Annotated in this window: 92 protein-coding genes, 1 other RNA gene and 2 pseudogenes (2 of these 95 cut by a window edge); 52 read left to right on the top strand and 43 right to left on the bottom strand. The window is 41.6% G+C overall.

Annotation, left to right across the window (positions count from 1 at the left end; genetic code table 11):
• Positions 1–61: the 3' portion of a HEAT repeat domain-containing protein gene (locus tag HWQ23_RS13350; protein WP_292828954.1), read on the top strand. 2,729 nt of this gene lie to the left of the window's left edge; 61 of the gene's 2,790 nt are visible here — the last part of the coding sequence; the start codon falls outside the window, past its left edge; the stop codon is at positions 59–61.
• Positions 62–164: 103 nt separating this feature from the next.
• On the opposite strand, the gene HWQ23_RS13345 is transcribed toward HWQ23_RS13350, so the two are convergent.
• The 3 genes from HWQ23_RS13345 to HWQ23_RS13335 all read right to left on the bottom strand — a co-directional run bounded on the left by HWQ23_RS13345 (position 165) and on the right by HWQ23_RS13335 (position 6,857).
• On the bottom strand, positions 165–566 hold the full coding sequence (locus HWQ23_RS13345) for a hypothetical protein (RefSeq protein ID WP_292828952.1): 402 nt from the start codon (positions 564–566) through the stop codon (positions 165–167).
• On the bottom strand, positions 563–1,102 hold the full coding sequence (locus HWQ23_RS13340; RefSeq protein ID WP_292828950.1) for a hypothetical protein: 540 nt from the start codon (positions 1,100–1,102) through the stop codon (positions 563–565). The genes HWQ23_RS13345 and HWQ23_RS13340 overlap by 4 nt, the downstream gene beginning before the upstream one ends.
• Positions 1,103–1,181: 79 nt before the next feature.
• Positions 1,182–6,857, bottom strand: coding sequence for an alpha-2-macroglobulin family protein (locus HWQ23_RS13335; RefSeq protein WP_375466448.1), 5,676 nt, complete (start codon positions 6,855–6,857; stop codon positions 1,182–1,184).
• 491 nt (positions 6,858–7,348) lie between these two features.
• Between HWQ23_RS13335 and pbpC the strand changes: the two genes are divergently transcribed.
• The 4 genes from pbpC (at position 7,349) to HWQ23_RS13315 (ending at position 13,242) form a co-directional block, all read left to right on the top strand.
• Complete coding sequence (gene pbpC / locus HWQ23_RS13330) at positions 7,349–9,682, top strand: penicillin-binding protein 1C (protein WP_292828946.1); 2,334 nt, start codon at positions 7,349–7,351, stop codon at positions 9,680–9,682.
• Between the two features lie 1,041 nt (positions 9,683–10,723).
• A complete protein-coding gene (locus HWQ23_RS13325; RefSeq protein ID WP_292828944.1) occupies positions 10,724–12,100 on the top strand; it encodes a PQQ-dependent sugar dehydrogenase in 1,377 nt (458 codons plus the stop codon).
• Between the two features lie 199 nt (positions 12,101–12,299).
• A complete protein-coding gene (locus HWQ23_RS13320; RefSeq protein ID WP_292828930.1) occupies positions 12,300–12,476 on the top strand; it encodes a hypothetical protein in 177 nt (58 codons plus the stop codon).
• Positions 12,457–13,242, top strand: a complete 786-nt coding sequence (locus HWQ23_RS13315) for a red chlorophyll catabolite reductase (RefSeq protein ID WP_292828928.1) — start codon at positions 12,457–12,459, stop codon at positions 13,240–13,242. The genes HWQ23_RS13320 and HWQ23_RS13315 overlap by 20 nt, the downstream gene beginning before the upstream one ends.
• 95 nt (positions 13,243–13,337) lie before the next feature.
• Here HWQ23_RS13315 and HWQ23_RS13310 read toward each other — a convergent pair whose 3' ends face one another.
• Positions 13,338–14,267 carry an NmrA family NAD(P)-binding protein gene (locus tag HWQ23_RS13310; protein WP_292828926.1) on the bottom strand — a complete coding sequence of 310 codons (930 nt, stop codon included), beginning with the start codon at positions 14,265–14,267 and terminating at the stop codon, positions 13,338–13,340.
• A 234-nt stretch (positions 14,268–14,501) separates the two neighbouring features.
• On the opposite strand from HWQ23_RS13310, the gene HWQ23_RS13305 reads away from it, so the two are divergent.
• The 9 genes and pseudogenes from HWQ23_RS13305 to HWQ23_RS13265 all read left to right on the top strand — a co-directional run bounded on the left by HWQ23_RS13305 (position 14,502) and on the right by HWQ23_RS13265 (position 21,443).
• Positions 14,502–14,660 carry a hypothetical protein gene (locus HWQ23_RS13305; protein ID WP_365741311.1) on the top strand — a complete coding sequence of 53 codons (159 nt, stop codon included), beginning with the start codon at positions 14,502–14,504 and terminating at the stop codon, positions 14,658–14,660.
• Positions 14,661–14,714: 54 nt separating this feature from the next.
• Positions 14,715–14,966: pseudogene (locus HWQ23_RS13300) on the top strand (hypothetical protein); the annotation flags it as partial.
• A 17-nt stretch (positions 14,967–14,983) separates the two neighbouring features.
• Positions 14,984–16,402 carry an aldehyde dehydrogenase family protein gene (locus tag HWQ23_RS13295; RefSeq protein ID WP_292828924.1) on the top strand — a complete coding sequence of 473 codons (1,419 nt, stop codon included), beginning with the start codon at positions 14,984–14,986 and terminating at the stop codon, positions 16,400–16,402.
• 451 nt (positions 16,403–16,853) lie between these two features.
• Positions 16,854–17,126 (top strand): hypothetical protein, encoded by a 273-nt coding sequence (locus HWQ23_RS13290; RefSeq protein ID WP_292828922.1) that lies wholly within the window; start codon positions 16,854–16,856, stop codon positions 17,124–17,126.
• 75 nt (positions 17,127–17,201) lie between these two features.
• Positions 17,202–17,492, top strand: coding sequence for a clan AA aspartic protease (locus HWQ23_RS13285; RefSeq protein WP_365741308.1), 291 nt, complete (start codon positions 17,202–17,204; stop codon positions 17,490–17,492).
• Positions 17,493–17,752: 260 nt separating this feature from the next.
• Positions 17,753–17,977 carry a hypothetical protein gene (locus tag HWQ23_RS13280; RefSeq protein ID WP_292828920.1) on the top strand — a complete coding sequence of 75 codons (225 nt, stop codon included), beginning with the start codon at positions 17,753–17,755 and terminating at the stop codon, positions 17,975–17,977.
• Positions 17,978–18,236: 259 nt separating this feature from the next.
• Positions 18,237–19,625, top strand: a complete 1,389-nt coding sequence (hisS, locus tag HWQ23_RS13275) for a histidine--tRNA ligase (RefSeq protein ID WP_292828918.1) — start codon at positions 18,237–18,239, stop codon at positions 19,623–19,625.
• Between the two features lie 340 nt (positions 19,626–19,965).
• Positions 19,966–20,466 carry a cupin domain-containing protein gene (locus HWQ23_RS13270; protein ID WP_292828916.1) on the top strand — a complete coding sequence of 167 codons (501 nt, stop codon included), beginning with the start codon at positions 19,966–19,968 and terminating at the stop codon, positions 20,464–20,466.
• A 341-nt stretch (positions 20,467–20,807) separates the two neighbouring features.
• Positions 20,808–21,443, top strand: coding sequence for a restriction endonuclease subunit R (locus HWQ23_RS13265; protein ID WP_292828914.1), 636 nt, complete (start codon positions 20,808–20,810; stop codon positions 21,441–21,443).
• Positions 21,444–21,511: 68 nt separating this feature from the next.
• Here HWQ23_RS13265 and HWQ23_RS13260 read toward each other — a convergent pair whose 3' ends face one another.
• Both HWQ23_RS13260 and HWQ23_RS13255 read right to left on the bottom strand, forming a co-directional pair.
• The gene (locus HWQ23_RS13260; protein WP_375466445.1) at positions 21,512–22,516 is read right to left on the bottom strand and encodes a glycerate kinase; all 1,005 of its coding nucleotides are present in this window, start codon (positions 22,514–22,516) and stop codon (positions 21,512–21,514) included.
• Positions 22,517–22,538: 22 nt separating this feature from the next.
• Entirely contained in the window at positions 22,539–22,871 is a 333-nt protein-coding gene (locus HWQ23_RS13255) for a DUF565 domain-containing protein (protein WP_292828910.1), read from the bottom strand.
• Positions 22,872–23,571: 700 nt separating this feature from the next.
• On the opposite strand from HWQ23_RS13255, the gene HWQ23_RS13250 reads away from it, so the two are divergent.
• Both HWQ23_RS13250 and HWQ23_RS13245 read left to right on the top strand, forming a co-directional pair.
• Positions 23,572–24,207 carry a hypothetical protein gene (locus HWQ23_RS13250; protein ID WP_292828908.1) on the top strand — a complete coding sequence of 212 codons (636 nt, stop codon included), beginning with the start codon at positions 23,572–23,574 and terminating at the stop codon, positions 24,205–24,207.
• Positions 24,208–24,571: 364 nt separating this feature from the next.
• Positions 24,572–26,503, top strand: a complete 1,932-nt coding sequence (locus HWQ23_RS13245; RefSeq protein ID WP_292828906.1) for an ArnT family glycosyltransferase — start codon at positions 24,572–24,574, stop codon at positions 26,501–26,503.
• A gap of 116 nt (positions 26,504–26,619) precedes the next feature.
• Here HWQ23_RS13245 and HWQ23_RS13240 read toward each other — a convergent pair whose 3' ends face one another.
• Complete coding sequence (locus HWQ23_RS13240; protein WP_292829044.1) at positions 26,620–29,850, bottom strand: hybrid sensor histidine kinase/response regulator; 3,231 nt, start codon at positions 29,848–29,850, stop codon at positions 26,620–26,622.
• Positions 29,851–30,490: 640 nt separating this feature from the next.
• Here HWQ23_RS13240 and HWQ23_RS13235 point away from each other — a divergent pair.
• From HWQ23_RS13235 to HWQ23_RS13205, 7 genes are all read left to right on the top strand, one after another.
• Positions 30,491–31,072, top strand: a complete 582-nt coding sequence (locus tag HWQ23_RS13235; protein ID WP_292828904.1) for a KaiA family protein — start codon at positions 30,491–30,493, stop codon at positions 31,070–31,072.
• Between the two features lie 104 nt (positions 31,073–31,176).
• Positions 31,177–31,491 carry a circadian clock protein KaiB gene (kaiB, locus tag HWQ23_RS13230; protein ID WP_292828902.1) on the top strand — a complete coding sequence of 105 codons (315 nt, stop codon included), beginning with the start codon at positions 31,177–31,179 and terminating at the stop codon, positions 31,489–31,491.
• A 77-nt stretch (positions 31,492–31,568) separates the two neighbouring features.
• Positions 31,569–33,131, top strand: coding sequence for a circadian clock protein KaiC (kaiC, locus tag HWQ23_RS13225; RefSeq protein WP_292828900.1), 1,563 nt, complete (start codon positions 31,569–31,571; stop codon positions 33,129–33,131).
• 104 nt (positions 33,132–33,235) lie between these two features.
• Positions 33,236–35,593: a TolC family protein gene (locus tag HWQ23_RS13220; RefSeq protein ID WP_292828898.1), complete on the top strand. Its 2,358-nt coding sequence runs from the start codon at positions 33,236–33,238 to the stop codon at positions 35,591–35,593.
• A gap of 291 nt (positions 35,594–35,884) precedes the next feature.
• Complete coding sequence (locus HWQ23_RS13215; protein WP_012409408.1) at positions 35,885–36,262, top strand: hypothetical protein; 378 nt, start codon at positions 35,885–35,887, stop codon at positions 36,260–36,262.
• A 281-nt stretch (positions 36,263–36,543) separates the two neighbouring features.
• Positions 36,544–37,053, top strand: coding sequence for a hypothetical protein (locus HWQ23_RS13210; protein ID WP_292828896.1), 510 nt, complete (start codon positions 36,544–36,546; stop codon positions 37,051–37,053).
• Positions 37,054–37,578 (top strand): GNAT family N-acetyltransferase, encoded by a 525-nt coding sequence (locus HWQ23_RS13205; protein ID WP_292828894.1) that lies wholly within the window; start codon positions 37,054–37,056, stop codon positions 37,576–37,578.
• Between the two features lie 70 nt (positions 37,579–37,648).
• Here the strand turns inward: HWQ23_RS13205 and HWQ23_RS13200 are convergent, their stop codons facing one another.
• Entirely contained in the window at positions 37,649–38,143 is a 495-nt protein-coding gene (locus tag HWQ23_RS13200; protein ID WP_292828892.1) for a hypothetical protein, read from the bottom strand.
• Between the two features lie 752 nt (positions 38,144–38,895).
• Between HWQ23_RS13200 and HWQ23_RS13195 the strand changes: the two genes are divergently transcribed.
• Entirely contained in the window at positions 38,896–39,675 is a 780-nt protein-coding gene (locus tag HWQ23_RS13195; protein WP_292828890.1) for a photosystem II S4 domain protein, read from the top strand.
• Positions 39,676–39,936: 261 nt separating this feature from the next.
• On the opposite strand, the gene HWQ23_RS13190 is transcribed toward HWQ23_RS13195, so the two are convergent.
• The 3 genes from HWQ23_RS13190 to HWQ23_RS13180 form a co-directional block, all read right to left on the bottom strand.
• Positions 39,937–40,713 (bottom strand): SDR family NAD(P)-dependent oxidoreductase, encoded by a 777-nt coding sequence (locus HWQ23_RS13190; RefSeq protein ID WP_292828888.1) that lies wholly within the window; start codon positions 40,711–40,713, stop codon positions 39,937–39,939.
• Positions 40,714–40,819: 106 nt separating this feature from the next.
• Entirely contained in the window at positions 40,820–41,377 is a 558-nt protein-coding gene (locus HWQ23_RS13185) for a hypothetical protein (protein WP_292828886.1), read from the bottom strand.
• A gap of 914 nt (positions 41,378–42,291) precedes the next feature.
• Positions 42,292–42,897, bottom strand: a complete 606-nt coding sequence (locus tag HWQ23_RS13180; RefSeq protein WP_292829042.1) for an exopolysaccharide biosynthesis protein — start codon at positions 42,895–42,897, stop codon at positions 42,292–42,294.
• Positions 42,898–43,127: 230 nt separating this feature from the next.
• On the opposite strand from HWQ23_RS13180, the gene HWQ23_RS13175 reads away from it, so the two are divergent.
• Entirely contained in the window at positions 43,128–43,328 is a 201-nt protein-coding gene (locus tag HWQ23_RS13175; RefSeq protein WP_292828884.1) for a hypothetical protein, read from the top strand.
• A 12-nt stretch (positions 43,329–43,340) separates the two neighbouring features.
• Here HWQ23_RS13175 and HWQ23_RS13170 read toward each other — a convergent pair whose 3' ends face one another.
• From HWQ23_RS13170 to sat, 6 genes are all read right to left on the bottom strand, one after another.
• Complete coding sequence (locus HWQ23_RS13170; protein WP_292828882.1) at positions 43,341–44,264, bottom strand: ion channel; 924 nt, start codon at positions 44,262–44,264, stop codon at positions 43,341–43,343.
• A 164-nt stretch (positions 44,265–44,428) separates the two neighbouring features.
• A complete protein-coding gene (locus HWQ23_RS13165; protein WP_292828880.1) occupies positions 44,429–45,346 on the bottom strand; it encodes a YsnF/AvaK domain-containing protein in 918 nt (305 codons plus the stop codon).
• Between the two features lie 258 nt (positions 45,347–45,604).
• Positions 45,605–46,495, bottom strand: a complete 891-nt coding sequence (locus HWQ23_RS13160; protein WP_292828879.1) for a DUF2382 domain-containing protein — start codon at positions 46,493–46,495, stop codon at positions 45,605–45,607.
• Between the two features lie 381 nt (positions 46,496–46,876).
• Positions 46,877–47,719 (bottom strand): DUF2382 domain-containing protein, encoded by an 843-nt coding sequence (locus tag HWQ23_RS13155; protein WP_292828878.1) that lies wholly within the window; start codon positions 47,717–47,719, stop codon positions 46,877–46,879.
• A gap of 443 nt (positions 47,720–48,162) precedes the next feature.
• The gene (locus HWQ23_RS13150) at positions 48,163–50,322 is read right to left on the bottom strand and encodes a caspase family protein (RefSeq protein WP_292828877.1); all 2,160 of its coding nucleotides are present in this window, start codon (positions 50,320–50,322) and stop codon (positions 48,163–48,165) included.
• Between the two features lie 254 nt (positions 50,323–50,576).
• Positions 50,577–51,755, bottom strand: a complete 1,179-nt coding sequence (gene sat, locus HWQ23_RS13145) for a sulfate adenylyltransferase (RefSeq protein WP_292828876.1) — start codon at positions 51,753–51,755, stop codon at positions 50,577–50,579.
• Positions 51,756–51,890: 135 nt separating this feature from the next.
• Here sat and HWQ23_RS13140 point away from each other — a divergent pair, with 135 nt between their 5' ends.
• The 3 genes from HWQ23_RS13140 (at position 51,891) to HWQ23_RS13130 (ending at position 53,273) form a co-directional block, all read left to right on the top strand.
• Positions 51,891–52,544 (top strand): Uma2 family endonuclease, encoded by a 654-nt coding sequence (locus tag HWQ23_RS13140; protein ID WP_292828875.1) that lies wholly within the window; start codon positions 51,891–51,893, stop codon positions 52,542–52,544.
• Between the two features lie 124 nt (positions 52,545–52,668).
• Positions 52,669–52,938, top strand: a complete 270-nt coding sequence (locus HWQ23_RS13135; protein WP_292828874.1) for a type II toxin-antitoxin system ParD family antitoxin — start codon at positions 52,669–52,671, stop codon at positions 52,936–52,938.
• Positions 52,938–53,273: a type II toxin-antitoxin system RelE/ParE family toxin gene (locus HWQ23_RS13130; RefSeq protein WP_292828873.1), complete on the top strand. Its 336-nt coding sequence runs from the start codon at positions 52,938–52,940 to the stop codon at positions 53,271–53,273. The genes HWQ23_RS13135 and HWQ23_RS13130 overlap by 1 nt, the downstream gene beginning before the upstream one ends.
• 66 nt (positions 53,274–53,339) lie before the next feature.
• On the opposite strand, the gene HWQ23_RS13125 is transcribed toward HWQ23_RS13130, so the two are convergent.
• Positions 53,340–55,145, bottom strand: a complete 1,806-nt coding sequence (locus tag HWQ23_RS13125) for a hypothetical protein (protein ID WP_292828872.1) — start codon at positions 55,143–55,145, stop codon at positions 53,340–53,342.
• 184 nt (positions 55,146–55,329) lie between these two features.
• Positions 55,330–56,385 (bottom strand): tRNA 2-thiouridine(34) synthase MnmA, encoded by a 1,056-nt coding sequence (gene mnmA, locus HWQ23_RS13120; protein WP_292828871.1) that lies wholly within the window; start codon positions 56,383–56,385, stop codon positions 55,330–55,332.
• A gap of 384 nt (positions 56,386–56,769) precedes the next feature.
• On the opposite strand from mnmA, the gene HWQ23_RS13115 reads away from it, so the two are divergent.
• Positions 56,770–57,705, top strand: coding sequence for a hypothetical protein (locus tag HWQ23_RS13115; RefSeq protein WP_292828869.1), 936 nt, complete (start codon positions 56,770–56,772; stop codon positions 57,703–57,705).
• Positions 57,706–57,929: 224 nt separating this feature from the next.
• Here HWQ23_RS13115 and HWQ23_RS13110 read toward each other — a convergent pair whose 3' ends face one another.
• Entirely contained in the window at positions 57,930–58,157 is a 228-nt protein-coding gene (locus HWQ23_RS13110; RefSeq protein WP_292828867.1) for a hypothetical protein, read from the bottom strand.
• A gap of 115 nt (positions 58,158–58,272) precedes the next feature.
• Positions 58,273–58,545: a hypothetical protein gene (locus HWQ23_RS13105; RefSeq protein WP_292828865.1), complete on the bottom strand. Its 273-nt coding sequence runs from the start codon at positions 58,543–58,545 to the stop codon at positions 58,273–58,275.
• A gap of 515 nt (positions 58,546–59,060) precedes the next feature.
• Here HWQ23_RS13105 and HWQ23_RS13100 point away from each other — a divergent pair.
• Positions 59,061–61,415, top strand: a complete 2,355-nt coding sequence (locus HWQ23_RS13100) for a helix-turn-helix domain-containing protein (RefSeq protein WP_292828863.1) — start codon at positions 59,061–59,063, stop codon at positions 61,413–61,415.
• Positions 61,416–61,437: 22 nt separating this feature from the next.
• On the opposite strand, the gene HWQ23_RS13095 is transcribed toward HWQ23_RS13100, so the two are convergent.
• Positions 61,438–62,034 (bottom strand): Uma2 family endonuclease, encoded by a 597-nt coding sequence (locus HWQ23_RS13095; RefSeq protein WP_292828861.1) that lies wholly within the window; start codon positions 62,032–62,034, stop codon positions 61,438–61,440.
• An 85-nt stretch (positions 62,035–62,119) separates the two neighbouring features.
• Between HWQ23_RS13095 and HWQ23_RS13090 the strand changes: the two genes are divergently transcribed.
• Complete coding sequence (locus HWQ23_RS13090) at positions 62,120–62,662, top strand: Uma2 family endonuclease (RefSeq protein ID WP_292828859.1); 543 nt, start codon at positions 62,120–62,122, stop codon at positions 62,660–62,662.
• 54 nt (positions 62,663–62,716) lie between these two features.
• Here HWQ23_RS13090 and HWQ23_RS13085 read toward each other — a convergent pair whose 3' ends face one another.
• A complete protein-coding gene (locus tag HWQ23_RS13085) occupies positions 62,717–63,520 on the bottom strand; it encodes a class I SAM-dependent methyltransferase (protein WP_292828857.1) in 804 nt (267 codons plus the stop codon).
• 282 nt (positions 63,521–63,802) lie between these two features.
• Between HWQ23_RS13085 and HWQ23_RS13080 the strand changes: the two genes are divergently transcribed.
• Positions 63,803–64,549, top strand: coding sequence for a DUF561 domain-containing protein (locus tag HWQ23_RS13080; RefSeq protein ID WP_292828854.1), 747 nt, complete (start codon positions 63,803–63,805; stop codon positions 64,547–64,549).
• Positions 64,550–64,643: 94 nt separating this feature from the next.
• On the opposite strand, the gene HWQ23_RS13075 is transcribed toward HWQ23_RS13080, so the two are convergent.
• Positions 64,644–65,792 carry a DegT/DnrJ/EryC1/StrS family aminotransferase gene (locus HWQ23_RS13075; protein WP_292828852.1) on the bottom strand — a complete coding sequence of 383 codons (1,149 nt, stop codon included), beginning with the start codon at positions 65,790–65,792 and terminating at the stop codon, positions 64,644–64,646.
• Between the two features lie 316 nt (positions 65,793–66,108).
• On the opposite strand from HWQ23_RS13075, the gene HWQ23_RS13070 reads away from it, so the two are divergent.
• Both HWQ23_RS13070 and HWQ23_RS13065 read left to right on the top strand, forming a co-directional pair.
• A complete protein-coding gene (locus HWQ23_RS13070; RefSeq protein ID WP_292828849.1) occupies positions 66,109–66,885 on the top strand; it encodes an ABC transporter permease in 777 nt (258 codons plus the stop codon).
• 196 nt (positions 66,886–67,081) lie between these two features.
• Positions 67,082–67,693, top strand: a complete 612-nt coding sequence (locus tag HWQ23_RS13065) for a hypothetical protein (protein WP_292828846.1) — start codon at positions 67,082–67,084, stop codon at positions 67,691–67,693.
• Positions 67,694–68,316: 623 nt separating this feature from the next.
• Here the strand turns inward: HWQ23_RS13065 and HWQ23_RS13055 are convergent.
• Positions 68,317–69,090, bottom strand: a complete 774-nt coding sequence (locus tag HWQ23_RS13055) for a hypothetical protein (protein WP_292828841.1) — start codon at positions 69,088–69,090, stop codon at positions 68,317–68,319.
• A gap of 480 nt (positions 69,091–69,570) precedes the next feature.
• Between HWQ23_RS13055 and HWQ23_RS13050 the strand changes: the two genes are divergently transcribed.
• Positions 69,571–70,260 carry a hypothetical protein gene (locus HWQ23_RS13050; RefSeq protein ID WP_292828838.1) on the top strand — a complete coding sequence of 230 codons (690 nt, stop codon included), beginning with the start codon at positions 69,571–69,573 and terminating at the stop codon, positions 70,258–70,260.
• A 10-nt stretch (positions 70,261–70,270) separates the two neighbouring features.
• Here the strand turns inward: HWQ23_RS13050 and HWQ23_RS13045 are convergent, their stop codons facing one another.
• The 3 genes from HWQ23_RS13045 to HWQ23_RS13035 all read right to left on the bottom strand — a co-directional run bounded on the left by HWQ23_RS13045 (position 70,271) and on the right by HWQ23_RS13035 (position 73,208).
• Positions 70,271–70,708 (bottom strand): hypothetical protein, encoded by a 438-nt coding sequence (locus tag HWQ23_RS13045; protein WP_292828835.1) that lies wholly within the window; start codon positions 70,706–70,708, stop codon positions 70,271–70,273.
• Between the two features lie 549 nt (positions 70,709–71,257).
• Positions 71,258–71,908: a hypothetical protein gene (locus HWQ23_RS13040; protein ID WP_292828832.1), complete on the bottom strand. Its 651-nt coding sequence runs from the start codon at positions 71,906–71,908 to the stop codon at positions 71,258–71,260.
• A 199-nt stretch (positions 71,909–72,107) separates the two neighbouring features.
• Positions 72,108–73,208, bottom strand: a complete 1,101-nt coding sequence (locus HWQ23_RS13035) for a D-alanine--D-alanine ligase family protein (protein ID WP_292828829.1) — start codon at positions 73,206–73,208, stop codon at positions 72,108–72,110.
• Between the two features lie 182 nt (positions 73,209–73,390).
• Between HWQ23_RS13035 and HWQ23_RS13030 the strand changes: the two genes are divergently transcribed.
• Together HWQ23_RS13030 and HWQ23_RS13025 are read left to right on the top strand one after the other, a co-directional pair.
• On the top strand, positions 73,391–73,531 hold the full coding sequence (locus HWQ23_RS13030) for a hypothetical protein (RefSeq protein WP_292828826.1): 141 nt from the start codon (positions 73,391–73,393) through the stop codon (positions 73,529–73,531).
• A 134-nt stretch (positions 73,532–73,665) separates the two neighbouring features.
• On the top strand, positions 73,666–75,357 hold the full coding sequence (locus HWQ23_RS13025; protein ID WP_292828823.1) for a potassium channel family protein: 1,692 nt from the start codon (positions 73,666–73,668) through the stop codon (positions 75,355–75,357).
• A 238-nt stretch (positions 75,358–75,595) separates the two neighbouring features.
• Here the strand turns inward: HWQ23_RS13025 and def are convergent, their stop codons facing one another.
• The 4 genes and pseudogenes from def to HWQ23_RS13000 form a co-directional block, all read right to left on the bottom strand.
• The gene (gene def / locus HWQ23_RS13020; RefSeq protein ID WP_292828820.1) at positions 75,596–76,126 is read right to left on the bottom strand and encodes a peptide deformylase; all 531 of its coding nucleotides are present in this window, start codon (positions 76,124–76,126) and stop codon (positions 75,596–75,598) included.
• A gap of 280 nt (positions 76,127–76,406) precedes the next feature.
• Positions 76,407–76,874, bottom strand: a complete 468-nt coding sequence (locus tag HWQ23_RS13015) for a hypothetical protein (RefSeq protein ID WP_292828817.1) — start codon at positions 76,872–76,874, stop codon at positions 76,407–76,409.
• A 380-nt stretch (positions 76,875–77,254) separates the two neighbouring features.
• Positions 77,255–78,081 (bottom strand): annotated as a pseudogene (locus tag HWQ23_RS13010) (IS982 family transposase).
• Positions 78,082–78,902: 821 nt separating this feature from the next.
• On the bottom strand, positions 78,903–80,165 hold the full coding sequence (locus HWQ23_RS13000; RefSeq protein ID WP_292828814.1) for an HhoA/HhoB/HtrA family serine endopeptidase: 1,263 nt from the start codon (positions 80,163–80,165) through the stop codon (positions 78,903–78,905).
• A gap of 164 nt (positions 80,166–80,329) precedes the next feature.
• Here HWQ23_RS13000 and dnaA point away from each other — a divergent pair, with 164 nt between their 5' ends.
• The 4 genes from dnaA to dnaN all read left to right on the top strand — a co-directional run bounded on the left by dnaA (position 80,330) and on the right by dnaN (position 83,856).
• Positions 80,330–81,709, top strand: coding sequence for a chromosomal replication initiator protein DnaA (dnaA, locus tag HWQ23_RS12995; protein WP_292828811.1), 1,380 nt, complete (start codon positions 80,330–80,332; stop codon positions 81,707–81,709).
• A gap of 27 nt (positions 81,710–81,736) precedes the next feature.
• Entirely contained in the window at positions 81,737–81,859 is a 123-nt protein-coding gene (locus tag HWQ23_RS12990; protein ID WP_292828808.1) for a hypothetical protein, read from the top strand.
• Positions 81,860–82,115: 256 nt separating this feature from the next.
• Positions 82,116–82,526, top strand: coding sequence for a hypothetical protein (locus tag HWQ23_RS12985; protein ID WP_292828806.1), 411 nt, complete (start codon positions 82,116–82,118; stop codon positions 82,524–82,526).
• A gap of 166 nt (positions 82,527–82,692) precedes the next feature.
• Positions 82,693–83,856, top strand: coding sequence for a DNA polymerase III subunit beta (dnaN, locus tag HWQ23_RS12980; protein ID WP_292828803.1), 1,164 nt, complete (start codon positions 82,693–82,695; stop codon positions 83,854–83,856).
• Between the two features lie 66 nt (positions 83,857–83,922).
• Here dnaN and HWQ23_RS12975 read toward each other — a convergent pair whose 3' ends face one another.
• The 4 genes from HWQ23_RS12975 to HWQ23_RS12960 form a co-directional block, all read right to left on the bottom strand.
• Complete coding sequence (locus tag HWQ23_RS12975) at positions 83,923–87,240, bottom strand: GAF domain-containing protein (RefSeq protein WP_292828800.1); 3,318 nt, start codon at positions 87,238–87,240, stop codon at positions 83,923–83,925.
• Positions 87,241–87,496: 256 nt separating this feature from the next.
• A complete protein-coding gene (locus HWQ23_RS12970) occupies positions 87,497–88,684 on the bottom strand; it encodes a TRC40/GET3/ArsA family transport-energizing ATPase (RefSeq protein ID WP_292828797.1) in 1,188 nt (395 codons plus the stop codon).
• A 493-nt stretch (positions 88,685–89,177) separates the two neighbouring features.
• On the bottom strand, positions 89,178–90,008 hold the full coding sequence (locus HWQ23_RS12965) for a peptidoglycan-binding domain-containing protein (protein ID WP_292828795.1): 831 nt from the start codon (positions 90,006–90,008) through the stop codon (positions 89,178–89,180).
• Between the two features lie 287 nt (positions 90,009–90,295).
• Positions 90,296–90,847 carry a 2'-5' RNA ligase family protein gene (locus tag HWQ23_RS12960; protein WP_292828792.1) on the bottom strand — a complete coding sequence of 184 codons (552 nt, stop codon included), beginning with the start codon at positions 90,845–90,847 and terminating at the stop codon, positions 90,296–90,298.
• 289 nt (positions 90,848–91,136) lie between these two features.
• Between HWQ23_RS12960 and HWQ23_RS12955 the strand changes: the two genes are divergently transcribed.
• The 5 genes from HWQ23_RS12955 (at position 91,137) to queF (ending at position 93,005) form a co-directional block, all read left to right on the top strand.
• Positions 91,137–91,403 carry a YciI family protein gene (locus tag HWQ23_RS12955; RefSeq protein WP_292767049.1) on the top strand — a complete coding sequence of 89 codons (267 nt, stop codon included), beginning with the start codon at positions 91,137–91,139 and terminating at the stop codon, positions 91,401–91,403.
• A 37-nt stretch (positions 91,404–91,440) separates the two neighbouring features.
• An RNA gene (gene ffs, locus HWQ23_RS12950) (signal recognition particle sRNA small type) lies at positions 91,441–91,537 on the top strand.
• 25 nt (positions 91,538–91,562) lie between these two features.
• Positions 91,563–91,949 carry a phasin family protein gene (locus HWQ23_RS12945; protein ID WP_292828790.1) on the top strand — a complete coding sequence of 129 codons (387 nt, stop codon included), beginning with the start codon at positions 91,563–91,565 and terminating at the stop codon, positions 91,947–91,949.
• Between the two features lie 156 nt (positions 91,950–92,105).
• Complete coding sequence (locus tag HWQ23_RS12940; RefSeq protein WP_292828787.1) at positions 92,106–92,504, top strand: hypothetical protein; 399 nt, start codon at positions 92,106–92,108, stop codon at positions 92,502–92,504.
• 81 nt (positions 92,505–92,585) lie between these two features.
• Positions 92,586–93,005, top strand: coding sequence for a preQ(1) synthase (gene queF, locus HWQ23_RS12935; RefSeq protein WP_292828784.1), 420 nt, complete (start codon positions 92,586–92,588; stop codon positions 93,003–93,005).
• 816 nt (positions 93,006–93,821) lie between these two features.
• Here queF and HWQ23_RS12930 read toward each other — a convergent pair.
• The 5 genes from HWQ23_RS12930 to HWQ23_RS12910 all read right to left on the bottom strand — a co-directional run bounded on the left by HWQ23_RS12930 (position 93,822) and on the right by HWQ23_RS12910 (position 102,463).
• The gene (locus HWQ23_RS12930) at positions 93,822–97,061 is read right to left on the bottom strand and encodes a two-partner secretion domain-containing protein (protein WP_292828781.1); all 3,240 of its coding nucleotides are present in this window, start codon (positions 97,059–97,061) and stop codon (positions 93,822–93,824) included.
• 518 nt (positions 97,062–97,579) lie between these two features.
• A complete protein-coding gene (locus HWQ23_RS12925) occupies positions 97,580–98,176 on the bottom strand; it encodes a calcium-binding protein (protein WP_292828778.1) in 597 nt (198 codons plus the stop codon).
• 814 nt (positions 98,177–98,990) lie between these two features.
• Positions 98,991–100,088, bottom strand: coding sequence for a phosphate ABC transporter substrate-binding protein PstS (gene pstS, locus HWQ23_RS12920; protein WP_292828775.1), 1,098 nt, complete (start codon positions 100,086–100,088; stop codon positions 98,991–98,993).
• A 180-nt stretch (positions 100,089–100,268) separates the two neighbouring features.
• Positions 100,269–101,669: a cytochrome c biogenesis protein gene (locus HWQ23_RS12915; protein ID WP_292828772.1), complete on the bottom strand. Its 1,401-nt coding sequence runs from the start codon at positions 101,667–101,669 to the stop codon at positions 100,269–100,271.
• 53 nt (positions 101,670–101,722) lie between these two features.
• On the bottom strand, positions 101,723–102,463 hold the full coding sequence (locus HWQ23_RS12910) for a cytochrome c biogenesis protein CcdA (protein ID WP_292828769.1): 741 nt from the start codon (positions 102,461–102,463) through the stop codon (positions 101,723–101,725).
• Between the two features lie 181 nt (positions 102,464–102,644).
• Between HWQ23_RS12910 and HWQ23_RS12905 the strand changes: the two genes are divergently transcribed.
• From HWQ23_RS12905 to HWQ23_RS12880, 6 genes are all read left to right on the top strand, one after another.
• Positions 102,645–109,769, top strand: coding sequence for an AAA family ATPase (locus HWQ23_RS12905; RefSeq protein WP_292828766.1), 7,125 nt, complete (start codon positions 102,645–102,647; stop codon positions 109,767–109,769).
• 154 nt (positions 109,770–109,923) lie between these two features.
• Complete coding sequence (locus HWQ23_RS12900; RefSeq protein WP_292828763.1) at positions 109,924–110,547, top strand: Uma2 family endonuclease; 624 nt, start codon at positions 109,924–109,926, stop codon at positions 110,545–110,547.
• A gap of 202 nt (positions 110,548–110,749) precedes the next feature.
• Positions 110,750–111,997: a bifunctional sterol desaturase/short chain dehydrogenase gene (locus tag HWQ23_RS12895; protein ID WP_292828760.1), complete on the top strand. Its 1,248-nt coding sequence runs from the start codon at positions 110,750–110,752 to the stop codon at positions 111,995–111,997.
• Between the two features lie 261 nt (positions 111,998–112,258).
• Entirely contained in the window at positions 112,259–112,783 is a 525-nt protein-coding gene (locus HWQ23_RS12890; RefSeq protein ID WP_292828757.1) for a DUF937 domain-containing protein, read from the top strand.
• A gap of 360 nt (positions 112,784–113,143) precedes the next feature.
• A complete protein-coding gene (locus HWQ23_RS12885; protein ID WP_292828754.1) occupies positions 113,144–113,698 on the top strand; it encodes a pyridoxamine 5'-phosphate oxidase family protein in 555 nt (184 codons plus the stop codon).
• A 551-nt stretch (positions 113,699–114,249) separates the two neighbouring features.
• Positions 114,250–114,534, top strand: coding sequence for a hypothetical protein (locus HWQ23_RS12880; protein WP_292828751.1), 285 nt, complete (start codon positions 114,250–114,252; stop codon positions 114,532–114,534).
• A gap of 135 nt (positions 114,535–114,669) precedes the next feature.
• On the opposite strand, the gene arfB is transcribed toward HWQ23_RS12880, so the two are convergent.
• The gene (gene arfB, locus HWQ23_RS12875) at positions 114,670–115,083 is read right to left on the bottom strand and encodes an alternative ribosome rescue aminoacyl-tRNA hydrolase ArfB (protein WP_292828748.1); all 414 of its coding nucleotides are present in this window, start codon (positions 115,081–115,083) and stop codon (positions 114,670–114,672) included.
• 47 nt (positions 115,084–115,130) lie between these two features.
• Positions 115,131–115,343 carry the 3' portion of an RNA-binding S4 domain-containing protein gene (locus tag HWQ23_RS12870; RefSeq protein ID WP_292828745.1) on the bottom strand. It continues 42 nt past the right edge of the window, so only the last 213 of its 255 coding nucleotides appear in the window; its start codon lies beyond the right edge, outside the window; the stop codon is at positions 115,131–115,133.

The raw sequence follows: 115,343 nt of genomic DNA, 5'->3' as shown, positions 1-115,343 counted from the left end.
ACGTCGTAATAGAAAAGCTAAGGTATTGAGAAAACTACGAAAATATTATGAAAATAAATAGTTATAGTTTAGTCTCAGACCAGAGAATGGTTCAAGATGGCGTAAGCAATAATCCGATCGCCATTTATTATAATTACCCTTAGAGTAGCGCGATCGCCTGTCTTTCAACTACCCTGTTTATCTACTATTAGATTTCGCAATTTTTCTTCATCAAAAGTAAGCCCGTGACGCTCAAAATATGGGCGTAAATTTATTTTAATGAATAAATCTTTCAGATCTTGGGCAATTTTTTGGGGTGGATTTCCTGATAATGCGATCGCAATCAAACGTTCTGCCGCTCGAAATTCACCACAGTCTATTGCAAGAGTTGCAGCACTGCGATGTAATACTGAACGAGTCGGCTCGGCATCAAGTTGATTGGCAATGAGTGCAGCAGCTTGAGATTCTTTTTCAAAAGCTTGTCGAGAAACGTGACTAGCTTGCTTTAAATCTCCTCTGAGTTTAGCAATAAAAGCTGCTTCGGCCAAATCCATCGCCTGTTTATGCAACTCCTGAATCTGACTCATTTTTCCATAATAAAAGATAGGGGTCTGCTAAATTCAACAATAATAATGTAGGCTGGAAATTCGCCATCAGAAGGATTAGTTTGCTCGATTTTTTGTTTTATTCTAGCTCTAACCCTGCTATCATCTGCTTTACGTATACCTGAAACTTCCAGCCTTACTTTATTTTGAAACGGGAGTTCACCTGCTTCATCTTCGCTACCTAACCAATAATCAAATCCAGTGCCTTTGCGCGATCGCTCAATGACTGTAAACTGAGTTAATTGTCTGATGAGCATAAAAGCAATGCCATAAGCTGCTTGTTCTGTGGTGAACTCTTTATCATTCCAGCAACGGAGCATTTGCTGTGTAACAGGTTGCCAATATAGTCTAAATCTGGCGGTAAATTCTCCATTAACTGTGAGTTCTACACCCTGTAAATGACCTTGATCCTCCAAACACACCGCACAAGCTTCTGCTAAAGCTGCTCCAAAAGATGGAGTTATAGCGGGTAGTCCTTCTTCTAATTTAGTTAATACTAACTCTTGGGGTTTATCCAAGCTAAATAGAGCGAATCTTACCGTGATTATTTTGATTATACTTTACTTGCAGTTGCAGAAATGCAATAAACTACAATTATTATTTTCCATCCTCCAGTATTAATGTAGACTCAGCAGTACGTCCAAATTCTTCTGGTGCATATTGCAAGTGAACTTGGGCACCAGGCCAAGAAAATGTCCCAGGAGTCACAGAACGGACTAAGTAATGCAAGCTATAAACTCCTGGTTCTAGGTGGTCGGCATAGGCGATAATGCGATCGCGGTACACATTCTTAAACCCAAGTTCCCAGCTATCGGCTTTTGCTTGTAATGCAGCTGTGGTAGTTTGAAAACTCGCATCCACCGCCTCAAAACCCGATGGTAGCGGATCTTTAATTACTATATGATCTACGGGATGATCGGCGATGATTTCTAAACCAATATCAAACACCTGTCCAGAGGTTAAAGTCAAGGGTTTATCGAAAGCATAAAGACCTGTTTTTTGTAAAACTTTCTCTTTATTTACTTGACTAATTTCTCGTGTTATGCGTAAGCCGTTAAATCTGCCTGATTGATTTCCTTGCAAGCGATAATTATAAGCAACCAGATAGTGCAAAGTGCCATTACCTGATTTTTGCAGCGTTAAATCATTACGGCCACGAGGTAATTTATTCATCGGCACATTTAGCTGTAAACTAGGATTTTGATAGCCTTCAAAGCGATTTTCTCCTAACTTATTACCAGCTAATTGCACTGTGGCAACAAAATTAGGCGGCGTGGGTTGCAGTTGGCTATATTCTACCAAAGCTGTTAAGGCTTGAGCATTATTATAGTTAGTTTGCCATGTGCCATTCCGTCGTAATGCGAGAAGACTTTGGAATAACTTATCTATAACTTCGGGTTTACTCTGCTTGGCAATAAATAATCGTAAAGCTTCCGCCTGCGTCGCGGTAGATGAACTCATCCATCCCCAACTATCTGGTAAACTTACAACTGCTGTGCGACCAGTTTCATAGATATTTTGTTGTAATGTGTTCACCATCTGTTGAGATTCATCTTGCCATTCTGGGAATTGAGATAAGTATCGCGCTAGTTTAATTTGAGTTACGACATCAAAGTTATTGCGTTGTCCATAAATATCTGCAAGAAAAGTATTGCGTTTTTCCCCAATTTGTGAAAGTGCGATTAAAGCATTAAGTTGCAGTTGTCTTTTACATAATTGCTGTTTGCAAAAATCGTATTCTCCAGGATTCGCCAGAACTTTTTGCAAATAAGCTTTCAGGCGAGACACCATTGCAGAATAGACTAAATTAGGGAACACCTGACTGGCTTTAGCCAAAGATTCACCTGTATAAGAAGAAACCCAAGGGTCGGATTTCTCTTGTCCGGGAAAAGCAGCAAAACCACCATCTGCTATTTGGAGTTTTTGTAATTTTTCAATTGATTTACTTGCCTGTTGGCTAGGATTAAATTCTGCAAATGCCTGACCATATTTTTGGGCAATAGTTTGCAAATTAGCCGCAATTATTAACTGACTTGCAGCAGGTTCAGTAAACGGCAAATCATCATCTTCTAAAACTTGCTTTGCTGATGCTTTAATCTCCGTTATCAAAGTACTCGCCAATTGAATATCTAAACCTCCCGCATCAGGGAAAGTATTTTTATCAACATTCAGAGGAATCTTCACCTCTTTTTCAGTGACACCAGTTTCAACGACTTGTTCTGTAATTTCAATTGGCTTAATTTCCAAAGGAACTTCAAAAGCATCTGCGGCTGTATTTAGCTGAGTGGTAAAGCGAACTTTAGCAACTCCCACACTATCCGCCAGGATTGGAAAGCGATAAGCATGAGTTGCAGATTCAGCTTTGGTTTGCAAAGAAGTATTTGTGGGGTTTTTATCAACAAACTTCACATTACCGCTAAGTTCGCCATTAATTGAGAGATTTCCTGTAGTCCCAGTGTTATTAGTTACAGATAAACCAGCGAGGATGCGATCGCCTGGACGGGCAAATTGTGGCAAGATGGCATTAGTTAGCAGTGGCTTTGTGGTGATAAACGTCGCGTCCCCATTCCCGAAACGCAGATTTCCATCGGTGGCGACAGCCATCACCCGCCATGTAGTTAAGTCGTCCGGGAGTTTAAAGGTTATCTGTGCAGTACCATTTGTATCGGTGAGGACAGAACCGTTGTAGTAAGCTAAGGCTTGAAAATCGGTGCGGGTACGAGTATTAGCTGCACCGGTAGAGAAACCACCGCCATAACCCCAACCTTTGGGTTTAGCTACATCTTGTGGTTGTAAAATTACATCTGGTCGATTATCGCTAAAGCGGGTAGATATTGGCTGTTCTGCATAAACTGTATCTACCAAATCTGGCGGACGATAACCAGAAAGTTGTAACACCGCTTCATTTACCACCATGACTGTAAACTGTCCTTTGGTGGGGTTTCCTTGATTGTCCTTCAATTCTAATTGAACTGTTTCCTCTGCACCAGGTTCTAGTGATGCTTGCACTGGTTTAACTTGGAGTTTTAAATACTTATCTTCTAAGTTAACTTTAAAAGGTGTAAAACCAATCTTCACCAAGTTTTCTAAACTTCCCGCTTCTACTTGGTTTATGGGTTTACCTTGTCTGACTAACACAGCTTCAATGGCTGCATTTGGCAGCATTTCTGGCGTAACTTGAAACTGGATTTTTGGTGTGCCTCCCTGAACTTTGATAATTTGCTGATAAAGAGGCTTGTCTTTAATTACAGCAAAGTACAATTCTGCGTCTGGATAGGGAGATTGAATTAGTGCAGTAGCAGTTTCACCAGGTTTGAACTCTTTTTTATCTAATTTAACTTCTAAGATATCTTCTTCTCTAGAACCCCAAAATACGGGATTTCCTCCAGTTGCCCAAATTTGTAAATCTGTGGCGCTTAATTCGCCTTTGGCATCGCTAAAATTAACTCTAATCCGATATGAAGCAGATTCCGGTGCTGTCAAATTTACCGATTGCGGATTGCTAGCAGATGTAATTTCAGCTTGTCCGACTGTTTTATATTCAACTTGATTTTTTGGCGTTCGGCTACCTTCCACCAACTGCGTGACGCTGCTGTATTTAATCTGTTGTAATTCCAGGCGTACCCGTTGACCTGTTATCGGTTTTCCTGTAGGGTCAGTAACAATCACTTCAATGGGAAAAGCCTTACCAGCATCAGCGATGAAATTACTTTTTAACCCGATAAGACGATTACTTGGTAAAGCTGTAAAAGTTTTAGAATTCGCTACAGACAGATTAGAAACATCTGCAACTTGCACATCTACTCGGTAAGTCATCGGATATGGTAAATCATTAGCCACATTCACAGTCTGACTACTTTTACCATTAACATCTAGTTGGGCATTAGTTTGCAACACATCACTAGATATGGTAGGAGTTTCCTCCGGCCACAACCATTGTCTACCAAAAGTAAATTCCTCCCAACCTTTAGGAATAAAATTAGCCTGCTGGCGAGTAATAAAATATTTTGCTTGGCCACCTTCTACAGGCGCACCAAATAAATAATTACTTGTGGCATTAATATCAACTTTCTCGTCAATGAGAGCAAATTCTTTATCTAAGTTGAGTTCGACTTTAAAATTGGGTGGCTTAAACTCAGCTACTCGAAATTCTCCAGAAATTTCTTGCCCATTCTTTCCCTTCGCCTGGATTGTATAGTAGCCTAAACGCTGAGTAGTTTTAATTGGCATTTTCAGAGAAAAAGTGCCAAATTCATTTGTAGTTTGCGTACCTAAATTGGTCTTTTCTCCATCAGGATTTACCAGAGTTAATTGGTAACCAGCATTTTTATCTTGCTGAATTGCACCCTTTTGTAAGTAGTCAGTAAACCCAGTCAACCAAGCTTTTTCGCCTGGTTGATACAACTGTCTATCCGAGAAAATTACTCCGCGTGATTCTGGTTTACCAACTTGCCAACCCGCATCAATACCATATCCATAACTGCCGCTATATTCTTCTGTTCTAGCAAATGCCCAATCTTGATTTTCACGGGCAATTACTAATAATTGCGGTGATTTACTAGAGCTTTCATTTCCAGAATAACATTGCGGTAATGCTTCACGAACAATTCTAAAAATTCCATTGTCATCAGTTTTACCTGTTGCACAAGGCATAGGTTCCGGGCGAGATTTCGCCTGTAATTTTGATTGATAAATTTCCACAGCAGCCGCTTTCACTGGCGAACCATCTGTAAGATGATTCACGCGAATTAAGCCTGATTCAGGAAACCACTGAGTAAATACGCCCAAATTCGTCAATTCAACTAAACCGTAAGTTGTCGGTTCCCGCCACAGTTCCTTACCATTCTCCTGATATTTATTAGTGCGGGCTTGCACTCCGTAAGCTAACATTCCCGTAGCAGCACTTATTTTTTCTCGGAGAGGAACAGCAATGTCAACTGATTGATTTTTCTTACCCGATACCTGAAAGCTTTGCCAATCAGAAGGTTGTGGTAATAAATCACTACTATTATTAAAATAAACTAAATCTGTCGGTTTAACTACTCGATAAGCTGCTTTGTATTTAGATTCTGGCAGATTTCCCGCACTAATATTTAGCTGTAAATCTTTACTTGTGGGGAAAATATTCAAATCTGATGGTACCCAGATATCCCCAGCTAAATCTCCAGTATCATATTTAAGTGTGACAGGTTTACCCAAAGTCTGTCCAAACTTATCTTTGAGATTAGCACCGATAGTAATTGTATAAGTCTTGGCGGGTTCTAGCGCATAAGGATTGATGCCGACAATTTTATCTTCATCATTTACTTGTAGAATTCTCGAAATTTCTTTCGGTGCTGGATTAATCGTAATATTTTCTTTAGCTGAATCTGGGAGTAAGATATTATTAAATTCTAACTGTGGACTCCCTTTAAGAAATCTTCCAAATGTTCCCCCCGAATCTGGCTGTCCGTAAAAGTTAATTTTCTGAAATGCCAAAGGCGAATAAGTTGCTAACTTACTGGCAAATTCTTTCTCTGTAGCTAGATTACCATAATCAGGACGTATTCCGGGAGAAAATACCAGGCGATAACGAGTTGCTTTTTCGAGATTTTGCTGGGGGATGAGGTTATAAATCCAATTGCGTGCTGAAGGGTCAAATTTTTCTAAAGGGTCTTCTTCATTTTTTAATGGTTTTTCTTGTTTGTTTAATTCAACTTTAAAGCTTACACCCTTGTTTTGTCCTTCGGGGATTAACTGTAAATGTTCTTGTAGAGAAGCTAAATCCAATTCTACATTTGAAGTAAACTGTAACTTCTGCTGTAAATCAATTGGTTCAATATCAGCCTTTTCAATGGGATTGACACCAGGTAAATTAGTCAGGTTGATAGATTCGGTATTGAAAGTCCAAGGTAAATCTTTGTCTAGGTGATGATTTTTTAAATCGGCTAAACCTGCTTTGAGAGTGACTTGAAATCTTGTCGCTATTGGCAATGCTTTATCAGCTTGAAATCCCACCATACGCGGTGTTAAAAAGCGAAATTGACCGGGTAAAGGCGGCGAAAGGGCAAATTTTTGTAATATTTTTTGCTGTTCTGGACTATCAAGACTTTCAACTGGGATTAAAGCTTCTTTAAAACGGATGCGGATTTGGTTAAGAGATTTCGCATCCCCAATCGGGCTAATTTGTTCAATCCAATCTGGTAATTTCGGCGGCGTGAGTGGGGAAACTGTTGGGAGTTGTTCTTTACTTGAGTTGATCCCAAAAAAATTACACCCTGTCATTCCTAGCATAAATGTAAAGAGAAGAATAAACTGTATTTTTCTCTTGCGACTTGAGGAATGTGCAATTTTTTTTAACGAACCTCGAAGGATGCGTTCGCGCAGCGTCTCGCAGAGAAGGACGCGTTCACGAAGGAAGAGGTGGAGAATTTTATAGTAGCAACGGAGTAAAAATCTAATAATCATATTTTTAGTAATTAAAAATTCACAAATTATAGCTAACAAAAGTTCGCACTACCTCGTTGATTGGGCAATGCCAAGCTAATAAATAACCAAGGCTAACTAGTTATTTATACTCAAGTTTGTATTTAAATATGTTTATTTACATTGATAACTAACTCCGTGTAATTGTTTCGCGAAATAACTACAATTCTTAACTATAAAGAAGTATTTAAATTTGGCAAACATGAATTTCTATCTGCTAAATTAGGAACAATGAATTATAAATGTAAGTAAGTCGGCGTCAAAATTAAGGTAGGTTTTCTTGTACAGGGGATTCCCTGATGAAATTAATTTCACGATCGCTACTCAAATTTAAGCACACTAGTAAGATTATCCTAGCTGGGCTGCTAATCTGTCTGGTGGTACGCCTATTACCTTATTTTGTGCCCATTCGTACCGCAGATATTGCCCAAAATCAGTTGGCAATGCAATTTAGCGATCGCAATGGTTTACCATTAGGAATACTACTCACCCGTGACCAAGAGCATACATCAGTAGTACCACTAAATCAAGTTTCGCCCCAGTTTATCCATGCGATTTTAGCCGCCGAAGATGGCAGCTTTTACCATCACGGCGCGTTGGATATGAAAGCTGTTATCCGCGCCAGCAAAGAAGCCATCCACGCCAAAAGAATTGTTTCCGGCGCTTCCACTATTACTATGCAATTAGCGCGGATGTTAGATCCTGTGCCGCGCAGCTTCTCTGGTAAACTGAGTGAGATTTGGTTATCTTGGCGGTTAACAGCAGGGATGAATAAAGATGAAATCCTGGCTGCATATATCAATCGGCTACCGATGGGAGGGAATATATATGGTGTGGAAGCAGCCGCGCAGACTTATTTTTCCATCCCAGCTAGTGAATTGAATCTTGCCCAAGCTAGTTTGTTGGCTGCTATCCCCAATAATCCCACATACTTTAACCCTTATGAGCATTGGGAACGGCTGAAGCAGCGACAAAAATACGTCCTCAATCGTATGGTACAGGAAAGTTATATTAGTGGAGCGAACGCAGCACGAACACACACCGAAAAAGTTGTGTTTCAGTCTCGCCAGCGAGGAATTATCGCCGCACCACACTTCTTATTTTGGTTAGCTAGTCAGCTGTCTGAAATGCAAACAGAAGAAATTTCCCCGCGTCTCCAAAATTCCCCCATCCGCACGACTATAAATCGCCCTTTACAGCAGTTTGTCGAAGCACAGGTACAGCAGGTAATTTCTTCTCTAGCCGCCAACAACGTCCATGATGCAGCTGCGTTAGTGATTGACAACCGCACTGGTGAAGTTTTGGCTTATGTCGGTTCACCTGATTACTTTAATGAAGCAAAATTGGGGCGTAATGATGGAGTGCAGGCGCTACGTCAACCAGGATCTACCCTCAAGCCTTTTATCTATGAATTAGCTTTAGAAAAAGGTTTAATTCGTCCGAATACCATTTTACCAGATGTACCCGCCCATTACGCTATTCCCGGCGCGAAACTTTACAGCCCAACAGATTATACCGAACGCTTTCTTGGGCCTGTGCGCGTGCGAATCGCCTTAGCAAATTCCTTGAATGTACCCGCAGTACGCGTGTTAGAAAAAGTAGGTGTGGAAACTTTCTTAGAACGTCTGCATCAACTGGGATTTGAACACCTCAATCAAACACCAGAACATTATGGTTTGGGTTTGACTCTAGGTAGTGGCGAAGTCAGTCTTTGGGAATTAGCCCGTGCCTATCTGACCATAGCACGACAAGGAGATGCCACCCCTTTAGTCAGTACATTTTCCAATTCCCCACTCCCCACTCCCTACTCCCTACTCCCCAAGCACACAATATGGCAACTAATTACTAACATACTCAGCGATCGCCATGCTCGTGCAACAGCATTTGGTGTAGACTCAGTGTTAAATTTACCCTTTCCTTCTGCTGTTAAAACTGGCACTTCTTCCAATTATCGTGATACTTGGACAGTTGGCTTCACTACCGATTACACCGTTGCTACTTGGGTAGGCAATTTCAACGGCGAACCGATGCGACAAGTTTCAGGTGTTACAGGGGCTGCACCCTTGTGGAATCGGATTATGTTACATCTGCACGAACATCAAGAACCAGCAGGTTTTCCGTCTCCAGAAGGTTTAGTGCAACTACCTGTTTGTGCAATTTCCGGGTTACGGCCAACACCAGATTGTACCTCAGTGGTGCAGGAATATTTCTATCCTGAAGATAAAAGTAACTACGAAGGTGAAAATCAATTCAATTTACCGCCAGAGTATGATGAGTGGTTGGCAAAACAACAGCAACCGAATTTTACTTCTACCAATTTGAGAATTTTATCTCCGCATCATGGCGATTTATTCTTACTATATCCAGGTGAAGAAGCGAAGCAAAAACTCGAATTTAAGCTAGCGGGAAATAAATCTGCGCCTGTGGAGTGGTGGCTGAATGGTGAAAAGCTAGATACAGCTTCAGCTAATTCTTTATTTTGGTATCTGCGTCCTGGTAATTGGACTTTGTTAGCGAGAAGTGGGGAAATGAGCGACAAAGTAAGTTTTCAGGTGGAATTAGCTACTCTTAAACCCACGCGCCGGGGATTTTCTATTAGTAATTCTCCGGTAAGGATGAAGATAAAGGACTGATGCCAGTAAGCTAACAATAACTTGTATTTGAGTATCGCCACTTTTTGCTAAAACATCATATTAAATTCTAGCTTGCGTAAATTTACTAACGTAAATTTACTCGAAGAATTTTCTCCATAAAATTTAAATATTAGTGAATATACGAGTTACGTTTCACTTTTATCTCAATACGATGTAACCTAAATATAGGGATTCGACTTGAATTAATGATCAGCATACTAAGACTAAAACCTTTGTCCAGCAAAGCTTTTATTTCAAAAAGTTTTCATTAAGGGACTTCTAAATGAAAAAATACTCAATTACTTCTTGTGGGGTGGGTGTCTCACCCGCCCGTAGCCCAAGGCGGCCTTTTCCGTCCACCCCAGAAGTAGTAGTAATTTATTTGTTGGAAATCCCTAATCAAACCGGAGTTCTATATATGCTAGTTAAATCTAGGTAAGAGCAATATTAAGTAATACAACCTACAATTCAGAAATTTTCGAGTAACAACTAAACGTTTGCAGAAATTTATAAGCCAATTTCTGTAGGGGTTTTAGATAACATTTGGATGTTTTAAGACAATGCAGCAATCATGGTTTCATATACTTGCTGATAGTTGAGAGGCGAAAAATAGTGTTATTTCATTTTGAGTACTTGCCCGATTTTGTATGTTATTTGAATTCATGGGTAAGCAACTTCGTAGTCAGGGCTAAAGTCCTGACTACAAAACCTCTTGCACTAGCTTGACAAAGTACTACTGTAAATAGTAAATAAAATACTTGTTTTACTTGCAGTTACTTGCAATTGGCGCTCTTTTATCACTCTCGTTAGAGAATAATAAAACCTTATTTATCCGTTGGTTGCAAACAAGGACTTGTTGACTTTGCTGATCAAGCGAGGCTGCATCTTATTTTTCTCTCCTCAGAGACATAAAAGAGCGTTAGTCCTAGTTTGAAACCATTCTGAGCGTTTCTGGCGTTACTGGCTGCTACAACTAAGGCTCTAAACACAGCCTTAAGTGGAGTTCTCTATTTTTCTATCCACATCAAAAGGAAGTTGAAAATGTCAATTCTGTTTGCTTTACAGCGAAAACAGTGGCTCGGACAGATAGTATCTGTGCGGCTAGTTAGCTTGGCCCTGCTTACTACTGTGATCCCCTTCGAGGTTCTTTCCACCCCAGCGTTGGCCATCCCACCAGCTGCGTCTGTTAACACCAAGGTTAACGTGCCTAATACAATGAGTTATTGGCCCTTCAATATTAGCCGTTACTTGAAAGTGCCGCCCAATTTCTCCATCTCCGTTTATGCTCGCATTCGGGAAGCCCGCTTTATAGCAGTTGCTCCCAATGGCAATCTTCTAGTATCACAGCCCAGTACCGGTAAAGTGTTAATTGTCAGGGCAAATGGCAGCAAAGACCCAATTATTTCTGACTTCGTGACAGGTCTACGCAGGCCGCACGACATTGTGTTTCACACGATTAACAACACCACATACATTTATATCTCTGAGAATAATCAAATTAACCGCTTCATCTACAAATCTGGAGACATAACCGCGCACAATCGCCAAGTTGTCGTCGCCGGCTTACCAGACGGCAGCAGATCGGAACTCAAAGGTGCTTACGCTCACGAACTGAAAAATATCGCACTCGATACCAACCACAAACTATACGTGTCCATCGCCTCGGCGTGCAACGCCTGCGTCGCAGATACTGTCAGTAATCCACGGCGCGGTGCGATTTACCAGTACAACGCTGATGGAAGCAATCCGCGGCTTTTTGCCCAAGGTTTACGCAATGCAGAAGGACTGGCATTCCTCCCTGGCACAAATGACCTCTGGGTAGGCGTTAATAATCGAGACGAAATCACCTATCCCTTCAAGGATGCCACTAACAACTACGGTAAGATTATCCCGTCCTACGTGGACAACCACCCGGCAGAGGAGTTCACGCGAGTCCGAGATGGCGGTAACTACGGTTGGCCATTCTGTAACCCTAATCCTGACACCGCAAGTCGCTTTTACTATATGCCCTTCGATCGCGACTCTAAGTTAAATGCTGATGGAAATGTTAATTGCAATGCGATGGACAAGATTATCAGAGGTATCCAAGCGCATTCGGCTCCGTTGGGACTAACCTTCTTACAAAATACGAAGTTTCCCAGCCTTTACTCAAATGGGGTAGTGCTAGGGCTGCACGGCTCATGGAATCGGCAGCCAAAAAGTGGCTATGTTGGCTATAAAATAGCTTACTTTCCTTGGGACAGTACGACAAAGATCCCAGGGGATCAGATAGATTTAGTCAGCGGCTGGACACTTCCAGTAACGGAAAAATACTGGGGGCGACCCGTGGATACGGCAGTAGATCAGCAAGGCAATTTGTTAATCTCAGATGACTACAGTGGCACGATCTACAAACTCTCCTACAATCGGTCACGCTGATTTGTCATAGGACGTGGAAAAGGGGGAATGGTTCGCAAATGATGTTAGCGAATCACTCCCCAGATAAAAATGATTTCCAGATTTCATCCCATTTCACACAAACTCTGTCTGATATATAAGTAGTAAGACAAAATTAATTACACAAAATTTAATCTCAAACCCTTATCCAGCCTAAAATTTAATTTTATAAGTAAGGTTAATGGTTCTAGTCGTAGCCGATTTGAATCCAGCAACAAATGATCATAGCGATCGCAGTCTGCGATGTAATATAGGCTTTGGTAGCAACGCACAGATGTTCGCCCTCATAACAGATGGGGAAAGTGTCAAAGTCTATATAAAAGCAACAAACTCAAACTATGACTCAGCAACCAACTGATCTAGACAATAAAGCTGTATTTGAGCAGTTGTGGGGAATTACCAAAGAACTCCACCAAAAACTAGAGGCTCGTTTTCAGTTACATCCAGACCCTTCTACACAAGATTTACAGCAATACCGTAGTCTCGATGGGAATATCAACGGCTCGCTGACCACTTTTTTCGGGTCAGAAATTGACTGGCTAGTTCATTCGTGGCTGGGAAATCCTGAAAGTTCAAACTTCAGCACCATGCGTCTCACCACTTGGTTGAAGTCACATATTCAGGTTCCTCATTTAGCGTTTGAGTTTGGCACACTTCCAAATATTTTCTTTTATATAGATTACATCCCCCGGACTGAGCTTTTAACCGATTTGGCATATCTTGATCGCTACTATGAGCCAGTTAACCAAACATTCTTGAAGTTGCAGTCCGATTCGCGCCTCAAGGTATTTACCAGCAAAAGTGTGTATGTTCGCCTATTTCAATCGCCTGTTAGCTTGTGCTACACCGGCGCACCTACTTTTGATACCCTGGAACTAACTCGCACACTTGCACATGAAACACTTGATCGCTGGTTAACTTGGGTAGATGCAGCTGAACCTGTGCCAGAAGATGCACGCGATGCTTTGGCAGTTCGTGATTTGTCGCTCCGCCGGATCAGTGCTGAACGTGATCCAGGTAATAAATTTGCTGCACAGATGTTTGGATCGGAATTGACAGATAGACTTGTGCGATCGCTCTGGGGTGGCGTAGGCGTAGCCCAAACTAGGCATCGCATTCTCTGAAGTGGTCATTTCTCTTTTGTCAGTTGTCCTTTGCTAATGACCAATGACGACTAATTTACAATCCTACCGCGCTTTGCCACAGTGTACTAATCCGATCACAGACTCTCGTAGGTGAGTTCCGCATTTGCCCAGTTGGTTTCTGCCAGAAATTCCCTAAATGTGGTCAGAAGTCCAGGAAACTCCTCTTCTCGTAAATGCTGGACATCGGCTTGATAACCTTGTTTGCGATACCACTGAATCAAATCGAACAGTTCTTTTTGCAGCAAGAGTAAGAAAATCCAGGCGGGTGTCTCTTTGTAGACAACTTTCATCCCCTGCGCTTGAGAAAATGCCTCTGCCATCTCAAGAGGAGTCAGCACATCGCCAGCTAGCTCAATTTCTTGACCAATATACTTGGTGGGATGTTTGATTACGTAGGCAGCAACGCGGCCCATGTCCTTGGTTGTAATTAGATGAAGGGGCTTGTGTGGCTGAATGGAAAATGGGAAACTACCTTTGAGGATGGAAGGTCGCGTGTACTTCTTCCAAAACTCCTCCATAAACAAGCAGGCTCGCAACATAGTAGTCGGTAAGCCAGCTTGTTTGAGAATTTTCTCTACTTGATACTTTTGCTGAATGCGGGGGATTCCTGAATTCCTATCCGCCCCACCTGCGGAATTATAGACAAAGTGCTTAATGTCAGCTTGCTTGCTAACTTGTGCAACTCGCCTTGCTCTCTCCACCTCTAGCGGGTCAATTTTAGTGGAGTCCGCAGAAGTAGCATGGCAGTAAACAACCGAAATCCCTGCAAAGGCTGCTATCAGGGAGGCTTCATCGTCGAGGTTGGCTTTTACCAGTTCAACTTTGGCATCGTTGAGCTTTGCAAGAGTTGGACGATTAAGGTCAATTTCTCTAGTGATGACTCGCAGGTTGGTAACTCCCTGTTCGAGAAATCCCTTAACGACATTTCCACCTGTGCCGCCAGTAACACCGATAAGTAAGATTTTATCGGTGTTTGACTCTGTGCGATCGCCCAAATTTGACATTCTCTCTTCTACCTAGAATTCTTTATTTAAATTAAGTTTATACAAACACAGGAGAAGCAAACAATAATTAAGTAGCAACCTGATTTAAACAATACAAATGTATTTGAGCAGTTGAGGAGTATTTAAGATTCACAACAAAAAGCCTGTTGCCCCGATGTACGTAAACTTAAATTAACGGCTGGTAAGGGTTCTAGAAAACTTTTCGAGCTACTAACATTAGCTCGTCTTCGCACGGTGGCTGATGAGATGATTGATCGCTGGTTCAAGTGGGTAGATGAAGCTGAATCCGTACCAGATGATCAGCATGTTGCTTTGTCTAACCGTAATTTAATTGTGCGCCGGGCGATCGCAGAACGCCACCCAGACAACCAAATCACTGTGCGGCTATTTTGAGCAGAAATAACAGATAAACTTGTACGATGCCGAAGGCATCGCATTCTCTGAGTAGCATTACGCCGCGATCGCCGCCGACCGAGGTTAAATAATTTACTTGCACGCCAACGGTTTGAGCTATACGCCGAAAGTTACCGCCAATCAAACTTTTACCCTGCTAATACTATGCTAGAAAAAGAACTAGACCGCAAACACTTCCTCCAAACGCAGCAAGCCACCATTGAGCGCTTAACTAACCTGGGGATAATTTGTAATCGGGGAATGGGCAAACAGGGCATTGGGTATGGGGAAATAAATAATAAATAACTCTTGACAAATGACCAATGACAAAACCAATAGAAGTCCGTAATCCCCGAACTGGCAAATATGACTACGTAATTATCCCACCGCCCACAAAGCTGCTGGTACAGCAATGTAAGCGCACGCGCCGGGCGCAAGTTCGCTGGCAACAGTTGGGTTTAGAGGGGAGAATTGAAGCTTTACAGCAGTGGAAACAAGCGATATTATCTGGACGCGATCGCCTCACAGAAGCTTTGGTAAATGATACGGGAAGATTGTCAGCCTCAGTATTAGAAATAGACTCCTTCCTCTCTAGTATTGATCGCTGGTGTAAATTAGCGCCGGAATTATTGCAAGAATCTGCAAAAAATACAGCGATTCCCTTTATCGCCTTGCAACAAACATCCGTTCCTTATCCCCTAGTTGGGATAATTAGTCCGTGGAATTTTCCGCTATTGCTGTCTACCATTGATACCATTCCCGCATTGTTGGCGGGTTGTGCTGTGATTGTCAAACCCAGTGAAATTGCTCCCCGCTTCGTAGCACCAATGATTACAGCACTCAACGCCGTTCCCAGACTGCACGATGTATTAACTTTTGTTGAAGGAGCAGCCGCAACCGGATCTGCTTTGATTGAAAATGTAGATTTGGTATGTTTTACAGGCAGTGTAGCCACGGGGCGAAAAGTAGCAGAAGCTGCTGCTAAACGGTTTATTCCAGCTTTTTTAGAATTAGGGGGAAAAGATCCGGCGATCGTCTTGCAATCAGCCAATTTAGAATTAGCAACCTCAGCAATATTGTGGGGTTCCGTCGTCAACACCGGACAGTCATCCCTTTCAATTGAGCGAATTTATGTTGCTGAATCCATATTTGAAAAGTTTTACCATCAATTAGTAGCCAAAGCTTATCGCCTTGGGCTAGCCTATCCTACAGTCGAAAGTGGAGAAATTGGCCCGATCATCACCGAAAGACAAGCAGCAATTATTAGCGACCATCTCCTAGATGCAGTTGAAAAAGGAGCAGTAATTCACTGCGGCGGTGTAGTTGAGGACTTAGGTGGGGGTTGGTGGTGTCGTCCGACAGTTCTCACCCAGGTTGACCATTCCATGAAAGTGATGACCGAAGAGACTTTCGGCCCAATTATGCCAGTGATGCCTTTTTCCACAGTAGAACAAGCAGTCTCTTTAGCGAACGACTCAATTTATGGATTGAGTGCTGCTGTATTTGCCTTAGAAGCAGAAGCCTTAGAAGTTGCCCACCAGATAGATGCAGGTGGCATCAGTATCAACGATGCTGGACTCACCGCCATGATACATGAGGGAGAAAAAAACGCCTTTAAATTCTCTGGTTTGGGAGGGTCACGCATGGGCGCGGCGGCGTTGAAACGGTTCATGCGAAAAAAAGCTATTTTGATCAAAACTAACGCTACTAATGACCCTTGGTGGTTTGAGAATGGGGAGTGACCAATGCCATCATCACTATGCAACTCATTAGCGTAACCAATGGCGATCGCCTCTGCCACAGTTTCGTCTACGATAACTAAAGCACCTGGAAGAATTTTGATAGTTTTGGTTCAGAACACGAGCTTATTCGTTCAGAACACGAGCTTATTCGTTCAGAACACGAGCCTATTCGTTCAGAACACGAGCTTATTCGTTCAGAACACAAGCCTATTCGTTCAGAACACAAGCCTATTCGTTCAGAACACAAGTCTATTCGTTCAGAACACAAGTCTATTCGTTCAGAACACAAGTTCATTCGTTTACTTGGTCAATGGTCTGGTATTGAAGTATGGCAAAGACAGCCGGGAATATGAGATGACAGGCATCGCGGCTCGTTTCCATATCGTTTAACAATAAGTTGCACACTATAATAAATAGGGCAATCAAATGCTTTACTTGGAAGCTTGCCTGTATGTCTTATCCAAAACTAAGTGACGAAGAAATTATCCAACGTGGGAAAGAATTCTACGAAAAACATATCCGTTCCCAAGTTGAGACAGTAGAGAATATTGGCAAATTAATTTCCATCAATGTTGAAACAGGTGAATATGAAATTGGTGATGATTTGCTGGTAACAAGCCGTCGTTTGCAAGCCAAACAGCCTGATGCAGCAATTTGGGCAGAAAGGATTGGTTATGATGCCGTGTATGCTGTTGGTGGTTTATTAGTCAGGACGATACAGTGATACATGGGACGGTGGTTGGGCTTCAAGCACGAATGAGTGTTTTGGTTCGTTTGGAAGACAAGTCAGATATAGAAATTGAGTTTGTTATTGATACGGGGTTTGAAGGTTTTCTTACCTTGCCACCTGATCTGGTTGCAAAACTTAGCTTGCCATATAATTGCTAAAATTCAAGCAAATCTTGCCGACAACTCCAAAACTACAACAAATGCTCATGCAATAAAGATTGTTTGGAACGGTGCGGAGCGAGAAGTCATAGTGTTGGCGATGGGCCGTCGTCCTCTCCTGGGAACTTCACTACTTGCAGATTATCATTTCAGCATTGATTTTTATGAAGGTGGTACTGTCCTGGTTGATGAAATTTTGTAATCTTGCCAAAGTAAAGCATTCACGGTTGATGCCCATTGCTTGGCGTAGGCGTAGCCCGCCGGAGGCATCGCATCAATGCTTCAATTTTGGCATCTCTTATATATTTAGAATTAGGAAGTTGCCTTCAAACTATTAGAGAATCTACAGGAAACGTTCAACTCAACCTTTTTATATACAAAATAAAGACTATTAAAATTCCCTTTTTTTCAAACCAATTTCAACATAACATTGAAAATTTAGTTCAATCCGCACATATATCTTTGAGACAATCAAAAGTTATCTATCAACAAGCTGAGGATTTGCTGTTGTCGGAGCTTGGCTTGAAGGATTGGCAACCCACGGAAGAAACTGTTGCCGTCAAGAGTTTTGCTGAGTCGTTCCTGTCCTGCGATCGCCTTTATAGCCCTTCGGGCATCCTACGGCAGGCGCTAGCCTCTCCCTTTGGGAGAAGACCGCGCTGCTTCACCGCTCCGCGTCTACGTTAAAAAAATTGACTTTGACAAAGAGTTAAGCCTTAACCCAAGCGTATTGCATTAGCCTTGACAATAACAATCGTATCCGCACTTGGTATTGATTTAAGAATAATCAAATCTTTCAACGCACTCTAATTCAACAAGAACGGCTAAAATAGTAATTTCTCCGCTCAGAGATAACCACTAATTATTCTCCAATCCGCCTGCGCGGATTATGCAGGCGGATTGCGTATGACTCTGATCTCAAATCTCAACTTAGTAAGGTACACGCATGGCCAAAGGTGACAAAATAAACTTTTCTACTCCTAGTGGTTTCCCAGAATTTCTTCCTACTGAAAAGCGTCTAGAATTATATTTGCTAGATATCATCCGTAGAGTTTTTGAAAGCTATGGATTTACGCCTATCGAAACCCCTGCTATAGAACGTTTAGAAGTGCTGCAAGCTAAAGGCAATCAAGGCGACAATATCATTTATGGTATTGACCCCATCTTACCACCAAATCGGCAAGCCGAGAGAGATAAATCGGGCGAAACTGGTTCGGAAGCAAGAGCTTTAAAGTTTGATCAAACAGTTCCTTTAGCAGCTTATATTGCCCGTCACCTAAATGAGTTAACTTTTCCTTTTGCCCGCTATCAAATGGATGTGGTTTTTCGGGGAGAACGCGCGAAAGATGGGCGTTTTCGTCAGTTTCGCCAGTGTGATATTGATGTAGTTGCTCGTCGTGAACTCAGCTTACTCTATGACGCTCAGATGCCTGCAATTATCACTGAGATATTTGAAGCAATTAATATTGGTGATTTTCTGATTCGCATCAATAATCGCAAAGTTCTTACTGGTTTCTTTAAGTCAGTCGGAATTATCGAAGATAAAATTAAATCGTGTATTGGTATTGTTGATAACTTAGAAAAAATTGGTGAAAGTAAAGTAAAACAGGAGTTAGAGAAAGAGGGAGTTTCAGGAGAACAGACTCAAAAAATTATTGATTTTATTAAAATAGATGGTTCCGTTGATGAAGTATTAGATAAACTCAAGCACCTCGCAGAAAATCTGTCAGAAACCGAGCAATTAAGTCTGGGAATTAGCGAGTTACAAACGGTAATTGCAGGTGTGCGTAATCTAGGAGTTGCCGAAAATCGTTTCTGTATTGATTTATCTATTGCCCGTGGTCTTGATTACTATACCGGCACAGTTTACGAAACAAGTTTATTAGGACATGAAGCTTTAGGTAGTATCTGTTCTGGCGGGAGATATGAAGAATTAGTTGGGGTATTCTTGGGCGAAAAGATGCCTGGTGTAGGCATTTCTATTGGCTTAACTCGCTTAATTAGTCGTTTACTAAAAGCTGGTATTCTTAGTACCTTAGCTGCTACACCAGCCCAGGTGATGGTAGTGAATATGCAAGAAGATTTAATGCCAACTTATTTAAAAGTTTCGCAACATCTGCGTCAGGCTGGAATTAATGTCATCACTAATTTTGATAAGCGCCCCTTGGGTAAACAATTTCAGCTAGCTGATAAACAAGGAATTCAATTTTGTGTAATTATTGGTTCTGAGGAAGCAGCAGCGCAAAAGTCCTCGCTGAAAGATTTGAAAACAGGTGAGCAAGTAGAAGTACTACTGGTAGATTTGGCTGAGGAAGTTAAAAGAAGGCTTGGCTAATAAACTACGAAAGTTCTAAATTTTCCCCCAGTTTTCATTTATTTCAACCACATCTATCGTAGGGGCACAGTCAACTTAAGCTCCAGCGAATGGAATTCGCGGCTACACATAACAAACTTCTTTTTACGGTTCGGGCGCTCAGTGCGACGCATTCACCGTAAGTAAGTAGGCACGATAAAATCAAGGTATGTTGAGTTTCGTAAAAACCCTGGAATAATTCATTTATAAGCTCTTTGCTGACTTTACACTTCATTACATAGGTTGATTTTTTAACGCCGACTTACTTAGACTCAAACAAGGCAACTTAGGAAATCCTAAAAAAGGGATAAAATTTAACATCATGGAAAATCCAATCAATGATCTTACAACCGTAAATGCTCAGGACGGCCAGATTCTGTCGGTGGTAGGTGATACCTACCGCCTAGTTATTACCGGTGAACAAACCAACGGGGCTTACGCTGTCATTGATATGCTGGTGCCGCCGCAAGGCGGGCCTGGGCCCCACGCGCACGCCCGCTTTCAAGAAGCTTTTTATGTACTGGAAGGGGAAGTTGAGGTTAAAACTAAATCTCAAACTTATACAGCCCGGAAGGGTTCATTTGTCAACATCCCCTTGGGTGGGGTAGTGCATTGTTTTAAGAATAAGACGGATACAATAGCACACCTTTTGTGCGTGGTAGTTCCTGCCGGACTAGAGGACTTCTTTAAGGAAATAGGCACGCCCGTGCCAGCCGGCACCTTTCTGCCTCCCCCGGTTATGAGTCCGGAAGATCAGCAACGGTTGCAGGGCATCGCCGAAAAGTACGGTCAGAAAGTATTCCCGCCGGACTATCTCGACTAGCAAACATTGACTTTGACAAAGAGTTTGAGCCTTAACCCAAGCGTATTGCCTCATAAAAGACAGTTTACAGATTTTACTGTAGGTAAATATTTGATTAACTGACAAATCTTTTTCGTTGCAGCCTAACGAAGTTGGTCAGTCAACCTGGGGTTAAGATAGGTTTTATGTAGAGAATTTGGATTGGGTTGCACCTTAATCAAGCAAAAATGAACCTATCCCACTATTCTAAAAACCCCTACTTTTTTTCTTAAAATCTGCTTGAAAACCTTGATTTTTCGTTTTCAGTTCTCAATAAGCTTAAGCTTTGTAGCAGAGATATTATTAGTGGGATAGGTTCATATATGACAATTCTCAACGCTCGTAATTTATCCTTAGAAGAAGTTCAGCGTCTGTTTGGCTTTCAAAAACAGTACAGTGACTCATTTTCTAACTACTTATCTCTGGAACCTCTCACGGAAGCAGAACAGCAAGAACTCAAACAAATTCAGCATGACTTTGATAGATATCTTACAGCAGGCAAAGTTTCTGAAGGTCAGGTAAAGTTTCTTGCAGTTGCCCCTTTACTAAGATTAGCTGGTTTTTATCGCTATCCTATCGAGATTATTTTGGAGGAGAATATTGCTGATATTGAAGTTGAAGATGAAGAGATCAAAATTAAAGGAAGATTTGATCTTTTAGCTATTAGTAAAGCTAAACATACAAAACCTCAAAGATATTTTTGGGTACTGTTAATTGAATCGAAAAATAGTCAGGTTGATATATCGACAGGTTTACCTCAGCTACTCACTTATGCTTATAAAAATTTAGATAATCAAAAATCAGTTTGGGGATTAGCGACTAACGGCAGAAGTTATCAGTTTGTCTATCTCGAACAAGGAAATCCCCCTATTTATTATCTGTTGCCAGAATTAAATTTAATGGAAAGAGAGCGTTCAAGTCAGTTGCTAGAAGTTTTAAAAGCAATTTGTCAGCTTTAAATGCTTCCCTTCCCTCGCAAATCAATTGGATGAATTGTCATTGTCTAACAATGGTTCTGAATTACGAATTACGAATTAATCCGATCGCAATACACTTCACCAAAACTATGATCGGCATGAATCTCAATCACTAGATCAACTGCTGTTGCATCTTTTACCAACGGCTTGATGAATAATTCCGGGTGAAGCGATCGCCAAAAATAATTGACAAATTGCTCTATCTCTGCATTGCTCATCCCCGATTTACCCGCAGCAATCATCTGCTGTTCTGCCTGTTTGCGCCACTCCAAAGAACAACGGTAATCGGTGGGATACAGCAAAATTAAGCTGTCTAATCGCTCCCACAGTGGTAAATAATCGTAGAGGCGATGATTAATATCACGGGCAAATGCTCTATCTTCATCTGTAAGAATTGGCGGCGGTGCAGTCTCAAATACATCTGGAGCGATTGGCCGCACACCCACAAACCAACCTTCAAATAGTACAATATCCACATTTGTGATCATTTCTGGAGTCGTGCGATCGCCAGCACCTCTGTATGCAGATTTATCAAAGCGAGGAATCATCACTGGGCTTTGCAACTGCCGAATCTGATCTAGTACATTTAAACCTAAATCTACATCGTGGGTTCCTGGTGGGCCGCGCCAAATCAAACGCGGATCTTGCCGTGTTAAAACCAAGCGATCGCTGTAAGTTTTATACAAGTCATCCAAAGATAAACTCACAGTCCGGTATCCCAACTGATCGAGAATCAAGCTGAGAACCTTGGACATTGTGGTTTTCCCAGTGCCTTGTCCTCCCAATATTCCCTGAATCAGGGGGCGTTCCAACTGTTGGCGCCCCGATGCTAGTTTGATTCCCAAAGGCAGCCACAAGTCCCACAATACCTGTAACATTTCCTTGGGTTCGATTTCAAAAGTAGTTTGACACAATTGGCTAAAAGCTGGGAGAACAGATTTTAGCAAGTGCGATCGCCTTTCTATTACTTCATCGACATTTTCCGGCGTAATCCCAAAAGCTTTTGCCCTTAACCTATCTGCCAGCGCAGCTTCTCTTGCTTGCTGCTTCTCCATTTCCCTCATCTCCCTCATACCGCTACGATCCCAGCTTAAAGGCTTCGAGAAACAGGCTGTAAATGAAACCAACTTTCAGGAGATTTAGTGAGTCTATCAACAGCGATCGCCTTGACAAAAAGCTGCGACTATAAAATATCCTGCTGGTAATTTCCGTCAACAATACTAAAAAAGCAGCTACCACAATGTCCAATACACCCTCTTGACCAGATGTAGTCGAAACTGCGTTTCCCAGAAAAAAACCGAACAAAAAACTAATTATCAGCAACGATAGTCGCCGCCAAGGATTTAAAAACCATTGCCCCAAGCGTGTCGCAATGGCATCGAACAAGTTATTCAGACGAGTGTTTTGCATCAAATAGACTTCTGGGGAAAAGTCAAGATATCTTAAAGTATCTCTATATTAAAGAGAATATTGGTTTTAGCCTAAGCTTGTTTGTTAATATTATAGATATAGCAATCCAATTTGATTTTTGAAAAAATTTAAGTATATCTAGGGTGTGTTATCGCCGAGAGTACGGCAGTCAAACCCTAGAGAGGTGCGTTAGCATAGCGTAACGCACCATACTTGTATTGCAAAAATCAAATATGAGTCCGATATGTGCTGGGCTTCCAGTGTTGATTCAAATTTGCAGATTTTATCATCTTGAGGTAAATACTGACCTTTTTAAGGGTGATTATTTTAACACAAGATGAAATATACAACTTAGATTTATCTAAGGTTGGGCAAAGGACGCCTGGTTCAGGCCGTTAGCGGTTTCAGGAAACTTTTATTTTTTATCCAAATGAATTGGCTGGCTCGGTATCTAATTTTTTTGTTTTTATCCAAGCCTACGGTGAAGATCCGAAGCAATGGGTGATACCCCAAGTTTTGTCAAACATTAAAGAAATTATTTCCTGCAAATGTTTTCTTTTTCAAATGATACTTATAATACATACGTGCCCGGAATTTAAAGAAAGTCTATATTAAGCTACTTTCTATGATTACCTTTTGTGATAATAGGCTACTATTTGGTCAAGCCTAGACAAAATATTTATTTCTAATAACTATCAATATGAAATCTTCAGTGTATCGTAACGTCGGTGTTACAGCTTGTTGCTTGGGACTGCTTGTTGCTCTGGTGGGATGCTTTGGAGTGAGCGTATCCTTTGAGTCCACAAACCCAGATACATCTTCACAACTGCCAACTGCAACTACCCAGTTGGAAACAACTTCGTCTACACCCGTTTCACCTGAAAAAGGTATTTCCCCTAGCCTATCTACTCCAGCAACTACCCCAGCCAATCAAGTAGAACATAACAGTAGAGAGAATATTCATCCTGTGTTGGCAGATCGTGATAAATCAGCTAGCAAAGTCAAAAATCAAGGGACTTTGCGGATGAGCAATCAAACAAATCAGCCTGTGCGGCTGGCTCTACTGGCGCGACAGCCGCTAGCAAAAGGCTCTGGTACTAAACAGGCTAACTATGATGTACCAGCACATTGGGATTTTGCTCCCCAAGAAGGTAGTGATAAGGGACTGATTTTATCCCTACCTCAGAATAATTTAAAGCTGGAGAAGGGAGATATTTTAGTTGCTTTTGCAGAAGATGGTTCCCGTCGTTACTGGGGCCCCTATGTTGTCGGCGAAACTCAATTACCTAAGTGGAATCCCCAAAACAGAGAATGGCAACTAGTGCTGACTCCATAAATAAGTAGAGCGGTGTGAATAATTCAAGGTTTGTAGTGAGGGCTTCAGCCCTCATTTGAGGACTAAAGTCCTCACTACGAACTAATCTCAAGATTTTTTACATTACTTAATCTAGTTTGATTTATTCTCACCGACTTACTTAGTGCTGTATGTAAGCTTCCTTCGGGGCTAAACCGCCCCGAAGGAAGCTATTTTTGTAGGGTGGCATTGTTTACGGTTGGCTCAAATCTTTATTTCTAAATCCCTACCTACAGTTGGTAAAGTGTAGACTACTGAGTAGAGGAAAATTGTTGAATTTAAAACTCCGAAGAACAAAAGATAGATAACCAACGACTATTGATTAGTGATTGTTGACTATTGACTAATGAGAATGAAATTGAGTGTTAAGCGCACTGTTGATCAGTGGTTCAACAAAATAGAAAAGAATCCAGCCCTTGGTATAGCTGTGTCGATTTTGTGGTTGATAGTGATTGGCTGGGTAGCTTTTGGGTGGAATTTGGGCAACACTGGCTTGGTTGACGAGACAGAGCCACTGTTTGCCGAAGCTTCCCGCCAGATGTTAGTCACAGGTGATTGGATAACCCCATTTTTCGATGGTGAGACTCGTTTCGATAAACCTGCTTTAATTTACTGGTGTCAGGCGATCGCTTATGCAATTATTGGGGTGAATGAGTGGGCAGTACGCCTTCCTTCAGCGATCGCAGCTTTAGGCTTAATTTGTTTAGCTTTTTACACCGTATACTGGTATTTGGCTAAACAAGACGAATTAGAGCAAGTTTCACGTCCTAATCGCCGCTACTTAACATCTTTTATAGCAGCAGCCCTGATGGCACTCAATGTCGAAACTATTGTTTGGGCGAGAACGGGTGTTTCTGATATGCTGCTCACCGGATGCATGGCATCAGCTTTGTTATGTTTCTTTCTAGGGTACGCAGGGAAGGAAGGGAGCGGGGGAGCAGGGGGAGCAGGGGGAGCAGGGGGAGAAGAATTAATAACCAATGCCCCATCCCCAATGCCCCAATCCCCATTCCTTAATAAGTGGTACTTAGCTTTTTATGTGTTGATTGCTGGCGCAATTTTGACTAAAGGGCCAGTGGGAATTGTCTTGCCAGGGCTAATTGTTGCCGCCTTTTTGCTTTACGTGGGAAAGGTTCGAGAGGTGTTGCGGGAAATGCGCCTCTTCGTGGGTATACTGATAATTATCGGTTTGTCAGTGCCCTGGTATGCTTTAGTAATTTGGCGCAACGGCTGGAATTACATTAACTCCTTTTTTGGTTATCACAACCTGGAACGCTTTACAGAAGTAGTTAATGGTCACTCAGCACCTTGGTATTTTTACTTTTTAGTCGTGCTGCTGGGTTTTGCGCCATACTCAGTGTATTTACCAGCCTCTATAGTAAGACTAAAGTTTTGGCAGCGATCGCACTGGCTCTCTCAAGAACGTTTTCAACAATTTGGTTTATTTGCCTGGTTCTGGTTTGCTAGCGTCTTTATCTTTTTCACCATTGCTGTCACCAAACTCCCTAGTTACGTCTTGCCTTTAATGCCAGCAGCAGCAATCCTGGTAGCCCTGTTGTGGAGCGACCTTTTACCAAACATCGAGAATGAAAATCACACAAACAGAGTATTTGATCATCTCCTTGCGTCTTCTTCCATCCCCCCCTTACTAGTCTGGAGTGGTTGGGTGAATGTAGTGTTTTTATCATTTTTGGCAACAGCACTGCTTAACATAACCCACATATTAGGTACTGATCCAGCTATAAGTAACTTCCACGAACTAATTCAACAATCTGGTTTACCAGTAATAGCCGGCGTAATTTGGTTTGTTTGCGCTGTTGTGGTTGCGGGTTTATTACTGAGTCGCCGATGGAAGTACATTATTGGTATTAATTTGCTAGGGTTTGTGGCGTTTTTAATTTTTGCCTTATCACCTGCTTCGTTTTTCATTGATCAAGAACGTCAATTACCCTTAAGGGAGTTGTCTGCTGTCATCCTAGAAGCAAAACAACCAAATGAAGAATTGATCATGCTTGGCTTCAAAAAGCCTAGTGTAGTATTTTACAGCCACATTCACGTAAATTATTTAGGATTTCCCCAAGAGGCTATAGAGCATATTAAAAAGCAGGCTGCCAAGGGGCTAAAACCTCCCTCACTGCTGCTGTTGGCTGAACAGAAAAAGTTTTTACAAATGAACTTACAGCCAGATGATTACAAGAATTTATCGACCAAGGGTGCTTATAACTTGGTTCGAGTTCCTTTTAAGAAAAAGAAAAATGAAAAAATAGACATATCATAATTGAGAATTGGGAATTGGGAATTGGGCATTGGCCAAACAGGGCATTGGTTGTTTCTCCCTCATCCCCCTCATCTCCCTCATCTCCCCCACTCCCCACTCCCCACTCCCCATTCCCATTAACATTTGCCATTGTAACCGTTGACAGCTAAAGCTTGATTGATCTGGTTTAAGAGGTCTTCCATTGATATCGATCGCGGTAATATTTGGGTAGCGATCGCACCCACAACAGTTTCTATCGATTCCAAAATGTTCTTCTTCTGCTTGTCAATTTCCTTATAAGCTACTCCAGGCTGGAAACTGGTTTCTGGGTGATTTAATCGCTGATTCAGTACCAAAATTGGTGGTAAGTTTAAAGGCGAATCTCCCAATGTTTTCAGTGCTTTGAGCACGTCTTTGTGGATAGCAGATTCTCCTAAACAAATTAGCAGTAAGTCAACGCTTTGGTGGCGAATTTGTTGTAACACTTCTGCCCAACAGGGACTCATCGCCGCTTTGAAGCCTGCTGTTTGTAGGTACTGAATTAAAGCTTGGAACCACTCAGAACCCCGTTCAGCATCACCACTAATTAAGCAATTTTTTTCAGTCTGATAACCCTTAATTTGCTTGCGTCTTACCTGTGGAAAATCACGCAGCATTGTCAAATCGACTACCAAGATGTTAGGAGGACAGCAAATACCAGAAGCAATTTGCAGTACTGATAGTAAGGCATCTGTTTTCTCGGTGCGACTGCTATTGTCTTTGGCAAATGGTGTTAAGTAAGGAAATACAGATAATTCTGGTATTTTAGAAGCTATTAGGGTAGTTGCAACATCGCAAGTAACCAGTGGTATAGCTGCCAAACGTGGATGCCGAATTAGTTGTTGCAGATAAATTTGGGCGGTGGTACTTTCCACATCTAGCAAAATGACATCAAACTGCCATACCCGCGCCAAAAGTTCTGCCTGATCAAGGTCATCTACTTCAATCACCCGATGTTCTCGAAGTGAGAGGTGGGGATTCACCGATTCCAACTGGGGATTCACCAACCTGAGAATTCGCAGTGGAGTCTTAGTTGGGATTATTGCGCTGTTGTTTAACCCTAGCTGCAAAACGGCTTGTGCAGTACATAATTTTTCTAGAACTGGTGCTAAGACCTGATGCTCTACTGGCAAACTTAAGAAACCATCGGCTCGGTTAGCAAATGCTTGCTCCTTTTCGGCTCCCGTCGCGGTCACAATTACAGATATATGACGGGTTGCGGTGTCAGATTTCAGTAAAGTTAGCACATCCCAGCCTGATAGCAGGGGTAGCAAGGGATTTAAAAATATCGCTATTGGTTGCAAGCGCCGAGCTTTTTCGACTGCTTCTGTCCCCGATCGCGCAATCATTACGCGATATCCTAAACTTTTGAGTTGTTCAGTCAAGTCTTCAATATATCGGGCTACTGCCTCAACTACCAAGACTAACCGTTGCGAACTAACCGGATGATGCTGTGTGGAAGTAGACGATACTACGGGGTTTTGCCGTGTCTGTTGATGTCGTGTTTCTTCCTCTTCTCTGATTCCCATATCTGCTTCCGAAAAGCCTGTTTTCGGGGGACTGGGCGGCAGAAGTAGGGTAAACTGGCTACCTTTTCCTTCACGCGATAAGAAGCTGACATCTCCTCCGTGGAGGCGAGCTAAGGCGCGAGTTAATACCAGCCCCAGACCAGTGCCTTCAAATTGACGGGTGAGCGGATTTTCTAGTTGTTGAAATTTTTGAAAGATTAAGTGTTGCTGGTGTTCAGGAATGCCAATGCCTGTATCCCAAACCGTAAAGGCAATCCATCCTTCCCAACGATTCACCCGCAGTCCCATTTCGCCAGATATTTCGGTGAATTTAAAGGCGTTGGAAAGTAGGTGTACTAGCATCTGGCGTAAGCGCAATTCATCTGCCACCATCTGATCTAAGCCTAGTTCAATGGAAAGGCAGAATTGGGGAGCAGATAAACGGGTATTTTGAGTTGGCGAGGCAGATGTCGCTTTGGTAGTTTGAGTGTGGATGGCTTTAGCCTCCGATAGGGCGCGATCGCACACAGCCCGAATTTTCACCGGAGTCAGCGTCAAATCCATTTGTCCCGTTTCCATGCGGGTCAAATCTAAAATGTCATTAACCACATTCATCAGGTGGCGTCCGCTTTGATGAATCAGTCCCGCATAACGGGCTTGACGCTCGTTGAGTTCTCCCAACTGCTGATCCACGAGCAACCGCGATAATCCCAAAACGGCAGTTAGGGGAGTTTTTAGTTCATGACTAATACAAGCTAAAAATTCATCTTTCAACCGATTTAGTTGAATTAAATCGGCATTTTTTGCTGCCAGTTCTTTGCAAAGCTGCTGCTGCTCAGTCACATCAGTAGCTAAAATTAACCACAGGTCAGTGCTGAGTGCAATCTCTGAGCCAGCACTCATGACTTTAAACTCAGGACTATCTAAGGGAATTTTGGCAAACTGCCAGATTTGCTCCTCACCATTTTGCACTTGGACAACGCAGGTACAAGTGCCCACCGGACTATCCAAATAGCACCGACTGTATACAGCCTCTGGTGATGCTTCTTGCTGAGTCGGTTCCTCTTCACCACCATCCTTATTCTCCCTACCATTGGGATGAACCTTGATTGCTCGTTCTGTGGCATATTCTGGTTTTTCGGAGGGTTTAGGGACAAGTATTGCCTCCACCTGGTGTCTAACTCCTTCTGGATCTTTCAAGGCTCCTAATTGCTGCCACCAGGCGGGATTTCGTGCGATCACCTCGCCAGTACCCGTTTGCAACATCAAAGGCCAAGGCAGTCTTTCCAGCAAGTGTACCAGTGGCTGGTGTCCCAATGACTTGGGTTCATTTGGCTTCTGCATACCAGCATCATACTCATGGCGATGCTCACCTGAACTTTGTAACCCAGCCATGCGTTCTTTAGCCAGCGATCGCAACAGACGTGAACTATCCAGCAGCCCCAAATATCGACCATCTGAGTCAATCAGCACCCAATCTAAGGAGGAGTGTTTTTCCGCTTGTGGATAACTCAAGCGCAAGCTTAATTGCTCTACACACTCACAAGCAGATATTGTCTGTATTGGCTCAATTAGAGCTTGACCCCAGGTAGAGAGTGATTGATCTAAATTTAAATTTTTATCGTCACTATGTGTTAATAATTTTGGGATTAAACGGGCAGAATACAGCAATCCTATGGGGCATTGCTGTTGATTCACTACTACCAAGCGATCGCACTGCTCCTGCTCAAAAATCTCCAACACCACTGCCAGAGAACTTGTTTGGGGGCAGCTAGGTACGGTTGCCTGAAAGTCATAAAGCGGGTAATGTAGCATTAACATAGGGCTTTGGGGGTCATTCTTCCTCTGGAAACCTCCGGCATTTCCATCTGCCAGTTGATGGTTTTTTCGCCTGAAGCCATATCCTCTCAGAAGACTCATATAAGCAACTCTGGTTATTTCAACGCCATTAAAACAACGGGATTTCCCCTTACGGGCACTTGCTTGCAGACGAGTGCATTTTTCCAAGAGGCGATGTTTCTCATTTCTAGCAACTAGCCTCCCCAGTCTCTTACTGGTATTTAAACTCCTCATCGATAGCGACGGCTAAAACAATTATGACCCCAAAGATTCGCTTTAGAACCTTGAGGAATTATAATGATTTAGAATGCGACAAACCTTTAAGTTCGTTTAAGTATCTTATCCAGGAGCAAAATAAAAAAATCTATCTTATGTAGATAGATATACGAATAATAAATTAGCTACTGTGTCTTGCTATGCCGACACATACCTGATCATCAAAGACCCGCTAAATCCTACCACTAAGTTGCTGAGTACCTAGCACTATCTGCTAACCCAAAGCGTTATTTTGGGTTGGAATCACCAGTTTACTGCACACCCAGTATTACCCTAGAAGCGTTTACCAAACTTATCAACCCAGGTTTATTGGTCAGCGCGTTCAAAGAGATATATTCAAGAATAGATGTTATTACCGATATTGATTCTGCAATCTGATGTTAACAAATGTTTAGATAATCCAGTTGACTTAGCCAACCAAAAAGGTTTGAGCATGTGGGCGTGGAAATTGATTGAGGCAATTATTGCCCAATTTTGCTACTTACCTGTTGCAGCAACTACCTGGGGAAAAATCAACTACTTACCAAATTGTCCGCAACAAAATCTAAGTAAGGCATACACTGGCAAATACGTCTATGTATTTGCTAGTCACACGCAAAAAAGCCAACAGCATTTGCAGGAGATGACTCCAGCAGAAAGACAAAAATTATTAAGCCAGCTTAAATCAGACTACAGGCTGATTCTTATAAAGTATTTTACCACAGACAAAACACTCTCAGAAAAAATTGATAAATTTATCAATACTATATTTTATGCTAATATTCCTGTGCCCCAAATCATCGAAATTCACATGGAGGTAATTGAAGAATTTTCTCACCAGCTAAAATTAGAAGGAAGGAACGATGAAACTTTACTTGATTACCGCTTAACCTTAATAGATATCCTGGCTCACCTGTGCGAAGTCTATAGGAGTTCGATTTCTAAATAAATTACATTTATCGATGTTCAACTTGGGACAAGCTACTGCTGTTAGTGACTCCCAATGCGCGAACAAATATTGTATTTCTATGATCATAGCTAGCGATTAAGTATATGGATAAAGCCAGAAAAACCTACGTTCTCAAGCTTTACGTAGCAGGGAACACCCCGAATTCAGTCCGGGCATTAAAAACACTCAAAGATATTTTAGAACAGGAGCTTGAAGGTGTTTATGCTTTAAAAGTGATCGATGTACTGAAAAGCCCGCAACTGGCGGAAGAAGATAAAATATTGGCAACGCCGACATTATCTAAGATTTTGCCTCCACCCGTTCGCAAAATTATTGGGGATCTTTCAGATAGAGAAAGAGTATTGATTGGATTAGATTTGCTCTATGAAGAACTGAGTGAAGAAGATTTTGAAGAGTAAAATTTTAATCATAAACAAATTGAGTACAAACTTTAGTAATAAAAAAAATGGGTTAAATGCCCTTTTGTGATCAAGCAATGAGTGAAAACGAGCAAGTAGAACCAAAGCAACCACCGAAAATTGGGGGTGTAGAAAAAATTCGGACGATGATCGAAGGATTTGACGATATTACTCATGGTGGTTTCCCAATTGGTAGAACTACTTTGATTAGCGGCACATCTGGCACAGGCAAAACTTTATTCTCTCTTCAGTTTCTTTATAACGGTATCACCTACTTTGATGAAGCAGGAGTATTTGTTACCTTTGAAGAATCACCCAGTGATATTATTAAAAATGCCCAGATTTTTGGTTGGAACTTGCCACGTCTAATGGAAGAAGGCAAGTTGTTTATTCTTGATGCATCTCCTGATCCTGAAGGTCAAGATATCGTTGGGAATTTTGACCTTTCTGCACTGATTGAGCGCTTGCAATATGCCATCCGCAAATACAAAGCTAAACGAGTTTCAATCGACTCAATAACAGCAGTATTTCAGCAGTATGAAGCGATGGGAGTAGTGCGACGCGAGATTTTTCGCCTGGTAGCACGTCTCAAACTACTGAGTGTCACCACTGTAATTACCACTGAACGTAGTGAAGAATATGGGCCCGTTGCCTCTTTCGGAGTAGAAGAATTTGTTTCCGATAATGTAGTAATTGTTCGTAACGTTTTAGAAGGAGAACGCCGCCGCCGCACAATTGAAATTCTCAAGTTGCGTGGCACAACTCATATGAAAGGCGAGTATCCCTTCACAATTACTAATCAAGGAGTTAACATCTTCCCATTGGCAGCAATGCGCTTAACTCAACGGTCTTCTAATGTCAGAGTATCTTCTGGTGTCAAAACTTTAGATGAAATGTGCGGTGGTGGTTTCTTTAAAGATTCAATTATTTTGGCAACAGGAGCCACAGGTACTGGCAAAACCTTGTTAGTCAGTAAGTTTATTCAAGATGGCTGCCTGAATGGAGAACAGGTAATATTATTTGCTTATGAAGAGTCACGCGCCCAACTATCTCGTAATGCTTCCTCTTGGGGAATTGATTTTGAAGAATTAGAAAATCAAGGTTTACTCAAAATCATCTGTACCTATCCCGAATCAACTGGTTTAGAAGACCATTTACAAATTATTAAATCAGAAATTGCTGTCTTCAAACCAGCTCGCATCGCCATTGATTCCCTATCAGCACTAGCTAGAGGTGTTACCCAGAATGCATTTCGGCAGTTTGTAATTGGTGTGACGGGTTATGCTAAACAAGAAGAAATTACTGGTTTCTTTACCAACACAACTGACCAATTTCTGGGTTCGCATTCAATCACTGACTCTCATATTTCCACGATTACCGACACCATTCTGATGTTACAGTACGTAGAAATTCGTGGGGAAATGTCGCGGGCAATTAACGTATTTAAAATGAGAGGCTCTTGGCATGACAAGGGCATTCGTGAGTATAATATTACTGCTGACGGGCCCGATATTAAAGATTCTTTCCGAAACTACGAACGGATTATTAGCGGTGCTCCTACCCGCGTCAGTATCGATGAAAAGGCGGAACTTTCTCGCATTGTTAGACGTTTTGAAGACAAACAGAGTTCCGAACCCTAAATTTAGTATCGTAGTATATTCTTTCCTAAGTTTAGTATCGTGCTATATTCTGTGGTGAAGAAAGGTTTTCTGCCGCTAGATTGATTTTCGTGTGAGGGGATGCGGTGAAAGGACAGCAATTATTTTATAGCTTCTTACCTGGTTTGACAGCAGCGGTCTTAACAACTCAGCCTGCTTGGGCTGGTACTGTGAAACTAGCAGGGGCACAACTGGCGTCTTCTCCTAGTGTTTTGACTTCTACTTCTGGTCAAGGCTTGGCTGTGGACACGGCGAATACGCAGCTGCCTAAGGGTGCAGATGTTAGTGTTCCAACCTTAGTACCTACTTTTGGTTTTACTAAACTTAGTCTGAAGGCTTTTAGGAATAACAGTATCCCAGTGTTAATAACTGGGAGAATTGGTGTACCCATAGAACAAGTTCTTAAGAAAGATGAAGGTAGATTTTTCAGTTTGACACCTAGCTCTAATCCTTCCCAACAGGTTCTTGTCAGCCTTTCTGCTCAAAATAACCAAAAAAACAGTAATTCAGACCGGAATCGGCAGAAATTAAAGAGCGTAGTAGTTCCTAACTACACTTCAAAACCTGCTTTTGTCCAAAAAGAAATTTTGTCCCTGTCTTCTTTACAGCAGCCAGGAATTCAACAGATAAATACTGTTAATCAGTTGCAGACATTTTTACAAGCTTCAGCCACAGGGGCAGGAGCAGCAAAATTGTTGTCAGCGCAGAGGTGTCCGCAGGGGTTGGGGAAAAGCAAAACTGATTCCTCCACTTCTTTGTTACTGGCCTCAAGCACCTGCTTACCACAAAATGCGGCTGGAGAACGCGTGGCTCAGAGTAATACTCAGACTCCCGCAGATTCGGTGCAACCTCAGATTATTGTGCCAGGAAACGTAATTCCTGCACCAGCAGGTTCGGTGCAACCTCAGATTATTGTGCCAAGAAACGTAACTCCTGCACCAGCAGGTTCGGTGCAACCTCAGATTATTGTGCCAAGAAACGTAACTCCTGCACCAGCAGGTTCGGTGCAACCTCAGATTATTGTGCCAAGAAACGTAACTCCTGCACCAGCAGGTTCGGTGCAACCTCAGATTGTGCCAGGAAACGTAACTCCTGCGCCGTCAGCTTCGGTACAAATTCCCGATAACCTGATTCCTAGCTCAAATCCTCTGTTATTTCCCACTAAACCGGAGGAAGTGAGACTTCAGGGAAATCAGCCGATTACTTTAACACAGGCTCTGGAGCTAGCACGGCGTAACAATCGCGATCTACAGGTGTCGATATTGCAGCTAGAACGTAGTCGCGCTGCTGTACGCCAGGCACAAGCTGCTTTGTTTCCCAATCTCGCTCTTACTAGTGATATAACTCGCGGTCAGTCTGCTGGCAGTCAGCTTAGCGACGAATTATCCAGACAGCAAGGTTTTGCCTCTAACACAGGCGCACCTAGTACAGGTTTCAACGGTCAAGCACAACTGACATATAACCTTTATACTTCTGGGAATCGGCAAGCTACTATCAGGCAGGCTGAGGAACAGGAGCGCTCGGATGAGTTGGCTGTAGAAACTCAGTTTGAGACAATCCGTCTGAATGTTGCCAATGACTACTACAATCTGCAACAAACGGATGAACAAGTACGTATTGCTCAGTCGGCTGTGCAGAACTCCGAGGCTAGTTTGCGTGATGCCGAAGCTTTAGAGCGAGCTGGGGTTGGTACGCGGTTTGATGTGTTGCGATCGCAGGTGAATTTAGCAAATGCCCAACAAGATTTGACTAATGCTAGATCCCAGCAGGCAATTGCCCGTCGTCAATTAGCAACTCGGATAAGTTTGCCGCAGTCGATAAATATCAGTGCAGCCGATCCTGTACAATTAGCTGGTCTTTGGAACCCAACATTAGAAGAAACTATTTTGCTGGCTTTTCAAAACCGTTCAGAATTGCAACAGCAATTGGCGCAACGTAACATTGGCGAACAACAGCGACGGCAAGCACTTTCAACTTTAGGCCCTCAAATTAGTTTGGTAGCCAGCTACAGCCTACTAGATCAGTTCAATGATAATGTCAGCGTGACTGATGGTTATTCAGTAGGAGTCAGGGCAAGCCTAAATTTATTTGATGGGGGAGCTGCAAGAGCACAGGCAGCTCAAGCAGTAGCTAATATTGCGATCGCAGAAACTCAATTTGCCGAACAGCGCAACCAAATTCGCTTTCAGGTAGAACAAGCCTATTCTACCCAGCAATCTAGTTTAGCGAATGTTCAAACCTCTAATACCGCTTTAGAACAAGCTAGAGAAGCTCTACGTTTAGCGCGTTTGCGATTCCAAGCTGGTGTCGGTACTCAAACTGATGTCATTAACTCTGAAAACGACCTCACACAAGCTGAAGGTAATCGGGTCAGAGCAATTTTGGATTACAACCGTGCTTTAGCCTCGTTACAAAGGTATGTTAGCCTCAGAGCATTACGCTAGCGCCCCAACCCTTGGGGACGCTGCGCGAACGGGGAAGTCAAAAGTCAAAAGTCAAAAGTCACTCATGCTTTAATTTTGGGCTTTCTGGCTGTAATGAAATGGTAAGTTTATTTCCGCCAACCTGTACTTTCAATTTAAAATTCAAAAAGCCTCATTCTTCAATGTAATTATTGAAAAATGAGGCTTTTTGCGAAAAAAACGTATTTGTAACAGCAATTTTGTGAAATGATGTAGCATAACTGAGTGTCCGTAGTTTACCGCCTTCGGCATCGCTGGCCTTGTCAAAGACTCATGACTAAAGTAACATCTCAAGAAATTGCACAGTTTCGCTCTCAATTGGCAGATGATCCTAGCGATATGGAAGCGCTAGATTTGATTGAAGACTGTGATGGAGATTTAGAAGATGCGGCGATGACGCTAGCTATCCGGGCAGGACAACAACCAGAAAGAGCAAATTCTGAGTGGTTAGATGCCTTGGCTAGAAAATGGCGTGTAGTCATTTGCGAACAAGAATATCGGGAAGATTTGCTTAATACTTCACCTCAAAAGATGATGGAACATCTAAAAGCAATGCCGACGTTTCCTAAAATTTTGGCAACACCAGTTTTGATATATGTTCTCAAGCAAGGCGTGAACAATTTTTGTGAGCCACTAGATTCGCTAAAGTGATCAGATGTACATTTAACTTGTGCTAACTTGTGCGATGCCTGCGGTTCTTGCTAGCCTACGCGGTTGGCAGTTGGTTCAATACAGACCTAACCCCCAACCCCTTAAGAGCTAGCGCCTAACTCCTGTACAGACGCGATTAATCGCGTCTGTACTCCTAACTCCTGTACAGACGCGATTAATCGCGTCTCTACTCTAAACTTCTACCCAATGCAAGATGATTCGACAAGGACTGATACGCTGTTAATTAAGGCAAAACTTCTATTAGACAAATTTTAAAATCAATGAATTACCTTGTTGCCGTATTACCAGACCGCATTCAAGCCGAAGCTGCTTACTTAGCTTTAGAAGAACAAGGCATAAACAGTACTATTCTGGGGAGGGGCTATAAAACGGCTGACGAGTTTGGCTTAATTGACCCCAAAGACCAAGCTAAAAAGCAAGCAAAACTGATGGCAACCTGGCTGATACCATTTGGCTTTTTTGCAGGTTTTACATTCAGCCTGATCACTGATTTAGATACTTTTGCCTGGGCGGGTGAAGTTGGCAATCACATCGTTGGCGGACTCCTGGGTGCTGCTAGTGGTGCTATGGGTGGTGTGTTTGTCGGTGGCGGAGTCGGTTTACTCGTAGGTAGTGGTGATGCTTTACCTTATCGCAACCGCTTAGATGCGGGTAAATACTTAGTTGCCGTTCAAGGTTCTGAAACTCTCACTCGGCAAGCAACCCGAATATTACGTCAGTTTGATCCAGAAAATATCCAAGGTTATGCTGACACAAATACTGTGTATTGAATGATTCGTAGTTTACAGATCACGACACAGCGACTTGAGTTGCTTCCCTGTTCTTTGGAGGTGGCGCAAGCCGTTGTGACAAGAAATAAACCCCAAGTAGAGAGGCTTTTGGGGGTACAGGTTCCCGATGATTGGTATGGATCTGAGGTGTTAGATATTTTCCCAATGTATGCTCAGATGCTAATAGATGATCCTTCCCAGTTGGGTTGGGGTGTCTGGCTAATGATTCACATTGCCGATTCTACTTTAATTGGCGATTTGGGTTTTCTTGGCAAACCTGATCAGAGGGGAACTGTAGAAATGGGTTATGAAGTGCTATCAGCCTATCGCCAGCAGGGATTTGCTTTTGAAGCAGTACAAGCACTGGTCGATTTTGCCTTTACTCAGCGAGAACTCAAGAGAATTATCGCTCATTCTCCAGACGATCATGCTGCCTCGATTCGCATTTTGGAAAAATTGGGAATGCAACAAATTGCTAAGGATGAAAACCTGCTGGAATGGGAATTAAACTTAGAATCAAGATAGTTTTAAAGAGGGGGATGGGGCATTGGTAAAAGATAAATTACTAATGACCTAATGACTAATGACTAATGATTCAGACAGCACTCTGAGTAGATGGCGGCTTTAATGGTACTTCATCAGTCTCGGCACTAAAAGCATCTGCCAGTTCAGGACTAGCGATCGCTACAGCGCTCTCATGCCATTCATGGATGATCGCGTCAATTATCTCCCATGCTGTAGTTGAGGAATCTATCAACCGAAAAGCCTCACTCAGCTCCTTGATAAAGTCTTGCAGATCATCTTCTTCAAACACACTCAGCCATCCATAAGGATGTTCAAAACCGATTTCCTTTCCAAGTAACAAAGAGAAGGCGACAGTTAATGCCTCAAAAACAGCTTTACTCTGTGTTACTGCCTTCACGAGAAAAGTCACTTCCTCGCGGCGCAACAAGGCAAAAGACTGATCGTTGCGCGTAATTGTCACTGGACGTTCTAAAGCTTTGTCCAGAACTCGCCCAGGCTGACGATTCAACTCAGTAGCTGTAATTAACTCATCTGAGTAGATATTGCCGAAAGTCCCGATAGACATAGGTTATGCGTTTTTAGTCAACGCCGATTTAATAAAATTATTAGTCCCTACGTATAATTGTACGTACTATTCATCAGGGGTCAATAGGGATTAAAACTCTGGGTGCTGGAACTATCAAAAGAAAAGCATGAGAGATTTTTAGACTAGAGAAAATGCCGTGTCATAGTTCAATATCAGTAAGCAAGAACTAAGTGGGGAGTTGTTCTCACTTCTCAAAGTGCTTTATTTATAAAGGTTTTAAACAAGCAGTGCTGCTCAACTTTCTTGCGAAGTCGCGGCTTTTGTATGGCTTTATTTTTATGTACTTATTAAGTAATAAACTCTAATTAAACTTACTTTTACGGTAAGAATTCTAATGTATTAGGACTTACGCAGTGAAAACCTGAAACCTCGTTCGCGTAGCGTGCGCGAAGCGCACTCCCACCTAACCCCCCGATAAATTGGGGGGGATCTGAAAAGCTCCCAATTTATCGGGGGTTGGGGGATCTCTTCTGCGTAAGTCCTAAAGTATTGCTGCTAGTGCTGGTGGGATATCCACAATCCAGGTTTTATGTTTCCCTTTGGTGATAGACTTGCGAAAAGTGATAGCACCAGATTTGATATAAGTCATCCATAATGCTAGTGCTTCTGATGCCTTACAGCCTTAACTTGTTACTAATGGCTGAAATGAGAATTAAAGCTAGAATCAAGATAGTTATAGCAGATTAATTCTCAATTCATAACTCATAACTCATAACTCATAATTTTTAAGAATGTTGCCACGAGAAGAACTTTTAAAAGGTGTTGAAAATCGAGATAGTGTAGCTCGTGTAATCGATCAAGCCGAACAAGCGATCAAAACTTGGGAAGTCGTTTTGACTGATTTTCTGTCTCCCCCAGAATTGGCAGAAATTCAACGGGTGTTTAACCGATTAACAGAAGTGCAATTGGTGGCGTGGGGTGGATATCCGCAAGCTGAACGCCAAAGAATAGCGATCGCTCGTTCGGAACTTCCCTTAGATCAATCTCAAGTCAGCCTTGTAGCTGTGGAAATTGCTGGTAATTTCCTCTTTGATACCGCCTCTCACCGCGACTTTTTAGGCGCAATGTTGGGGACGGGAATTGTTCGTGAAAAGACAGGAGATATTATTGTCTTGGGAGAACGAGGGGCGCAGGCGATCGTCGCACCAGAGTTAGTGGAATTTTTGTCAATGAGTCTTAAACAGGTGCGATCGGTTGCTGTGAAAACTCAGCGAATTGAGGTAACTGAATTAAAGGTTCGGGAACCCAAGAAAAAAGAATTAACTACTGTGGAGGCTTCTTTGCGATTAGATGCGATCGCATCTGCCGGTTTTGGCATGTCCCGCAGCAAAATGGTTGATTTCATTGATGCTGGTGATGTCCGCGTCAATTGGAAGGAAGTTACCCAAGCTAGTTCTCAAGTCAAATCAGGCGACTTAATCGCCATTCGCTCTAAAGGACGTTTAGAAGTTGGGGAAATTGCCGTTACAAAAAAAGACCGTTACCGAGTTCAATTAACAAGATATATTTAATTTTAAATAGACGTAGGGTACGTTAGCAAACTCACATCTTGCACCTAGCCCTGGCGATTAGAAATCGCGGCTATACAAACGAAGTCCACGGAGGTGGACTAAGAGAAAATCAAAGGTTTTTAACCCACGGAGGTGGGTTTCGCCTGTGTAGCCGCGACTTCCAGTCGCCTGGTGCAAGATATAAGCAAAGCGTAACGCACCGCCCAAAGGTTTTGGTGCGTTACTCGTAACTCCTAACTCCTAACTCCTAAATATATATACTTAGGCTCTAAAGTGTTTGGCTAATATATTCAGCAGAAGTTTGCGCGGTACGAGCCGAGATAATCTGCTTCTAATTTGAGTGGTAGTATCAGAACTAATAACAGTGGGATAGCCTTTTTCCAAAGCTTCTAAAGATTCCAAAACCACTTTTTCGCAAGAATATACTTTATCTGTACTGCTTGCCAGCGCTGGAGGAAAATTAGCTTCTGCAAAAAAGTTTGTTTCTATTGGCCCTGGACAACTGACTAAAATACGGACACCATATTGACGATTTTCTGCCCATAGTGCTTCGCTAAAGCTGAGAATAAAAGCTTTACTGGCAGCATAAACAGAAAGGTATGGTATCGGTTGAAATGCGGTAATTGAAGATACATTAATAATACTTCCAGAACGACGTTGCCGCATCAAGGGTAAAAATTTATGGGTTAAATCTACCAATGCCAAAATGTTTAATTGTACGATTTTAATTTGTCTTTCTCCATCCCCTTCAGCAAAGTCGCCATAGTAACCAAAACCAGCATTGTTGATTAATAAGTCAATGGTTAATCCCTTTTCTTTAGTAACATCAAATACAGTAGCAGCTGCATTAGGTTCTGTGAGGTCTTTGACTATAACGTCTACTTGAATTTTGTATTGTTCTTGTAGTTGTTTAGCTAATTGGCTTAGTTTCTCTTCAGAACGAGCAACGAGTACAAGATTTGTCTTGCGTGCAGCTAGTTCCTGGGCAAAAGCTTTACCAATTCCACTAGATGCGCCAGTAATTAAAGCAGTTGGCATTCTACATATTAAGATAGTTTTTAAGCACTATTATAATATTAACTATGCTGGCTATAAATTTTAACTACCTAAAGTGATATACCCAAAAGCGTAATTGAATTGCCAATTACCATTTTTCAGACCAATAGATAATTTCTGAGGCTGAATTATTAATTGCGACACCGTAGCTATCTCCATGATTCCACTTGAAGCCAGGTCTACCTTTGTCCTCTGCATTTAATACCAATATTTCATAACTAGCTGGAAAAGATTCTGTATGAGAGTCACTCGTGTAGAAGAAAGTTGTCGGCACACCATTAGGCTGGTTTATGTGGTCGTTTGTGTTACCACCCGTATATTTGTGCTTTGCACTACTTCTATATTGTGAAAGTAATGTTTCTATTTTTTTTTGTGGCTCTTTCAGCCTAATTTGAAAAAAACTACTTCCTGGCAAAAATTCGGGAGAGTAAGCAATGCTAACGTCTTTTGCATCAGTGGGAATCTCATTAGGAAAATGTTTTACTTGGTCATTATTAGACCATAGCTGATTACGAATTTCTTTGTAGCGTGATGTATCAGTTATTATTTTAGGTTCGCTAGTACTGCTAAAAGTTGTTCTCAGAAAAAAGCTTCCCCCGAAAATACTAAGACTAGCAAGGGCTAATAGAAATTGCGATCGCTTCATCGATTTGGGCTATCTAATTTTTATAGTCATATACCTAACTAATAAACTAAATTCGTACTATTGCGGATATAGCCTCAGAGATATTAACAGAAACTTTGTATATTCAGGGAAATTATCAGGTATTTGTAAAATTATTGTGAATATAAGCCATGCTTGCCTAGTCAAATACCGCAAGTTATCCTTCGGAGATTAGGGTAACTATTGTTACTTTTTACCACAGGAGAACAGAGACTTTCGGCGATCAAACTTCAAAAGGGCAAAAAGAATACTGCTTTTACAGTAAGCTTTTTAAGAGACTATATAGTTATTTTCACCAACGTCTACTAGTACTACCGTTGTATATAAAAAAATCAATCCCACAGCCAGCCATTCTTTTTTCAATCCTTCCTGATGCAGCGAGAACTAAAGCGGATATATAAATAGTAGATGCACCTTAATTAAATCACAGCCCTCAGCTTTTAGTTGTGGGCTTTTTTTTGCCAATATTTTTTAATCTCTGAACAAAATAAATTTGCTCACAAGTTAAATCTTCCCGGATATAGCAATCAAGAAAGCGGATTAATAAATGGTAGATGCACCTTAATTAAATCATAGCCTTCAGCTTTTAGTTGAAGGCTTTTTTATTGGTAATATTTTTTAATCTCTGAACAAAATAAATTTGCTCATAAGTTAAATCTTCCCGGATATAGCAATCAATAAAGCGGATTAATAAATGGTAGATGCACCTTAATTAAATCATAGCCCTCAGCTTTTAGTTGAAGGCTTTTTTATTGCTGATATTTTTGAATCTCTGAACAAAAGAAATTTGCTCACAAGTTAAATCTTCCCGGATATAGCAATCAATAAAGCGGATTAATAAATGGTAGATGCACCCTAATAAATTACAGCCCTCAGCCCAAAGCTGGGGGCTTTTATTATTTAAATATAGATGGCAGCATACTGGGAGCTAACCAGACTGCATAACCAAGAAATCCAAACAGCAAGGTAATCAGGACAGTAATGCCGTAGCTGATGCAAATTAATAAACCGTCAGATTCGATGGTGGCAACAGTCAAAAGTAAAATACCTACAGTCGGGATGGGATTTGTAAACGGAATTGGTAATATTAGTAATACTATTAATAAAGAGATACAAAACCCATTAATTCGCCAAATCAAAGGATTATGGGCTATTTTTGCCAATCGGGGACGAGCGATTTTCTCTAAAACTTTGGTAAGACGTCCCAAATTTTGCAAAAGTAACTCGGCAAAGGGGCGAGGAAATTTGTAGTTAGCGATTCTTTTGGGTAGCCAAGGCGATCGCCTCCCTAAAAGCATTTGGACTGACAACAGTAAACAAGCAGCACCAAAAGGGCCAGTTAATCCCGGTGGCATAGGAAATAAAAAGGGCAAAACTAATAGTGTAATTACCAGGCTGAACCCTCGTTCTGAGGTTTCTGCTAGGATATCACCTAGAGTCAACGGTTGTTCAGCTAGGCGTTGCAACAGGGACTTTATATCTTGAGAAAATCTCAGAGCCATTTGGGGTGAGTTGATGCGAGTTCCCACATTTATTTATAGCAGAGGGAGAAATCAATTCAAAATTCACGCATTGAAGAAAAACACGACTTACGCAACTGTCACAAGCAATGGCGCTTGCACTCTCGTAGGCGCGCCAACAACTAGAAATTAGCAAAACACATGGGTAGCAAATTTTTGAGCCAAACGGCATCAGTAGAGCGATAATAGATATAGAGATCAAAATATGTTATATGTCCTTCGCCTCCTCCGCCTGTTGTGTTGTCGTCCTCAACCAACAACAAGAGCAAAATCAAAATATCTGCTACCAAAACCAGTGCCAGGATGTGCCAGTTAAGCAGAGCAAGAGCATGGTTAAAACTTGTACTGTAGTTGAAAATGGTCGGGTTGTAGTTAAACCCTTGCAACCACCAGTCAATGAGATTTCCGAGTAACTTTTTGGTATTTCAACTCTTTTCATCTAAAGGGAAAACATCGTGAAAGCGGTTGTAATCAATGTAGCGATGTCCATCAGGTGTGCGATGGAAGATATCGACAAATTGATTATTCCACAAAATCTCATTAGCACCATAGGTATGACGGGCATGAACGATCTGTGCAACCGTTTCATCAAGGCCACTCAAAGAGATGATCAGAATAGTATTTGTCTGGGTTAACGATTCTGGTGTCATCCCATATAAAGGACTAAACTCATCAATGACATGCATCACTGACCAGCTTAAGGTGAAGCTAGGTGTTTGGTTCGTTAGCAGTTTGAGATCGTGGAACCGACGTATGAACTGCCCTTCTAAGGTTACTTCGTCGCGCATCAAGTAGACTCGCATTTGCGCCTCCAGAATCATATTGCGACGCTTATTAGCGCTGCGAAATATGAGAGTCGGCATCTGATTATGAGATGTTATTACAGCAACACGGCTAAAGACCACACGGGCTGTCGGTCGAGAGAATCGAGCAAACGCTAGTCCTGTCATTAGAGCAATTCCCACCAAACCGATCATTGCTTCAATGGTGACAATAATGTTGGCGTAAGTTGTTTTAGGATACATTGCCCCATAGCCAATGGATGCTAGGGTTTGCACGCTAAAGAAAAAGACATCTAAAAAAGAGCCAGGTCGGGCGTTGGCAATACAATCTCCTCCTATCAAGTAACTTAGGGCAAATAGAGCATTAATAGTTAGATAGGAAGTACAAATCAGCAGCAGAAAGCCAGTCCAGGGAATCGTTAGCAGCAGATGATAAGGATCGCGCCAGTAGGAATGCCATGCACCGATACCCATAATCTCAAATTTTCCATCTCGAACTTGAATCTGAATCGGTGGGATCAGACGCTGTCGTTTCTTCGGTGAAAGTCTCTTAAGTCGAAATTTCATTGCAAGTAGCCAAAAGAACGGCAACTGCTTAGTATTGTAAATTAAGTTGCTTTGGAGACATTCCACTTAGCCGCTAGGGAACGGGAAACTTCACCTTTCTATACTTTTCTGAGCAAAAAAATAGAGTGTGCAATGCCCACCCTACTAATTAATTTTCTAGAAAGTTATTTTCCCGGCTTTAGTGATTGACCTTTAGAACAGCGATCAAACCACTCCTGGTATTTTTTCTGGTGTGACTCATCTTCAACAGAAATGGTAACACGCACCTGCTTGCATCCGTGATTTCGCTCTAGTGCGATCGCATTTAACAATAAACTAGCAATTTTAGGGGAGCTAAATTCGCTGCTTACCGTTAAACCGCTGTCAAAACGTGTAACTTCAAATCCTTCTACTTCGGTCAAGTCAACGCCAGAAATTTCCCCTTGTCCTAAATCAATTTCTGCAAGTTGTTTGTGTTCTGGGCTAATTTGCTCCACAATCAGCTTTTCACGCCGCACAGGAACTTGTATCATCCGGGTTTCGATGACTTTGCGAACAATCACCTCACCAACTTTACGCTTACTGGTTTCAACAACTAGCCGTTCTTCTACTAAACGAATAATCTCTTCTTCGGTAACCTGTTCTAAATTTACTGGCTCAAATGGGCTATTTGTAGTTTGATTATTCGCTAGTTGCTCAGTTGATTCTGATAGTGTGGGTAGATGCGGAGCCGCTTGCCGATAGTCATCGCCTGGCGTTTCTGTTTGTAAATATTCAGGCATATATTCGATTTCTGATTTGTTTAAGTCTATGAAAACAGATTTAGTCGGCTTGTCAATTTGTTTTATTCTCTGGCTCTGCAACCGAAATAAAGAAGGATGTTTCTCGGCTAACTGCTGACCATATTCTAAAGTTTCTTGATTCGCCTGGTTAGATATAATTAAGTTTAGCCGGCGATTAGCATCAACAATTAAATCATGAACTACTCCTACTAGTTGACCTTGCCTATCGATGACAGCAAAATTCTTCACCTTCTTTCTTAAATCTGCTATTGAGGTGCTAGTCCGTTCGTCCGTATTTGCCTGTCCAATGTTTTTTGTCATCGGTTGGCTGTTCATATGCAAAATTTGTGAACTGCTTTCTAGTTAAGTATATTAAATCTATTGATCTATTTGAATACCATTTAGAAATTGTTTGCGAGAGATATATTTATACAACCCATATCCAGAGCCATATTCGCAATCCAAAATCTCAAGTGGTATCAGCTATTGCAAGCACAGGTAAAGCTAATTTAACAGCCTCACCTGCACTATGTCGAATTATTTATTAGTCATTAGTTAGTAGCTAATGACTATATTTTGTTAGCGTTCTTCAATTGGAAGATTACCAGAATTCACATCTAACTCTTCACGACGCACAGTTTCTTGAGTTTCAACTGTCTCTTGATCGACCACTTTTCTAACTCTGACTTCTTCACGCAAAAATGCTTCTTTGCGAATATCAGGAGTTTCTTCGTGGAGTTCTATACGAGCAACTTCGCCTTCACGGAAGTCTGCTTCGCGCCCAGAAGCGGCAGTCCCTGCATCTGCTGGAGTTACACGCTCAATCACAACTCGTTCTTTTTCTATTGGCACTGCAACCCGTGCAGTCTCAGTCTCAACGTGCTTACCAATCGCTACTTCTCCAGTTTTTTGGCGTCTCTTACTGGCAATTAGCCGTTCTTCATATAATCTCAGAGTTTGATGATCTTGCTCATTTAACCCGTATAAAGAAGGCTCATTTTCGTAAGTATAGTTATCGCGATTGTAAGTAGGCGCAACCGGCTGCTGATAGGTTGTATCCGCTGCTGCTGTCGCTTCCAATGGTAATGATGCTTCTAAAGGAAGCGTTGAGCCGGGTTGGCGATATACCCCACGCACCCGTTCTTCATAATCATAATCAAGCGCTTGGCGTTCACTGAACTCAGGTAAATCTTCTGCTTGCTCTCTAGTCAAGCCAATTGTGTAGACGCGATCGCTGTTATAATCGACACGGGCACGAGCGATTGGTAGTAATACTTTTTTACCAAAAATCCAGAAGCCTAAGTCAACGACTAAATAGCGGAAATGACCTTCTTCATCCACTAAAACCTCGCTGACAGTGCCAACTTTTTCATCAGTTCCTTGTGTATAAACCCCAAGCCCCTTAATGTCCTGACCTTCAAGGGAATCGCGGTAGTTAGGCTCAAAATCTTCTAGTTTGTAGAGAACCATTATATTAACCTCAAAAATTTTTTCTTCATCTACTTATAACTAAACTATAGATTTATTTATTTATTTACCTCCTTCTGGCGAATGAATTCTTTTAAGAATTAAACAATCAAAAGTTATAAATTTATATTGATGTTGATGGCATATAACAAAAATAGGGTTAAGTTAAGGGCTGTTTATCGGATTGATTATATAGTAAAGATTCTGCATTTAATTACAAGACTCTGATTCGTGACTTATTAGAGAAGTTGGCAATTTTGTTGTTTAGACTTGCAATAGTACATTCTTACTAAGATAAATAAAAACACAGGCAAAGCTAAAAATTAACTTTGCCTGCATGATTATTTCAGATAAGTGTACCAAACAAATTTATTCACCAGCTACTTAAATAGCTTCATTTGTAGTAGTACCATGTTCCTGCACCTGTAAATTACCCTCAGTATCAATATCTAACTCTTCTCGACGAATGGTGTCTTGTGCTTCCACAGTCTCCCGTTCTACTACTTTCTTAACTCGGACTTCTTCACGCACATACGCTTCTTTATGTATCTCAGGCGTTTCTTCATACACTTCTATGCGTGCTACTTCCCCTTCTTGAAACTTAAGTTCATTGGGATCTACAACCTTTCCTGCTTCTGTTGGCACAACTCGCTCAATCACAACTCGTTCTTTTTGAATAGGTACTGTAACGTGTGCAATTTCTGTTTCAATGTGCTTACCAACCGTTACCTCTCCAGTTTTGATGCGGTATTTGTTGGCAATTAATCGTTCTTCATAGAGTTTAAAAGTTTGATGTTCTTGCTCATTTAACCCATATAAAGCTGGTTCATTTTGGTAATTGTATGTATCGCGATCGTAAGTCACATTACTGGTTGGAGAACGAAATACACTACGTACCTTTTCTTCATAATCATTATCAACGATCGCGTCTTCTTTGAAGTCAGGTAAATTTTCTATTTGCTGCCTGCTTAACCCATTAACATAGACGCGTCTTGTAGGATAATCGATCCGGGAAAGACCAATTGGTAGTAATATTTTCTTGCTAACAGAATCTAAGCTTGTATCAATAATTAAATACCGAAAACGACCATCGTCATCAACTAAAACATCAGCGACTGAGCCAACCCTCTCTCCTGCCTGAGTATAAACCTCTAGCCCTTTAAAGTCGTCTTTGCCAAAAGTTTCTCGATAGTTTGGGTCAAAATGTTCCAGTTTATGAAGAGGCATATGGTATTCCCAAGTTTTTTAGAATATCAAGTATTTTAAACGATATTTTGCTGTGTCTCCTCCTACTAGCGACTGAACTTAATTGAGATGAGATCAGGACTTACGCAAAAAGGCAGTGAAAGCCTTGATTTACCGTAGGGGCAATTTATGAATTTCCCCTACAGCGTTTACTCTTGCATAAGTCCTAGAGAGATTTTATGGTTTATAGTTATACTTTATGAGGAAAGTACTCAAGTTGGGTAATGTTGATAATCAATAGAGATACAACTAAAGTTATAATCACCAATACAGCTTTACTGGTATAAAATATTTCTTAAGCGGAAAAGATATACTTTTTCATCTAAAATCTAAGTAGTCTAAAAATATCAAATAGATAAAAAATTAAATTATTTCAATAGGATTTGGCTAATATCATTACACAACTAAAATACTGAATTTTGTGTTTAGATTACTTGAAAACTAAAGCTAAAACTTGCCCAACTATTCACATCAAAGATATATGAGTCGGCTGCTGTGACGTTCATCTCCGTTTTGAGGGCACTGGCGTTATGCAAGTCTTGTAGCAAGTCTTGTGCAACGTCTAAGGAATTCAACAACAGGCCAATCGGCCCTTGTTCGGCTGTGGAATAGTTAGCAGCCTTGAAAGCGGCGAGAGTTTCGCTAAAGGGGGCAGTACTAACAATCAGTTGTTGTTCGTAAAAGAAAGCTGGCCCTGAAATCACCCATTCGGAAGCAGCATTAGTTTGGGGTAGGGTGAGGGTTTCACCTGGGGCGATGACGACTTCTTTGAGGAGGGGCTTGGTGTCCGCAGTGTTTGGTTCTTGGGGGGTTTCCCAAGAGTAAAAGGCAATTGCTGTATGATTATTGTTTAATCCCAGCAAGATTAAATATACTGGGCGATCGCTGTGATTTTCCACGCGATATTGCATTCGACTACCGATAGGGACAATCGGAGTGGGGGCTGATTTTTTAATCGAAGTTTCAGTTTTAAAAGTTCGTATTGTTTCGCGCTGCATGACGACGCGAGGCGATATGTCACTAATTATTTCTAAGGTTGCCTTGAGAGCCAATCGGGAAGAACCTTGATTTTCTGTAAGTCGCCATAACTTTGCTGCTAGCAAGGTTGATAATTTCGGCGCTAACCTTTGCACTGTTAATTTTACTGCTTCTCCTACTTCCCCACTGGTATTGGGAATTAGCTCGCCACCAAGAGAAAATAGACCATAACGACTGGGAATTTCCTGTAACTTAGCAAATATATAATCAGCTGGTTTTTCTCCTGCTACTACGGTGGACACATGGGAAAATCCGGCAAAGGCACTTGTGGCGTCTACCCGCTCAATTCTTTCCAATCCAGTATCCAGAGCTATTGTTAAATTAATATTTCGGGGTAAAACCCGGACTGCTTCTTGGACGAGTTGCCCGACTTGTGGAGGAGTTGTACTATCAATTTTGGAAATTTGCGCTTTTGCTGTTAACCCAGTCCGCGATCGCAATACCAATTGCTCTGTTGTTGCTAGGCTGAATCGAGAATTAACTCCGTAGTATAGCAGCACTTGTGGAGGTAATCCTGCCAACCAGAGATGGACTGTTTTGCCGTCTTCTTCAATAGCACTCACCACGCCTTCTGCACCAATGATACTGTCTGGAAAAGAAGAGGCGAAACCTAACCCCCCAGCCCCCTTCCCTACAAGGGAAGGGGGAGAATTCAAAGCTCTCCTCTTAGGAGAGAGGTTTTCCAGATCCCCTGGTTGCTGTTTGCTACCCAATTTGGATAGAGAATTTTCCACATAAGAGAAGGCGACTTGAATTGTGCTGGCTGGGGTGAATTCCCACAAATACTGCGTCAAGGCGTAGGTAAATAACCCAGCACTAAAACCAGAAAAGAGTCCTTCTCTTGCCGACTGCTTTGATTCTGAGGTAGCTGCTAAAACAATCGGAGTACTGGGTAACTTCTGAGTTTTAAGTTGTTTGAGCAAGTCGAGTTCCTCTGCTGCTAGCTTTGCTTCTGACTCTTGAAGGGCGCGAATTTTTAACCCTAAGACTGTGCTAGGAGCATAATAGCTAGTATCCAATACTGCTGTTACTTGGTTTGTAGGGAGCGATCGCAATAATAGCAGTAGAGTTTCTTCTAATATGTAGTTGACTATTTTCTCATCTTGTGATTTATTACTTCCATTAGCTGGTACTAGAGCATTTTGGATTGTATCTGGCGATGTTTCCAATTTGGCACGACTACCATAGCCGCTAAAGTGGAAGACAACCACATCACTAGGTTTAGCTTGCTTACTCAAGTGATCTAAAAAAGCTGCCTCAATGAATTCCCTGCTAGCTTGTTCCTCAGTTAAAGTTAGGATATCTGACCCTTGGAAGCCAAAGCGATGAATCAAAAGTTCTCTTTGTAGTTCCACATCGGTCAAACAACCACTTAGGGCTGGAATGTGTGGGTATTGGTTAATACCTATTAACAATGCCAACTTACGCGGACTAGGTTGTGCCAAAGCTTGATAATAGCGATTTCCCAAAGTCAACCACTCAGCTTCAGTTACCCCCAATACCGCGAGTATTGAGCCAATTCTGTGTAAAAACCTGCGCCGTTTCATAATTAGCTATCAGCTCTTAGCTACCAGATAGCAGCTTACAGGGCTGAACTCTATATTGTAAAGTTACAGTTGATGCTGTTTGCTTGATCAAAGTGTGGGGAGATGAGGAAGATGAGGGGGACAAGGGGGACAAGGGGAATAACCAATGCCCAATACTTCTCTACCTTGGGCTGCACTTCGACAAAGCTCTATAACCACGCCAACGGCAACGCTCAGTACAAGTGACCAATGCCCCATGCCCCATGCCCAATGCCCTAAACGGGTACTTCTATCCGCATTGCCCGCGCCAACTCTGCCGCCACCTCTGGACGGGAAAATTCTGGTGGAGGTAATTCACCGCGCCGCAGCATTTCTCTAACTTTTGTCCCCGATAGGTGAATGCGTTCCTCTGGTTTGCTGGGACTAGTTTTAGATGTTGCCATCTGCTTAGTGCGCGTGCAGTAAAAAGCGTGTTCAAATTTCATCGGCACAATCCCCAATTCACCTGGCGCAAACTCTTCAAAGATATGTTGAGCATCGTAAGTGCCATAATAGTCACCCACGCCAGCATGATCCCGTCCGACGATAAAGTGAGTACAGCCGTAATTTTTGCGAACTAAAGCATGGAATATGGCCTCACGAGGGCCAGCATAGCGCATTGCGGCTGGATTAATTGCCAAAGTTACCCGGTCTAAAGGGTAGTAATGTTCCAGCAAAATTTCATAGCAACGCATCCGCACATCAGCAGCGATATCATCTTCTTTTGTCGCCCCGACTAATGGGTGCAAAAATAGACCATCAACGATTTCTAAAGCGCACTTTTGAATATATTCATGGGCGCGGTGGATGGGGTTGCGAGTTTGAAAGCCAACGATGGTTTTCCAACCCTTATCTTTAAATAGTTGCCGTGAGGCAGCTGGATCAATTTGGTAAGTGGGAAACTGGGGATGAGGTTCGCGTTGCAACAACCAAATATCACCCGCCAGATGTACATTACCTTGGTTATAGAGTACCTGCACGCCTGGATGTTTAGCATCATCAGTGCGGTAGACATTTATGGCTTCGCGGGTTTTGTCGTAGTTATATTTTTGGGTGAGTTGCAAAACCCCGATAAATTCGCCTCTGGAGTTATCCAGACGGATTAAGCCGCCTTCTTGCAATGGGGAAGCTACTTCTTCGCTGACCGATAGTGTAATCGGGATTGACCACACAAGACCATTAGCTAGTCGCATTTCTGTAACAGTGCGATCGTAGTCTTCCTGGTTCATAAAACCCGTGAGTGGACTAAAAGCACCGATCGCAATCATTTCTACATCAGAAACGGCGCGATCGTCAAGTTGCACTCGCGGCAAAAAGTCAGCTTTTGAAAGAAACTCTGCTCTTTGTTCTGGTGTGGCGATACGGTTAACCAACTGTCCACCGTGGGGGGCTATGGCATCTGGATTGTGACTCAATGTAATCCCCTCTTTGCTTTTATTGCTATTGTTTCAGATTATGTACTAACTTATCAAATGCTGGTACGTATTTAAGTTAGGCTAAAGTTAGTCTAGGCTTTAGTCGTTGAAGAGTTCCCTTATTTGGAATTGCTTATGACTGCTGTATCACCTGTTTTTAAACCTGTTAGCCAGATGCGGCTAGAACCTGGTAGTACAGTGTCTATTCAAGATGTAAGCTGGGAAGAATTTGAGTCTATCTTGCAGGAACTGGGAGAAAAGCGATCGCTACGAGTTGCTTATAGCAAGTCTACGTTAGAACTTATGGTTCCTCTACCCGAACACGAAAAGTCAAAAGACTTAATCTCAGATATTGTCAAAATCTTGCTTAAGAAGACAGGGAGAAGGTACGAAGCTTTTGGTTCAACTACATTCAAGCGTGAAAATACAGCAGGGGTAGAACCGGATGCTTGCTTCTACATCCAGAATTACCAAAGAATGATTGGTCGTCGCAAACTTGAACCAGATGATCCGCCTGCTGATTTGGCTATTGAAACAGATGTAACATCAAAAACAACTCTTGATGCTTATGAAGCGATCGCAGTTCCAGAACTATGGATTTACGATAGTAAAAAGCTGAGGATTTATTTACTCAGGGATGGACATTACATCGAATCTGATAACAGTCCTAACTTTCCAAATATCCCTCTACCTCAAATTATTGCCGCTACAGTTGAACGAGCTTGGCAAGTAGGAACTGTACAAGCTTTGAAAGAGTTTGAAGGAGCATTAGATAGAAGTAGTTTTTGATAGAAAGCACGTAGATTTAGTTCGCCGCAGGTATCGCTTTTGCTCATTGAGCCTGGTATGGCAATAAATGGCATAAATTGCCATACAATAATATTATGAAGGAAAAATTAGGGAAGTAGTGCCAGTGAAAAGTATAAATATATCTCTCCCTGATGCGATGCGGACTTATATAGAAGAGAAAGTGGCAACTGGTGGTTACAGCAGCGTCAGTGAATATTTTCGTGAGTTAGTGCGCCAAGACCAAAAGCGTCAAGCGGCTGAACGTTTGGAAGCGATGCTTTTAGAAGGTCTAAATTCTGGGAATGCAACTGAGATGACTGCTGACGATTGGGAAGACATCCGCCAAGCTGTGCGGGAAAGAATCGCCAAGCATAAAGGGTCAAACCAAGGTTAATGAGCGACGTAAGCAAACGACCGCAAGTCATCCGCGACTTGATAGAATTAGCGACTTATATTGCAGAAGATAACTTGGAAGCTTCAGATAGGTTTCTTGCAGCAGCAGAAACAACTTTCAAACAACTGGGTAAAATGCCAGGAATGGGAAAATCTTGTCAATTCTCTCATCCCGATTTAGCTAGTGTTCGACAGCAAGCAATAAAAGGATTTAAAAAGTATCTTGTTTTTTATCTGACTTCGGATTCCGGTGTAGAGATTCTTAGAGTCATTTATGGCGGACGAGATATTGAAACAATCTTGGATGAAGATTTAGGAGAGAATGACTTGGAATAATAATTACGAGTATTTTACTGCGTCACTTTTAGGATAAGCGATCGCTGTTCTAGAACTATAATTTACTTAAAACTCGGCTATTTGATAAGAGTCAATTAAATTTTTAAGTCTGTCAATGTCAACGTCTTTAAACTTAAATTTTTTATTAAGCTCTTCTCGGAAAGATAACCAATAGTACGGTATAGTCCCACTGATGTCTACAGACTTTTTTAATAGTAAACAAAATCTACCAGGGCAATGGCGAGAGCCATATATTTGATTATTTTTACAAAAAGCTTCTAAAACTTGTTCCCACTGTATTATACTAAGATGTTCGGCAATTTTAATTATGAGGTCAGTGTTAGAAATTGCATTTACGTAAGAATAAGAATTTATAAATTTAGAAACTATAATCGGTATATTTTCTTTTAAAAGACTCTGAAATGAATCATCAGAAAATTCATCCCAATATTCTGATTGCTCAATTATTTCATCAAAAGATAATTTACTAATAAGCTTGCTCACGCAATCATCAAATAATTTAGTCAATTCCTCATTTTGTACATCTAATACTTGGTAGTTTCTTCTAGCTTCAAGTAATTCATCCAAAGGAGCATCATTTATTTTGTTTTTTAACCAAGGCTCAATCAACTGATTTAATGATTCATTTTCATACCTTAACATTATTAAAACTAATTTTTCTAGAGAAGCTTCTTTTAGCTGCTCTCTTAGATAAGGCTCGATTAGTCCATCTAGTTTTTCATCTGCTTCTAACCTTATTAAAATAAGTTCATTTAAATTTGCTTGTGGAACTGCTCCTCTAAAAAGATCATTAATTACTACTTTTTTGAAATTTTTATCTTCGCAAAGCTCTTTTATAAGTAATAAATCTTTTAAAGGAATATTTTTTAGTTTATTAATTACATATTCTTTAAGAAAAGATATATAAGATGCTTTTACTAAAATATTTATTATTTTAGGTAAAAAACGTTTATTTAATGTTGAAGAGCCATCAAATACCTCAAGTTTTTCAATAAACGATTTGGCTTTTATCTGACATGAGTCGCTCAATACATCCCAACCTTTAATACTTCCAAGATATATTATTACCTTATGCCAATTTGCATCATTCACCTTATTAATAATAATATTGGATAGGGTATTATCTAAAATCTCTACTGTTTCTTTGGGATATATTCTATATATAGCATTTAAGGCAGAAAACTGACGTGCTCTTTCATCTTCAGGGAAATTGTCTGTCAATAAACTTATAGTTAAACCTAGTACTATATCTTTAATCAAGATAAAACGTGCACGAGCAAGTGGACTTTTTTGAAAGTATTGTGCTGCTAATTCAGGGTCTGTTGGAAAATAATCAGATTTAATATCTTGGAAAATCCTTTCACGAGCAGAGCGACCTTGAACAGGCGGGCGTTGCAATAGATGCATTACGGCACTTCTCAAGTGGTAGCGTGCTAGTTCTGCTGTACCCTCAAATGGTTCTTCTAAAGATGTCATTGATGGATGAGCACATCGACTTCTATCCTCAAATAATCTTTCTATATCTGACTTTTCTACAGATGAAATAAGCTCAAATTTTGTGAGAGCTAAATCTGGAATACTTGACTCAAATTGCCACAAATCTTTCACTTTTGATGCTGAACTTATATTTTCAAATTGCTTTAATAGGCTAGATGCTTCACCATTTCCTAGAAGATCCAGTTCTCTTAGTTTGTGAAGAAAATCAAATACGACTGCATTCCATGTAGCAACTATGCAAGAGCGAAATGCCCCAGCCCTATAACAAGCAACAGCCTCTTGAATAAATTTTTTAGCTTGTTTATCTCTACAGCGTACTATCAGTTCATCAAGGTCAATAAAAGTTTCATACATAGATTTTTAATCTGTGGAAAACTTAAAATGTGAAAATATTAATAGTAAAGACTATGGATACCAAATATTAGGTTGAGTTGACTTCAATAAATCCAAAAATTAGCATTTCTATTAGAAATAAAATATCCCTCCTCGCTTACACGGAGAGGGGAGGTTTTGGTTACTAACGAAACCGGGGTTGGGTTCAACTAAACTGTTCAATAATTCCGCCACCTAACACTTTCTCCCCGTCATACCACACCGCCGCTTGTCCGGGAGTGATGCTGATTTGGGGTTCATCAAACACCAAACGCACACGGGAGTTTTCCAACGGAATCACCGTCACTGGTGTAGCTGTTGAACGATAGCGAATTTGGACTTCGGCATGAATTGGGGTCGATGGTTCGGCAATAGAAACCCAATTTACCCGATTTACAGTGCATTCTGGCTGAGTTACTTTTGTGCGATCGCCTACTACTACTTTATTATTTTCCGCATCTAATTCAATCACATACAACGGTTCGGCAGCCGCAATCCCTAAGCCTTTGCGCTGTCCAATGGTGTAATGATGGACACCATCATGCTGTCCTAAAATTTTGCCTGTGACATCTACAATATTGCCTATTTTGGGAGCTAAATATTTATCCAAAAATGCCCGCATGGAACCGTTACTTTCCACCAAGCATAAGTCTTGACTTTCTGGCTTATCAGCAGTTTTTAGTCCGTATTCAGTTGCAATGCGGCGCGTGTCAGTTTTTTCTAGTTCGCCCAAAGGAAATATCGTTGCTGCAAGTAAATCTTGAGACAAATCATAGAGAAAGTATGACTGGTCTTTGTTGCGGTCAACAGCCCTTAATAATTGGTAACGTCCAGTTGCTTCGTCATGGCTAATTCGGGCATAATGACCGGTGGCAATGCGATCGCATCCCAATTCTTCACGAGCATACTGCACCATTGGCCCAAACTTCACCGTTTTATTGCACTGGGAGCAAGGCAAAGGCGTGATCCCAGCACTGTAACCAGTCACCAGGTAATCGACAATATGGGTCTGGAAGAGATCCCGAATATCTACAACCTGATGCGGAACCCCCAGTTGTTCACAGAGATCAGCCGCGTCGATCATACCTTCAGAGCAACATTGACCTTTGCCTTTCATTAGCCAAAGAGTCAAACCAATCACTTCATAGCTCTGATGGTGCAGGATAGCTGCGGCGGTGGAACTGTCAACGCCACCAGAAAGACCAACGACGACTTTTTTCATACAAAGCACACACGATAGCTGCGTGGTTGTCCAATTGTAGCACACACTCTTTCATTGCCTTGCTACGAAAGCACTTCAGTTTTCAAGTAACTGAAGTCAGCGATAGCGAGTCATCTCCCTACAGCCCTGCGGGCATCCTACGGCAGGCGCTAGCCTCTCCCTTTGGGAGAAGGGGAGACGCTAAGAGCGAACAAGCGTCATAGTCCGTCGGAGACATCGCTGTTCACTCCCCCATGATCCTTATCTAAGATTTAAGTTACAGATGCATTTTTTGCCACGCAGATGAGCTAATTTTAGGTTAACGCTATATAGTTGCTACAACGGTGAACTAATTAGTTCCTGATGGAAATTGCCTAAAAATATTTTGATTAGTTTCTAACTACTATGTCGAGAGGAATACCAAGTCAATTTATGCCATTTCAGATGCAGCGCCGAAGTTCTGAGGGTTGGAAGCCCACTATCAGACTTCTCTTGTTGTTAGTGGGAGGATGGTTAGTGCTGATTCCCGACTCTAGCCCAGCACAAGCACAAATCCACAACAGCAACGTGCTACTGGCTCAACAAGCAGGTGAAATTTTACCGCCACCGCCAATAATTCCCTTTAGTCAACCGCAGTTACAACCAGTCCAAGTAGTACAGGACAATCAATTAGAGCAGAATTTTGAGCCTTCCCAACCATTACAAAACAATCAATTAGAGCAGAATTTTGGGCCCTCTCAACCATTACAAAACAATCAATTAGAGCAGAATTTTGGGCCCTCCCAACCTGCACAGTTTAGTCAATATAACCAGACTGAGCGCTATTTAGTTTACGTTGAGGGTAGTGATTTACAGACGCTACAACAAATACGTCGGATTGAACCCAGTGCTTACATTCGCCAGTATAAAGGACGGAATGTAATTCAGTCAGGTGTTTTTAACAGAGTATCTAACGCCCAACAACGGGTGAGTGAGTTACAGTCACGAGGCATATATAGCGCCCGGATTATCAGCTTCGCTAACGGAGAGGAAATAGGTGCAAGCAATAGAAGCTTTGTAGGCGATCGCAGTAATATAAGTGCTACTAGGCCAGTCTCTAGATATTATGTCGCCATTCCCACCACTTCAGAAGAGTTACCTGCGATCGCAGCACAAGTTAGGCAGAATCTAGGTCGATTTAGCCAAGATTTACGACGAACTGGCGGAGTCCTCGAAAGGAGGCAACCACGAGGGCCACACGTAGCAGTAGGGCCTTTCCCTGAGCGATTCCAAGCTGAGGAATGGAATAAATATCTGCGAAATTTAGGATACGGTAATGCCAGGGTTTACTACGGGAAATAAGTTAGAAGTCATTCAATTTTAGATTTTGCGGAAAGTCTCAGCCCCGGCTTTTGGCGTTGGCGCAGCCCGCCGCAGGTATCAGAACTTTCCAAGACGGATTTTGGATTTAAGGATAAATCTCAAATCCAAAATTCCTTTTCCAGAGCAACTACATGAAGTATGCGGTTAATCTCAAATCTCAAATCTCAAATCCAAAATTGAATTACTCCCCACTCCCTCGATTCTTAACGCAGGGATTCAATAATTACTGCTGTTGTAATTAAACACAACAGGATAATTCCCAGTGGAAGCAAAAACTGTTGTAAAAGGTACAGCAGTATGGGTATGATTTGTAAGAAACCTAAACCACTGGATAGAACGTAGGCGATCGCAATCCCAAATAGCACCAACAAGAAATATTTCAAGGATTTAGAAGCAAAGCGAAATAAAAGCGTATCCTGATTAGTGTTCATAATTTTACTCACGAAAGTAGCTCAATTTTTAGCAGTGAATATTCTTTTTGATTTTCCATGCTCCCTGAAAAAATCAGGCTATGGAAAATCATACGCAGTCTGAACAGTATTAGTTTTACAGGTGAAAAATTGCCTTGTTCGGTGAATTATTCCCAGACTGTTGCTGCCTTTGTGGATCGTTTTGCTTGTCATAATTAGCTAATAGTTGGAACAAAATAAACAAGCCCAACAACAGCAACAAAAACGAGCCGAAACCGGAGGAATACTTATTTATTTCTCGCTCAACACCACATTTGAGGCAAACATATCTATTGGGATTACGTGTATCTTGAGCAAAGGGGCACTGATTTTGATTGCAATCATGATGACAATCTTTGTCTAACATCATTGAACCTCCTGTAGGGTAAAGACTTACATAAGTAGAGCGGTGTGAATAATTCAAGGTTTGTAGTGAGGGCTTCAGCCATCATTTGAGGACTAAAGTCCTCACTACGAACTAATCTCAAGATTTTTTACATTACTTAATCTAGTTTGATTTATTCTCACCGACTTACTTACTTAGTTGTAAATATGCTCTACAGAATCTAGTTAGTTAATACCCACTGCCTGTTTAGTAGACACCACTTCCATGAGTCATTAATATGGGACAGTAACAAGTAATATGTGTGATTTACTAAGCTTGCAGTAGTCGCGCTCTCTAAATCTTTCCTCAACCACTTTTGGAAGGCGCTTAACTTAACTTTGCCTGTATTACTTACAAGAGTAATACAGTTAAAAAGGCTTTGCAGTCGGATAAAGTAAGTGTTTTACGGAGTAGGAAAAAGTATTTTGTAGTATACTAGGTAGGAATAAGTAGTAAAAATATGGTTATAATGAATTACAAATGATACATCAAGTTCGCAAATGGGTGTAGAAGAAGCCTTAGAGTTTGTAGATAACTTGGTTTTTCTCAAGACGGGAGAACACTTAGATAAAACTCAAAGGATTATCTTGCGTCATTTGTGGGAGGATGAAAAGCGGACTTACCAGGATATTGCCAATAGCTGTAATTATACAGAAGCGCATTTAAAAGCAGTTGGTGCAGAACTTTGGCATTTACTATCAAAAGTGCTAGGAGTGAAAGTCTCAAAATCTACCTTCCAGGGAGTGGTTCAGGGATTTAGAAGAAGCCAACACTCGCAAAAAAACCCCGATATTCCAGATATAGCGACTAACAGCACTAATTCCCAAGATTTAGATTCTAACTTCGTGGGGCGCGATCGCCAAATAGCCGAACTCCACACCCTCGTCAGTCGAGGAGCAAAAGTTATCCTCATCCAGGGTAAAGGCGGCGTTGGCAAAACAACCTTAGCACGCAAATATTTTAAAAGTCAAAAATTTGATTTTGTTCTGGAACTATGGATGGCCACAGAAATCCAAAACATCACTCCTGTAGAGAGTGTGGTTGAAGAATGGCTGCGGCGAGACTTTAACGAAGAACCGGGACGCGATTTTGGCATCAATTTAAAGCGATTACGGCGGAAACTGCGAGAGCAAACTGTTAAAATTGGGGTATTTATTGACAATCTAGAAACTGCTCTCGATAAAAATGGCAAGTTTATCGAATATCGTCGCCCTTATGTTGACCTATTAAGAGTATTAGCAGATTCAGATGTGCATTCAGTTACTTTAGTCACAAGTCGTGAGCGTTTGCGAGAGTCTAGTGTAGAAGTTCATCTCTATACACTAGAAGGTTTAGATGATGGAGCTTGGCGACAGTATTTCAGCCGCCGCCACATCAATTGTGATTCTACTATTCTCAGTGAAATGTGCAAAGCTTGTGGAGGTAACGCCAAAGCAATGCAAATTCTCCGAGGAGCAATATTGACAGATTTTCACGGTGATATACATACTTATTGGCAAGAAAACTGTACAGATTTATTAATAGAAAGAGAATTAAAAGATTTAGTTGCTAGTCAATTTACCCGTCTCCAAGAAAATGACTTAGAAGCCTATCGCCTCCTGTGTCGTTTAGGATGCTATCGTTATCAAGATATTACTTCATTACCTATCGAGGGAGTTTTATGTTTGCTTTGGGATGTACCAGAACCCAAACGTAGAGGCGTAATTAAAGCTCTCCAAGATTTGTCTTTAATAGAAGCGAAAAAAGGACAATACTGGCTGCATCCTGTAATTCGTGATGAAGCGATTAGTAGGTTAAGGTTAGTCAATGAAGAATGGGAATTAGTAAACCGAAAAGCCGCACAATTTTGGACGCAACAGGTTGAAATAGTCAAAAATATCAATGATGCCTTGACGGCTTTAGAAGCTTATTATCACTATGTAGAAATTAGTGATTTTGAGCAAGCTGGTGATGTAATTTTACAAGGGCGAGGTGAACATTGGAGTATAGGTTTGCCTTTGGGTTGCTCGTTTTACCAACTGGGACTGCTCCAGAAAAATTTCTCTGTAATTAAACGATTAATAGACGAGATAAAATCGCCAGAAAGACTAATTAAACTTTACAATATACTTGGATATACATATCGAATTATCGGGTGTATTAGAGAAGCTATAGAATGCTATGATAAATCCGGAAAAATATTAGGTAAATTAGATGAGAAGCCAACCAAAATTTCTATTTTATTCAATACAGGGCTTTGCAAACTTGAATTATGGGAAATAGAAGCAGCCGAATATTGTTTCAATTCTGTTTGTAGCCTAGCTGAACAAAATAGCAATCTTGATGATTATATGGCATATTCTCAATGCTGTTTGGCTTTGATAAAATCATGCTCTGGTAGCAGAGAAGATGCCTTTCATCTTGCTGAACAGGCTTTTTATGCCATGTCATCAACTAGGGTGACTTTATGGGGAATAGGACATAGTTTAGTAAATCTCTGCTTAACTTATAAAAATTTAGGTAATCTTAAAAAATCCTTTGAATTGTGCCAACAAGCTATACTTCATGCTGAAGAAAACAACTTTACCCAGATTAAAGCTAAAGCTATAAGTTGTCTCGCCGAACTTTTTCGAGAACAGGGAGAATTTACAAAAGCAATTTTTAATCATTCAGAAGCAATAGAAATTATTGATAAAATCGGTGCTAAATCAGACTTAGCCGAGGCTTATTATCAGTTTGCATTGACTCATAAAAAAATGGGTGAAATTGCTCAGAGTAGGGAAACTTTTCTGCAAGCGATCGCACTCTTTAACGAAATGCAAGCACCCAAGCAAGTTGAGAAAGTACAAACAGCAATGGAGTGTTTTGAAAAATAAGCAATATTATTCGATTTTGCCTTCATCCATGTTCTCGAATCACCTGACTAAACTCATTGACTGCATCATACTGATCCGCCATACGCGAATACTGGGCTAGCAATTCTATATCTAAATCTGGGAAAAAAGAACTTTGGGACGCTTTTTCATATTCCTCGTCTCGCAAACAATATACCGAAAGCAACCCATCTTCCCAAAACCAGACTTCTGGAACTTTCAGACGCTTGTATATATCCAACTTATTAATGCCGCCACTGGTGACAGTAATTTCAATAATCAAATCTGGAATCGGTTTTTTAGCCCCAAAGTTATAAGACTCATCTGGTTCTCGTCGCGTACCATCTTTGCGTTTGCCGAGTGTAGCACTTCCTCTAACATAGAAGCGAATTTTCTTTTCTCTCAGGTATGCCTCTAATAAAAGACTTGTAGTACTTTTAGCATCTTCATGGTCATCGGAAGGTGGTGACATAATTTCTAAAATTCCATCTAAATAAGTTAGTCGCGCACCTGTACCTTCTAGGTCTACATCTAGCTTTTCTAGTTGATCCCAACTGACGTTATACAGCAAAACATAGGAAGTCTTTGGAGTGACAGGTTTGGCGATGACTGGGGAATTCATGAGGCGATCGCTCCTGGAGAGGTCTATAAGTATTACGATATAGTAATTCTAGGCAAAAGAAAGCGATCGCTCCTAGAGAGGTTTTATGTCCCTGACGCTTGAAGACTTGGAACAAATGCAGCAACAGCATCCCGACTTTCGTATGGAACTAGTCAAGGGTAATATTATTGTTATGAGTCCATCAGGATACGAATCAGATGAGGTCGCAGCCGCGATGATTGCCCAGTTAGATAACTGGGTTAGACCGCGCAAACTCGGACGAACAACAGCTTCTAGCGCTGGTTTCAGATTGCCAAATTCAGATTTGCGCGCACCGGATGCCTCATTTGTTTTAGCCGAACGCTTGCGTCGCAGTCCCAAGTCTTTTGCTCAATTGGCTCCCGATTTGACTGTAGAGGTGAAGTCCCCTAGCGATAATTTAGAGGATCTAAGAGTCAAGATTCAAGAATTTCTGAGTTTGGGAACTAAAGTAGGAATTTTGCTCAATCCCGATGAGCGGATTGTTGAAGTTTACAACTTTGGACAAGAGGCAATAATACTCCGTGATGGCGATGTTTTAACAGTTCCCGAACTGCTCCCAGGATGGGAAGTACCAATTGCAGATTTGTGGCCTCCAGAGTTTGATTAGGATAATTACGAATTACGTTAGCGTAGCGGGGCGTAGCCCATTACGAATTACGAATTACGAATTACGAATTATTTTAACTTTCTGGAGTTTAAAAACTACCGAATAGGGACGTGTTTTGGAATTGAAGAGCTTCTGGTCGTTTTCTGCAAGATGATATCGCTCTGGGGTAATTCTTGGCTCTTCAAATTCGTCCACAGAAAAACCTGCTGCCTTGAAAGCTTTCCAGTAATCGGAAAGAGGACGATGAAACCAGATAAATGGTGTTGTAAAATGGTTCCAAGGTTGGTCGTTGCGTTGCGTCCTTTCAAAATAAGAAGAAGTCCAACCATAACAAACCGTCCCATCCTCATTTAGAGTCGTCGAGTTGCCTTGGGGAAAACAAGGATGTGAGAACACCAAGATTGCAATACCACTAGGCTTGAGAACACGATTGAATGCCCTTATTGCTCCTTCGAGATCAAGCAAATCCATGAGAACGTAATTGGAGATGATCAGATCAAATTGCTCATCTGGAAGCGACTTGAGTTCAGTGCATGAATCCAAATGAAAATCTATATCTAGATTATTTTGGCTAGCTCTGAATTGAGCAATTTCGATCATTTGAGGTGAAAAATCTACAGCAGTTACACTGGCTCCTTTAAGGCAAAGCTGGCGTGCCAGATATCCTGTGCCACAACCAGCATCGAGGACAGACAATCCCGCAACATTACCAGCGAAACTCCATAGTACTGGATCTGAGTTGAGAATTCGATTGCTGTCGCCATCCTCGCCAACTTGAATATCCCAGTCTCCCGCTCTATTATCCCAGAGTTCAAGTATTTCTTTCTCATCAAACTTTGCGATTATTTCTTCAGTCATATCTTCCTCCCGAAAAGAATAACTTAATTATTTTCACATAGGTATCTGCTAAACTTTATGGTATATGGTATTGCTGTGCTGCATTTAATACCTAGCTGAATGGGGAGAGTAAACTCCAAGAGCAAAATTTTATAAGATAGCGATGCCTGCGGCGGTAAACTACGCAAATCCGAAAAAAGAATAAAACTATCAAAATTTGGCAACTACTATAGTGATTTAGTCCTTCATCAACTGAGGGACGGTAGAATATACCTAATTTTCGTAGCTATCAAAAGCCCAACCATGACGATATATTCCACACTCCAACGTGCATTTACTAACCGCCGCGTTCTGAAAGTGATTAGCGGCTTGAATAACTTCGACGCCGCTAGCGTCGCCGCTACCGTTAAAGCTGCTGAATTTGGCGGTGCTACTTTTGTCGATATTGCCGCCGATGCAGCCTTAGTCCAGCTAGCTAAAACTTTGACAAAATTACCAATTTGTGTATCAGCAGTAGAACCAGAGAAATTTGTGCAAGCTGTGGCAGCTGGTGCTGATTTAATTGAAATCGGGAATTTCGATTCCTTTTATGCTCAAGGACGCCGCTTTGAGGCTCCAGAAGTGCTAGCGCTGACTAAGCAAACCCGCGCTCTTTTCCCAGAAATCACCCTATCTGTCACCGTTCCCCACATCCTGGAACTAGATCAACAGGTACAGTTAGCAGAAGAACTGGTGAAAGCTGGAGCGGACATTATCCAAACCGAAGGCGGTACTAGCAGTAATCCAGTTCACCCTGGAACTCTAGGATTAATTGAAAAAGCTGCTCCCACCTTGGCAGCAGCTTTTGAGATTTCCCGTGTGGTGTCAGTACCAGTATTGTGTGCTTCAGGCATTTCTAGCGTTACCGCACCTTTAGCGATCGCGGCTGGTGCTGCTGGTGTTGGTGTTGGTTCCGCCATCAACCAACTCAATAGCGAAGTGGCAATGATTGCCGCCGTGCGTAGCTTAGTAGAAGCCTTAGCGACTGCTAGCAGCCGCGTGATCGCTTAGTTTTTAATGGGGAGTGGGGAGTGGGGAGTGGTGAATATTAAAATTCCCTACTCCCTATTCCCTCTTCCTCCCTATTCCCTACTCCCTACTCCCCTCACCCCAAACAATCCTTCAAGGCATAAATCACCTGGTCTTGCTGCTGTTGTGTTAGTTCTGGGAACATAGGCAAGGATATGACTTCATGGCAAGCTTGCTCTGCTATTGGTAAGTCCCCAATTTGATAGCCCAGACTTTGATAAACTGGCTGCAAATGTAAAGGGTGGGGGTAGTAAATCATTGAACTCACGCCCTGCTCTTGCAATTGACTACGCACCCAATCTCGATATTTGGCGCTAGAACCATTTCGCCCTTGGCCTGATATGCGAATAGTGTATTGATTCCATACTCCAATACTCCCAGGTAATTCTTGGGGCGGGATGATCCCCGGAATTTTACTGAGGAACTGGTAGTAATAGTTGGCGATATCTCCTCTTCGATCATTCCAAATATCTAAATAACGTAGCTTAATCTGCAAAATAGCTGCTTGGAGAGCATCCAAGCGGCTATTTACACCGATTTCTTCATGTAAATATCTAATTCTACTGCCATGATCTCGTAGTATTCGCAGTTTAGTGGCGATCGCTGGGTCATTAGTCGTTATTGCTCCGCCATCGCCGCAACCACCAAGATTTTTGGTAGGGTAGAAACTAAAGCAACCAATATGCCCAATGCTTCCGACTTTTTGATCAGCCCAAATTGCTCCTGTAGACTGAGCGCAATCTTCAATTATTGCCAAATTGTGAGACTGAGCGATCGCCATCAATGATGTCATATCCACAGGTTGTCCAAATAGGTGAACCGGGATAATCGCTTTGGTTTTGGGTGTAATCGCCGCCGCTACTTGCTCCACATCCAAATTAAACGTAGTAGCGTCAATATCAACGAAAACAGGCTTTGCACCCACGGCGCTAATTACTTCAGATGTCGCAATAAAGGTGAAAGGCGTTGTAATCACTTCATCGCCTGCACCAATGCCCAAGACTCGTAACGCTAAGTAGAGCGCATCAGTACCAGAATTACAAGCCACACATTCAGTAACAGTATTATAAGCGGCAAACTGTTGCTCAAAGCCTTCGACTAAGGGGCCGCCGATATAGCGGCCAGAAGCCAAAACTTCTAAAACAGCTGCACTTACTTCTGCTTCGATGGTGGTGTATTGCTGCTTAATATCAAAGGCAGGGATGGGATTTACACTTTGGATCATGAGTTCTCATTTTATCGGGAGATACAAAGGATGCACTTCGACAGTCAATTTTTGCTTAATCAAAAACGGGCTACTAAAAGACTATCGCCCAAGATACGCATCTATTAGGGTTTTTACTTAAATGGTGGGGCGGTAAACTACCGCACATTTAATTTCCAGATAGTAGGCATACTAGGTGTTTGCCATGTTAAGGTCGTACCATTTTGAATTTTGAATTGCTGAAAGTGATATATATCATTCAAGATCCAACACATCGGATCAAAGTTCCTCTTGTGTGGACTGCTTTGAGAATAAAATACCAGGAGATAGAGAACCCATGCAGGATCTGATCAAGCTGGATTTCGTGGATTTAGCTATTGCTGTGGGATTGATGGCGATCGCCATTGGTTTATCTGCCTGGGAAAAATTAGGATTAGAGTTTAATTTAGCCCTTGCTACTGGGAGAACCATCTTACAACTACTTGTATTGGGATACATTTTAGATTTCATCTTGGCTTTGGACAATGCTTGGGCAGTTTTGGCGCTATTAGCAATAATGCTGACAATTACGGCGATTGTCGCACGAAATCGCATCAGCCAAAAAATTCCTTATGTGTTGCCTTTGGTGTGGGGTGCAATTTTAATTAGTACCGCCCTGACTGTGCTTTACACCAACTTCTTGATCATTCAACCAGACAGATGGTATGAACCACAGTATATAATTCCCCTGGCAGGGATAGTTTTAGGTAATGCTACCAATGCAGCTGCGATCGCAGGCGATCGCCTTGTCAGCACCATTAACTCCAGCCATCTCGAAATCGAAACCCACTTGAGCTTAGGTGCAACTCCAGAGCAAGCAGTTAGCCAGTACCGCAAAGACGCCATCAGGGCCGGATTGATTCCCACTCTCAATCAAATGATACTCATAGGTATGGTCGCAATACCAGGAATTACCACCGGACAGTTATTAGCTGGTGTCAAACCCCTGGATGCTGTATCTTACGAAATTTTGATTGTATTTATGGTTGCTTTCGCTAATTTACTGACAACAGTTTTACTAACTAAGGGATTGTGTCGTCAGTTTTTTAACTCCGCCGCGCAGTTGGTGAGGTGAAGGGTTAATCTACATCCAAGAGTATCTCATCATCTTGCCCTGGCAGATCAAGAGCAACCAACAGTGCTTGGTTCAGTTTTGCGATCGCTTCCTCAGAAAGTCTGATGCTAGCTTAATAATGGGAGTGCTGAAAATATTTTCGGCATATTACCTGCGTTTAAACAGTGACATAGTTTTCAATAATAGGTAAATTAAAATGGCATTTAGTAATTATAAAAGTATTAGCGCAGTCATTAAAAAATTTCAAATTAAGTATGTGCAGTCTAATTTTATGTTGGAACTAGAATTTCCTGTTGAACAATCTTTCCAAGAGGAATTAGATTTGCTATTTACAGATGGAGTTATTGATAATTCTGAAGATGCTATTTGTGAAAATCTCATCTATCCAGTATTGAAACAAGTATGGAAACCTTACCGAAGTAAATTAACACTTTGGAGCCATGAAACATTAGCTTACGATGAAGATTTATCAGGGGTTCCAGATTATACGGTGACACAGCGAAACCCTCTGGGTACGATTGTTTTTGATAAACCTTATTTTTTGACAGTTGAAGCTAAACAGGACAAATTTGAAGAAGGTTGGGGTCAGTGTTTAGCAGAAATGATCGCAGTGCAGCGAATTAACGATGATTTTACCAGCGATGTTTTTGGGATTGTTTCTAACGGCAAAATATGGGAATTTGGAAAGTTGATTGCTGATGTGTTTACTCGAAATAAAAATTTGTATGTAATTCAAGATTTAGAGAAATTATTTTCTGCGGTTAATTATATTTTTCAACAATGTGAATTAAAAATACAAAAACAATAACCGAAAGGCGAATTAAGCCCCTCGTTTTAAGGGGAATCTTCCGGGGCAAAATATCATTAACACCAAGCGTATTGCTTTATATCTATGCAATTCGTGACGAGAAATTATGAATTATTCGGTAAAATAATATGAAATACTAAATACAAATATTGCTAAGAGAACAGGAATCAGTTTACTAAAATCTATTCGCTTTTTTTGAACCATTTCTAAACAAGACATCGGAATCATCAGAGGCCAGAAGATAGTTGTTACCAAAAACATTACAAACGATAAAAATTTATCTTCGGGAGTGGAAACAGGATGACGTAGTAAAAATATTAACCAATTGCTTAAAAAATAGCATGTCATTAACAGATAACCAATAGTTAAAGTCAGTTGTATCTGATTCACCGTGAGTACTCCTGAAGTTATGTAAGCTTCACTATAGCCTTTCGTGTTCTAGCGAGATACACTATAAGCCTTCCTGCAATTTATGTCAAAATAACTTTTGAATGCGTGAATTGTTAACTTCCTGTTTGTAAAGTATAGTTAACCCTATTTGAAGAAACTTGTTAAATTTTGGATGATGAAAATTGAATTCCATTATCCAAAACTTAAAATTAGGTTGGCTATTAGAGTAATAACTAAGCTGTCTTAAAAAATCGAATAATTTCGCGGACATGATCGAGAAATTGCCCGTCGGTGGAAAGTTGCGCGATCGCATTTCTGGCTTCTCTCCCCAAACGCTCATGTTCAGTTTGATTTGTCGCCCGTAATTCTTCCAAGTTAGCCGCAATCCGGGCTAAATCTCTACGAGTCTCTTCAGCAAAGCGTTGTTGAGTTGCGGATAATGAATAGGGTTGTTCTGGGTTGAGTTGATCTTCCAATGACTGGATTTTTTGCTCCAATATGGAGAAGCGATCGCGCAGTTCAAAAATATCTTCGCGCGGATACTTCCATTCTTGGCGAATCATCGCTAACCGCGCATACAAATACTCATAAGCCCGAATCGCTGGACGCAGAATTGTTAATAACAAAGCTGCACCAGAACTTATATACCCAACTGTACTAATACCAGTGACAGCGAGGGTATAAAGACCAACGGCTGAGAACAAGTGTAAAGCAATGGCAACCCAGAGCGATCGCTTTGCCAAAAGTGTGACATATTTCACTTGTTTCTGATCAACTGAAATTCCTTTCTCAGTTGATTGTGCTGCTTCTGCTAAGACTTCTTTGGCTTGAAAATGCACATTCCACGGTACGGTAACAATTACTAATAGCCACCAAAAACTCGCACCACCAATCACCCAGTCAAGAAAGTTACCAGCAGGGATGTGCAACCATTGCAGTAAGCCAAAAGCCGCTAGCACCACAACCACAATTCCTGCAATGGAACTGATAAAAAAGTTAATATACATCTTGCCCTGTCCTTAGTGAAACTATCACCTCGATCATGACTGTAACCTAGCATTTATACGTAAAGTATTGTGATGGTTTTTTTAGTAGCACATATGCCACTGTGCAGAATTGAAACTTCAAAATTTCTTGTATTCAGAATACTTTTGATACTTTTTTTACCAGTACCTATTCCACTATACGTAATTTAAAATTTAAAAATTCTTAATGTAGTTCTTCCACAACTGCGACATTCGCCCTTATTAGGAGATTTCAATTCATCAAGCAAAACGTAGATAAAAAGCTTTTCATTATTATTATTATCAATTGTCAACTAGCTATTGGTAGATTGACAATTTTATTTTTCATAAGTTAAGTTAATTTAACAATTAAGTATTTAAATATACTCGCAAATATAAATTAAATAGTAAAATAGCTGATTTATCACTTGATACTTCACTTGCTGTCTGAGTCCAGTAATTAAGAATTTGTCAGGAATCATTATGTCAACCTTTTTGAAAAATCAAAAAATTCCTAAATTATTCACCAAATTATCAGTTGCAACTGCTAAAATCGCCTTCAGCTTAGTACTATTATTCAAAATTGATTCTGCTCAAGCTTTTGCATCTAAATTCAACATCGATCCTAGTGGAAGTTTTATTTCTTCATATACATTTAGTCCTGATAGCGTACCTTTTTCTCTAACAGACTTGGGAATTAATTCAGGGGACACAATTAAACTGGAACGGTTTGGCAGTTTTTCACCCTTTGGTGATCCGACTGACGAATACTTTGGTGCAATGTGGGCTACTTTCAGCACTGACAATAGATTGCTACCAAGTAGAGGAGAATATGATGGCGCAACAACTGATAGAGTTCCTGGTGCTATTAATGCAATTCTTCCCAACGGTTGTCTTCCATCTCAGTGTTTAGACAATAGTATTTTTTACATCTCGCGTGGGGATTTTAATGGGGCTATTGTGCAAGTTCCTATTGATGCACAATTTATATTTATTGGTGCTGCCGACAGTTCATTTGTTGATAATGTAGACTCGAATAATGACTTTGCTGTAGGTATCAATTCTGTATCTACTGCTAGTGTTCCTGAACCTAGTTTTATGCCAGGTTTACTGGCATTTGGTGTTTACGCTACTGGTTTGCAATTCTTACGCAACCGGAAAAAAGCACTTTGATGACACAGGTTTACTCAACTAAATAACTGCGCCAAATTGATTGAGTATCTTTACTACCTTTTTCTGGAATTAGCGATCGCCAAGTTTTACCTTCTTGCTGAATTTGCAGGTAAACGTCAAATGCTTGTTGTGGTTGCGTCAAGCGCCGTTTTGGTAGCTTAACGATCAAGTCGTAGGTTCCCCGAACGCGGAAAGCTGGTAAATTTTCAATCGTTAGGGGTTGTTCCTGGGTAATTGATAACCGCTTGATTTCAAATCCTTGAAAATCTAGATCCAACTGCTGGCTAAGTTTTTGTTGAGTTTGTTCTAGCCCAAGTGCGATCGCTTTTTGCACTAACTCGCTAGTCGGTAGCAGCCCAATACTGCCACAAGCTGTCACTAGCACCAGCAATATTGCTGTCAAAACTAACCGCACTACGTTATTCACTGCTTGATCTGCTATTTTCATCTTTATCAGTTTAACCGGACGGGTTACTGCTTTTTCTGCGTCGAGTAACTCCTTTGCTTTTCACCAATATCATTTTTTAAGCGCGATCGCCCAACCTCACCCCCAACCCCTGTGCGTAAGCTCAAACAGGGGAGTGTTTGCTTTACTCAAATACGGGGTGAGGTTGCACCGAAGTGAAAACAGCTATAGCAGTCTGCTTTGATTTTTGTTCGCGCAGCGTGGCGTAGCCATAATTATTTGCGTAGACAGGGAGTAGGGATTAGGGAGTAGGGAGTGGGGAAGAAGCCTTTTTGGGGTGTACTGATTTTTTTCAAAAATCAAATACGAGTCCTATATATATCCTCTAAATACTAGTAAAGGCACGGTAGAACCGTGCCTTAATTGGCAAAAAGTATTATTTTGACATTTTGCTTTAGGGATTTCCAAGAAATAAATTATCCATCTTGTGGGGTGAGACGAAAAGCCCGCCTTTTGCTACGGGCGGGCGAGACGCCCACCCCACAAGAAGTAGTTGAGTATTTTTTTATTTGGAAGTCCCTTACAGTACTTTTAATACTGGCGTAAAAGTGCAGATAATGAACTATCTTTACGAAGATCCATCAATTCTGCCAAAGATTCTGTGCCCGTATCCAAGTGGTGCTTGTGTTCTGCTGGTAGAACCGTCACCAGATGTTTTGTTTTCGGTTGCATCTGCATAAGGGGCATCAGTTGTTGCTGTGGCACAAAAATTGGCTGGTTCTTGGGAAGTTGTGGTTCCAATCTTTGGTAATTGCTCTGTGCCAAGCGTACCTGATGGCGGTTAATCTGTTTTTGGACTTTTTGCGGTTGCTTCATCCACTTGAGCATTCGGAAAATGAGCAAGCAACCACTACCACAGCTGAGGACGATCGCAGCCACCATCCATAAAGGTGTAGGATTACTATTCTCAGAGGGCGCATTGATTGGTTCTTCAACTATAACTGGGATTTTTTCTAGTTCTTCTTGTGCTATGGGGCCAGCGTTACCTAAGCTATATACGGCAAAGGCACCACCTCCCAAAAACATGGCTAAAAACCCAGTTAACAATAGCCAAGGATGATGTGCAACCAAATATATCAGAACATTCGAGCTTTTTGTTAGTCTCGATTTCCTGTTTGTCAGCTCTGGAGTAGCCCGTCTTCGTTGGGTTGGCTCGCGCTGTACACTCTGACTTTTTTCCATGATTACTTTCAGATTTGTACCCCTCTAGTCAATAAATTGTACTGGAGGAGTCAAGCATCAGGTATCCGTAAAAAACTTCAGATTTAAGTAGCTTTTTTGTAAAATAAACGCTACCAAATCTGGCTAACTTTTCTCAAAGTTCTGTATTTATTATGACTTTTTGCTGTAAAAATCTGAAATCAGTTCGCTTATTTTTTCCTTAGCTAGGAGAATGTCTTTCTAGAGCAAGTTGAATTAAGCGATCAACTAATTCTGGAAAGGAGACTCCACTATCAGCCCAGAGTTGGGGATACATACTCGTCACAGTAAAGCCTGGCAACGTATTGATTTCGTTAATCAAAACTTCTTTTGTCGCTTCCACATAGAAAAAATCTACCCTTGCCAACCCCGCAGCGTCAACAGCTGCAAAAGCTTGCAAAGCCATGTCCTGAATTTGCCGAGCGATCGCATCTGGAATTGGTGCAGGTATCAGTAAATCTGCTCTACCTTCTGTATATTTGGTTTCATAATCATAAAAATCGCTATCATAAGTAATCTCTCCAACGACAGAGGCTTGAGGTTGATCATTACCTAAAACGGCACACTCGACTTCTCTAGCTACGACACCAGCCTCTACAACCAGCCTTCGATCATAACTGGCAGCATTATCTAAAGCGGCTTCTAATTCTGAGCGCGATCGCACTTTGGCAATACCCACTGATGAACCCAAATTAGCAGGCTTGACAAAAGCAGGATAACCTAACGCCGCCTCAATTTCATCACACAGTTTCGGAAACACGCAAGGATTAGACCAAACCTGCGCTCTAGTTATCGCTTTGTATTTCACCTGTGCTAGTCCCGCTTGCTCAAAAGCCATTTTCATGGCAATTTTATCCATCCCCATTGCCGAACCTAACACCCCAGAACCCACAAAGGGGACTTGCATCAAGGTGAGTAACCCTTGAATTGTCCCGTCTTCACCGTTGGGGCCGTGGAGAATCGGAAACCAAACATCCACTTGGGCAACTTGAGAGGGAGATTGCCACTTACTCAGGGTTTGGGCTTCAGGGTTGGATATCAGATTTCCAATAGATGTTGATTGTTCAGATTCCAGTAGCGGAGTGCCAGTTGCTAAAACCTTTTGGGGTGCTTCCCCAGCAAGCCAGCGTCCATCTTTTTGGATGTAAAAAGGCAGTATTTCGTACTTAGTAGCATTTTGCTCTGCACTCAAGGCTTTAGCGATCGCCCGTGCTGAATTGATCGAAACTTCATGTTCTCCCGAACGACCGCCAAACAATAACCCCACGCGCAGCTTAGTCATTTTCGGTTCCTCGACACTTCTCAAGGAGATAGCGTATCATAACCTACAAAAGTTGCCATATTTTTCTATATTATTTTATTGCCTGTTCAAACCCTGCCTAAAGAAAACTCCACTATCCTCTCTCTTCTTCATCTCTCCGTGTCGCGCCAGTTGCTACAACTCTTGGAACCCCCCTTCGGGTGATGCCTCCGGCACGCCAAGGGCGAACGGCAGTTCCTCATGGGGGAAACCCCCTTGGCGCTAGCCTCTCCCTTTGGGAGAAGACCGGACTGCCTCACCGCAACGCACTGGCTTCTCTGCGCCTCTGTGGTTCGTTTTTTTAGAAATGCCTAATCCTTTTCCTACCTTCAATTAAAACAATCGTGTTGTCAGCTACAGTTATATTCCAGGAAAGTGGGCAACAATATTGATAAATAACTAGAAATGCAGCCCTACCCGTAAAAGATGCTGCCGTTTCATGAAACCTCGAATTATTGTTTGTGGCTTAGGACGTACCGGATATAAAACCTTTCGTTTGCTGAGACAGCAGGGAGCCTTCGTTGTGGGTATTCATCACCAATCTATCTCTGGCGAAACAGCAGGGGATGTGATTGTTGGCGACTTACAAGCAGCTTCTACCCTAACAGCAGCAGGAATTCAGCAGGCACACACTTTAGTAATTGCTGGATCTAAAGATGCTGTGAATTTGTCTATTATGATGCAAGCGCGAGTGCTGAATCCCCAGATTCGGATTATCAACCGTTTTTATAATACAAATTTAGGGGAGCGCCTAGATCAAAGTCTGTCAGACCACTTGAGCCTGAGTGTTGTAGGATTAGCAGCACCCGTATTCACCTTTGCAGCACTGGGAAACCGAGCGATCGGACAAATCAAATTATTTCAGCAAACTTGGCCGATTCATGAAGAATACATTGATGAAAACCACTTATGGAAGGGTCGAAAGCTGAGTGAATTGTGGTCAGAGCGATCGCGGATGCTGATTTATTACTTGCCAGCAGAAGGTGAGATAGATTTAGTCTCGGCTGTAATATCTGAACAAGAAATACAAGTAGGCGATCGCTTAATTGTTGGTACACAACCCCGCATCCGTTCTCGTCGGAGATCATTAATTAAAAAACTGCTGAAAGTCCTAACCAATCTTAGGCAGTTTCAGCAACATGGGCGATCGGTATTGGTAGGTGCTATTGTACTATTGGCGGTTATTGGGATTGCTACACTCACCTATATGTCGGCTGAGTTGAGTGTGTCTCCTGTGGATGCTCTATATTTTTCTGTAGGCATGATTACTGGAGCGGGTGGTAATGACAAAGTAGTAGAAAATGCTCCTAACAGTATTAAGTTATTTACCGTTGTGATGATGCTGGTTGGAGCAGTGGTAATTGGTATTTGGTATGCAATGCTCACCGATTTTGTCTTAGGAAGCCGCTTTAAGCAATTTTGGGATGCAGCCCGAATTCCCCAGCGATCGCACTACATTGTCTGTGGCTTGAGTGGTATTGGGGTAAGAATTGTCCAGCAACTCCACGCCAGTGGACATGAAGTTGTAGTAGTTGAACCCGACTCCAACAACAAATATATCAACGCCGCCCGCGAACTCGGTATTCCCGTCATTCAGGGCGATGCCAGTTTCCGCACAATACTCAAAGCCAGTAATATAGAGTCTGCCGCCGCCGTGCTTGCTGTTACTAGCAATGATGCGACTAATCTGGAAATTGCCCTCAAAGCCAAAGGCTTGACACCCAGCATTCCGGTGATTGTTCATTATGCCGATCCCGATTTTGCTGGTATAGCGCAACAGCTATTTGGCTTCGAGGCCGTACTGAGTTCGGCTGAACTAGCAGCCCCAGCTTTTGCTGCTGCTGCACTGGGGGGACGCATCCTTGGCAATGGCATCGCAGCAGATAGTCTTTGGGTGGCTTTTGCAACTGTGATTACACCTTCACATGGCTTTTGTGGTAAATGTGTGAAAGATGTAGCCATCTCTGCTGAATGTGTACCTTTATATGTAGAAAAAAACCATCAAACCCTTCACGGCTGGGATTTATTAGAAACTAACCTGAGTGCTGGAGATGTTTTATATATGACAATGCCAGCGACACATTTATATCAATTGTGGCGGGACGAGCGAGTTTGCGAATCACACGCTTAAGGCGATCGCAGCACTTTTTCAATTAATTCAACTATAGCAATCCTATTTGATATGTGAGAATTGCAACCCGCAGATCCCCGACTTCGTAAAAGTTGTCGGGGATCTTGTTTCTCAACTTAAGAAAAATAGCGTAGGTTGGGCTGCGCTTTGCTTAACCCAACCTACGCTGTTTAAGGTTTTTGGCGCTAACCCAAGCGTATTGTCCTATACACCATTCCCTACTCCCTACTCCCATTTATTAATTTTTAACGATTCTTTGTTGATATTCCTGCTCAGTAATCATATCGAGAGTGTTCTCTAGGCGATCAACAAATACGATACCGTCAAGATGATCATACTCGTGTTGAAAGATCCGAGCGATAAAATCGGTTAATTCTTGCTTTTGCAAGTTACCTTTACAGTCAGTGTATTCCACTTCAATAGCTTGATACCGAGGAACTAACCCTCTAATTCCTGGAACACTTAAACAACCTTCCCAATCTTTGACAACTTCAGTTGAATGAGCAATGATTTTGGGATTAATCATGGCAGTAGGTTCCATTTCCGGGGCGTTGGGATACCTGGCATTAGGATGGGAAGCCACAATAAATAAACGATAAGATTGTGCTACTTGAGGCGCAGCAATTCCCACACCGTTAGCCTTGGCAACAGTAGCGATTAAGTCTTCAATTAATTTTTGGATATGCTCATCTTGAATATTCTCAACCCAAGCAGCTTTTTGGCGCAGTGTTGGATTGCCTAATTGAATGATTGGCGCTAATTCAGTCATGATAAAACTCCTTTAATATAACGCGATGATCTAACGGACACGCATATTCTTTTCAGAAAAGCTATAAGTGACATCTCCTACACTGTAACCGTTTCGGTTCAGTGTAGGAGATGTCACGAGGATATAGAAAGTTTTGATACCAACAATAGGACTTTAAAAACATCCTCTTGAAATTGTACCACCTCTGATTTTGATACTCGTTGACTATGAATTTTGATGTAAACCTTCACAGGAGTAGAAGATTTACTAAAAAACCTCAACATTTTGTTCAGGAATCTTTCTATCCGATTGTAATTGTTATTACTGTTTTTCGACCAGCAGCAGAAACTGCTCTACTATCAAAAAGTTCAGTCGTATAATTTACTTTAGTTTGAGACAGCTTGCCTGTTTCAATAGATTGAACTAAAGGATATAGTGTTTCTTTCAATTCTTCATCTGATAAGTTTTTGAGATTTTCAGCTTGGGGTGTACTCAAACGGAAGTATTTTTCTATAACACCACGCGGATTAGATTGAAGCAACTTAGATGTTTTAGCAGCAAGCTCTGGATCAGAACTTAGTGTTTCAATAACTTTATCAATCCCAGGTTGGTCTAAAGAAGCTATTTTTCTAGGTAACGCATCAAGATCATTTTGAATTCTATCTTGAGCAAGAAGCGTAAACGACCTTTGTTGAACGCTATAAGCCGGAGAGACAGATAAAATCAGTCCTACACTCACCATTAGAATTGATTTTTGAAAAAGATTCATAATGTATCTTAGATTAACAACATAAAGTACTACATTAATATACACTATATATGGTATTCAAAAAAAGATTTCTTACAAATTATGTTGAAAATATCTCAATTTTTATTTAGCGACCAAAGATTAATCCATTAAGATCAATCCAAGGTTATCAACTTTCCATTGTTTACCTAAAAGTTTAGTTCAACATCAGTCTATTTAACAATAACAGGACTTACGCAACTGGTATAGTGCAATCACTATCTCTTAGTAACCCAAGTTGCGTGTTAGGCGACTCTGGGTGCGAAGCACCCGGAGAGTCATGCGATCGCACAAAAACTCTTCGGTTACGTCAGATCATAACCGAGAGATAGATTTTAACTTTCAGTATAAACTATTACTAGTTAGATAAATGCTTGTTTTAAAGTAAAAGCAAAGATAAATGCTTGTAATTTGAGTAAAAACCCTTTATAAGTGACTGCATGAATTGATTTAGGAAATAGACTAGTTATCGCACTAAATACTGTTTCAATCTCATGACGAATTGACTGTTTTATATATTGAATCCACGGCTGATCTGGACGCTTGGAATTCTTTTTTCTCATGACATTTAGTGTAATCTCACTACTGTCATCGAGGTCATCCTCACAATTATAATCTGTGTACGCAGAGTCCGCATATATTTCACTACCAGGTGGTAGATTTAATGGTAAACTCTTTAATGCTCTGACATCAGCAGCACTCCCAGGCATAAAGACTTTCTTCAACTGGTATACCACTTTTAGTCGTTAATAATTGAACTTTAACTCCGTAAAAGTAGCGCTTTTTTGATGCGGTATAACCCCTATAATCTTCTGATTTCAGAATTTTAACTTGAAAAATACGGATATTATCACAAATTGGAACAGCGAAAGAATCTAACAGATACTCTGTACAATCGCTTGTTTCTTTGAGAATCATCCCTATTTGATGAAATAAGTCATTGATGAGCATATCAACATCGTGTAAGCGTCTATTAAATCGTGACTTTTCTAACATATTTGATATTAACTTATGGTCTAACATAATAGTCACAAGCTTTGGTGTGATTACCATTAAAGAACATTGCGGCAGCTACTACTGTTGTTATCACTTCTGCATCAGTCATATTTCGCCGACAATCTTCTTTGTGACCAATTGCTCTAAGCAAGTCATCGATGATAGCATAGATGGTAATTATTTCATTTAGCATATTCCCCTCCGTTTTTTATACCTGGAGGGGATTTTATTACATCAAGCGATCGCCTCAATCAATAACTAGCAACTTGGGTTAGTACATAAGTATTATTAAAAAAGCTACGTCCAAAGAGACTCTTACTCAAATTAGTATTAGTAATCGATTGTTAGCGGGAGGAATGATGGCTTTACCGACGCCGATGTGAATTACGACCCCGCTTTGAGGACGAGACCAATTTTTGAAAGGGTGTTTGAAAAGTAAGGTATATTGTAAAAAAGCTATCTCAGTATACGTTGTGAATAGATAATAAACAGTATCGAGAAAGTAACATGAGTAAAGCTTACCCTAGTAACCTGACCCACACACAATATGAATTTCTTAGGGACTTGATTCCAGAAGCGAAACTGGGTGGTCGCGAACGTGAAGTCCATATGTGGGAAGTTATCCAATACTTCTCGGTTAAGAATTAAGCAGTATTTGGCAGTTCCTCAAACAGCCACTTAAAAATGAACTTTTCTCTGACTTACAAGCTTTACGCGATCACATTCAAGAACTGTTTGACCAACTCACACTTGAACAGGTGATGTCTGTTTCTTCTTATAACTTTATCTTAGAAGCCCTTTTCTATGCAGCTTCACATTAAATTGGTATAAGTAATGGGGAGTGGGGAATGGGGAATGGGGAACTCGGGGCCCCCACGGAGTGGGGATTAGGGGCATGGGGACTGGGGAGTATGTCAGTTGTTTTTTAATGACAAATGACAAAGCGCAAAGTCTGAGCGGAGGTTTCCTCCGATCAGAACTTTGTAAGAGAGGACAAATGACAAATGACAAACATCATCCTTCACGTCTCACGGGCAAAGGAGCAGGTTGGACACCTACTTGGACAATTTGCCCATTCCGTTCCACTTCTATTGGTAATTTAGTACCGATTTTGCTGTTTTCTACTAGCTTTTGTACTTCTTCAATTTTAGTAACAGGCTGGCTATTAATGCTTTTAATCACATCACCGACTCGTAGCCCACTTACAGATGCAGGCGATCGCGGCACAATCTCAACCAGCAAAACGCCGTCATTTGCTGTAATATTTAAGCGATCGCCTGTGATATTTTTGATTTTTTCTTTATTTTCTGGTGTCAATGTCACCATCTGAACACCCAAATAAGGATGATCCACTTTACCTGTTGCAATTAATTCTTGGGCAATTTTTTGCACAGTGTTAATCGGAATAGCAAATCCCAAACCTTGAGCGCCTCGAATAATAGCTGTGTTCATCGCAATCACTTGGCCACGCGTATTTAACAGTGGGCCACCGGAATTACCAGGGTTAATCGCAGCATCCGTTTGGATGTAATCAACCCGCTTGTCGCTAGCACCGATATCGCTACCAGAACGACCTGTAGCACTAATAATCCCAGAAGTAACGGTATTATTCAAGCCTAATGGATTACCGATGGCAATTACAGCTTCTCCTGGTTGTAAGGCATCAGAGTTACCCACAGATAGGGTTGGCAGATTATTAGCGTTAATTTTAATCGTAGCTACATCCGTTACCGGGTCTTCACCCAAAACTTTACCGTCAAAAGTCCGGCCATCTTTGAGTGTGACAGTCACTCTATCAGCACCGTCTACCACATGGGAATTGGTCACAATTTGACCTGAAGAATTAATGATAAATCCAGAGCCGCTACCCCGCTCTACGCGTTGTTGAGGCTGTGGCGCACCGTCTCCAAAAAACCGTCGGAAAAATGGATCGTTGTTAAACTCGTCTGGTACGCGAGAAGTGATTGTTCGAGAAGAATCAATGCGAACTACCGCAGGCCCCACCTGTTGCACTACTTTCACCACAAAATTAGGATCTCCAGAGGAAGAGACAATTGGCAGGGCGGCAATTACTGGATTAGGTTCTACTATCTTTTCGGCTTGAGTCTGGCTTGGTCGAGTCTCAAAGGTCTTAGCAGGTAGAAGAGAGCAGCTCCCCAGGAACACCACTACTACCCCATATGAGAGCATCCCCAGGATATTATCTGCTCCGCATCTTTTCGGCAAACCCCTGAGAGCAATATTTTTGGGCGCTGAGTGATGGTTTGTTGTCTTCATGTGTCGTTGCTTCTCCGTGTCAGTCTGTGGGTGTTAGGATCTTGCCTATCGGGTATGTCCCAAAATGATTACAACTTAAAAGCTTATTTTAGGTCTAGCGTGTCTCAATGCTAAATTGGTGCTTTCTCTTCTATTGTGACGATTAGCAGCAAAGGTGGTGGATAATGGAAATTCCCATAGAAAGTCTATGGAGTCAGGTACTAGAGCGCCTACAGCTTGAACTATCCCGACCGACCTTTGAAACTTGGATTAAAACTGCTAGTGCGGAGCGATTAGAAAATAATTGCTTGGTTATCCGTACTCCTAACCCATTTGCTCGTAATTGGTTACAGAAGCATTACATCAATACCATTGCTCATGTAGTACAAGATATTCTCGGTCATCCCGTGGGAATTTACATTACCGTTGCTCAAGGTGATGAAGTTTCTCATTTTAGTGAACGAGAGATTTCTTGGGAATCACCAAATCCTAGCAGTATTTCTGAAGCTGTTCCTAATCACAATCATAAAACTACTGAATTAAACTCTAAATATGTCTTTTCACGGTTTGTAGTTGGTGCCAACAATCGGATGGCTCACGCTGCTTCTTTGGCAGTTGCAGAATCTCCAGGTAAAGAATTTAATCCTTTATTTCTATGCGGTGGTGTCGGTTTGGGTAAAACTCATCTCATGCAGGCTATTGGTCATTATCGCTGGGAAATTTCGCCTAATTGTAAAATATTTTATGTTTCAACTGAGCAGTTTACTAATGATTTAATTACAGCGATTCGTAAAGATAGTATGCAAAGCTTTCGAGAGCATTACCGAGCCGCCGATGTTTTATTAGTTGATGATATTCAGTTTCTGGAAGGGAAGGAATACACCCAAGAAGAATTCTTTTATACTTTTAATACTTTACATGAAGCTGGTAAACAAGTTGTGATTGCTTCTGATCGTCCTCCTAACCAGATTCCTAGTTTGCAAGAACGGCTTTGTTCTCGGTTTTCTATGGGGTTAATCGCAGATATCCAAAAGCCGGATTTAGAAACTAGAATGGCAATTTTGCAGAAAAAAGCCGAGGATGAAAATATTAGTCTTCCCCGCGACGTGATTGAGTATATCGCTTCTAACTATACTTCTAATATTCGAGAATTAGAAGGAGCTTTAATTCGGGCGGTGGCTTATATTTCTATTTGGGGCTTACCGATGACGGTAGAAAATATCACACCAGTTTTAGAACCGCCTAATGAAAAAATGGCAGCTACCCCAGAAGCAATTTTAAAGATTGTGGCGGATAATTTTGATGTTTCTATAGACGACCTCAAAAGTAACTCACGACGAAGGGAGATTAGCTGGGCGCGTCAAATAGGAATGTATCTCATGCGCCAACACACGTCTCTGAGTTTGCCGAGAATTGGCGAAGAGTTTGGTGGTAAAGACCATACAACAGTAATCTACAGTTGCGATAAAATTACCCAACTTCACCAGAGCGATCGCACCTTAGCACAAACAATCCGCCAACTGAGCGATCGCATCAATATGACTAGTACATCACAGCGTAAATAAACATACCATTCAAAATGGTGCAAAAGCTTGAATACAATTATCTTAACTTTTGACTTCCGCCTTGCGGTACTAGCCGTTCCCAAAAACCATCCTGAAGATGGATTTAAGTTTTCCACAACCAGCACTCTGATCGTTAGCATTGATGGCTGAATAATTAGTCAAGAATATTAAGTAAGGTATAAAAATTGATTAAATTTAACTTAGATTGTGGAAAAAATCTTACTTTTTGTGGATACATTTGTGGAAAACTTGATATTTTGCCGATAAAACTTAATTAAGTATAATTACTTTGTGGAAAAGTACTTGAGTTTTTCCACAAGTTTTCCACAAGGTAAACTTGCGTAACTATGATTGCAACAGAAATTGTAAAATTTTCTAGTAGTCTGTCAAGTTTGCTGAGTTTGTAGTGAGCGCTTTAGCGCTCAAATCAACAACTAAAGTCCTTACTACGAACTTATTCACCGATCATAATAGATGGGATGAGTCGGACAACTGTTCGACCTCGCAGCCTACCAAGCTATCCGACCCGGTTTTATATTCGGAGATTGTTACCAACCTCACTGGAGTAGGTCTGGACTCTTCTTGGGTACACCCGATAAATTCCCATTCATCAGTTCTGACAGCATTCGTCAGCGATGCCTACGCACTAACTAGAAAACAGCGATCGCATACTAACATTGAAGAAGAATACATTTGTCAGAATTCAGGAGCAAAGCCGGAGACGTTTCCGTTGCTCCGGTCAGAATCAACACGCTCGATGACTCGCTCTTTGTGGCGCTATCAGTCTCTTATTCAGACCCGCGACTACGAAAGTTGACCACCAAATCTACGATTTGGTGGGGGTTTTAAACCCGGTTATTCAGTCGCTAACACTACGCTATCCGCAATTTCTGTCAAAATACCTTTCCTGTATTCTGACGACTGACGCATGTATTCTGTTCGATAAGGGTGTTAGGATATCTTTCACCAGCTGCATCTGACTTATGAAATTAGTTTGCTCCCAAAGCGATCTCAGTACAAATCTCTCACTCGTTAGTCGTGCAGTCCCTTCACGACCAACTCATCCAGTACTTGCCAATGTGCTGCTCCAAGCGGATGCTCAAACTAACCAAGTAAGCTTAACAGCCTTTGATCTCAGCTTGGGAATCCGCACCAGCTTTAACGCAGAGGTATGGCAAGGAGGCGCGATCGCACTTCCTGCTAAGTTACTTGTAGACATCACCTCTCGTCTTCCAGAAGGCGAAATCACTCTAGACGATGAATCAGCCCTCACAGGTGCAACATCTGGTGGAGAAGGTTTAATAGTCACACTCACACCCAAGAGTGGACATTACCAAGTACGAGCAATGGGGCCTGAAGAATTTCCTGAACTACCTATAATTGAAAATACGGAAGTAATCCATCTCACCACCACCGCATTAATTGAGGGATTACGCGGTTCATTATTTGCTACCAGTGCTGATGAAACCAAGCAAGTACTGACTGGGGTGCATTTAACAGTTAAACAAGATACCCTAGAATTTGCAGCTACCGATGGACATCGCCTAGCAGTGGTAGAAACTAGCAACGAGCGTCCTCTAGGCGGAACTAGTGAACTAGAAGTGACAGTACCAGCTAGAGCATTACGCGAACTACAACGAATGCTAGCTCATAGTGCCTCATCAGATGAACCTGTAGCTTTATATTTCGATCAAGGTCAAGTTGTGTTTGCATGGCAAAATCAACGCTTGACTAGTCGCACATTAGAAGGGCAATATCCTGCATATCGACAACTAATTCCGCGTCAATTTGAGCGACAAGTGACAATTGATCGGCGACAATTTGTTAGCACTTTGGAGCGGATTGCTGTGCTAGCCGATCAGAAAAATAATATTGTCAAACTCAGTATTGACAGCGACGCTCAAGAAATTACCTTATCTTGTGAAGCTCAAGATGTGGGCAGTGGTAGAGAGTCAATGCCGGCACAGATTTCTGGGGAGAATATAGAAATTGCCTTTAACATTAAGTATTTGATGGAAGGCTTGAAAGAGTTACCATCTACCGAAATTCAAATGCATTTAAATCAAAGCCTAACTCCAGTAATTTTTACGCCATTGGGTGCTTTGAAAATGACCTATTTAGCTATGCCTGTGCAACTTAGAAGTTAAGCGTCAAACGTCACTCGCCTTAAACCTCTTAACCAGCCACAGGGCTGGCTGCCCAACCTACGGAAGTTAATGGTGCGATTTTGTGATTTGTATAATCGGAATTTCAATCCAAAATTCTGTACCTAACCCCAGCTGAGAATCACATTTAAACACACCACCGTGTTTATCTACGACAATTTGGTAACTAATTGACAACCCCAAGCCAGTGCCTTTCCCCACTGGCTTAGTAGTGAAAAATGGGTCGCAGATTCTTGGTATCAGAGGCTCCGGTATTCCTGGGCCATTGTCCGCAATGCGAATTACTACGCTCTTGACATTGCCTTCCATCTCTCCAAGAGCAGTACGGATGGTAATTTGACTGCTATGAGGATTTGATTGAGATTCGCTGTAATCTTCTAAAGCATCGATCGCATTGCTTAAAACATTCATAAATACCTGATTTAGTGGGCCAGCAAAGCACTCTACTAAGGGAAGATCGCTGTATTCTTTGACTAATTCAATAGCCGGACTTTCTGGTTGTGCTTTCAACCGATGCTGCAAAATTAACAAGGTGCTATCAATGCCCTCGTGAATATCAACTGGCTTCATTTCCGCGTGGTCTAGGCGAGAGAAATTCCGTAAACTCAAGACAATCTGACGGATGCGCTCAACCCCAACTTTCATGGAAGATAACGTTTTGGGCAAATCCTCGATGAGAAATTCTAAGTCTATTTCTTCAACGCGATCGCTAATTTCAGGGCTGGGATTGGGGGTATTTTGCAAATAGAGGTCTAGTATACTGAGTAAATCTTGAGCGTAATTGTTGACATGATTGATGTTGCCATAAATGAAGTTCACGGGGTTATTAATTTCGTGAGCAATACCAGCTACCAGTTGACCTAGTGAGGACATTTTCTCAGTTTGGATCAGTTGGGTTTGAGTTTGCTTTAAATTATCCAGAGCTAGAGTCAACTTTTGGGTCTGCTCCTTGGTCTGATTATGCAATTGAGCTTGTTGAAGTGCAACCCCAAGCTGATTGGCAATTTGAGTAATAAACTGAATTTCTGAGCTTTCCCAGTGGCGGGGTGCAGAATTCTGATAAGCTGCTAGCAAGCCCCATAGCTGTTGCCCGATAAATATAGGTGCGATCGCATAAGCCCTTGCTTGAATTTGCTCTAGAGCCGTAACGTGGCATTGAGAGTGGCCAGCTTGATAGATGTCATCAACTGCAAAGCTTTCATTGTGACGATATCGCCCACCTTGGGTTTCCTGCAAATAGCTATCTTGCCAAACTGTTTTGGTATTAGAAGTTACTAGCTTTATCCAGCTATCACCCACAAACTCGGCGATATATTCACCACTCCAATCAGCCTGGAACTGGTAGACTGCAACTCGATCTGCTTGTAATGATTGACAGATTTCTTGGGTGGTTGTCTGAAAAATTGCATCTAGATTAAGAGATTCCCTAACTTTGGCAACAACTTCAAACAATGCCCGTTGTTGTTCTGCTGCTTGTTCCAAATCTAATGCTTGCTGTCGGGTCTGAGTAAGTAAATCAGCTTGCTGGACTGCTACCCCCATTTGGGCAGCAATCTGACTGAGAAAGTTAACTTCAGAGGCTTTCCATTGCCGAGAGCCAGTGTGTTGATAAGTTGCCAGCAAACCCCAAAGTTTTTGCCCAACAAAAATCGGAGCAAGCACAAAAGCGTGAATTTGAAACTGCTCTAGATTGTCGATATGACACTGAGCAAACCCCATCTTGTAGATGTCATCGACTGCAAATGTTTCATTGTTGCGGTAGCGTCCTCCCTGTGTGTCTTGTAAGTAGGTGTCATTCCAAATTGTATTAATACCTAGTTCTGACTGATTCGACCAGTATGGACTAGCAGCCTCGAAATCCCCGACAAATTGACCACCCCAACTAGAATCGAAACGATAAACAGATACGCGATCGGCTTTGATTAATTGACAAACCTCTTTAGTAGTGGTTTTAAAAATGGTATCTGTGTCAAGAGATTCCCGAATCTCGGCAATAACTTGAAACACAGCCTGTTCTTGTTCAGCTGTCCGTTGTAACTCAACTGTGCGTCTTTTAACTTGTTTTTCTAAATTTTCATTGAAGACTTGTACTTGTTGGTATAGTTCATATTGCTGAACTGCTGAAGCAAAGTGTTTACCGAGGTCTTTAGCCAGTTCAATCTCTTCATCCGTCCATTTTTGAGCTTGTGCTTTTTTAGATTCGCGCCAAACCTCAAAGGATAAACGGGGGTACAGTTGCCTTTGATCGCTGTCATACTGCCCCGCCCAGAGAGTCTCTGTATCTATTTCGTCACGGAAAATACTTAAGTAGCCCAGCAACTGTTGACGATATAGGAGTGGGATAATCAACATGCTGCGAATTTTAGTTGGTTGAAAAGCAACTTGCAAAGTTCGCAAGCTAGAAGTTTTATATATATCTAAAATCGCCCAAACATCGTAGTTACTAGAGTTGTAGTGTTCCTGCCAGACACTATACTGCTCGATCAGTGGATATATAGTTTGTTCTGGCATCACAGGTTGCTGTCCACAGATATAAAGCTTAAGACAATTATTTCCTGGTATTAAGCATTCTGTTAAGCTGGTGACGTTGCCATTGTGAAAATCAAAAGCTGCATTTCTAATGCAAAGCCTGCCACCAACACCATTAAAGGCAGCAACAACTGCTTCTAGGGCTGGTTGTAGTACAATTGTTGGTAATGAATGTAGTAAAGTAGCAACGCGGTTAATAATCGCTTCGCGTTCGGCTGTTTTGCGGACTTGAGTTAGAAGGGTACTTTGAGCGATCGCTACTGACAGTTGATCCACTACCATCTGTACTGCTTCTAGTTCATATTCTGAAATCAAACGCCCTTGGGAATTATGAGACACCAGCAGCCCCCAGAGTTGATCTTGATAGATAATAGGCGCTACCACAGAGGACTTTACCCCCATTGCCGTCAAATATTCAATATGACATGGGTCTACAGGGCGGTAACGGATATCCTCTGATCTAGTTTCTCCATTTTCCAATTCATGGAGGTGACTTTGACCAATCTCTTGAGTATCAAGATTCACAACAGAACGCACCCGTGATTTAATAAATAGTTCACGGGCGGCGAGTGGAATATCCTCAGCAGGAAAATTCAGCCCCAGTAGCGACGGCAACCGATTTTCGTAAATTGACTCAGCAATCACTTCACCACTACTATCGGCATGAAATTTGTAGATCATCACTCGGTCAGTTTTTAGTAGCGATCGCACCTCTGCCGTTGTTACAGTGATAATTTCTTCTAACTCTAAGCTTCGTCGGATACGGTTTGTTATGCGGCGTAGTAAACTTTCTTCATAGCGACATAAGGGCAAATCTTGTTCAGGGTTGGAGGTCATTGCTTATAGCAAAATAAATCAATAGTTTGCAAACTGAGATCATTAAATCTAAAGCCATTTTGAGATTTATTTTATTCATTTGTCTACAGTGAAACTACTGGCAAATTATTAATAAAAATATTTATTTACCCTTTAGGAAAATTCACCAAAACATCACAAAAACAGACGCTAAAAGAATGGCGTCTGTACTAGCTACAAGAAAAGATTCTTGCTTTTTAGTTTTGGCTTTTTATCAAACTTTGCTGTCGCAACAAACTTAAACTCTTATATTGTCACTAAAGCGGATTTTCAGATAGTCGTCTTCTATCTTTGCCCCTCCTGGTTGTAGTGCTGCTAAGGCTTGCGGTAAAACTAAGTTACGACGGTGGTTCCCAATAGTAATGTTTAATTCGTCCCCATTCTTACTCAGTTGAACTTGGTCTTTAGGAATCCCAGGTAAATAAATTTCTAGGCTGTATTGGTTCTGCTCTTGCACGACTCTCATAGTCGTTTCTTTGTAATAAACCTGAGTTGGATCTTCATCTTTATAGAGCGTTTCCTTCAGGCGTTCTAAGGCAGGCAATCCGCACATTTCCTCAGAAAATAGTGGAACTTCTTTCACAGGTAGAGGGTGGAAATTATCATGAATTTCCTGGCGATATTGCTCCTGACTTTCCTTCCAACGTTGGAAAAATGGGTCTTGGACTTCATTGGGAATAATCCGATTAGCCACTATTAAATCTGTTGCAACATTATACAAACTCAGATAAGCATGGGCACGAAGAGACTCTTTAATCACCATCTTTTCGGGATTTGTTACCAGACGCACTGAGGTTTGAGTATTGTCTGTTAATACTTTTTCCAGAGCTTCAATTTGTTCATAAAACTCATAAGGTGCATCCATCACCTCTTTATCTGGTAGCGAAAAACCAGCAATTGGTCTAAAAAAAGGTTCAACCAGAGGGCGAAGTGCTACCGAGATGTTTTGAAATGGTTTGTAAAAACGGCGCATATACCAGCCACCGACTTCAGGTAAACTCAGTAAGCGCAGTGCAGTGCCCGTGGGGGCTGAGTCAATAATTAAGACATCAAACTCACCTTCATCGTAATGGCGTTTCATCCTTACCAAGCCAAAAATCTCATCCATGCCTGGTAAAATGGCCAATTCTTCCGCCTGTACGCCATCTAAACCCCTTGCCTGTAAAACTTGGGTAATGTAACGTTTCACAGCACCCCAGTTTCCCTCCAGTTCTTGCAGCGCATCCAATTCTGCACCCCACAAATTTGGGCGAATTTTTTGGGGTGCATGTCCCAGTTCCATATCAAAACTGTCTGCCAGGGAGTGAGCGGGATCTGTACTTAAAACCAATGTCTGATAGCCTAGTTCCGCACAACGGAGTCCAGTTGCAGCAGCAACGGAAGTTTTACCCACGCCGCCTTTACCGGTCATTAAAATTACACGCATAGATGCTTCTGTCCTGCCTGAGGATTTTATTACATTTATTTACATTATCGACTGTTTAAGAAAAATAAATGCTGTTTCACCACCTCTAGGCGTGAACAATATAACCGTTAAGTTGACACCAATGAGTTTACCTGACTTTTCACGTCATCTGGAAAAGCCCATGAAAATCTAACCCCCTAACCCCATTCCCGTGTCGGGAAGGGGGAAAATTTAAAGTCTCTCTCCTTCTAGGCTACGGTGTACACACAAGTCATCGGATTACCGAAAAATCTTGAAAAACCTCACCCTGGTTCTGCTACGCTTTCACCTGTCCCTCTCCTTAGTAAGGAGAGGGAAAGATTTACCCTTGAGTAAAGCGAGGCTGAGGTTTTTGATTTGTGGGTTATAGATTCAATTGGGATAGGGAATTTTCGACTTGTGTGTACACCATAGCCTTCTAAAAGAGAGATGAAGAAGAGAGGTTTTCCAGATGCGGTAGAAAAGTCAGATGAGTTTATTTCTTATTCCAGAGACTTAAAAATGCTTGAGAGATGACTGGAGTGATCTGACTTTGTAAGTAAGTTAGTGCATCACGATGGTTTTGATTATTGTCATCATAATAAGTGAACACATTCGTCAGCTTGACAATCTCAGGATTTTGATCATTTGTCCCCCTCCATTTGTTAGTAACTTTGTGTAAAACGTCCTTGGGTATATTTTGTTGTAAGTTATTTAAGGCTGCGATGTAAGAAGGATTTTGAGGATTCTTTTGGAATTGGAAGCACAAATCTATCAGCTTGAGTTGTGACTGGGGCTGGGGTTGGGGCTTATCTGTTAGACTAGATTGCTGTAGAATTTGACGCTGTTCAATAGTGGCAATGCCATTTTCAGTTAAACCCTGAGATTTCTGAAATCTCTTGACTGCTGTATAAGTGGCTGGCCCATAAAAAGGCAAGTCTTTTGGAATTTCGGCATTGGTTGCAAAACCGTGAAACTTCAATCTATTCTGAAGCCCTTTGACTGTATCTTCCATTACAGTTCGAGTCTCGGAATCAGCGTTACCATTAACCGTAAGTTTTTGTGAGTATTGTTTCTGAAACTTTTTAATCGCTTCTTCAGTAGGATCATCTGTCAAGGAGTTGTTATTCCGCTTCCAGGGAGCAAATTTAGTCAGATCCGGCTTAGGATCAATCTCAGGAGCTAAATATCCCAGCCCAATCAATATATGACGAATGACTTCAGGGCTACTAACGGCCATGCTTTTTGGTTCCTTTGCTACTAAACTACCATTTAATGTATCTTGTTTTACAAATAGTACGTAAGTAGAAATAAACAAATCTAACATATCTTATTAAGGCGTTGCAAAAGTTAAGCGATGTGTGACGACAAGCTGCAACTCTTTGAGACGTTCAGCGTAGGCGACTACACACCGTAAAAAGAAAAGGCGATCGCTTCTTCTCAACTATTGATGATACTACGCAATGTTTCCTTTACACCAGCTTGCAAACGGCTCTCCGTAGTTGTGCGACCGCTCTGAAAAATGCCCATTTCAATCAGCAAGCGCAGACTTATGCTCAACAATTGCAGCGATCGCTCTTATTTTCAATAACTGCTGCGATCGTTTTTAGCAACTCATTGCTCAGTAGCCAAAAAATCAAACTCCGATTTAATATTCCAGCGATTACCGTCGTGAAGCAGTAGCGTGAATTTGTCGGCAGTAAACTCAAAATCCAACTGACGCTTTTTAAATTCTGGCCAAGCAGCTTTAAAGTTTTGCTTTGTTAAATCCCGAAACGCAACTGTCATGTGGGGCGCAAAAGGGCGGGTTTTAGAAACCTTGTCAACAATTTCCAAGTTGCTTTCTGTATAAGCCATTAAATCAGCTTGCAAAGTCAAAAGTTCTTGACTTATGACTACATTAATGTATACGACACGAGGTGCAAAGGCATCAAACCCCCTGAGTGTAATTGCTACAGGCTGTTGTCCATTTGCAAACTCCTTCAAAGATGCTTCTAGGAGTGGCAAGTCAGCATCTCCCCATTCAAACGGCGGTTGCAGGGTAATATGAGGCGGAGACTTTAGCGCCCCACTACTAGCATAGCGATCAGCAAAGTACTGCTTAATTTGGTTGGCGTAGTCTTGAATGTCTTGCGGTGGTAAAAGGGCGACAAAAAAACGGCTCATTCAATTTTAGATTTTGGATTTTAGATTTTGGATTATAAGATTATTGCTGTTGAGTATTTAATGGCAAATGCCGAAAGGATATTACAGATGATAATAGATATAGCGGTGCGTTACGGCTAAATGATCTGCGATCGCACTTAGATATCTAACAGTCACAGATGCGTCGCTTCTCCTGTTTTAGTTAAATCTTCAGTAAATCGCTGTAGTTCGTGTATATTGCTACTCAAACGCTACTCAAAATAGTAATAACTTAAGCAGGATGTCTGTTGTAACTGGAGTAAATAAGCTTATGCCGTGGTTTGTAAAGATTGAAGAAGGTAAAGTTGATAAACCTACCTTTGACCAATATGTACCTGCCCATAAAGCCTACATTCAGGACTTGATTGCAAAAGGACACAAAGCGCGAACAGGCTATTGGGCGGAGCAAAGAGGCGGAATGTTGCTGTTTGAGGCAGCCTCAAAGGATGAAGCAGAAGCAATTGTAGCTGATGATCCCTTGGTACAACACGGCTGCGTCAACTATCAGCTTTATGAATGGCGAATTGTTATGGAATAACACACACTTACTGAATTTTAATGTTATGCTTTTAGAAGACCTGGATCTATGCGATCGCAACACCCAAATCTTGTCAGAACCGGAAGGTAGCAGCAACACGGGAGGCTTGTGATAGGCGTAGTCTCCGGGTCGCCCTATTTTTAGGAGCGTTCAGCAATCATGCCTGGTTTTGGAGATATTGTTCAAAAAGCTTTTTACCTCGGTGTTGGATTAGCTTCTTACGCGGGTGAGAAAGCAGGGGGAAAATTAGCCGAAGTGCGATCGCAAGCCCAAAAACTGGCAGATGAAATGGTGGCAAAGGGCGAAATGAACACAGAAGAAGCCCGCCGCTTCGTTGAAGATATGATCAAGCAAGCCCAACAGCCCCAAGCATCTGGTGAAACCCCTGAAAAAACGCCCGCTTCGGAACCTCGCCGGATTGAAATTTTAGAGGAAGATGAAGAACCAACGGTGAAAGAGGGATCAAATGATCAGAACGTGGATAAATTACGCCAAGAAGTGATAGACCTGCAAGACGAGTTAAAACGATTGCAACGCGATCAGTAAAAAGCATTCTTTGATCGAAATATAAGTAATAAGTGGTAGTTTGACATGGCACTACAGATAGAAGCTTGGTAAGATACATTGCTTAGTGTGTATTTTAGTGCTTGAAGCTAGATAGCACAAATCGTCCTGTTTATAGCCTGTAAAGGCGTCAAGTTTATGGAACAGTGGCAAAAAGATTTAGTAGAAATCGTCGAAACAGTGGCTGATGAAGTAGAGCGTTTCTTCCTGGGAATGAGTGAAGTGGTAGACGCTTTTTTTGAGCTAACGGAAGAAATCACTGAGCAAGCCCCTAACATTCTCACTGAAGTCGATCAGTATTTGCAGGATTTGGCTGAACCAATGTTTGAAGCTTACTGGGAACTGGAAGACATTGTAACAGATGTAGATCCGGGTTTTCCTTATTCAGTTGAACCCACAGCCGAAAAAAATCCTGCCTGTATTGGCTGTAGTCACTACCACGGGCAAGTTTATAATGGTAATTTGTTAGTTTGTGCTATGCATCCTCACGGTTGTGAAGATGAGAATTGTCCAGACTGGGAGAAGGAACAGTATTGAAGAGGAGCAGGGGAAGCAGGGGAAGCAGGGGAAGAATTTCTAACTCTTGACTAATAACTAATGACTAATAACTAATGACTAATGACTAATAACAATTTACCTGAAACTGTATCCCAGGCAAGCGAAGAAATGAAGTATGGCGAACGCGACATTAGCCAAGGTAAACTAATTACTTTTCCGAATCCGCGTGTGGGGAGGCGATATGACATCAACATTACTTTGCCGGAATTTACTTGTAAATGTCCGTTTTCTGGCTATCCTGACTTTGCGACAATTTACGTTAGCTATGTGCCTGATGAACGGGTAGTGGAATTGAAGGCACTTAAGCTTTATATTAACAGTTACCGCGATCGCTACATTTCCCACGAAGAATCTGCCAATCAAATTTTGGATGATTTTGTCGCTGCTTGTGATCCGTTGGAAGTAACTGTGAAAGCAGATTTCACACCTCGCGGCAATGTACATACCGTGGTTGAAGTGCGTCATCAGAAGTACTCATAATGAAAACTTTGGCTTTTAGAGAGGACTTTAGTCCTTTTTACAAGACCCGACGCGATACAAAATCAGGACTGAAATCCTGACTAGGAACATTTTTGAAGGAAGGTTGATTAACCGGACAGGATATATATAAGTAAGTGGGCGGGAAAATTTACAAGTATGTAACGTAAAGTTAACTAAAGCGATTAAAGTTAAATTTTACACGTTTGGTACTGTAATCTCCTTTTTCTCCCTTAGCTTTAATTTAAATATTCGTTCTTATAGCGGTTTTCGTTTGGATGCAATACACTTTGACCTCTCTTTTAAAAGGAGAGAAACTTTGAATCTTACTCCCCTTCCCTCTCTTCTCTACGAGAGGCTGCGCCAACGAGACGCTGCGCGAATGTAGGGAAGGGGCTGTTCTTGTTAGGTCTGTATTTCACTTAACTGAGAACTGCTATATTAGTTTTCTTATACTATTTTATTTACATTTTGTTGATGTCTGACAGTTGGGGTGCAGAATATGGTTTCAAAGCATCCGTTACACATTCTTAGCCACTTATTACTTTTATAACTCTTGGGTTTCATAGGAATTCTTCTCCCTACTGTTGAGATAATGAATCATTAGACATAGGAGTGAAAATCACGTAGGGAGAATCATGTAGCTTTAGCTTCCCGCAGGGTATTGTCCCTACCAAGGATTTCGAGCAACGCAGAATTAATTTTCACTTATAAGCTGAAAAACATCTAATTTGCATAACCGAATTAAACAGAACTCTTGTGGGGTGGGCCGGAAAGCCCGCCCTAATGGGAGCAAGTTAAATGTGGAACAGCTTATGTCTATTGACTACAAGACATAGCAGAGGGAATAGAAGAACTTTGCTCAGATTGAGCCACAAGGATAATATCACCGTTAGCATCGACAATCCATCCTTGAGCCTCCACAATCTGATTAGTAGATTTGGTAACAGATGTAGATAATTTATCCGTGACTCTTTGTGTTGCTTGTGGGGGCAAATCTACCCAACCAGTAATTACTGCTCGTCCCCGCAGAGGCTCGTTGGGGCTAAGGGGTAATCCACCGCGTCCTGTGGCAATAAAACGACTGGCGGTTTGTCGTCCTCTAGGAGTGCAGCCTTGAGTGATTTGTTGGGATACATCTACGAGGTTAGAGGGTAATTGAATTAAGCCGCGACTAGGGTCAGTATCCAGACTGTTGATAGTTATTTCCCCACGCACTCCCAATTGCGAACTTGCTGTAATGTCGCTCTTTGCGGTTTGGCTTTTTTGCGGGAAAATACCGAAAAGCCCGTTTGTTGTAATATCAACTCTACCACCTTTACCAGTGAAGGCGTTGGCAGTGATATCGCTATTTTCGTTGGGGACGGCGACGATAAAGCCTCGGTAATTTGGGAGCTTATTAATAATGATGTTACCGCCATTGCCACCTAATTTGTCTGTACCTGCGTTGGTGGAGATTTGACTGTTGCGACGGAGTAAAAGTAAGTGGCTATTTATTTTGATGTCACCACCGTTACCGGATGCAGATTCGGCGTTGAGTTTACCTTGGTTATCTAAGATAATTTTAGGTGAGTTGATTTCGATGTCGCCTGTGGTTCCTGAACCAGTAGAACTGACAAATAAGCCACTGCTAGCGCCGATATTTTCTACCTGATCAGTAAAGTTATTAATTCGGTCATTATAACTAAAGTCACTACCACTAATTATTACTTTATCAGTAGCATTGACAGTTATTTTACCTGCATCTCCTTGTCCAGAAGTACTAGCTGTCAGTGCAGCACCATCGATGATTTCTAAGGAGTTGGTGTACAAATTAATATCGCCGCCTTTTCCTGTTGAGTCTTTGCTGGTAGAAGTCGTTAACAGGCTCCGACCCACAATATCGTTGAGGTTGGAGCCTTCAAGTGAAGTTCCACTCAGTTTTATAGAAGTGGCATTAACAGTCAAGGAACCCGCATTCCCTTTCTCTATACTGGTTGTTGAAACTGATGCTTGTGCCCCATCTTGGATAAACAACTGTCCAGTCTTAATTACCAAGTTTCCAGCATTTCCTTGACCTGTAGTCCCTGTAATTATACCACTAGGAAACGGACGCTCCTTGACGATATTAGAGACTAAGCCTCCACTAATTCCAATTAGTTCCCTTAAGACATCGGCGGACAACCCTTGCTTTGAGGTGCCGATGAGTTCTACGGATTCAGAGGCGTTGATAGTTAAATCTCCGCCTTTTCCCAAGCTAGAAGTACCCGATGATATGATTCCCCCATTACTGACTATTAACTTTTTAGTAGTAATAGCCATGTCGCCCGATTTTCCAGATCCCTGTGTTCCACTAGCTAAGACGCTAGGAACATTATTGACTCTGCCGATGCCTTTTATTTCTACTAACTCCGAAGCATTCACAGTTAATTTTCCTCCTGGCTCCTCTCCAGCAGTACCTGCTGTCACCCAAGCCCCATCACGGACAATTAATCTTTGAGTATCAATAGTCAAGTCGCCTCCTTGTCCCAAACCTCTAGTTTCATTACGCAATCCACTGGGAACTCTATCGGCTATGGTGAACAGTCCTAGTCCTTGGGGAGCATCATTAGCGGAGGTGCCACTAAGTTCTATAGAGTCTTTTGCGTTCACGAATAAATTTCCGGCTCGCCCTGCGGTAGTACTCCCTGCTGATATTACTGCCCCATTAGAGACAATTAACCGCCCAGTTTCAATGGTCAGGTTTCCGGCATTTCCACTTGCAGTAGGTAGAGAAGAAATTATAGAATCTTTTAAATAAGGAGGAGCATTACGAAGATTCTGGACAAGAAGATTCTTGACATCCAAGGAAGCGGAAAACAAGCCAATCGGAACAGGAAAATTGGAAGAATTACCGAAGGAATTAATCGGAACATTGATGTCAATTGTACCGTTTGATGAGGAACTGCCAGTTAGTTCTATTGAGTCAGAGGCTTTCACAACCAGATCCCCAGCATTACCATTAGAAGTAGTAGCAGTCGCTACTATTCCATCTTTAATAATCAATTTTCCTGTGTCAACAAGTAAATCACCGCCATTCCCCCTATCAAAAACAGCATTGTAAACAAAGCTATTTTTTATCGTTAATGCTCCTTTTGCACTGAGCATAATATCTCCTGCTTGAGCGTCATCGATACCTGCAAGTAGGCTGATGCCAGCACGCAGGCTAGTTCTGTCTAAAATATCTATATTCTGAGCGTGGATAGCAATACTACCGCCACCGCTAGACGCGACATTAACTTCAGCGCCATTGGTAAGCGACACATCTGCTGGCGCTATGTTAGCCGGAAAATTTAAGCTGAAATTGTCACCACTGATATTGAGATCAACTGTCCCCTCTTGTGCTAATCCTCCTAACTCTACTCGCCCACCCAAAGCATTCAAGGAGCCACCATCTATTTCTACCTTGCCACCGATTAACAGCAAACTACGATTATCGTCAACACTTAAACCAGCTGAGTTATTTTGAATTGGGGCAGCAATTTGATTGAACAAAAATGCAGAAGGATTTACATTCAACAGTCCGGTTGGCAGGTTTTTGACCGGATTTGCACTGAAAATGTCACCATTAGCCAACCCGATGGCATTCGCTGTTGTTCCCACAAACGAACCGTTGAGACTCAGGCTGGCATTTGGTCCAAAGATGATCCCATTGGGATTAATCAAAAACAGGTTAGCATTGCCCAATACTCCCAGAGTTCCTAAAATTTCAGAGCGTTTACCTCCTGTAACTCGACTCAAAATGTTCTTAATGCCGATAGGATTAGTGAAATAGACTCGTTCTTTTTCTCCAATATTAAATTCCTTAAAACTATGCAAAAGATTAGCTCCTCGACTGGCTCCACCATCGATCAAGATATTAGATACATCATTCTTTGACGGAATGATACTACGTTTAACAACAGAATTTTCAGCACCCAAGGTGTCATCAGCTATGGGTTGGGCAAGAGCACAATTTATAGAGGCTGAGATTGCACCATCAATAATTAACAAACTCCCTAACGCCAACAACCAGTTCCAATCTTTCCAGTTAATAAACATTCAGTAAACTTAACTCCATAAAGCAACAACACATAGTGAACTACAGATGATTAGCACTAAGAGGATGTTTTAAAAGTCTTCTTGTCGGTAGCAAAACGTTCTAGATCCCCCTAAATCCCCCTTCAAAAGGGGGACTTTGATTCCGGTTCCCCCCTTTTGAAGCTACGGTGTATACACAAGTTCTAAAGACCTAGCTTGATAAGGCTTTCCTCGTTCCCATGCGGAGCATAGGGAATGCATTCATTGAGTCTCTGACTCAATATTTGACTGGAGGCAGCAGCCTCTAATCAGCTATTCCCAGTCGGAGATCAGGAACGAGAGAACGAGAGAACGAGAGAACAATGGAAAATCGAGCTTTTTTCGACTTGTGTATACACCGTAACATCTTTGGGAGAGGGGCTCGGGGTGAGGGAAAAGAGTTAAGCAAAATTGGGATGCTCCCGGAAGCGAAGAGCATTATAATATTCAGAAACTGTTACAGTTTGACAATCTCGTCGCAAAGAAAGTCGTACATTGCATTACAAAAAAACAGAAAACTGTCCAATAGCATTAAATGGAATGTTGAATTGTGTAATGTCAATCGAATTACCTGGAATCTGGACTAAAGAAGTAACCCCCTGCACAATACCAACTAAGTCTCCCGATGATGTAGAGATGTTTAAACTTCCGTTTATTACTTGAGAGGTGTAGTTCTGTGCTGCTCCTTCTAGCACAATCTTGTCACTGCCTCGCTTAAAGTTCTGGATTAGAGCATAATCTGTATTACCACCACCAACGTAAAATTGTTGAGGTGTGGAGCTTAATGAAGACAAAGTAGGATGGCCAAGGAGGAATACATCTTGTCCTTGGGTGCCAATTAGGGTATCAATCTGACCGATTCCTGCAACTGTTGCTCCATTTGATAAAACGTCAAAACCAAGTCCAGCAATGAGTTTATTACCTTCACCAAAGCCAGTTATGGTGTCATTCCCGTTGGTTCCTAAAAAAAAGCCAAAGCGATTCTTCTCAAATTGTCCAAACTGTTCATAGTGTTGTAGTCCTGAGGTAAAAGAGCCAGCCTTAACAGCCGCCGCTACATCAGGGTATGCTAGCAAGTAAGCTTGTTCATCGAACATAGCAATAGCCTCCAGATAGTAATGGGAATATCAATCAAAAAAGTACTATTTGGTCAGGGTCTGACAGTTACTTCCATTAAGTTAGAAGCTTAGAAATATTGGAAAAACCGCTATCTGAAGTTAATTGAGCAAGCGCACAATTCCTAGCCAAAGCACTCTCAGGAGCAAAATTCAAATCACCGGACATTGCACCCTCCACCAAATAACAGCACTAAACTTCAGTCAACTAGAAATGAAGTTATTAGCTGTTTGCTATTTCATAATAAAACTGTAAGATTGTTGGCTTGCTAAAAAATTTCTTATTCTTTACAAAGTTTATAATTAAACGCAATCGGGAGCAACGCTCTAACAGTGAGGTCAGATCAAAAACAAGCGATGCCTTCTCTACGAGACGCTCCGCATAGCTTGCAACTCCTGCGGAGTACGGCGGCGCAGCCATCACTAAAAATTATATTTAAGTATAAAGTAATTTTAATTGCAAAGAAGATACTAATTTATCTGAGAATTTAACTTGATGAGATATCTGATCAAGATTGCTAATAAATCATTTGACGATTATTTTAAAAGGATATCTGCAACTAATATAGGACTTACGCACTGTACAAATTCATCGTAATGTGCGTTAACAAAAATAGGTTGTTTCAGGCTTTTCTTAATTATCCTTTGATGCCTACGGCGGTAAACTACGGAAATAGACGATGCTGTAGGGGAAAAGCCATGCTAAACCCCTACGAAAGATGTGACTTTTCACCTAATACATATTTGGTATTTCTTGTCAATGCGTAAGTCCTACAATATTTAATACTTGCTATATTTATTCTGCAATCTGCTTAACAGCAGATTGCACTTGAAGCACAACTTTTTTAGATAAAGGAATATATCCGAGTTCCAAACTGGATTTTTGCCCGTCAATCACAGCCCAATTAACAAAGTTTTTCAGCACTTGAGCTTTGACTCGGTTTGGATATTGGTGATAAGTTAAAAGCCAGGTGTAAGTAACGATGGGATAAGACTGGGCACCTGTAGGATCGGTGATAAAAGCAATCAAGTTATTGGCAGGTAATTTGACTGTCTCTAAGGTTTGAGCTACAGATTTTGCTGTCGGCGTAATATAATTACCAGATTTATTTGCTAAAGCAGCCACAGGAAGTTTATTTTGTTTGGCGTAAATATACTCTACATAGCCAATAGCTCCTGGTATCTGTTGAATCAGGGCGGTAACACCTTCGTTACCCTTTCCACCAATTCCCACTTGCCATGCTACAGATTTACCAGCCCCAACTTTGCTTTTCCATTCTGGACTTATAGCACTTAGGTGTTGCGTCAACACGCTCGTACTCCCACTACCATCAGTTCGGTGTACTACCTGAATCGGTAAATTGGGCAAACTTACCCCTGGATTAGCTGCGGCTATTCTATGATGATTCCAATTAGTAATTTTTCCGAGAAAGATATCTACGTAAACTTGGCGTGATAGCTTTAAACCAGTTGTCACATTGACTTGAGGCGACTGGTGTGCAACTGGTTTGAGGTTATAAGCCAGCACAATAGAACCGGCAGTTAGAGGTAAAGCGATTACTCCCCGTTTTATCTTGGCTGCTTGTTCATTTGTAATTCCCACATCACTAGCTGCAAAGTCCACAGTACCTTCGATGAGTTGTTGCACTCCAGCACTGCTCCCTATAGCTTGATAGTTAATTTCTACATTGGGATTTTGCTGGTTGTAATCTGAAAGCCAGCGTTCGTACAAAGGCGCGGGAAAACTTGCACCGGCACCAACGAGGGAAATATGTTTGATGTTTCGATTATTCGCAGTGCAAGAAAGGATACTCAACAAGATAGCGATTAAGGGTAGAAGGTAAACGCGTTTATTTAATTGAAGTTGAGCAGATATAGAAATCTTTTGTTCCAATGTTTAATAAGTACCTCTAGTGATTTCCTAATTTGTAGGCGTGTGGGCGTAATTAATTTTAAATAACTTTTAAACGCAAAGGGGCGCATTCGCAAAGCGTCTCGCAGAGAAGGAAACCGCAGAGGAACGCGGAGGATTACTTTGTGTTACTTTGCGTTAACCTCTGCACCTCTGGAGGGTTTAAACTTCAATCGCCGGCTGTTTCTCCTCGCCTTTTGGCTGTGAACTTAGCCGATCTAAAATCTCTAAAACCTCTTGTTCAAAAGCAACTTGGGCGCGATTTGTTTTGCCACCCACATACAAGCGATCGCCTTTTTGCAATGCCCATATTTGTGAGTGTGAAAAGTAACTCATCACCACACCCAGCATTAGCAAGCCGAATCCTGAGTAAACAATTGGTATGCCTGGATCGGCTTTAATTTGTAAGCCAGTGCTACCAATCACATCGAGAATTTTCAGCTTCACGCCATTGATTTGGGTGGACATCCCGGCGCGGACAGTATCAACAAGTTTGCCAGTGGCATCATAAATTAATACCATTCCTTGCAAGTCTTTGGCTAATAGGGAGACACCCTCACTTAAATCCGGTTTAGTCGGAACCCACGTTCCCCAAATACGCCCGTTACCGTTGGTGCTCAATTTTGCCATCGGTAGCTGAAAAATCGGGCTGTTGTTAAATTGGACGCGAACAGCTGCAATTCCCCAATCAGTTTGATATAAAGTTACGCCATGATACCGCAAAGGCTCGTTGACAAAAATCTTCTTGTGGTCAACTTCCTTGCCTTGATTATTTAAGACAGACAAATCCGAATAAAATTGATCAATGCCGCCAGATGGTGTGTAATCAATCCAAAAACGATTGACGCGCACAGACCAATCTTTCGGGACTTGGGCTGCTGCTAAGGGGCCAGCATCTACAATATTTGTCACTTTAAATGTATCGCCACTGGCAACCACTTCTTGAGCAAGAAACCCAGTCATCGCCCCCCAAATTCCTCCTAGCAGAATAGCGACGATGCCAATATGAACGATAATTGGGCCGATGCGTCCGACTATTCCCTTGCGGGCGTAAAGGAGATTTTCTTTTTCTTGATCTTGAAAAATTTTATAGCGGCGTTTCTCTAATATTTGGCGCAGAGAATTCAGGGAACCAGTATCTAGTTCTGCACTCAAAGCTAACTTTTGAAATTGCCGTGGTTCTTCGTAATATTTCCAGCGCTGGGCAGCTTTTAAGGCTGGTAACTGACGGGTAAAAGAACAAGCAGTTAAGCTAGTACCAAATAAGATGAGTAATGCCAGAAACCACCAGGTACGATATACATGATCTAACCCAACTACCTGAATTACCTTCCAAGTTAAGAAACCAAATAAAGCTGGATGTTCTGGGTAGTTGGCTTGGTAGAATCCGGGTGACTGACCTTGTTCAATTACAGTACCGGTGGAGCTAAAGATTGCAATCAATAGCAATAGTGCGATCGCTAGTCTTAAGTTAGTCAGTATAGGCAAAAGCTCTTGTCGTAAGAACTGCCCAGGTAATGCCCACCATTTTAATTCTTTTGATGCTGAATCTTCTAAAGTCATTACGTGTAAAATCTAAAAAAGGTGTTGATATAAATCCTGATCAAGGAATTAAATTAAAAACTGCCAAGGGGAATCCGAGAAATTAAGGAAAATACACCGAATCCTACCAACAGCGCCCCACTAACTGGGTTAATCCAACCAGACCAGCGACGCAATTCCAGTAACTTTTTAATTGAAGCTGTAAAAGTACCCGCCAAAATCAATGGTGCTACATAACCGGCTGTATAAGAAAGTAGCAAAACAGCGCCTAAAATTAAGTCTTGTGTATTGGCAATCCAAACTAGTAGGCTGGCTAAAACAGGTGTGCTACAAGGGGATGCGACTAAGCCGAAAGTCAACCCCAGTAAATAGGAACGCAATCCTGCTGGTAAATCTGGCGAAATCCAATTGGTTTCACCCAAGGATGGAAATTGCAAAGGTAGTGCTTCTAATAAGTTCAGCCCCATGAGAATGGCGATAATGCTGACGATAATCGGCAAACCAATTCCCACTTGACCGTAGACTTTTCCCACAAAAGCTGCTATAATACCAAGCCCTGCCAATGTAGTCGCTAATCCGAAAGCAAACCAAGTTGATTGGGCCGCTGCTTGCAAGCGGCTTTTGGCTTCATAACCACCGATGTAACCAATAGTAATTGGTAGCATAGAAAGCATACAGGGTGTGAGACTGGTGAGCAAGCCAGCTGCAAAGATGATACCAATACTCATCACGCTCAGGTGTGTCAGTTGGTTAGAAACAAGGCTGTTGGCAAATTGTTCTAGTTGGTAAATTTGGGTTTGCAGGTTATCAAGCATGGAAAGTTTTTGAGCGGGAAATGCTTACTCTGCTTGAATTTTAGCTTATTTTTGGTTCAAAAGTCAGCAAAACTAATTATCATAACCTGATATCATCTAAATTTAACCTATCTAAAGAAATGTATCTAAAATACAATTAAGCTCGGATTATCCCTGAAGAAGCACGCCTGGAGTATTTTGCATGATGGTTGCATTACCCGGATTTCAGACTGTCACTTTGTTAAAAGCAGGGGTAAAAGCAGTCATATACCGTGGAATTAAGGTTAAAGATCAGTGTCCGGTAATTATCAAAGGGCTACGTCCAGAACAGTGTACACCGAATAATATTGAACAACTCAAACATGAGTATGCGATCGCTCAAAGGTTAAACACCACAGCAGCCCTCATTACCTACGCCTTAGAGATGCACCAGGGAATCCCTTATTTAATTATGGAGGATTTTGGCGGGCGATCGCTCGACCAGTTTTTAGACCAATTTCAACAGCCTGTTCCATTTCTGAAGATTGCCATTGAAATCACCAGCAAACTTGCACAAATCCACACTTGTAACATTGTCCACAAGGATATTAAACCGCAAAATATCTTAGTTAACCTCGAAACTAATCAGGTCAAAATCGCCGATTTTGGAATTGCTGCTTTTATTCCCTATGAACAGCAAAGGGTTAGCAGTTCCAGTCGCATTGAAGGCAGTTTAGCTTATTTGTCACCTGAGCAAACCGGGCGGATGAATCGAGGAATTGATTATCGCAGCGATTTGTATTCTCTGGGAGTTACCTTTTATGAGATGCTCACAGGTCAGCTACCATTTCAAGGTAAAGATGCCTTAGAGTGGGTGCATTGTCATATTGCCAAATCTCCGCTATCGCCGGCAAAGCTGAACTCTGATATTCCCCAAATGCTCTGTGACATCATCATGAAATTGCTGTCGAAGGTTGCAGAACAGAGGTATCAAAGCGCTTTAGGTTTGCAATTTGATCTGGAACGGTGCTTAAAGCAATTGGAGACAACCGGAGAAATCCAATCCTTTGTTTTGGGTGAACAAGATATCTCTGAACGCTTTCAAATTCCTCAAAAATTGTATGGGCGAGAACAAGAAATTGCCAAAGTTTTACAAGCATTTGAGCGAGTTATTAGTCAAGGAAAACCAGAAATCGTGTTAGTTTCTGGTTATGCTGGCGTTGGTAAATCTTCTATTGTGAAGGAGATTCACAAGCCGATTGTCAGAGAACGCGGGGCTTTTATCTGTGGGAAGTTTGATCAGTACAAACGAGATATTCCTTATTCCACTATTGTTCAAGCTTTTCAAACACTGGCTCGACAAATTTTAACTGAACCTAAAGCTCAACTTGCTACCTGGAAAAAGCGAATACAAGCAGCATTAGGTAACACTGGTAGACTAATCACAGATGTAATTCCAGAAGTTGAACTAATCGTTGGAGAACAGCCTTTTATACCAGAGTTGGGGCCTGCTGAATCTCAAAACCGATTTAATTTAGTGTTTCAGAATTTTATCAACGTCTTTGCTCAAAAAGAGCATCCACTCACTGTTTTTTTGGATGATATGCAGTGGGCAGATAGCGCTACTTTGAATTTAATTCAAACTATTATTACTGGCTCTAGTATCCAATATCTCTGCTTCATTTTAGCGTATCGAGATAACGAAGTGGATGTTGTGCATCCCTTCAATTTGATGATAGAGAAGGTTCGGCAACATGGGGTAAGAACGACTGAAATTATTCTTGCACCGTTGAATCTTGCCTATGTAAATCAGTTGATTTCTGATACCTTACATAGTTCACCAGAACAAGCAGCACCCCTTGCTGAATTAATTATCCAAAAAACTGACGGTAATCCTTTTTTTGTGAATGAATTTCTCAAAACACTGCATCAAGAAAATCTACTAAATTTTTACCCCCCTCAATCCCCCCTTAGCAAGGGGGGAAGTAAAGGGGGGTGGCAATGGAATCTAGCTGAGATTGAAGCTCAAGGTATTACAGATAATATTGTCAGTTTGATGATTGGGCGGATGCAAAAATTACCAAAAGCAACTCAACAAGTCCTAAAGTTAGCCTCCTGTATTGGTAATCGCTTTGATTTAGAAATTTTAGCGATCGTTGGTGAACAATCTATTGAAGAAACGGCAAATGCACTTATTGAAGCAATTTTAAGAGGATTAATTATTTCCATTGAGCCAGATGAAAGTGTTGAGAAAAAGTATCGTTTCTACCATGACCGAGTTCAACAAGCTGCCTATGCCTTAATTGCCGATGAATCAAAGTCGGCTGTTCACCTGAAGATTGGGCGAATTTTGCTCAGAAATGCGAGTCTTGAACAAGTGAATGAGCAAATTTTTGATTTAGTAAATCAACTAAATCTAGCGGGTGATCTGATTATTGAACAAACAGAAAAAAATGAATTGGTGCGATTGAATTTAATCGCTGGTAAAAAGGCAAAAGCTTATACAGCCTACACTACTGCTAAAATATTTTTTAGTGTTGCCATGAATATTTTAGCTGAAAATGCCTGGGTTGAGCAATATGAGCAAACATTTATTTTATTTAGAGAACGGGCTGAGTGTGAATTCTTAACAGGGAATTTAGAGCAAGCGGAAGAATTATTTCAGTTACTATTTATTAAAGCAGCATCCTCTGTGGATAAATCTAATATTTATATGCTGCAAATCAGACTCTACCAAGTTGCAGGTAGGTATGAAGAAACGCTGACATCGGGATTAGAAGCTTTAAAACTTTTTGGGGTAACATTTCCTGATTCAAATCAGGAAGTGCAAAGTGCGATCGCTATTGAGAAAAACCAGGTATTAATAAATTTAGGTGAGAGACAAGTATCTGATTTAATTAATGCCCCGGTGAGCGAAGATCCAAATATTAAGACACTGATTAGTCTGTTGACAGCTTTGTGGCCACCTACTTATCTTGGTAGACCCCATCTCTTTCCCTTAATCGTACTTAAAGCAGTTAACTACTCACTCAAGTTTGGGAATACGGAAGATTCTTGTTTTGCCTACAGCATGTATGCCATGTTGTTGGTTTCCATCTTCCATGATATACCTACAGGGTACGCATTTTCCGAGATGACAATTCAATTAAATGAAAAGTTGCATGGCTTGAAACTTAGAGGAGTTGTTTTGCACATTCATGGAAGTCATATTAACGTTTGGCGTAACCATATTTCTACCGATATTCCATTTTTAGAGCAGGGATTTATCGGCTGTGTGGAAGCAGGTGATGTGACGATGGCGAACTACAATGGTTATCAAAGCTCGTGGCAAATTATCCAGTTAGGTTTTCCACTTACAGAAACATACAAATTTCTAGAAAAATATACTGCATTCGCCCGTCAGTCTAAACATGAGGCTGTCTATCAGACAATCAGATTACAGCAGATGCTACTGATGAATCTGCGTGGACTGACTCACCATAACCTAACTCTAAGTAATGATGAATTTAATGAATCACGCGCTATATCTATTATTACAGATGCAGGTTTTGTCAGTGGAATTATTTTTTATCACATTATAAAATTAATTATTTTTTTTACCTATGGCCAGTATGCAGAAGCACTTAAGTATGGCTTAAAATTGTCCAATTTACCAGTTACGACACTGGCATTACTGATTGAAACAGATTATGTTTTATATTACTCACTGACTCTAACGGCTATTTATCCAACAGTAACTTCTCAAGAGCAAGAAGAGTTTTTACAAATCCTAAAATCCCATCAGCAGCAATTGCAATACTGGGCTAACCACTGCCCTGCAAACTTCTTAAACAAGTCTCAATTAGTAGCTGCTGAAATAGCTCGGATTGAAGGTAGGGACTTGGAAGCAATGCGCTTGTATGAGCAATCAATTGCTTCAGCCCGTGAGCAGGGATTTGTGCAATATGAAGCTTTAGCTAATGAGCTATGTGCTAAGTTTTACTTGGAGCGAGAGTTTGAATTAATTGCCAAAACCTACTTACAAGCAGCTAAAAATGCCTATGTGCGCTGGGAGGCGATCGCTAAAGTTAAGCACCTCGAAGAATCCTATCCTCAGCTATTACCACAACAGCTTGTCTCTAACGGAACGTTTTTCACTACAGGCGAACATCTAGACTTTTTATCAGTAGTGAAAGCCTCTCAAACCATATCTAGTGAAATTGTTCTTTCACGGTTGTTGAAAACATTAATGCAAATTGTCATCGAGCAAGCAGGAGCAGAAATCGGTTATTTGTTGCTTGAACACGAGCAAAATATGGTGATCGAAGTAGAAGCTAAGGTTAATCCCCAAGCAGAAAAGCTGAATATTTCTCGACTTATATTAGCAGGTGAAATTTCACAGATTATTCCTCAATCAATACTGAATTATGTGCAGCGAACTCAAGAAATAGTGATTTTACAGAATGCCACTGAGCAGAATCTGTTTTCAAAAGACGAGTATGTAATTCAAAACCAACCTAAATCTGTACTTTGTTTGCCGATCGCTCGTCAGTCGAAATTACTTGGTATTTTATATTTAGAAAACAATCTGATTTCCAGTGCCTTTACACAGGAAAAACTTTCGGTACTGGAAATCTTGACAGTTCAAATTGCCATTTCTCTAGAAAATGCTCGTCTTTATCAAGGTCTAGAAGACAGCCAAGCACAACTCAATCTGGCGTTAAAATCTGCTCAAATTGGTGTTTGGAGTTGGGATATTACCAACGATCGCTTTGACTGGGATGAGCAAATTTATCAACTATTTGGGTTAACACCTGCAACCTTTGCTGGCACCTCCGAAGCACTTTTAGCCCGCCTGCATCCAGATGATCGAGAATTGCTAGCTCAATCGTTGAGTCGAGCGATCGCAGAAGGCGTGGAGCATAATTTAGAATATCGAATTATTCAAGATGACGGCAGTATCCGCTACGCAGCCTGTCGGGGAAAAGCCTTTTTTAACGAAGCTGGTAAAGCTACACACATGAGTGGTGTTGTGCTTGATATCACCGAGCGCAAACAATCTGAAGCCGAACGTATCCAACTGATTCAAGAGCAAACCGCCCGACAAGAAGCAGAAGCCGATCAAGAACGAGCAGCATTTTTGGCTCAAGTCAGTACAACACTCGCCTCTTCTCTCGATTACGAAAGCACGCTAGCAACTGTGGCAAACCTAGTTGTGCCTTACTTCGCCGATTGGTGCAGCGTTGATCTCCTGCAAGACAATCAATCAATTAATCGGGTAGCAGTTGCCCACCGTGATCCAGAGAAAGTTAAACTCGGTTGGCAACTTTATCAGCTTTATCCGAGAAAGTTAGATGCACCTGGAGGTGTGCCGGAAGTGCTGCGTACAGGAGTTGCTGAAATGGTAGCTGAAATTTCCGATGCAGCCCTAGCAGCAGCGATGTCTACGACGGGCTTTGCCAACGCAGATCCAGAATATCTGCGGATTCTGCGTGAACTTGGTTTAAAGTCATGTATAATATTGCCATTGATGGCACGTGGACGGATTTTTGGTGCTATTTCCTTTGTGACTGCTGAATCAGAACGTCGTTACAGCACGGCTGACTTGTCACTAGCGGAAGATATTGCCCATCGATCTGCGATCGCCATCGATAATGCCCGCCTTTACCAAGAAGCGCAGCAAGCACAAACAACAGCAGAGCGAGCCTTAGAGCGCATTGCCCGTCTGCAATCGATCACGGCTGCCCTTTCAGAATCGCTGACACCAGCCCAAGTATCTGAAGTCATTGTAGAGCAGAGCATGGCTGCCTTGGGAGCCAGTTGTGCCCTCGTCGCCTTGCTGAATGAAAGTAAAACTGAACTGGAAATTGTGCGTGCGGTTGGCTATAACCAAGATTTGCTGGACACTTGGCGGTATTTTCCAATCGATTCACCCTCTCCCTTGGCAGAAGCTGTGCGGACTGGGAAACCTATTTGGGCTGAAACAACAGAAAATCGGGTTGCTCGTTACCCGCATTTGGCAGAAATTTACGCCCAATATAACTTTGATAGCTGGATTTCTATTCCATTGATGGTAGAGGGTTGGGCAGTTGGCGGTATAAGTTTGGGATTTGCCAAACTCCAACTACTTAGTGGAGAAGATCAAGCGTTTATCTTGGCTGTTGCTCAACAATGCGCCCAAGCGATCGCTCGTGCCCATCTCTATGAAGCTGAACGAACGGCACGAAGCGCTGCGGAATCAGCAAATCGTATCAAAGATGAATTTCTAGCCGTGCTGTCCCATGAATTGAGAACACCGCTTAACCCGATTCTGGGTTGGGCAAAACTGATGCGAACCCGCAAGCTTGATCAAGCAACAAGCGATCGCGCCATAGAAACCATTGAGCGCAACGCCAAGTTACAAACTCAATTGATTGAAGATTTGCTTGATGTTTCCCGCATCCTTCAGGGTAAACTTAATCTCAACTTCGATCAGATTAATTTGGTATCAGTCATTGAAGCTGGGATCGAGACAGTGCGTTTATCGGCGGAGGCTAAGTCTATCCAGATTCAAACAATTTTTGAATCTGGTGTAGGGGAAGTTTTAGGCGATGCCAATCGATTGCAACAAGTCATTTGGAATATCCTTTCTAATGCGATTAAGTTTACTCCCACGGGGGGAGAGGTAAAAATCAAATTAGAGCAAGTCGGCTCACAGCTACAAATCTGCGTCACTGACACAGGAAAGGGGATTGCACCTGAGTTTTTACCTTATGTCTTTGATTATTTCCGTCAAGCAGACGGTGCCACAACTCGAAATTTTGGCGGTTTAGGTTTAGGATTAGCGATCGTCCGCCATCTCGTAGAACTTCACGGGGGAACTGTTCAAGTAGAAAGTCTGGGCGAAGGTAAAGGAGCAACTTTCACCGTCAGACTTCCATGCTTACACGATGAAAGCAAAGGAATCAAGGATGCAAAAGATAACTCCTCACTTGTAGCGGCTCAGTCCTTGCCCTTGTCTGGCTTAGAGATTCTCGTGGTGGATGATGATGCAGATATGCGAGAATTTTTGCCCTTTATGCTAGAGCAATATGGTGCAACTGTTATCTTTGCAGCCTCAGCCATTGCAGCTTTAACTGCGCTGAGTCAATCCCAGCCAAATCTGATCATTAGCGATATCGGTATGCCAGAAATGGATGGTTATATGCTGATGCGACAGGTGAGGAGTCTGGAACCAGAGGAAGGCGGGACAATTCCAGCGATCGCCTTAACTGCCTATGCTGGCGAGATCGATCATCAGCAAGCGATCGCTGCCGGATTTCAACTGCATATTTCCAAGCCTGTAGATCCAGAGGAATTAGTCAAGGCGATCGGCTTATTAGACTTATAACCAGGATCAAAGGTGGATTCATCCAGTCCAAAGACTCATTAACTGAGTTCAAAAGATTAACAAGCCTCAGAATTGCAATACGCTTAAAATAAGTCTTTTTTCTCCCGCCTACCTCCTTCACCCTCATATCAGTTTTGCTTTCAGGAATAAAGCCATGATTCAAGCCTTACGCAAACTAGTTACATTCAATGAATTTGTTGCTCAATACCCAGACAACCCACAACGGCGTTATGAACTACATGATGGAGTAATTGTTGAGATGGCACAACCAGTAGGTGATCATGAAGAGGTCGTTGGATTTTTAGTTAGAAAACTTAGTGTTGAATTAGACCGATTAAATCTTCCCTATCTCATCCCAAAAACAGTATTTGTCAAACCACTTGAAAACGAATCAGCTTATTCACCAGATGTCCTGATATTAAATCAGCCTAATTTAGTAAACGAGCCTCTATGGAAAAAAGCATCTACTGTTAGCCAAGCCGCATCTATTTCTTTAGTAGTAGAGGTAGTGAGTACTAATTGGCGTGATGATTACCACAAAAAATACGCTGACTATGAACAAATGGGAATTTCTGAATACTGGATTGTGGACTATGCCGCATTAGGCGGTAGGGAATTCATTGGCAAGCCAAAACAACCTACTATCTTGGTTTGCTGTTTGGAGGAAGGTGAGTATCTAATTAATAAATTTCGAGGTAATGACCGTATCCAATCACCAACTTTTCCAGAGTTGAATTTAACCGCAGAACAAATTTTTCGCGCTGGTGTGGTCAGCTAAATTCACGGTGTCTATTAAAAAATTCGTAATTCGTAATTAGGACACATAGAAAATTGCTAGCGTTGCTGATAAAGTAACTTTACCATAAATTAAAGGGTTTAAATAAGAGTCTGAACGCAAAGAGCGTGCCGTAGGCAAAATGTCTTTAATGCAATAATTTTGAATTTTGAATTGTTACCATCTCTCCCTACTATAGACAAACATGATAAAAATGCTAGCTGAAAACTTGATTGCAATTGAAGCAAGATTACAAATTAATTGGGTTTGGCTAAATGCCAGCTTACAGTTTGCTAGTTGGGGGCTTTTTTCAGTTTTACTCGCTGAGGTCTTGAGAGACAGCTACCATGCTTTGTGTCACCAAGTCAATTGGCTTGCAAAATGGCACAACAAGCACCACATGGCCTATCGCCGGGATTTATCGATAGTTTCTCTGAAAGTTTATCAAGAATCCCAGCTTTATCACGACATTTTAGAGTCGAGTCTACTGTTGGTGGTATTGGTAGTCATAGCTTTAATTGTCCAGCAAATGGGGTTATGGCTGGGAGTAGCTTATGCTTGCACCTTCTTATATGGCGCGTCTGTGCGGTATTTTCAGGGAAAAATTGATACAGACTACAACCACCTACCCGGCCCTTTAGAGACAATTCCATCCTTTTGGTGGGTGAATCGGTCTTATCATTGGCGGCATCATTTTGATGATGTCAACGCTTACTACAGTGGGGTGTTTCCCTTAGTGGATAAAATTCTTGGCACAGGACTGTCTCTCAAGGGTAAAACCGTCGCTTTAACTGGAGCATCAGGAGCGTTGGGGCAAGCATTAGCGGCTGAACTTGTAAATAATAATGCTAAAGTCGTCGCATTAACCACTAATCCAGAAAAATTAGTAGAGCAAGTTGGGGTGAAGGTGGTTCCCTGGCAGTTGGGCAATGAAGCCAATCTGAGGAATAGTTTAGAGAAAGTAGATATTTTAATTATCAACCACGGGGTCAATGTCTACACCAGCCGCACAGCAGAGGCTATCAACTCCTCCTATGAGGTGAATACCTTTTCAGCATTGCGGTTGATGGATATATTTTTGACAACTGTAACAGGGCCACAAGCAAAAGCAACGAAGGAAATCTGGATAAACACTTCTGAGGCTGAGGTGTCTCCAGCGTTAAGTCCGCTTTATGAACTCAGCAAACGAGCGCTAGGAGATATTGTTACCCTGAAGCGATTGGACGCGGATTGTGTAATTCGTAAGTTAATTCTTGGCCCGTTTAAGAGTCAACTCAATCCCTATGGAGTGATGTCTGCACAGCAAGTTGCTCGTGGTATCTTATTTTTGGCACGGCGAGACTTCCGAAATATTATTGTGACGATAAATCCTCTTACCTATCTGCTGTTTCCCTTAAAGGAAACTAGTACATGGCTATACTATCGAGTTTTTAGCCGAACAGCGAAAAGCTAATAATTTCCAGGTAATAAACCAGTGACTATTTCAAGTAGTTTAGGTAGGATCTTAGACTTGAGAACCTACCACTTTCGTAAGGTGCGTTATACTCGTCTGGGGCTAGCGAGCGTATATCAGATTGTGCTAGAAAAACATCAGGGTAAAATTACTTGCCATTGCCTGTTGTAATCTTTTAGTAGACTTACAAAAGTCCGCCTACACAAAAGACTTCAAACCAGTTTTGGCAAGCTTTTTGAGAACAAACAGAGAAACAAACTTATGGGACTTTTCGATCAAATTCTTGGTGCCGTCGCTAATCCTAATCAACAGGGCAGCTTAGGTCAGCTGGGAAATATTGTTAACACTGTACAACAACTGAGCGATCGCACAGGCGCAGACCCGTCTACCATCCAATCAGTTTTGTCAATTGTGGGTGGTCAAGTGCGTTCTGCTTTACAAGACAAGCAAGCCACAGATGGTAATGAAGCCGCACAAAGTCTAGTGAATCAATATGCTGGTACTTCACCTAACCCCGAAGCCGTCAATTCGCTGTTTTCTCCTCAGATACAACAGCAGGTAGCTGAGGTTGCTGCCCAGCGCACTGGATTGGATGCTGGTATAGTTCAACAAATACTGCCTTTAGCAGTACCTTTGGTGCTGAATTTTTTGCACTCAGGTGCAAATGCTCACAATCCCCAAGCTGGCGGCAATCCCGTACTGAATTCTTTCTTGGATGCTGACGGCGATGGTGATGTCGATATCGCTGATGCCATGCAAATGGCTAGTCGGTATATGAGACAGTAAAAATTCCTAACGCTCTTTTATTACTCTGAAAAAATAAAATATTTGTAGGTTGGGTTGAACATTCGTGTTACCCAATAAAATCAACGATTCTTGGTGTTGGATTACCCTGCGGGAAGCGAGCTACGTTCCTCAATCCAACCTACGCCTACGTCTAGATTTATAAAAACTAATCACAAGAAAGGTTTCTGATTTTTATCTGGTGAGAATCATAAAAGAGCGCTAATACTCCCCAATCCCCACTCCCCACTCCCTTATGATCAGCCACTTGTGCTCAAACATCGGCAATTAGGTCTTGCTAGATATTTAACCAAGACATAGGCTGAGAACATGAAAAATTTGCAAATATAAATCAAACAGTCTATGTCTAAATTTTTTGACTGTATTACTGAGCAACTGCAAGACTTTATTGCAGCCCAACACCTTTTCTTTGTTGGTTCTGCACCCTTGAGTCCTACGGATCATGTTAACCTGTCTCCTAAAGGTTTGGACTGCTTTCGCATCCTCTCACCCAACCGAGTAGGTTACGTAGACCTTACAGGCAGTGGTAACGAAACATCAGCCCATTTGCAAGAAAATGGGCGGATAACCTTCATGTTTTGCGCCTTTGAGGAACCCGCGTGTATCCTCCGTCTTTACGGTCAAGGAAAGACGATTTTACCGAGTTCTCCAGATTGGGACTCCTTGTACTCTTTGTTTGTGCCGATTCCTGGAACTCGTCAAATTATCATCGCTGACATTGAAAAAATACAGACTTCCTGTGGTTTTGGCGTACCACTTTATAAATATCAAGGTCAGCGCCAAACTTTAGTAAACTGGGCTAGTAAAAAAGGCGAAGAAGGAGTTCGAGAATTTCAACAGCAGAGAAATCACGTCAGTATTGACGGTTTAGCCACACCACTGAGTAAATTACCTTAAACAGCCGTGAGTTTAATAAAGGATTTGGCTAGGAAGTTTTTGCTGACAGTGAGAGAACCAACCGAGTTGGTGGTATCTCTTTCAAGATGAAAATTGATTTTTAAGCTCAAAGTTCGTCGCTTGTAGGGTGCGTTAGGCTTAACGCCATAACGCACTGCCTAAGACCTTTTAGGGTTGGTGTCATACCGTTTCACTTTAATAATGATACAAGTACGTTGGTAGGGGCACAGAAAAAGCTCATTAGTGTCAACTTAACGTGAAACCCAAGCAAATTGCGTTATACCAAGTCCACTCAATTACTAATTATGCCCTCGCAACCCCACCCCGCTTTTGTCTTGCGACAAAATCTCCCCTCTTTGTTCACGGGGAGGGGATTAAGGGGAGCCAGTGCGCCCTTGCGCTCTGCCGACTTGGAAATTGCGCGTCTCCCCTTCTCCCTCACGCGCGTGGCTAGTGCCTGCCGTAGGATGCCCGCAGGGCTGTAGGGAGAAGCACCTGGCGTGTGGGGTAAAATGACTGTGCAATGAGCTTTTTGACTTAAGTTGACACCAATGAGCTTTTTCTCTATGCCCCTACGAGAAATTTATATGTTTCAAGGTTTATTTGAAATGGTATCGCCACCAATAATTGCTTGGAACAAGTTTCCTAGTAAAGAGAAAAACGCGGAAACTAACACTATCAGCATTAGACTAGCAAGGGCAGCAAAGGGAGAGATGATGAATAAGAGTAAGAGTGCAAGCATCAAAATCGTTAGTAATGTCTTATTCATCTTTTTCACCTTTAATAGTTTCTATCAAGCTAACCAACTAAGTCATGAACTTGACCACAGTCCATAGAAGGAATTAGTCTTAATTCTCTGGTAAGATTTTGCAATAAAATTGAGCGCCAAAGGTTAAAAATTTATTTTTCTCCATCAATAAAATGATTTGCTCTGTACCAACAATTATGAATTATGAATTATGAATTAATAATTATTCGCTCACCTGCCCTCTGTTAGACTTAACCTGTCCGCGCTTACTTTTGTAGTCAAGGCGCTTTCTTTGAGAACTGCGAGTTGGTTTGGTGGGTTTGCGTTTTCTTGTCACTACAACTGCGCTTTGAATGAGTTCTTGAAGTCGTTTCAATGCTGACTCCCGATTGTTCTCTTGGCTTCGATGTTCCTGGGCTTTGATTACGACAACTCCTTCTTGGGTGATGCGTCGATCATTCAGCTTTAAAAGCTGTTGTTTATAATAATCTGGTAATGATGAAGCCCCAATATCAAAACGCAAGTGAATCGCAGTGGAAACCTTATTCACATTTTGGCCTCCCGCTCCTTGCGAACGAATCGCACTAATTTCAATATCACTCTGTGGGATAATAACTTTGTTGGAAATTTGCAGCATTACTCACAAGGCAAAAGAAGAACTTTTAAATCTGGGATAAAAACCCTTTACTCGGTTTGTTCGGTAAAATCTATTACTACGTCTTGGTCTTCATTGTTGTTCAAATTCACTTCTAAAGTTTGTCCTTCTATTGTTACTTTATCACCTGGTACTAGTCGCCGCCCTCGTCGGGTTTCCAGCATACCGTTTACTTGGACATCGCCACCTTGAATCATCAACTTGGCTTGACCTCCAGTTGGCACTATACCCATTAACTTTAA

It is taken from the genome of Nostoc sp. JL33, from assembly GCF_017114985.1.
In the GTDB taxonomy this organism is placed as follows: domain Bacteria; phylum Cyanobacteriota; class Cyanobacteriia; order Cyanobacteriales; family Nostocaceae; genus Nostoc.
This window is presented reverse-complemented; position numbering and strand designations above follow the sequence as displayed.

Excerpts from the sequence above, each read along its gene's own strand:
- HWQ23_RS13345 (WP_292828952.1), bottom strand. The coding sequence starts at position 566 with ATGAGTCAGATTCAGGAGTTGCATAAACAGGCGATGGATTTGGCCGAA.
- HWQ23_RS13335 (WP_375466448.1), bottom strand. The coding sequence starts at position 6,857 with ATGCTAGGAATGACAGGGTGTAATTTTTTTGGGATCAACTCAAGTAAA.
- pbpC (WP_292828946.1), top strand. The coding sequence starts at position 7,349 with ATGAAATTAATTTCACGATCGCTACTCAAATTTAAGCACACTAGTAAG.
- HWQ23_RS13325 (WP_292828944.1), top strand. The coding sequence starts at position 10,724 with ATGTCAATTCTGTTTGCTTTACAGCGAAAACAGTGGCTCGGACAGATA.
- HWQ23_RS13320 (WP_292828930.1), top strand. The coding sequence starts at position 12,300 with ATGGTTCTAGTCGTAGCCGATTTGAATCCAGCAACAAATGATCATAGC.
- HWQ23_RS13315 (WP_292828928.1), top strand. The coding sequence starts at position 12,457 with ATGACTCAGCAACCAACTGATCTAGACAATAAAGCTGTATTTGAGCAG.
- HWQ23_RS13310 (WP_292828926.1), bottom strand. The coding sequence starts at position 14,267 with ATGTCAAATTTGGGCGATCGCACAGAGTCAAACACCGATAAAATCTTA.
- HWQ23_RS13295 (WP_292828924.1), top strand. The coding sequence starts at position 14,984 with ATGACAAAACCAATAGAAGTCCGTAATCCCCGAACTGGCAAATATGAC.
- HWQ23_RS13290 (WP_292828922.1), top strand. The coding sequence starts at position 16,854 with ATGTCTTATCCAAAACTAAGTGACGAAGAAATTATCCAACGTGGGAAA.
- hisS (WP_292828918.1), top strand. The coding sequence starts at position 18,237 with ATGGCCAAAGGTGACAAAATAAACTTTTCTACTCCTAGTGGTTTCCCA.
- HWQ23_RS13270 (WP_292828916.1), top strand. The coding sequence starts at position 19,966 with ATGGAAAATCCAATCAATGATCTTACAACCGTAAATGCTCAGGACGGC.
- HWQ23_RS13265 (WP_292828914.1), top strand. The coding sequence starts at position 20,808 with ATGACAATTCTCAACGCTCGTAATTTATCCTTAGAAGAAGTTCAGCGT.
- HWQ23_RS13260 (WP_375466445.1), bottom strand. The coding sequence starts at position 22,516 with ATGGAGAAGCAGCAAGCAAGAGAAGCTGCGCTGGCAGATAGGTTAAGG.
- HWQ23_RS13255 (WP_292828910.1), bottom strand. The coding sequence starts at position 22,871 with ATGCAAAACACTCGTCTGAATAACTTGTTCGATGCCATTGCGACACGC.
- HWQ23_RS13250 (WP_292828908.1), top strand. The coding sequence starts at position 23,572 with ATGAAATCTTCAGTGTATCGTAACGTCGGTGTTACAGCTTGTTGCTTG.
- HWQ23_RS13245 (WP_292828906.1), top strand. The coding sequence starts at position 24,572 with ATGAGAATGAAATTGAGTGTTAAGCGCACTGTTGATCAGTGGTTCAAC.
- HWQ23_RS13240 (WP_292829044.1), bottom strand. The coding sequence starts at position 29,850 with ATGTTAATGCTACATTACCCGCTTTATGACTTTCAGGCAACCGTACCT.
- HWQ23_RS13235 (WP_292828904.1), top strand. The coding sequence starts at position 30,491 with ATGTTATTACCGATATTGATTCTGCAATCTGATGTTAACAAATGTTTA.
- kaiB (WP_292828902.1), top strand. The coding sequence starts at position 31,177 with ATGGATAAAGCCAGAAAAACCTACGTTCTCAAGCTTTACGTAGCAGGG.
- kaiC (WP_292828900.1), top strand. The coding sequence starts at position 31,569 with ATGAGTGAAAACGAGCAAGTAGAACCAAAGCAACCACCGAAAATTGGG.
- HWQ23_RS13215 (WP_012409408.1), top strand. The coding sequence starts at position 35,885 with ATGACTAAAGTAACATCTCAAGAAATTGCACAGTTTCGCTCTCAATTG.
- HWQ23_RS13210 (WP_292828896.1), top strand. The coding sequence starts at position 36,544 with ATGAATTACCTTGTTGCCGTATTACCAGACCGCATTCAAGCCGAAGCT.
- HWQ23_RS13205 (WP_292828894.1), top strand. The coding sequence starts at position 37,054 with ATGATTCGTAGTTTACAGATCACGACACAGCGACTTGAGTTGCTTCCC.
- HWQ23_RS13200 (WP_292828892.1), bottom strand. The coding sequence starts at position 38,143 with ATGTCTATCGGGACTTTCGGCAATATCTACTCAGATGAGTTAATTACA.
- HWQ23_RS13195 (WP_292828890.1), top strand. The coding sequence starts at position 38,896 with ATGTTGCCACGAGAAGAACTTTTAAAAGGTGTTGAAAATCGAGATAGT.
- HWQ23_RS13190 (WP_292828888.1), bottom strand. The coding sequence starts at position 40,713 with ATGCCAACTGCTTTAATTACTGGCGCATCTAGTGGAATTGGTAAAGCT.
- HWQ23_RS13185 (WP_292828886.1), bottom strand. The coding sequence starts at position 41,377 with ATGAAGCGATCGCAATTTCTATTAGCCCTTGCTAGTCTTAGTATTTTC.
- HWQ23_RS13180 (WP_292829042.1), bottom strand. The coding sequence starts at position 42,897 with ATGGCTCTGAGATTTTCTCAAGATATAAAGTCCCTGTTGCAACGCCTA.
- HWQ23_RS13175 (WP_292828884.1), top strand. The coding sequence starts at position 43,128 with ATGTCCTTCGCCTCCTCCGCCTGTTGTGTTGTCGTCCTCAACCAACAA.
- HWQ23_RS13170 (WP_292828882.1), bottom strand. The coding sequence starts at position 44,264 with ATGAAATTTCGACTTAAGAGACTTTCACCGAAGAAACGACAGCGTCTG.
- HWQ23_RS13165 (WP_292828880.1), bottom strand. The coding sequence starts at position 45,346 with ATGACAAAAAACATTGGACAGGCAAATACGGACGAACGGACTAGCACC.
- HWQ23_RS13160 (WP_292828879.1), bottom strand. The coding sequence starts at position 46,495 with ATGGTTCTCTACAAACTAGAAGATTTTGAGCCTAACTACCGCGATTCC.
- HWQ23_RS13155 (WP_292828878.1), bottom strand. The coding sequence starts at position 47,719 with ATGCCTCTTCATAAACTGGAACATTTTGACCCAAACTATCGAGAAACT.
- HWQ23_RS13150 (WP_292828877.1), bottom strand. The coding sequence starts at position 50,322 with ATGAAACGGCGCAGGTTTTTACACAGAATTGGCTCAATACTCGCGGTA.
- HWQ23_RS13140 (WP_292828875.1), top strand. The coding sequence starts at position 51,891 with ATGACTGCTGTATCACCTGTTTTTAAACCTGTTAGCCAGATGCGGCTA.
- HWQ23_RS13130 (WP_292828873.1), top strand. The coding sequence starts at position 52,938 with ATGAGCGACGTAAGCAAACGACCGCAAGTCATCCGCGACTTGATAGAA.
- HWQ23_RS13125 (WP_292828872.1), bottom strand. The coding sequence starts at position 55,145 with ATGTATGAAACTTTTATTGACCTTGATGAACTGATAGTACGCTGTAGA.
- mnmA (WP_292828871.1), bottom strand. The coding sequence starts at position 56,385 with ATGAAAAAAGTCGTCGTTGGTCTTTCTGGTGGCGTTGACAGTTCCACC.
- HWQ23_RS13115 (WP_292828869.1), top strand. The coding sequence starts at position 56,770 with ATGTCGAGAGGAATACCAAGTCAATTTATGCCATTTCAGATGCAGCGC.
- HWQ23_RS13110 (WP_292828867.1), bottom strand. The coding sequence starts at position 58,157 with ATGAACACTAATCAGGATACGCTTTTATTTCGCTTTGCTTCTAAATCC.
- HWQ23_RS13105 (WP_292828865.1), bottom strand. The coding sequence starts at position 58,545 with ATGATGTTAGACAAAGATTGTCATCATGATTGCAATCAAAATCAGTGC.
- HWQ23_RS13100 (WP_292828863.1), top strand. The coding sequence starts at position 59,061 with ATGGGTGTAGAAGAAGCCTTAGAGTTTGTAGATAACTTGGTTTTTCTC.
- HWQ23_RS13095 (WP_292828861.1), bottom strand. The coding sequence starts at position 62,034 with ATGAATTCCCCAGTCATCGCCAAACCTGTCACTCCAAAGACTTCCTAT.
- HWQ23_RS13090 (WP_292828859.1), top strand. The coding sequence starts at position 62,120 with ATGTCCCTGACGCTTGAAGACTTGGAACAAATGCAGCAACAGCATCCC.
- HWQ23_RS13085 (WP_292828857.1), bottom strand. The coding sequence starts at position 63,520 with ATGACTGAAGAAATAATCGCAAAGTTTGATGAGAAAGAAATACTTGAA.
- HWQ23_RS13080 (WP_292828854.1), top strand. The coding sequence starts at position 63,803 with ATGACGATATATTCCACACTCCAACGTGCATTTACTAACCGCCGCGTT.
- HWQ23_RS13075 (WP_292828852.1), bottom strand. The coding sequence starts at position 65,792 with ATGATCCAAAGTGTAAATCCCATCCCTGCCTTTGATATTAAGCAGCAA.
- HWQ23_RS13070 (WP_292828849.1), top strand. The coding sequence starts at position 66,109 with ATGCAGGATCTGATCAAGCTGGATTTCGTGGATTTAGCTATTGCTGTG.
- HWQ23_RS13065 (WP_292828846.1), top strand. The coding sequence starts at position 67,082 with ATGGCATTTAGTAATTATAAAAGTATTAGCGCAGTCATTAAAAAATTT.
- HWQ23_RS13055 (WP_292828841.1), bottom strand. The coding sequence starts at position 69,090 with ATGTATATTAACTTTTTTATCAGTTCCATTGCAGGAATTGTGGTTGTG.
- HWQ23_RS13050 (WP_292828838.1), top strand. The coding sequence starts at position 69,571 with ATGTCAACCTTTTTGAAAAATCAAAAAATTCCTAAATTATTCACCAAA.
- HWQ23_RS13045 (WP_292828835.1), bottom strand. The coding sequence starts at position 70,708 with ATGAAAATAGCAGATCAAGCAGTGAATAACGTAGTGCGGTTAGTTTTG.
- HWQ23_RS13040 (WP_292828832.1), bottom strand. The coding sequence starts at position 71,908 with ATGGAAAAAAGTCAGAGTGTACAGCGCGAGCCAACCCAACGAAGACGG.
- HWQ23_RS13035 (WP_292828829.1), bottom strand. The coding sequence starts at position 73,208 with ATGACTAAGCTGCGCGTGGGGTTATTGTTTGGCGGTCGTTCGGGAGAA.
- HWQ23_RS13030 (WP_292828826.1), top strand. The coding sequence starts at position 73,391 with ATGCCTCCGGCACGCCAAGGGCGAACGGCAGTTCCTCATGGGGGAAAC.
- HWQ23_RS13025 (WP_292828823.1), top strand. The coding sequence starts at position 73,666 with ATGAAACCTCGAATTATTGTTTGTGGCTTAGGACGTACCGGATATAAA.
- def (WP_292828820.1), bottom strand. The coding sequence starts at position 76,126 with ATGACTGAATTAGCGCCAATCATTCAATTAGGCAATCCAACACTGCGC.
- HWQ23_RS13015 (WP_292828817.1), bottom strand. The coding sequence starts at position 76,874 with ATGAATCTTTTTCAAAAATCAATTCTAATGGTGAGTGTAGGACTGATT.
- HWQ23_RS13000 (WP_292828814.1), bottom strand. The coding sequence starts at position 80,165 with ATGAAGACAACAAACCATCACTCAGCGCCCAAAAATATTGCTCTCAGG.
- dnaA (WP_292828811.1), top strand. The coding sequence starts at position 80,330 with ATGGAAATTCCCATAGAAAGTCTATGGAGTCAGGTACTAGAGCGCCTA.
- dnaN (WP_292828803.1), top strand. The coding sequence starts at position 82,693 with ATGAAATTAGTTTGCTCCCAAAGCGATCTCAGTACAAATCTCTCACTC.
- HWQ23_RS12975 (WP_292828800.1), bottom strand. The coding sequence starts at position 87,240 with ATGACCTCCAACCCTGAACAAGATTTGCCCTTATGTCGCTATGAAGAA.
- HWQ23_RS12970 (WP_292828797.1), bottom strand. The coding sequence starts at position 88,684 with ATGCGTGTAATTTTAATGACCGGTAAAGGCGGCGTGGGTAAAACTTCC.
- HWQ23_RS12965 (WP_292828795.1), bottom strand. The coding sequence starts at position 90,008 with ATGTTAGATTTGTTTATTTCTACTTACGTACTATTTGTAAAACAAGAT.
- HWQ23_RS12960 (WP_292828792.1), bottom strand. The coding sequence starts at position 90,847 with ATGAGCCGTTTTTTTGTCGCCCTTTTACCACCGCAAGACATTCAAGAC.
- HWQ23_RS12955 (WP_292767049.1), top strand. The coding sequence starts at position 91,137 with ATGCCGTGGTTTGTAAAGATTGAAGAAGGTAAAGTTGATAAACCTACC.
- HWQ23_RS12945 (WP_292828790.1), top strand. The coding sequence starts at position 91,563 with ATGCCTGGTTTTGGAGATATTGTTCAAAAAGCTTTTTACCTCGGTGTT.
- HWQ23_RS12940 (WP_292828787.1), top strand. The coding sequence starts at position 92,106 with ATGGAACAGTGGCAAAAAGATTTAGTAGAAATCGTCGAAACAGTGGCT.
- queF (WP_292828784.1), top strand. The coding sequence starts at position 92,586 with ATGACTAATAACAATTTACCTGAAACTGTATCCCAGGCAAGCGAAGAA.
- HWQ23_RS12930 (WP_292828781.1), bottom strand. The coding sequence starts at position 97,061 with ATGTTTATTAACTGGAAAGATTGGAACTGGTTGTTGGCGTTAGGGAGT.
- HWQ23_RS12925 (WP_292828778.1), bottom strand. The coding sequence starts at position 98,176 with ATGTTCGATGAACAAGCTTACTTGCTAGCATACCCTGATGTAGCGGCG.
- HWQ23_RS12915 (WP_292828772.1), bottom strand. The coding sequence starts at position 101,669 with ATGACTTTAGAAGATTCAGCATCAAAAGAATTAAAATGGTGGGCATTA.
- HWQ23_RS12910 (WP_292828769.1), bottom strand. The coding sequence starts at position 102,463 with ATGCTTGATAACCTGCAAACCCAAATTTACCAACTAGAACAATTTGCC.
- HWQ23_RS12905 (WP_292828766.1), top strand. The coding sequence starts at position 102,645 with ATGATGGTTGCATTACCCGGATTTCAGACTGTCACTTTGTTAAAAGCA.
- HWQ23_RS12900 (WP_292828763.1), top strand. The coding sequence starts at position 109,924 with ATGATTCAAGCCTTACGCAAACTAGTTACATTCAATGAATTTGTTGCT.
- HWQ23_RS12895 (WP_292828760.1), top strand. The coding sequence starts at position 110,750 with ATGATAAAAATGCTAGCTGAAAACTTGATTGCAATTGAAGCAAGATTA.
- HWQ23_RS12890 (WP_292828757.1), top strand. The coding sequence starts at position 112,259 with ATGGGACTTTTCGATCAAATTCTTGGTGCCGTCGCTAATCCTAATCAA.
- HWQ23_RS12885 (WP_292828754.1), top strand. The coding sequence starts at position 113,144 with ATGTCTAAATTTTTTGACTGTATTACTGAGCAACTGCAAGACTTTATT.
- HWQ23_RS12880 (WP_292828751.1), top strand. The coding sequence starts at position 114,250 with ATGAGCTTTTTCTCTATGCCCCTACGAGAAATTTATATGTTTCAAGGT.
- arfB (WP_292828748.1), bottom strand. The coding sequence starts at position 115,083 with ATGCTGCAAATTTCCAACAAAGTTATTATCCCACAGAGTGATATTGAA.